Origin of the sequence: Balneatrix alpica DSM 16621 (assembly GCF_000619885.1) — a bacterium.
Lineage (GTDB): Bacteria > Pseudomonadota > Gammaproteobacteria > Pseudomonadales > Balneatricaceae > Balneatrix > Balneatrix alpica.
Window position 1 is genome coordinate 54594 of the sequence record NZ_JHUZ01000006.1, and the last position, 114136, is coordinate 168729.

109 protein-coding genes (2 of these 109 only partly in view) are annotated in these 114136 nt (G+C 54.7%); 42 read left to right on the plus strand and 67 right to left on the minus strand.

Going from position 1 to position 114136, the window contains the following annotated elements; all coding sequences use genetic code 11:
• Window positions 1–26, minus strand: partial view of a sensor histidine kinase gene (locus tag Q334_RS0100735; protein WP_051527415.1) — the 5' portion only. It extends 1327 nt beyond the left edge of the window; only the first 26 of its 1353 coding nucleotides appear in the window; it begins with the start codon at window positions 24–26; the stop codon falls past the left edge of the window.
• A 42-nt stretch (window positions 27–68) separates the two neighbouring features.
• Here Q334_RS0100735 and Q334_RS0100740 point away from each other — a divergent pair, with 42 nt between their 5' ends.
• Entirely contained in the window at window positions 69–701 is a 633-nt protein-coding gene (locus Q334_RS0100740) for a response regulator (RefSeq protein WP_027311528.1), read from the plus strand.
• On the opposite strand, the gene Q334_RS0100745 is transcribed toward Q334_RS0100740, so the two are convergent.
• Window positions 679–1074, minus strand: a complete 396-nt coding sequence (locus Q334_RS0100745; RefSeq protein WP_027311529.1) for a response regulator — start codon at window positions 1072–1074, stop codon at window positions 679–681. The genes Q334_RS0100740 and Q334_RS0100745 overlap by 23 nt on opposite strands.
• A gap of 248 nt (window positions 1075–1322) precedes the next feature.
• On the opposite strand from Q334_RS0100745, the gene Q334_RS0100750 reads away from it, so the two are divergent.
• The 3 genes from Q334_RS0100750 (at window position 1323) to Q334_RS0100760 (ending at window position 4353) form a co-directional block, all read left to right on the plus strand.
• Window positions 1323–2975 (plus strand): methyl-accepting chemotaxis protein, encoded by a 1653-nt coding sequence (locus Q334_RS0100750; RefSeq protein WP_027311530.1) that lies wholly within the window; start codon window positions 1323–1325, stop codon window positions 2973–2975.
• Window positions 2976–3055: 80 nt separating this feature from the next.
• Window positions 3056–3526, plus strand: coding sequence for a carboxymuconolactone decarboxylase family protein (locus Q334_RS0100755; RefSeq protein ID WP_051527416.1), 471 nt, complete (start codon window positions 3056–3058; stop codon window positions 3524–3526).
• A 23-nt stretch (window positions 3527–3549) separates the two neighbouring features.
• Window positions 3550–4353: a helix-turn-helix domain-containing protein gene (locus tag Q334_RS0100760; protein WP_027311532.1), complete on the plus strand. Its 804-nt coding sequence runs from the start codon at window positions 3550–3552 to the stop codon at window positions 4351–4353.
• Between the two features lie 44 nt (window positions 4354–4397).
• On the opposite strand, the gene Q334_RS0100765 is transcribed toward Q334_RS0100760, so the two are convergent.
• The 3 genes from Q334_RS0100765 to Q334_RS0100775 form a co-directional block, all read right to left on the minus strand.
• Window positions 4398–5390 (minus strand): hypothetical protein, encoded by a 993-nt coding sequence (locus Q334_RS0100765; RefSeq protein ID WP_027311533.1) that lies wholly within the window; start codon window positions 5388–5390, stop codon window positions 4398–4400.
• Between the two features lie 77 nt (window positions 5391–5467).
• The gene (locus Q334_RS0100770) at window positions 5468–6331 is read right to left on the minus strand and encodes a copper resistance protein B (RefSeq protein WP_027311534.1); all 864 of its coding nucleotides are present in this window, start codon (window positions 6329–6331) and stop codon (window positions 5468–5470) included.
• Window positions 6328–8151: a copper resistance system multicopper oxidase gene (locus Q334_RS0100775; protein WP_035460468.1), complete on the minus strand. Its 1824-nt coding sequence runs from the start codon at window positions 8149–8151 to the stop codon at window positions 6328–6330. Before Q334_RS0100775 ends, Q334_RS0100770 begins: the two co-directional genes overlap by 4 nt.
• A gap of 172 nt (window positions 8152–8323) precedes the next feature.
• Here Q334_RS0100775 and Q334_RS0100780 point away from each other — a divergent pair, with 172 nt between their 5' ends.
• Window positions 8324–9022 carry a heavy metal response regulator transcription factor gene (locus Q334_RS0100780; RefSeq protein WP_027311536.1) on the plus strand — a complete coding sequence of 233 codons (699 nt, stop codon included), beginning with the start codon at window positions 8324–8326 and terminating at the stop codon, window positions 9020–9022.
• Window positions 9023–9046: 24 nt separating this feature from the next.
• Here Q334_RS0100780 and Q334_RS0100785 read toward each other — a convergent pair whose 3' ends face one another.
• The 4 genes from Q334_RS0100785 to Q334_RS0100800 form a co-directional block, all read right to left on the minus strand.
• Entirely contained in the window at window positions 9047–9433 is a 387-nt protein-coding gene (locus Q334_RS0100785) for a hypothetical protein (protein WP_027311537.1), read from the minus strand.
• Between the two features lie 208 nt (window positions 9434–9641).
• On the minus strand, window positions 9642–11036 hold the full coding sequence (locus Q334_RS0100790; protein ID WP_027311538.1) for a sensor histidine kinase: 1395 nt from the start codon (window positions 11034–11036) through the stop codon (window positions 9642–9644).
• Window positions 11020–11679: a response regulator transcription factor gene (locus Q334_RS0100795; protein ID WP_027311539.1), complete on the minus strand. Its 660-nt coding sequence runs from the start codon at window positions 11677–11679 to the stop codon at window positions 11020–11022. Before Q334_RS0100795 ends, Q334_RS0100790 begins: the two co-directional genes overlap by 17 nt.
• Window positions 11680–11734: 55 nt before the next feature.
• A complete protein-coding gene (locus Q334_RS0100800; RefSeq protein WP_027311540.1) occupies window positions 11735–12196 on the minus strand; it encodes a cupredoxin domain-containing protein in 462 nt (153 codons plus the stop codon).
• 171 nt (window positions 12197–12367) lie between these two features.
• On the opposite strand from Q334_RS0100800, the gene Q334_RS17510 reads away from it, so the two are divergent.
• Together Q334_RS17510 and Q334_RS17515 are read left to right on the plus strand one after the other, a co-directional pair.
• Entirely contained in the window at window positions 12368–13027 is a 660-nt protein-coding gene (locus tag Q334_RS17510) for a TetR family transcriptional regulator (protein ID WP_051527417.1), read from the plus strand.
• 181 nt (window positions 13028–13208) lie between these two features.
• Window positions 13209–14141 (plus strand): DMT family transporter, encoded by a 933-nt coding sequence (locus tag Q334_RS17515; RefSeq protein WP_051527418.1) that lies wholly within the window; start codon window positions 13209–13211, stop codon window positions 14139–14141.
• Here Q334_RS17515 and Q334_RS0100815 read toward each other — a convergent pair.
• On the minus strand, window positions 14105–14524 hold the full coding sequence (locus Q334_RS0100815) for a PilZ domain-containing protein (RefSeq protein ID WP_027311541.1): 420 nt from the start codon (window positions 14522–14524) through the stop codon (window positions 14105–14107). The genes Q334_RS17515 and Q334_RS0100815 overlap by 37 nt on opposite strands.
• Window positions 14525–14833: 309 nt before the next feature.
• On the opposite strand from Q334_RS0100815, the gene Q334_RS0100820 reads away from it, so the two are divergent.
• Window positions 14834–16063: a DUF3422 domain-containing protein gene (locus Q334_RS0100820; protein WP_027311542.1), complete on the plus strand. Its 1230-nt coding sequence runs from the start codon at window positions 14834–14836 to the stop codon at window positions 16061–16063.
• 14 nt (window positions 16064–16077) lie between these two features.
• Here the strand turns inward: Q334_RS0100820 and Q334_RS0100825 are convergent, their stop codons facing one another.
• Both Q334_RS0100825 and Q334_RS0100830 read right to left on the minus strand, forming a co-directional pair.
• Window positions 16078–17472: a heavy metal sensor histidine kinase gene (locus Q334_RS0100825; RefSeq protein ID WP_035460470.1), complete on the minus strand. Its 1395-nt coding sequence runs from the start codon at window positions 17470–17472 to the stop codon at window positions 16078–16080.
• The gene (locus Q334_RS0100830; RefSeq protein ID WP_027311544.1) at window positions 17472–18152 is read right to left on the minus strand and encodes a heavy metal response regulator transcription factor; all 681 of its coding nucleotides are present in this window, start codon (window positions 18150–18152) and stop codon (window positions 17472–17474) included. The genes Q334_RS0100825 and Q334_RS0100830 overlap by 1 nt, the downstream gene beginning before the upstream one ends.
• 104 nt (window positions 18153–18256) lie before the next feature.
• Between Q334_RS0100830 and Q334_RS0100835 the strand changes: the two genes are divergently transcribed.
• The 5 genes from Q334_RS0100835 (at window position 18257) to Q334_RS17525 (ending at window position 24829) form a co-directional block, all read left to right on the plus strand.
• The gene (locus Q334_RS0100835; RefSeq protein ID WP_027311545.1) at window positions 18257–18445 is read left to right on the plus strand and encodes a hypothetical protein; all 189 of its coding nucleotides are present in this window, start codon (window positions 18257–18259) and stop codon (window positions 18443–18445) included.
• Between the two features lie 179 nt (window positions 18446–18624).
• Window positions 18625–18930 carry a copper-binding protein gene (locus tag Q334_RS0100840; RefSeq protein WP_027311546.1) on the plus strand — a complete coding sequence of 102 codons (306 nt, stop codon included), beginning with the start codon at window positions 18625–18627 and terminating at the stop codon, window positions 18928–18930.
• 64 nt (window positions 18931–18994) lie between these two features.
• On the plus strand, window positions 18995–20263 hold the full coding sequence (locus tag Q334_RS0100845) for a TolC family protein (RefSeq protein ID WP_027311547.1): 1269 nt from the start codon (window positions 18995–18997) through the stop codon (window positions 20261–20263).
• The gene (locus Q334_RS17520; protein ID WP_051527420.1) at window positions 20260–21699 is read left to right on the plus strand and encodes an efflux RND transporter periplasmic adaptor subunit; all 1440 of its coding nucleotides are present in this window, start codon (window positions 20260–20262) and stop codon (window positions 21697–21699) included. The genes Q334_RS0100845 and Q334_RS17520 overlap by 4 nt, the downstream gene beginning before the upstream one ends.
• A 1-nt stretch (window position 21700) precedes the next feature.
• Window positions 21701–24829, plus strand: coding sequence for an efflux RND transporter permease subunit (locus Q334_RS17525; protein ID WP_035460472.1), 3129 nt, complete (start codon window positions 21701–21703; stop codon window positions 24827–24829).
• Between the two features lie 36 nt (window positions 24830–24865).
• On the opposite strand, the gene Q334_RS0100860 is transcribed toward Q334_RS17525, so the two are convergent.
• Entirely contained in the window at window positions 24866–25765 is a 900-nt protein-coding gene (locus tag Q334_RS0100860; RefSeq protein ID WP_027311548.1) for a LysR family transcriptional regulator, read from the minus strand.
• 90 nt (window positions 25766–25855) lie between these two features.
• On the opposite strand from Q334_RS0100860, the gene Q334_RS0100865 reads away from it, so the two are divergent.
• Both Q334_RS0100865 and dkgB read left to right on the plus strand, forming a co-directional pair.
• Window positions 25856–27043, plus strand: coding sequence for an MFS transporter (locus Q334_RS0100865; protein WP_027311549.1), 1188 nt, complete (start codon window positions 25856–25858; stop codon window positions 27041–27043).
• Window positions 27044–27100: 57 nt separating this feature from the next.
• Window positions 27101–27904, plus strand: coding sequence for a 2,5-didehydrogluconate reductase DkgB (gene dkgB, locus Q334_RS0100870; RefSeq protein ID WP_027311550.1), 804 nt, complete (start codon window positions 27101–27103; stop codon window positions 27902–27904).
• A gap of 45 nt (window positions 27905–27949) precedes the next feature.
• Here dkgB and glmS read toward each other — a convergent pair whose 3' ends face one another.
• A complete protein-coding gene (gene glmS / locus Q334_RS0100875) occupies window positions 27950–29785 on the minus strand; it encodes a glutamine--fructose-6-phosphate transaminase (isomerizing) (RefSeq protein ID WP_027311551.1) in 1836 nt (611 codons plus the stop codon).
• A gap of 4 nt (window positions 29786–29789) precedes the next feature.
• On the minus strand, window positions 29790–31160 hold the full coding sequence (glmU, locus tag Q334_RS0100880) for a bifunctional UDP-N-acetylglucosamine diphosphorylase/glucosamine-1-phosphate N-acetyltransferase GlmU (protein ID WP_027311552.1): 1371 nt from the start codon (window positions 31158–31160) through the stop codon (window positions 29790–29792).
• A gap of 124 nt (window positions 31161–31284) precedes the next feature.
• Between glmU and Q334_RS0100885 the strand changes: the two genes are divergently transcribed.
• Window positions 31285–32025: a TrmB family transcriptional regulator gene (locus tag Q334_RS0100885; protein ID WP_027311553.1), complete on the plus strand. Its 741-nt coding sequence runs from the start codon at window positions 31285–31287 to the stop codon at window positions 32023–32025.
• Between the two features lie 76 nt (window positions 32026–32101).
• Here the strand turns inward: Q334_RS0100885 and Q334_RS0100890 are convergent, their stop codons facing one another.
• The 13 genes from Q334_RS0100890 to mnmG all read right to left on the minus strand — a co-directional run bounded on the left by Q334_RS0100890 (window position 32102) and on the right by mnmG (window position 43487).
• Window positions 32102–32524 carry a F0F1 ATP synthase subunit epsilon gene (locus Q334_RS0100890; RefSeq protein WP_027311554.1) on the minus strand — a complete coding sequence of 141 codons (423 nt, stop codon included), beginning with the start codon at window positions 32522–32524 and terminating at the stop codon, window positions 32102–32104.
• A 50-nt stretch (window positions 32525–32574) separates the two neighbouring features.
• Complete coding sequence (gene atpD / locus Q334_RS0100895) at window positions 32575–33951, minus strand: F0F1 ATP synthase subunit beta (RefSeq protein WP_027311555.1); 1377 nt, start codon at window positions 33949–33951, stop codon at window positions 32575–32577.
• Window positions 33952–33991: 40 nt separating this feature from the next.
• On the minus strand, window positions 33992–34852 hold the full coding sequence (atpG, locus tag Q334_RS0100900) for a F0F1 ATP synthase subunit gamma (protein ID WP_027311556.1): 861 nt from the start codon (window positions 34850–34852) through the stop codon (window positions 33992–33994).
• A gap of 56 nt (window positions 34853–34908) precedes the next feature.
• Complete coding sequence (gene atpA, locus Q334_RS0100905) at window positions 34909–36453, minus strand: F0F1 ATP synthase subunit alpha (protein ID WP_027311557.1); 1545 nt, start codon at window positions 36451–36453, stop codon at window positions 34909–34911.
• Window positions 36454–36469: 16 nt separating this feature from the next.
• On the minus strand, window positions 36470–37006 hold the full coding sequence (locus tag Q334_RS0100910; RefSeq protein WP_027311558.1) for a F0F1 ATP synthase subunit delta: 537 nt from the start codon (window positions 37004–37006) through the stop codon (window positions 36470–36472).
• 12 nt (window positions 37007–37018) lie between these two features.
• The gene (locus Q334_RS0100915) at window positions 37019–37489 is read right to left on the minus strand and encodes a F0F1 ATP synthase subunit B (protein WP_027311559.1); all 471 of its coding nucleotides are present in this window, start codon (window positions 37487–37489) and stop codon (window positions 37019–37021) included.
• A 57-nt stretch (window positions 37490–37546) separates the two neighbouring features.
• Entirely contained in the window at window positions 37547–37804 is a 258-nt protein-coding gene (gene atpE, locus Q334_RS0100920) for a F0F1 ATP synthase subunit C (protein ID WP_027311560.1), read from the minus strand.
• A 75-nt stretch (window positions 37805–37879) separates the two neighbouring features.
• Window positions 37880–38704, minus strand: a complete 825-nt coding sequence (gene atpB / locus Q334_RS0100925; protein ID WP_027311561.1) for a F0F1 ATP synthase subunit A — start codon at window positions 38702–38704, stop codon at window positions 37880–37882.
• A 10-nt stretch (window positions 38705–38714) separates the two neighbouring features.
• Window positions 38715–39062: an ATP synthase subunit I gene (locus Q334_RS0100930; protein WP_051527421.1), complete on the minus strand. Its 348-nt coding sequence runs from the start codon at window positions 39060–39062 to the stop codon at window positions 38715–38717.
• Window positions 39063–39258: 196 nt separating this feature from the next.
• Entirely contained in the window at window positions 39259–40158 is a 900-nt protein-coding gene (locus Q334_RS0100935; RefSeq protein WP_027311563.1) for a ParB/RepB/Spo0J family partition protein, read from the minus strand.
• Window positions 40159–40168: 10 nt separating this feature from the next.
• The gene (locus tag Q334_RS0100940; RefSeq protein ID WP_027311564.1) at window positions 40169–40954 is read right to left on the minus strand and encodes a ParA family protein; all 786 of its coding nucleotides are present in this window, start codon (window positions 40952–40954) and stop codon (window positions 40169–40171) included.
• A gap of 22 nt (window positions 40955–40976) precedes the next feature.
• Entirely contained in the window at window positions 40977–41600 is a 624-nt protein-coding gene (gene rsmG, locus Q334_RS0100945) for a 16S rRNA (guanine(527)-N(7))-methyltransferase RsmG (RefSeq protein WP_027311565.1), read from the minus strand.
• A 3-nt stretch (window positions 41601–41603) separates the two neighbouring features.
• Complete coding sequence (gene mnmG / locus Q334_RS0100950) at window positions 41604–43487, minus strand: tRNA uridine-5-carboxymethylaminomethyl(34) synthesis enzyme MnmG (RefSeq protein ID WP_027311566.1); 1884 nt, start codon at window positions 43485–43487, stop codon at window positions 41604–41606.
• 536 nt (window positions 43488–44023) lie between these two features.
• Between mnmG and Q334_RS0100955 the strand changes: the two genes are divergently transcribed.
• Window positions 44024–44794, plus strand: coding sequence for a methyltransferase domain-containing protein (locus Q334_RS0100955; protein WP_027311567.1), 771 nt, complete (start codon window positions 44024–44026; stop codon window positions 44792–44794).
• 62 nt (window positions 44795–44856) lie between these two features.
• Here the strand turns inward: Q334_RS0100955 and cmoB are convergent, their stop codons facing one another.
• From cmoB to Q334_RS0101000, 9 genes are all read right to left on the minus strand, one after another.
• Window positions 44857–45873: a tRNA 5-methoxyuridine(34)/uridine 5-oxyacetic acid(34) synthase CmoB gene (cmoB, locus tag Q334_RS0100960; RefSeq protein ID WP_245593641.1), complete on the minus strand. Its 1017-nt coding sequence runs from the start codon at window positions 45871–45873 to the stop codon at window positions 44857–44859.
• Window positions 45873–46595, minus strand: a complete 723-nt coding sequence (cmoA, locus tag Q334_RS0100965) for a carboxy-S-adenosyl-L-methionine synthase CmoA (protein WP_051527422.1) — start codon at window positions 46593–46595, stop codon at window positions 45873–45875. The genes cmoB and cmoA overlap by 1 nt, the downstream gene beginning before the upstream one ends.
• Window positions 46596–46676: 81 nt before the next feature.
• A complete protein-coding gene (locus Q334_RS0100970; RefSeq protein WP_162157408.1) occupies window positions 46677–47117 on the minus strand; it encodes a nuclear transport factor 2 family protein in 441 nt (146 codons plus the stop codon).
• A gap of 5 nt (window positions 47118–47122) precedes the next feature.
• Window positions 47123–47866: an SDR family NAD(P)-dependent oxidoreductase gene (locus Q334_RS17530; protein ID WP_035460475.1), complete on the minus strand. Its 744-nt coding sequence runs from the start codon at window positions 47864–47866 to the stop codon at window positions 47123–47125.
• Window positions 47863–48522 carry a DUF6134 family protein gene (locus tag Q334_RS0100980; RefSeq protein ID WP_027311571.1) on the minus strand — a complete coding sequence of 220 codons (660 nt, stop codon included), beginning with the start codon at window positions 48520–48522 and terminating at the stop codon, window positions 47863–47865. The genes Q334_RS17530 and Q334_RS0100980 overlap by 4 nt, the downstream gene beginning before the upstream one ends.
• On the minus strand, window positions 48515–49078 hold the full coding sequence (locus Q334_RS17535) for a DUF3833 domain-containing protein (protein ID WP_342667422.1): 564 nt from the start codon (window positions 49076–49078) through the stop codon (window positions 48515–48517). Before Q334_RS17535 ends, Q334_RS0100980 begins: the two co-directional genes overlap by 8 nt.
• 135 nt (window positions 49079–49213) lie before the next feature.
• Window positions 49214–50449 carry an SAM-dependent methyltransferase gene (locus Q334_RS0100990; protein ID WP_027311572.1) on the minus strand — a complete coding sequence of 412 codons (1236 nt, stop codon included), beginning with the start codon at window positions 50447–50449 and terminating at the stop codon, window positions 49214–49216.
• Window positions 50446–51258 carry a DUF1365 domain-containing protein gene (locus Q334_RS0100995; protein WP_027311573.1) on the minus strand — a complete coding sequence of 271 codons (813 nt, stop codon included), beginning with the start codon at window positions 51256–51258 and terminating at the stop codon, window positions 50446–50448. Before Q334_RS0100995 ends, Q334_RS0100990 begins: the two co-directional genes overlap by 4 nt.
• The gene (locus Q334_RS0101000; protein WP_035460477.1) at window positions 51255–52586 is read right to left on the minus strand and encodes an NAD(P)/FAD-dependent oxidoreductase; all 1332 of its coding nucleotides are present in this window, start codon (window positions 52584–52586) and stop codon (window positions 51255–51257) included. The genes Q334_RS0100995 and Q334_RS0101000 overlap by 4 nt, the downstream gene beginning before the upstream one ends.
• Before the next feature lie 174 nt (window positions 52587–52760).
• Between Q334_RS0101000 and Q334_RS0101005 the strand changes: the two genes are divergently transcribed.
• Window positions 52761–53327 carry a sigma-70 family RNA polymerase sigma factor gene (locus Q334_RS0101005; RefSeq protein ID WP_035460606.1) on the plus strand — a complete coding sequence of 189 codons (567 nt, stop codon included), beginning with the start codon at window positions 52761–52763 and terminating at the stop codon, window positions 53325–53327.
• Window positions 53324–53998 carry a ChrR family anti-sigma-E factor gene (locus Q334_RS0101010; RefSeq protein WP_027311576.1) on the plus strand — a complete coding sequence of 225 codons (675 nt, stop codon included), beginning with the start codon at window positions 53324–53326 and terminating at the stop codon, window positions 53996–53998. Before Q334_RS0101005 ends, Q334_RS0101010 begins: the two co-directional genes overlap by 4 nt.
• 22 nt (window positions 53999–54020) lie before the next feature.
• On the opposite strand, the gene Q334_RS0101015 is transcribed toward Q334_RS0101010, so the two are convergent.
• Together Q334_RS0101015 and Q334_RS0101020 are read right to left on the minus strand one after the other, a co-directional pair.
• Window positions 54021–55799 carry an ABC transporter transmembrane domain-containing protein gene (locus Q334_RS0101015; protein ID WP_027311577.1) on the minus strand — a complete coding sequence of 593 codons (1779 nt, stop codon included), beginning with the start codon at window positions 55797–55799 and terminating at the stop codon, window positions 54021–54023.
• The gene (locus tag Q334_RS0101020; protein ID WP_027311578.1) at window positions 55786–57531 is read right to left on the minus strand and encodes an ABC transporter ATP-binding protein; all 1746 of its coding nucleotides are present in this window, start codon (window positions 57529–57531) and stop codon (window positions 55786–55788) included. The genes Q334_RS0101015 and Q334_RS0101020 overlap by 14 nt, the downstream gene beginning before the upstream one ends.
• Before the next feature lie 258 nt (window positions 57532–57789).
• Here Q334_RS0101020 and yghU point away from each other — a divergent pair, with 258 nt between their 5' ends.
• Together yghU and Q334_RS0101030 are read left to right on the plus strand one after the other, a co-directional pair.
• The gene (yghU, locus tag Q334_RS0101025; protein WP_027311579.1) at window positions 57790–58650 is read left to right on the plus strand and encodes a glutathione-dependent disulfide-bond oxidoreductase; all 861 of its coding nucleotides are present in this window, start codon (window positions 57790–57792) and stop codon (window positions 58648–58650) included.
• Between the two features lie 106 nt (window positions 58651–58756).
• A complete protein-coding gene (locus Q334_RS0101030; RefSeq protein ID WP_027311580.1) occupies window positions 58757–59275 on the plus strand; it encodes a hypothetical protein in 519 nt (172 codons plus the stop codon).
• On the opposite strand, the gene Q334_RS17540 is transcribed toward Q334_RS0101030, so the two are convergent.
• Window positions 59256–60122 (minus strand): pirin family protein, encoded by an 867-nt coding sequence (locus tag Q334_RS17540; RefSeq protein ID WP_051527424.1) that lies wholly within the window; start codon window positions 60120–60122, stop codon window positions 59256–59258. The two genes, Q334_RS0101030 and Q334_RS17540, sit on opposite strands and share 20 nt — an antisense overlap.
• Window positions 60123–60237: 115 nt before the next feature.
• Here Q334_RS17540 and Q334_RS0101040 point away from each other — a divergent pair, with 115 nt between their 5' ends.
• A complete protein-coding gene (locus Q334_RS0101040; RefSeq protein WP_027311581.1) occupies window positions 60238–60849 on the plus strand; it encodes an acyl carrier protein phosphodiesterase in 612 nt (203 codons plus the stop codon).
• 5 nt (window positions 60850–60854) lie between these two features.
• Here the strand turns inward: Q334_RS0101040 and mnmE are convergent, their stop codons facing one another.
• The 4 genes from mnmE to rpmH all read right to left on the minus strand — a co-directional run bounded on the left by mnmE (window position 60855) and on the right by rpmH (window position 64620).
• Window positions 60855–62213: a tRNA uridine-5-carboxymethylaminomethyl(34) synthesis GTPase MnmE gene (mnmE, locus tag Q334_RS0101045; RefSeq protein WP_027311582.1), complete on the minus strand. Its 1359-nt coding sequence runs from the start codon at window positions 62211–62213 to the stop codon at window positions 60855–60857.
• 111 nt (window positions 62214–62324) lie between these two features.
• Window positions 62325–63992 (minus strand): membrane protein insertase YidC, encoded by a 1668-nt coding sequence (gene yidC, locus Q334_RS0101050; RefSeq protein ID WP_027311583.1) that lies wholly within the window; start codon window positions 63990–63992, stop codon window positions 62325–62327.
• Window positions 63993–64038: 46 nt separating this feature from the next.
• Window positions 64039–64452: a ribonuclease P protein component gene (gene rnpA, locus Q334_RS17545; protein ID WP_051527425.1), complete on the minus strand. Its 414-nt coding sequence runs from the start codon at window positions 64450–64452 to the stop codon at window positions 64039–64041.
• A 33-nt stretch (window positions 64453–64485) separates the two neighbouring features.
• A complete protein-coding gene (gene rpmH / locus Q334_RS0101060; protein WP_027311584.1) occupies window positions 64486–64620 on the minus strand; it encodes a 50S ribosomal protein L34 in 135 nt (44 codons plus the stop codon).
• Between the two features lie 667 nt (window positions 64621–65287).
• On the opposite strand from rpmH, the gene dnaA reads away from it, so the two are divergent.
• From dnaA to gyrB, 4 genes are read left to right on the plus strand one after another with little or no spacing between them, the layout of a single operon-like run.
• Window positions 65288–66823, plus strand: a complete 1536-nt coding sequence (gene dnaA / locus Q334_RS0101065; protein WP_027311585.1) for a chromosomal replication initiator protein DnaA — start codon at window positions 65288–65290, stop codon at window positions 66821–66823.
• 57 nt (window positions 66824–66880) lie between these two features.
• Window positions 66881–67984, plus strand: a complete 1104-nt coding sequence (gene dnaN / locus Q334_RS0101070; protein WP_027311586.1) for a DNA polymerase III subunit beta — start codon at window positions 66881–66883, stop codon at window positions 67982–67984.
• Window positions 67985–68036: 52 nt separating this feature from the next.
• Window positions 68037–69125, plus strand: a complete 1089-nt coding sequence (recF, locus tag Q334_RS0101075) for a DNA replication/repair protein RecF (protein ID WP_027311587.1) — start codon at window positions 68037–68039, stop codon at window positions 69123–69125.
• A gap of 30 nt (window positions 69126–69155) precedes the next feature.
• Window positions 69156–71570: a DNA topoisomerase (ATP-hydrolyzing) subunit B gene (gyrB, locus tag Q334_RS0101080; RefSeq protein WP_027311588.1), complete on the plus strand. Its 2415-nt coding sequence runs from the start codon at window positions 69156–69158 to the stop codon at window positions 71568–71570.
• Between the two features lie 90 nt (window positions 71571–71660).
• Here the strand turns inward: gyrB and Q334_RS0101085 are convergent, their stop codons facing one another.
• The 4 genes from Q334_RS0101085 to Q334_RS0101100 form a co-directional block, all read right to left on the minus strand.
• On the minus strand, window positions 71661–72593 hold the full coding sequence (locus Q334_RS0101085; RefSeq protein ID WP_027311589.1) for a histone deacetylase family protein: 933 nt from the start codon (window positions 72591–72593) through the stop codon (window positions 71661–71663).
• A 60-nt stretch (window positions 72594–72653) separates the two neighbouring features.
• Window positions 72654–73205: a D-glycero-beta-D-manno-heptose 1,7-bisphosphate 7-phosphatase gene (gmhB, locus tag Q334_RS0101090; RefSeq protein ID WP_027311590.1), complete on the minus strand. Its 552-nt coding sequence runs from the start codon at window positions 73203–73205 to the stop codon at window positions 72654–72656.
• Between the two features lie 48 nt (window positions 73206–73253).
• Window positions 73254–73535 (minus strand): pyrimidine/purine nucleoside phosphorylase, encoded by a 282-nt coding sequence (gene ppnP, locus Q334_RS0101095; protein WP_027311591.1) that lies wholly within the window; start codon window positions 73533–73535, stop codon window positions 73254–73256.
• 135 nt (window positions 73536–73670) lie between these two features.
• Complete coding sequence (locus Q334_RS0101100; RefSeq protein ID WP_027311592.1) at window positions 73671–74762, minus strand: TRAP transporter substrate-binding protein; 1092 nt, start codon at window positions 74760–74762, stop codon at window positions 73671–73673.
• 177 nt (window positions 74763–74939) lie between these two features.
• Between Q334_RS0101100 and Q334_RS0101105 the strand changes: the two genes are divergently transcribed.
• From Q334_RS0101105 to Q334_RS0101115, 3 genes are all read left to right on the plus strand, one after another.
• Entirely contained in the window at window positions 74940–75812 is an 873-nt protein-coding gene (locus Q334_RS0101105) for an SIS domain-containing protein (RefSeq protein WP_081414285.1), read from the plus strand.
• 79 nt (window positions 75813–75891) lie between these two features.
• Window positions 75892–76083, plus strand: a complete 192-nt coding sequence (locus tag Q334_RS0101110) for a PA3496 family putative envelope integrity protein (protein ID WP_027311594.1) — start codon at window positions 75892–75894, stop codon at window positions 76081–76083.
• 169 nt (window positions 76084–76252) lie between these two features.
• Entirely contained in the window at window positions 76253–76858 is a 606-nt protein-coding gene (locus tag Q334_RS0101115) for a MarC family protein (RefSeq protein WP_027311595.1), read from the plus strand.
• A gap of 49 nt (window positions 76859–76907) precedes the next feature.
• On the opposite strand, the gene Q334_RS0101120 is transcribed toward Q334_RS0101115, so the two are convergent.
• The 3 genes from Q334_RS0101120 to Q334_RS0101130 all read right to left on the minus strand — a co-directional run bounded on the left by Q334_RS0101120 (window position 76908) and on the right by Q334_RS0101130 (window position 79530).
• The gene (locus Q334_RS0101120; RefSeq protein ID WP_027311596.1) at window positions 76908–77510 is read right to left on the minus strand and encodes a thymidine kinase; all 603 of its coding nucleotides are present in this window, start codon (window positions 77508–77510) and stop codon (window positions 76908–76910) included.
• 86 nt (window positions 77511–77596) lie between these two features.
• Entirely contained in the window at window positions 77597–78976 is a 1380-nt protein-coding gene (locus Q334_RS0101125) for a TRAP transporter large permease (protein ID WP_027311597.1), read from the minus strand.
• A complete protein-coding gene (locus Q334_RS0101130) occupies window positions 78973–79530 on the minus strand; it encodes a TRAP transporter small permease subunit (protein ID WP_245593643.1) in 558 nt (185 codons plus the stop codon). The genes Q334_RS0101125 and Q334_RS0101130 overlap by 4 nt, the downstream gene beginning before the upstream one ends.
• Before the next feature lie 143 nt (window positions 79531–79673).
• On the opposite strand from Q334_RS0101130, the gene uvrD reads away from it, so the two are divergent.
• Window positions 79674–81863, plus strand: coding sequence for a DNA helicase II (uvrD, locus tag Q334_RS0101135; protein ID WP_027311599.1), 2190 nt, complete (start codon window positions 79674–79676; stop codon window positions 81861–81863).
• 91 nt (window positions 81864–81954) lie between these two features.
• Here uvrD and rpiA read toward each other — a convergent pair whose 3' ends face one another.
• Complete coding sequence (gene rpiA, locus Q334_RS0101140; RefSeq protein ID WP_027311600.1) at window positions 81955–82629, minus strand: ribose-5-phosphate isomerase RpiA; 675 nt, start codon at window positions 82627–82629, stop codon at window positions 81955–81957.
• Window positions 82630–82804: 175 nt separating this feature from the next.
• On the opposite strand from rpiA, the gene ilvA reads away from it, so the two are divergent.
• The gene (ilvA, locus tag Q334_RS0101145; protein ID WP_027311601.1) at window positions 82805–84319 is read left to right on the plus strand and encodes a threonine ammonia-lyase, biosynthetic; all 1515 of its coding nucleotides are present in this window, start codon (window positions 82805–82807) and stop codon (window positions 84317–84319) included.
• Window positions 84320–84396: 77 nt separating this feature from the next.
• On the opposite strand, the gene Q334_RS0101150 is transcribed toward ilvA, so the two are convergent.
• From Q334_RS0101150 to Q334_RS0101160, 3 genes are all read right to left on the minus strand, one after another.
• Window positions 84397–84657, minus strand: coding sequence for a hypothetical protein (locus Q334_RS0101150; protein WP_027311602.1), 261 nt, complete (start codon window positions 84655–84657; stop codon window positions 84397–84399).
• A 167-nt stretch (window positions 84658–84824) separates the two neighbouring features.
• Window positions 84825–85427 carry a GNAT family N-acetyltransferase gene (locus Q334_RS0101155; protein WP_051527426.1) on the minus strand — a complete coding sequence of 201 codons (603 nt, stop codon included), beginning with the start codon at window positions 85425–85427 and terminating at the stop codon, window positions 84825–84827.
• 68 nt (window positions 85428–85495) lie between these two features.
• Window positions 85496–85906, minus strand: a complete 411-nt coding sequence (locus tag Q334_RS0101160) for a ketosteroid isomerase-related protein (protein ID WP_027311604.1) — start codon at window positions 85904–85906, stop codon at window positions 85496–85498.
• A gap of 164 nt (window positions 85907–86070) precedes the next feature.
• Here Q334_RS0101160 and Q334_RS0101165 point away from each other — a divergent pair, with 164 nt between their 5' ends.
• Both Q334_RS0101165 and Q334_RS0101170 read left to right on the plus strand, forming a co-directional pair.
• Complete coding sequence (locus tag Q334_RS0101165; RefSeq protein WP_027311605.1) at window positions 86071–86658, plus strand: GNAT family N-acetyltransferase; 588 nt, start codon at window positions 86071–86073, stop codon at window positions 86656–86658.
• A complete protein-coding gene (locus Q334_RS0101170; RefSeq protein WP_035460611.1) occupies window positions 86658–87548 on the plus strand; it encodes a carbon-nitrogen hydrolase family protein in 891 nt (296 codons plus the stop codon). Before Q334_RS0101165 ends, Q334_RS0101170 begins: the two co-directional genes overlap by 1 nt.
• Window positions 87549–87556: 8 nt before the next feature.
• Here Q334_RS0101170 and Q334_RS0101175 read toward each other — a convergent pair whose 3' ends face one another.
• Window positions 87557–88771, minus strand: coding sequence for an MFS transporter (locus Q334_RS0101175; protein WP_027311607.1), 1215 nt, complete (start codon window positions 88769–88771; stop codon window positions 87557–87559).
• Between the two features lie 121 nt (window positions 88772–88892).
• Here Q334_RS0101175 and Q334_RS0101180 point away from each other — a divergent pair, with 121 nt between their 5' ends.
• From Q334_RS0101180 to Q334_RS0101195, 4 genes are all read left to right on the plus strand, one after another.
• Entirely contained in the window at window positions 88893–89744 is an 852-nt protein-coding gene (locus tag Q334_RS0101180) for a LysR family transcriptional regulator (RefSeq protein WP_027311608.1), read from the plus strand.
• A gap of 172 nt (window positions 89745–89916) precedes the next feature.
• Complete coding sequence (locus Q334_RS0101185) at window positions 89917–91116, plus strand: amino acid aminotransferase (RefSeq protein WP_027311609.1); 1200 nt, start codon at window positions 89917–89919, stop codon at window positions 91114–91116.
• A 183-nt stretch (window positions 91117–91299) separates the two neighbouring features.
• The gene (locus Q334_RS0101190; protein ID WP_051527427.1) at window positions 91300–91803 is read left to right on the plus strand and encodes a molybdopterin-dependent oxidoreductase; all 504 of its coding nucleotides are present in this window, start codon (window positions 91300–91302) and stop codon (window positions 91801–91803) included.
• A gap of 11 nt (window positions 91804–91814) precedes the next feature.
• Window positions 91815–93713 carry a putative bifunctional diguanylate cyclase/phosphodiesterase gene (locus tag Q334_RS0101195; protein ID WP_027311611.1) on the plus strand — a complete coding sequence of 633 codons (1899 nt, stop codon included), beginning with the start codon at window positions 91815–91817 and terminating at the stop codon, window positions 93711–93713.
• Here the strand turns inward: Q334_RS0101195 and Q334_RS0101200 are convergent.
• On the minus strand, window positions 93710–94156 hold the full coding sequence (locus tag Q334_RS0101200) for a YaiI/YqxD family protein (protein WP_027311612.1): 447 nt from the start codon (window positions 94154–94156) through the stop codon (window positions 93710–93712). The two genes, Q334_RS0101195 and Q334_RS0101200, sit on opposite strands and share 4 nt — an antisense overlap.
• Window positions 94157–94472: 316 nt before the next feature.
• Between Q334_RS0101200 and Q334_RS0101205 the strand changes: the two genes are divergently transcribed.
• Window positions 94473–96278 carry a DEAD/DEAH box helicase gene (locus Q334_RS0101205; protein WP_027311613.1) on the plus strand — a complete coding sequence of 602 codons (1806 nt, stop codon included), beginning with the start codon at window positions 94473–94475 and terminating at the stop codon, window positions 96276–96278.
• 108 nt (window positions 96279–96386) lie between these two features.
• Here Q334_RS0101205 and Q334_RS0101210 read toward each other — a convergent pair whose 3' ends face one another.
• Window positions 96387–96629: a hypothetical protein gene (locus tag Q334_RS0101210; protein WP_027311614.1), complete on the minus strand. Its 243-nt coding sequence runs from the start codon at window positions 96627–96629 to the stop codon at window positions 96387–96389.
• Window positions 96630–96824: 195 nt separating this feature from the next.
• On the opposite strand from Q334_RS0101210, the gene Q334_RS0101215 reads away from it, so the two are divergent.
• Window positions 96825–98609: an autotransporter assembly complex protein TamA gene (locus Q334_RS0101215; RefSeq protein ID WP_081414286.1), complete on the plus strand. Its 1785-nt coding sequence runs from the start codon at window positions 96825–96827 to the stop codon at window positions 98607–98609.
• Window positions 98609–102355 (plus strand): translocation/assembly module TamB domain-containing protein, encoded by a 3747-nt coding sequence (locus Q334_RS0101220; protein WP_027311616.1) that lies wholly within the window; start codon window positions 98609–98611, stop codon window positions 102353–102355. Before Q334_RS0101215 ends, Q334_RS0101220 begins: the two co-directional genes overlap by 1 nt.
• Before the next feature lie 50 nt (window positions 102356–102405).
• On the opposite strand, the gene Q334_RS0101225 is transcribed toward Q334_RS0101220, so the two are convergent.
• The 3 genes from Q334_RS0101225 to glyQ form a co-directional block, all read right to left on the minus strand.
• Window positions 102406–102642, minus strand: coding sequence for a TIGR02647 family protein (locus Q334_RS0101225; protein WP_027311617.1), 237 nt, complete (start codon window positions 102640–102642; stop codon window positions 102406–102408).
• 195 nt (window positions 102643–102837) lie between these two features.
• Complete coding sequence (gene glyS, locus Q334_RS0101230; protein ID WP_027311618.1) at window positions 102838–104886, minus strand: glycine--tRNA ligase subunit beta; 2049 nt, start codon at window positions 104884–104886, stop codon at window positions 102838–102840.
• Between the two features lie 2 nt (window positions 104887–104888).
• Window positions 104889–105842, minus strand: coding sequence for a glycine--tRNA ligase subunit alpha (gene glyQ, locus Q334_RS0101235; protein ID WP_027311619.1), 954 nt, complete (start codon window positions 105840–105842; stop codon window positions 104889–104891).
• Between the two features lie 354 nt (window positions 105843–106196).
• Here glyQ and Q334_RS0101240 point away from each other — a divergent pair, with 354 nt between their 5' ends.
• Window positions 106197–106832 carry a LysE family translocator gene (locus Q334_RS0101240; RefSeq protein ID WP_035460480.1) on the plus strand — a complete coding sequence of 212 codons (636 nt, stop codon included), beginning with the start codon at window positions 106197–106199 and terminating at the stop codon, window positions 106830–106832.
• A 53-nt stretch (window positions 106833–106885) separates the two neighbouring features.
• On the opposite strand, the gene ybaK is transcribed toward Q334_RS0101240, so the two are convergent.
• From ybaK to def, 6 genes are all read right to left on the minus strand, one after another.
• Complete coding sequence (gene ybaK, locus Q334_RS0101245) at window positions 106886–107353, minus strand: Cys-tRNA(Pro) deacylase (protein ID WP_027311621.1); 468 nt, start codon at window positions 107351–107353, stop codon at window positions 106886–106888.
• On the minus strand, window positions 107353–108801 hold the full coding sequence (locus tag Q334_RS0101250; protein WP_027311622.1) for a TrkH family potassium uptake protein: 1449 nt from the start codon (window positions 108799–108801) through the stop codon (window positions 107353–107355). Before Q334_RS0101250 ends, ybaK begins: the two co-directional genes overlap by 1 nt.
• Before the next feature lie 7 nt (window positions 108802–108808).
• On the minus strand, window positions 108809–110185 hold the full coding sequence (gene trkA, locus Q334_RS0101255; RefSeq protein WP_027311623.1) for a Trk system potassium transporter TrkA: 1377 nt from the start codon (window positions 110183–110185) through the stop codon (window positions 108809–108811).
• Window positions 110186–110190: 5 nt separating this feature from the next.
• Window positions 110191–111483, minus strand: a complete 1293-nt coding sequence (gene rsmB / locus Q334_RS0101260; protein WP_027311624.1) for a 16S rRNA (cytosine(967)-C(5))-methyltransferase RsmB — start codon at window positions 111481–111483, stop codon at window positions 110191–110193.
• On the minus strand, window positions 111480–112466 hold the full coding sequence (fmt, locus tag Q334_RS17550) for a methionyl-tRNA formyltransferase (RefSeq protein ID WP_051527429.1): 987 nt from the start codon (window positions 112464–112466) through the stop codon (window positions 111480–111482). Before fmt ends, rsmB begins: the two co-directional genes overlap by 4 nt.
• A gap of 176 nt (window positions 112467–112642) precedes the next feature.
• Complete coding sequence (gene def, locus Q334_RS0101270; protein ID WP_027311625.1) at window positions 112643–113158, minus strand: peptide deformylase; 516 nt, start codon at window positions 113156–113158, stop codon at window positions 112643–112645.
• Between the two features lie 117 nt (window positions 113159–113275).
• On the opposite strand from def, the gene Q334_RS0101275 reads away from it, so the two are divergent.
• Window positions 113276–114136, plus strand: partial view of a LysM peptidoglycan-binding domain-containing protein gene (locus tag Q334_RS0101275; RefSeq protein ID WP_027311626.1) — the 5' portion only. The gene runs 180 nt beyond the window's last position; the window shows 861 of its 1041 coding nt (coding positions 1–861); it begins with the start codon at window positions 113276–113278; its stop codon lies beyond the right edge, outside the window.

A 114136-nucleotide genomic window follows, 5' to 3' on the forward strand; every position in this document is an offset into this window, starting at 1 on the left:
TGCAGATGGCGCAACAGCCGGTACATTGTGTAAGCTCCTTCTTCGTTCGCTTGGATCAGGAGGATTCCATGATTCGTGTTGGTATAGTCGATGACCACGCGATTGTCCGCGCCGGTTTGCGCCAATTCCTGCAGGAGCAGGGAGATCTTACCATCACTGCCGAGGCCGCCAGCGGGCGTGAAGCCTTGGACATTGCCCGCCAACAACAGGTGGATGTGTTGTTATTGGATATTTCCATGCCCGATCAAAGTGGCGTGGATGCCCTGGTGGCGATTAAAGCCCGTTGCCCAGATTTGCCGGTGCTGATCCTCAGCGGCTTTCCGGAGGCTCACTATGCCACCACGTTGCTTAGCAAAGGCGCCAGTGGTTACCTTAATAAAGAGTGTGACCCGGACGAAATCGTGACCGCCATCCGCACCCTGGCCAAAGGTCGTCGCTATATTCCTGCCTCGGTGGCAGAGCTGCTGGCCGATGGCTTAAGTGGCAACCTGGAACGTCCCGCCCATGAAAGCCTGAGCGAGCGCGAATTACAGGTATTTTTACGCCTAGCTAAGGGTGAAACCGTCAGCCAGATTGCCGAAGCGATTTTCCTCAGTGTCAAAACCGTCAGCACCTATCGCTCGCGGGTATTGGAAAAACTGGGTTTACAGTCCAACAGTGAACTGACCTATTACGCCCTTAAGCACGGCCTGATTCAGTAAGCTCTGCGGCTAACTGCTGGCAGTAATCAAACAAAGTGTCCAGCTCGCTGGATTTATCCAATACCTGCACCGCCCCCAGTGCCTGGCACTGCTGGCGCACACTGGGGGTGGCGTAATTGGTTAACACCAGTGCCCGTGGTGGTGTGGCCTGGGTAGTTAAGGCCTGTAACACCTCCAGACCCGAACCCTGCCGTAAAAAAATATCGACAATCACAAGCTGGCAGTCACCTCCCTGCTGTAACCACGCAATCGCATCCTTCGCCTGCTCTGCCCAACCCACCACCTGCACCGGCGCCATTTCTTCCAGGGCGGCAATTAAATTAGCGCGAATAATAGGGCTGTCTTCAATCAGATAGACTTTGATAACGGACATCTCTGCATCGACCAGTGGTTGATTTATGCCCACCTAGTGTAGCAATCCCCTGGCCTGGGCTCTGTAGGACTAGGCCTACAAAAGTGATGCTCGCCCACTCTTTAAAGCCAAGTTTTGCCCCAACCCTGCCGTGCCCCGCCTCTGCCCCTGCAGTCCCTTGGCGAATGCCAGTAAGCTCGCTACACATATAAAACAATGATAGCCAGCCACCCCGCTGGCACCCTTCTTTGCTTGCGGTGAGGCCTAGCATGTTGAATTCCATCCGCCAAAAACTGGGGCTGCTGTTAATCGCCAGCCTGGTTGCCGTTTCCCTCTGCTTTGCAGTGGCACTCTGGACCCTCTGGCAAGGGGTGGTCAGCTACCAACGTCTGCTGGATAACCAGGCCAACTTCCAACATGAAGTCGCCGTAGTCGACGGCCACTTCCGCCGTCAGGTACAGGAATGGAAAAACGTCCTGCTACGTGGCAAAGATGGCGAAGCACTGGATAAATATTGGCAAGGTTTCGTCAAGGCCGAAGCGGAAGTGCAAAGCAAAGCCACCGCCCTGTTAGAGCGAATTGAGCGCTATACCCAGCAAAACCGTCCGCAATTTGCCGAAACCGGCGTGGCCAAGCTACTGCGCGAGTTCATTCAACGCCACCAGGAAATGGGCGTTGCCTACCGTCAGGGCAAAGATGCCTTTGTCGCCGCTCAGGCTGATCATGTTGCCGGAGATAAAGCCGTAAAAGGCATTGATCGTGAGCCAACCAAGTTGCTGGCCGAAGCGATGGATGCCATCGACCAGGCCATGACCACCTACTCCAGCCTCACCTATGACGATGCCCGCAACAGCCTGATTGCTGCCATTAGTCTGACTCTGCTACTGGTGATTGGGGTACTGGTGATTACCCTGGTGATTGCCCAACGTACCCTGGTGAAGCCCATCACCGGGCTGGAAGCCAACCTGCGCCAGCTGGCAGAAGGTGACTTTACCGGCAGCATTGCCCATGCCTCTCAGGATGAGCTGGGCAGCCTGGCGAAAAGCGCCCGCTTACTGCAACAGTCCTTAGGCGAGATGATTGGTCAGATTCGCAATCTGGCAGGTCATTTAGACGGCTCGGCCAAACAGCTGACCCACAATAGCCAAGACACCCTGCGTACCCTGGCCGATCAACAGCGTCAGACGGAAATGGTGGCTACGGCCATGAATGAAATGGCTCACTCCGTCCATGAAGTCGCCAACCACGCCAAGCTGGCAGCCGATGCTACCAATAGTGCCGATGACCAGGCCGAATCCGGTCGCCAAGTGGTACAGCAGAGTATTCAAGCCATTCAAACCCTGGTTAATGATGTCACCGAAGCCGGCAAAGTGGTGCAGAACATCAGCCATGAGAGTGAAAAAATCAGCGGTATTCTCGATACGATTCGCGGCATTGCCGACCAAACTAACCTGTTGGCGCTAAATGCCGCGATTGAAGCCGCCCGTGCTGGCGAAATGGGCCGTGGCTTTGCGGTGGTTGCGGATGAAGTTCGCTCGCTGGCTCAGCGTACCCAGGAATCCACCCAGGAAATTCAAAGCATGATTGAGAATCTGCAGCAGGGGATTCGTAACATCGTGCAGGTGATGGGTAAAACCGAACAAACAGCCCAGCATGGTATCGAGCATACCGAACGGGCCGGGCAATCCTTGCAGACCATCACCTCCAGCGTGACCGCCTTGACCGAGATGAATACCCAAATCGCTACCGCCTGCGATGAACAGAGCCAGGTCGCTGGTGATATCAATAAAAACGTGGTGCACATTAAAGATCTGTCGATCCACACCCGTGACAAAGCAGAACAAAGCGCCCAGATCAGTACCCAGCTGGCCGAGCAGGCACGTCAGTTAAGCAAGATGTCTGAGCGCTTCAAAGTCAGCTAAAACGTCGCTTTCTTACAAGGCCAAACCTACCTCGCTCCTTAGACTGGTGAACCATCACTCAGCCAGCTAAGGAGCTTGTTATGTCACGTTTCCCTTACCAGCAGTTGTTCAACAGCCTGTTAACCCCGCTTGTACAACTGGAACAGCAGCTACAGCAGTGCAGCCAGGCACATCCACAGCTATCCTTCCCCCTGCTGGAGTTGGTACGCTATCGCGTTTCCAGCTTAAACGGCTGCGCCTTCTGTATTGATATGCACAGCAAAGAAGCCCGCCACCATGGTGAAAGCGAACAGCGCCTGTATGGCACCCAAGTCTGGCGGGATACCCCCTATTACAGTGCTCAGGAATGCGCTGCGTTGGAGTGGGCAGAAGCCTTAACACTAACGGAGGGACGAGTGGATGATGAAACCTATCAGCGTGTCGCCGCCCACTTTCCTGGAGAAAGCCTGGTGCACCTAAGCTTGGCGATCACGGCAATCAACAGCTGGAATCGTCTTGAACGTGCTTTTAAAAGCCCAGTAGGAGGCTATCAAGTTGGCAGTCTGGGTTAATACTCAAGCCAAGGACCCTGTCCATGGCCTTTAAGGCCCCCTGCCAGTTACGCCTATTTCCACCCAAGGCGGAACTGGCACCCTACATCCGCCACTTTTGGATGCTGAGCAATCCAGCAGGGGCGGCGCCACAGCTGGATTTTGCCCCTTGCGATACCGGCACGGGGCTGACATTTCATTTGGCCAGCAAGCCCTGTTATCTACAGCTGCACACGCTGCAACCCTTACATCACGGCCATGCCATTCAACTGGATGGGCCTCATCTCGGCAGTCAGCCGCTGTTAGTCAATCCCGCTACCGATAGTGTAGGGATTCGTTTTCATCCGGCGGGGTTATTCCCACTGCTGCAGACACCGCTGGCCAATCACAGCATTGCTACCGAACTCCCTCCCCAACAATGGCAACGTTTAGGCCTACCGGCACTCTATCAGCAATTACAGGCCCTTCCCCAGGCAACACAACGTCTCGCGTTGCTCCAGGCTTGGCTAAGCCGTCATCTGCAGGCGGGGCCCAATCAACACCGCGCGCTGACGCGCGGCTTGGCGCAACTGCAACCGCAGCTGTCGATTCAGGATTGGAGTGAAATCAGTGGACTGAGCCTGCGTCAGATGGAGCGGCAATTTAAGAGCTGGATTGGTTTATCCCCACGCCAGTATCAACGCATCCTGCGGGTTAAGCAGCTGCGACTGCTGTTCAAGCAGCAGCCTCAGCTCGACACCCTGGCGGCCATGCTCAGCTGTGGCTATTACGACCAGGCCCACGGCAGCAAAGATTTCAAAGCCCTGATGGGACTAACCCCCAGTCATTATCGACAGCTGCTGCGATAATGACTGCGACAACCGCTGCGGCTGCCAGCGGTCGAGAGATGGCTTTAGCGCACTCGCCCATCCCGTATCTGCGCCAGACAGCCTTGTTGCACCTGTTGGCGGTCATATACGGCATGCTCAAAAATCCAGGCGCTGATTAACTCCGCTGGCAACCTGTCCACCAGCGGCTGATAACGCAGCACTGTGCCTGTCTGTGTCGTGGCTGGTGTCGTGGCTGGCTGCCAGGGCTCCGCCGCCTCTGCATGCTCCAGACTGATAGAGGGTGCGACCACATAACAGGGCAGTTGATGATGCCGGGCTAACACGACCAAAGCATAGGCACCAGCCTGGCTGATCACCTGTCCATCGCGGCTGATACCCTCCGCCGCCAGCAATACCTTATCCACCTTACCCTGTTGCATCAGGCTGGCGGCCAGGTTATCGCACAGGAGGCCGTGCTCGACCCCCAACTGGCTCAGCTCCCAGCTACTCAGCTGTCCCTGTTCAAGCGGTCGGCTCTCCGCCAGCCAGACAAAGGGACGCTTGCCCTGCTGCTGTGCCCTGGCCACCACCGCTAACGCCGTGCCCATACCTGCACAGCTCAGGCTGCCACTGTGCCCCTGGGTGAGGATGCGCTCACCGGAGTGCAACAACGCCGCCCCCTGGCTGGCCAACTGCTCACAGAGCTGTACGTCCTCGGCAAAAATCTGCTCGGCGGTGCGGATCAGCTGCAGCCGATCACCAGTCTCCAGCGCCGCCAGCATCCGCCGCAGGCAGTGCTCCATGGCCACCGCTGTCTGGTTGGCGTGGGCAAGTTGCTCAGCCGCCGCCACCAACTGTTCCCGATCCGCTCCCTGGCTGGCCAAGTGCGCCAACAATAAGCTGGCGCTGACCCCCAGCAAACTCGCTCCCTGTATCTGTGCCGCCTGGATCATCTCCACCAGGTTGGCCACAGTATCACAGGCTAACCAACACTGCTGCTGAGGCAGCTGACGCTGATCCAATAGCCATAGGCGCCCTTGCTCGTACTTGATGCTGGTGGCAACTAAGTCTTTCATTTTAAGCCAGTCCTTTTCTCAGTCGTCCTTTACCTTAGCATAAGGACCCTACTGAGGTGGCATGGCGGCCCCCGCGCTTAAAACCAGAAGCTGACCCCCATGCTCAACTCACGGCTGCTGACAGGATGCCCTTCTGCCCTGGCCCAGTCGGCGGTTCGGCCAAACTTGCGCCGCCATTCCACCCCAACATAGGGGGCAAACTGGCGGTTAATCTCGTAGCGCAGGGTCAGGCCCACACTGGCATCACTGAGCCCCTTGGCCCGCTCTCGCTGGGGGTCATCTTTGCCGGTCAGGTTAACGGCCACACTGGGCTGTAAAATCCACTGCTGCGTCAAGGAGAGGTCATATTCCAGCTCCAGATTCAGCTCAGCCTGTCCCTGCTCTGTCACATAGGCATTGGCATCCACTTCGATCCAGTAGGGGGCCAGGCCCTGTAATCCCAATGCCAGCCAGCTTCGCTCACCTTCCTTGCCAAAGTCATAGCGCAGTCCCAACTGGGTATTCCAATAGCTGCTGACCGCATGACTCCATAGCCAGTCGCTCTGTGCTTCCTGCACACTGCCACGGTCATAGTCACCTTCCAGCTTCAGCAGGAAGGCATCGTAATCACGACCAATCCGCAGCTGGGCATCCACTGCCCCCCAGCTATTACGCTTATCACGCACCTGCTGCAAGCGATCAACCCGCACACTGAGCAGGCTGTGTTCATCCGCCAGACGTAGCTGGCGCCCACCCGGTAGGGCATAGGGCCCTGCACCCAAGTTCAGACCTCCTGAGTAGGCATGGGGATCCCGTGCATCAACAGGTGCAGCACTACCGCCCTGCATTTGCATACCAGCATGGCCATTATCCTGGGCAGCCAGCGCGGTTATCGGCAGCAGGCTCAGGCCTACCCAACCCAACGCGGCAGTCGCGCCATATTTCAGCTTTATCCTGTTCATACCACCACGACCTCGCGGAACATGCCCGCATCCATATGAAACATCAGGTGACAGTGCCAGGCCCAACGCCCCAACGCATCGGCGGTGACCAAGAAACTCAAGCGTTGGGCAGGCTGTACCGGCAAGGTGTGACGTCGCGCTTGAAATTTACCCTCCGCCGTTTCCAGTTCGCTCCACATGCCGTGCAGATGCATCGGATGGGTCATCATGGTGTCGTTATGCAGGATGACTCTTAAACGCTCGCCATACTTGAACTGGATCGGGGTTGACTGACCATATTCCAGCCCATCGAAAGACCAGGTATAGCGTTCCATATTGCCGGTCAGATGCAGCTCGATTTCCCGTTCGGGACCACGTTTATCCAAAGGCCCACCCAGGGTGACCAGATCCGCCAGAGTGAGTACCCGGCGACCATTGTTGCGCAGACCAATACCGGGGTCGTCCAGATTGGTACGTGGGGTATCCACTCGCATATCGGTGCTGGCGCCATATTCACTGCGGGCATGGCGCACCTGCACAGCAGGGGGCTTGGCCGCAGCCGCCATCGCATGCTGACTATGATCCATACCCGCCATATTCATCTTGCTATGGTCCATACCGGCCATATTCATCTTGCTATGGTCCATGCCCGCCATATTCATTTGGCTGTGGTCCATACCGGCCATGTTCATTTGACTGTGATCCATCGCCCCCATCATGTCGGTCATGCTCAGCCACTCAATTTTATCCAGTGCTGGCACCGCTGCCGTCAAACCAGGCCGCACCGCCAGCGTACCGCGCGCATAACCACTGCGGTCCATACTCTGAGCAAACAGGGTGTAGGCATCGTCCTGGGGGCTCACCACCACGTCGTAGGTTTCCCCCGGGCCAAAGCGAAACTCATCCACAGTCACTGGCGCCACATCAACGCCATCCGCCTGAATAACCGTCATCTTCAAGCCGGGAATGCGCACGTCATAAAAGGTATTACTGGCACCATTGATAAAGCGCAGCCGCACTCTTTCCCCTGGTTGGAACAAGCCAGTCCAGTTCGCTGCCGGACTGCTGCCGTTGAGTAGATAGGTCATGGTGGCAGCGGAGAGGTCCGCCAAATCCGTCGGGCTCATGCGCATGGCATTCCACATCTGGCGTTTGCTCAGCGCCGCACGCATGCCCTCAGTGGAGACATCACGGAAGAAGTCCACCACCGTCGGCTGGTTGTAGTTGTAGTAATCGCCCTGGGTTTTCAGACGACTAAACACTCGCATCGGATCTTCGTCCGTCCAATCCGAGAGCAATACTTCATAATCCCGATCGCTGCGTACCATTTCGCCCTCGCGGGGTTCAATGATCAGCGCACCATACATGCCGGTTAACTCCTGCATGCCGGAATGGGAGTGGTACCAATAGGTGCCTGACTGCTCTAGCTTAAAGCGGTAGGTGAAGGTTTCGCCGGGGGCAATGCCCGCAAAGCTGATACCTGGCACGCCATCCATTTGGTAAGGCAGGATGATGCCATGCCAGTGGATGGAGGTTGCCTCGGCCAGTTTATTGGTCACCCGAATAGTGACGGTATCCCCTTGCCGAAGCCTCAGGGTAGGAGCGGGAATCGAGCCATTGATGGTGGTGGCCAAGCGCAGCTGGCCGGTAAAGTTGACCCAGGACTCAGCGACCACTAAGTCAATCTCGCTGCCGGTTAAGACTGGAGCCTGCCCGGTTTGCGCCGTCAAGGTGGTTAACTTCCCCGCTTGCCCTAAAGCCGGTAACGCCGCCAGGACACCTCCAGCCGCCACCCCCTGGACAAAGCGGCGACGGCTTAAGCCCGACGCCCCGATTCTCATTCTTTTATCCACAGCCATCATGCTCCCCATTCGCTGATCTTTGTCACAGTCTGGGGCAGGCTGGCTGTCAGCAGGCTGACATCTGCATTACATTCTCGTCAGCTTCCGCCATCCCGCCATTACCCTGGCACACTACTCACCTGCAAGCCCAGCCCGACCAGCAGGAGAGCCCATGAAAATACTTGTGATAGAGGATGAAATAAAAACTGGCGACTATCTGTGCCAGGGACTGCGGGAGGCCGGCTTCAGCACCGATCTGGTACGTAATGGCAAGGATGGCCTGCACCAGGCACTGAATGAATACCAGGACTTATTGATTCTGGATGTCATGCTGCCGGGCTTATCTGGCTGGCAAGTATTACAGCAGCTGCGTCAACAGGGGATCGATCGCCCTATACTGTTGCTCACCGCCAAAGATCAGGTCGAGGACAGGGTTAAGGGGTTGGAACTCGGGGCCGATGATTACCTGGTCAAACCCTTTGCCTTTGCCGAACTGCTGGCTCGGGTCCGTACCCTGTTACGCCGCGGCCGCAGTGGGAGCGAGCCCACGCTGTTAAACCTGGCCGATTTAAGCCTGGATTTGTTACGACGACGGGTCACGCGTAGCGGCAAACGCATTGAACTGACCGCTAAGGAGTTTGCCCTGCTGGAACTGCTGTTAAGACGTCAAGGCGAGGTGCTGTCCCGCTCCCTGATAGCGTCGCAGGTGTGGGATATGAACTTTGACAGTGACACCAATGTGATTGAGGTGGCGGTGCGGCGTTTACGGCAAAAAGTGGATGATCCCTTTGCCGATAAACTGATTCACACTGTACGGGGTATGGGCTATGTGTTGGAGCAACGGGAAGATGAAGATGAGTCAGCGTTATGATCACCCTGACTCTGACTCTCACGCTTACTTGGTATAGAGAATGAACCCTGGATCGATGCGCAATTCCAGCGGATGGCCATCCAAGTTAGCCGGGTCATAGTGCTTCTTCAGCAACTCACATACCTTGGAGGTGTCATCAATACTGACAAAGCGCTCGGTGGCTTGCTCTTTTTGCAGCGCTCCATCCCAGCGTTTGATCTGTACCCGGTTAACCGGCACCACCGGCTCTGTCGGTGCTGGGCGAGTATCCGTCCAAACGCAGCTTTTCGGCCGTTCCACCAAAAAACCATGACGGTGATACATCATGTATTGCCAGAGCTGAAAAACATCCTCGTGAATATAGCGGCGACTACGCTCACCAAAGAGGTTCACCACTTCACACTCAATCAGCTCGACGCTGGTCTGACTCATACCCACTCCCCCTGGGAACTCTTCCTAGTGCGCCCCTGTCACCGCCATGCTCACGACTCAGCGTAAGCCCATCGACCTCCAGGCGGAACGCGTATCCTGGCGGCAAAAGTCTATAGTCTATACGACTCCAGTTAGCCAGCCGATGTGGGCTTATGTTACAGAAGTTTACCCACATGGCCTACCTAGACTTCCGCTTAACCAGTATAGGTTAGCCCAGGTTGGCAGAAGGGGCTGCATCGGTTCGCTGCAATGGCAAGTACAGGCGCACCCTCAACCCTCCCCACTCACTCTGACCAAACTGCCAGTCCGCGCCATACAGCTGCAGAATTTCCTTGGCAATGGCTAATCCCAACCCCTGACCAGGGCGCGACTCGTCCAGACGGGCGCCACGTTGACCCAGCTCAGCCCAACGTTCGGCTGCGACCCCCGGGCCATCATCCTCTAATTCCAAACATAACGACTGTTGCTCCCCACAGGCCCGCAAACGAATCCGCTGGTGCGCCCATTTACCGGCGTTATCGAGCAGGTTACCCAGCAACTCCAAGGCATCCTGTTGATCCATGCGCAGGGCCAGGCCAGGCGGCAGCTGTAGCTGCCATTGCAACTGGGGACGATCCTGATAGAGCGACTGCATGGTCTGCCACAAGGGCGGCACCAGGGTGGCCAAAGACAAGGCCGGTGCCCCCACCCGTGGCCCACTCAGGCGGGAGCGTTTAAGCGCTGCCTGGATATGATCGTTCATCCACTGGCAACGCTGTAATAGTTGCTGACGGCGTTCTGGAGCTAACTGGGTATCGACCTGCAGAGCCTGCATCATTGCCGCCAGCGGGGTTTTCAAACCATGGGAAAGATCCGCCTGCTGATGGCGATACTGCTCAATCCGCTGCTGCAAATGGCTGACCAGCAAATTGATCTCATCAACCAGTCCCTTCACTTCCTCAGGCACCTGCGCACTGAGACTAACCCGTTGCCCCTGCTGCAATGCCTGCAGTTCAGCCGCAATCTGGCGCAAGGGGGCCAGGCCACGTGCCACCAGCCAGCCATTAACCGTTAACAGCACAACCAGCAACACCAGGGCGATCCCCCCCACCCAACCATGTAACTGCCAGAGCCCCTGGGACAGGGCAGTAATGTCTTCCGCCACCCACAGCATCGCCGGCTGGGCCACCTTCACCCCTAGCGGGGGTTGCAATACCACCCCATAGACCAGCAAACGCTGGCCTTGACTCAAGCGCACCTCATCCAGCCCTATTACATTCTCCAGGCTAGCTATTGCCTCATGCCATTTGGGGTGTGTGGTAAGCAAGTCCTTACCAATACGTACCACATAGAAATGGTGGTAAATATCCTGGTAATAACCGGAGCGAAGTAGGGAGTCATCTAACTGTGGCGGGGACTGTTGCCAGTCCAAACGTTGAATCAGATAGTCCGCTTCCTGCTGCAGACGTTCTCCCGATTGCTCCCGTGCCAGACGCTCCATAAACAGGCCATGGCCCAGCCAGAGCAGCAACATCAACAAGCTGGCGGGAATGGCCAGGCTCCACAGCAGGCGGGATTTAATGTCGTAGTGCTTCGTCTCCGAGCCTTTAGCACTGAAAAACATAGCCTTGCCCTCGTTGGGTGCGAATACGCTCCGCCCCCACCTTATGGCGTAAACGGCGAATATAAACCTCGATAAGATTCGAATCGGGATGAGTGTCCAGGTTATAGATCTGCTCAAATAACTGCTCTTTCGACAGCACCAGTCCCGGATGCAACATCAGGTAGCGGAGCAGCTTGAATTCCGTACCGGTCAGACTTTGCCACTCTGCCTGGCCCTGACGCACTTGCTGGCGCTGCTCATCCAGCTCGATTTCACCGACCCTTAAACCCGCCTGCAGTTGCCCATGCCGGCGCCGGATCAGCACCTGCAAACGGGCAAACAGCTCCTGGGGATGAAAAGGCTTACACAGATAGTCATCCGCGCCCTGGCTCAGGGCCAACACCTTATCTTGCCAATCATCCCGGGCGGTCAACACCAAGATAGGGAAAGCGAGTTGGGCACGACGCCAGCTTTGCATGACCTCCAGACCATTACGATCCGGCAGGCCCAGGTCAAGAATAGCCAGCTGATAGGCTTCCTGCCGTCCCAACTGCTCAGCCAGCTGGCCATTGGCCGCTACATCGACACTATAGCCCTGCAACTCCAACGCCTGACTGAGGGAGTCCGCTAACAGGCTATCGTCCTCTACTAATAACAGCCGCATCTGTGCCCAATCACCCTCTTTCCATCACCACCTTGATCAATCAAGGCAGCCTGTCTTACTGCACCTGTAACTGCCCGTGCATCCCAGCTTCATAATGACCGGGAATGTTGCAAGCATAGTGCAACTGGCCTGCTTCCGTCGCCGTCCAGACAAAAGACTGGGTTTCTCCCGGCGCCACTGTGACCCCCACCATTTCCCCCATATCATGGGCATGGTCACCATGACCGGCAGCGGCCATCGCCGCCATCATCTGACGATGCTCATCCTGCATCTCTTTACTACCCAAGATGAACTCATGGGGAATCTGGCCAGTGTTAGTGACCACAAAACGCACGGTTTCACCCTGACGTAACTCCAGCTTGTCCTGGGCAAAACGAATGTCTTTCGCCTCCACCTGGATTTCCCGGTCCACCTTAGCTTCGGCATTCTGATGCTGACTACCATGGGTGCCCCCAGCCCAACTCAGATTGCTCACCGCCAAGGCCACTAAACCACTGATCAAGATTGCTTTGTTCATTAATCAATCACTCCTGTTTTTTGCTAATGCGCCTATCAATGGCTCAACAGGATGGCGACCCAGTGTGAATTGGAGCTGAAAGCAGTGCCTGGCAGCATAAGCGGGCTGGACTTGCTTGGCACAAGGGGGTAACGTCAGGCGCCAACGATCATAACAATACCCGCTAAGACCATGCCTGCACCCATCCCTCAAAAACGCGCGCGCAGTGCCTCCAGCAAAGCCATTCGTCGTCAAAACATTCTCGACGCGGCGGACCAGCTGTTTGCTGCTCATCCTTCTGTGCTGCCCACTGTGGCGGAGATCAGCCAACTTTGTGAGCTGGCCAAGGGCACGGTGTATATCTACTTCGAAAGCAAGGAGGCAATCTTCCTGGCCTTGCTGGAAAGTGCCCAGCGCCAGTGGCTCGCCCGCCTGCGTGAAGTGGCGGAACAAACCGGCGAACTCACCACCGTGGTAGATGCACTCTGTAACCACCTGGATGCCAAGCCCCGCCTGATGCAGTTGGCCAGCCTCAGCAGTAATGTGCTGGAGCCCAACGTGACCGAAGAGCAGCTGTATAACTATAAAAAAACCATGGCAGATGAAATTGCCGCTACCGCCGAAGCCTTGCAGCCCTTGTTTCAAGATGGCCGCAAAACCAGTGCAGTGGTGCATATGCTGCTGCAAACCTACGCCCTGTTGTTAGGCTTATGGCAACTGTCGCACCCCACCCACCAGCGTCGTGGCGTCCACGCCCCCGAGCTGGATATGCTGCAACCGCCCTTTATGAGCAGCGCCAAAGCCGCCTTGTTGCGCCTCTGGCAGCTTGAGGGCAGCAGTAAAAAAGCCTAAGGTACTCACTCTTATCAATCTGTTATCGGACATACCATGACTCAGTCGCACCGCCATAACTGGCAACTAGACCTACTCCTAGCACGCTGCTGAGTCATTTATTCGGCGGCGGTAAAACGTCGCCACCCCGCCGCTTTTGCCTCCGCCTTTACCTCCACGTCAAGGAACCCCAGGAGGCGTTATGCAAACCTCTGATTCGTCCATCGACTATCCCGGTATTGCCCTGGCATTAGGGGGCGCGGCACTGTTTTCCACCAAGCCGATTTTTATCAAGTTTGCCTATGCCGCCGGCGCCACCAGCGTCACCCTGCTGGAGCTACGGATGTTGCTTGCCTTGCCCTTTTACCTGCTGATAGGTGGCTGGCTACTCTGGCGCCAGCCTTTACAGCCCGCCCAATGGCGTGGCTTACCGGTGGCTGCCTTGGTCGGCATCCTGGGCTACTACCTGGCCAGCCTGCTGGATATGTGGGGCTTGGAGTACATCAGCGCCCAGCTGGAGCGCTTGATCCTGTTTGCTTACCCCACCCTGACCGTCTTATTGGTATGGTGGTGGCAGGGTCAACGGCCTCAAGCGGGGATTTGGCTAGCACTGCTGCTGACCTACTGCGGTATTGCCACCCTCTTTATTCAGGATCTGCAACAGCTGGGTACGGAGGTTTTGTTCGGGGGAGGGCTGGTGCTGGGCGCTGCGGTTGCCTTTGCCGCCTATGTGGTGCTGGCCAAGGCGCCCACCCAATTACTGGGCAGTCGGCTATTTACCTGTGTCGCCATGAGTGCCGCCAGTCTGGCGATCTTCCTGCACAGCAGCCTCAGCCAAAGTGTCAGCCTGGCCAGCATCAGCTGGCCTATCTGGGCCTATGCGGCTGCCATCGCAGTGGTCTGTACCCTGCTGCCATCCTTTATGGTCAGTGCGGCGATTGCCCGGCTCGGCTCCAGCAAAACCGCCCTCACCGGCACCTGTGGCCCGGTGATCACCAGTGTCTTGGCGGTGCAACTATTGGATGAGCCCTTCAGTCTCTGGCATCTATTGGCGATGGGCTTGGTGATTGTCGGTGTCAGTCTGGCGATGCGCCCCCCTCAGGGACGCACCCCGGCGGCAAAGTCCGCAGCATAGCGGCCAATCCATTCGGCGGCAGCGGCTTCGGTGCTCAGTTGTCGCCCCTCTTCCTGCCAGACCCGCTTCTTGTAGATTTCGATGCAGCACATCTGCTCCACCATACGGGAGCGGTAGGCATCATCGGGGTCAGTAAACATCAACCCCACCTCATAACGACTGCCTTGACGGCAACAGTGCTTAACCTCTGCCTCACACTCAAAGACAGGGTCCACCAGAGGTATTCGTACTTGTACCAGGGTACCTGCGGGTAAGGGGACTTCGGAGATAAAGGCCAGCCCACCCTGACTGAGGTTGTAGCTGTGTTGATCCAGGGCAATCGCATACTCAGGGGTATCGATCTCGATGGGCACTTCTAACATAAAACGATGGTATCTACGCATGCGGTGGCCCTCCTCTGGATTGCTACGTCGAGCCTGCTTGCCTGACTAAAATATCGACTTACATACTCTTTCCTGAAGCTCAAACCGCTAAATTCAATAGTACTCAAGTACTCCTGCCGCCATTTGGCCAGTATTTGGCTGCTTGTCACTATCCTCCCTTTGCACAGCCAACGACCCTCCTCTTCTTGTCGACTTTTTTGGCACTAGTGGCCAATAGGCGACCTGGGCTTAACTATGGCAGTCTTCGCCATAGGCCTGTCATCGACTCACTGCTAGGCTGTTGCTCTCCTAGGCTTGCAGGAAGACTTCATGCACCCTTTACACCATGCGTTGCACAATGAACTCCACTCGCGCCCGTCGATTTACTTCGATGCCCCGGCCTGGGTGTATCACTTTGCCCTGTTGGATGAGCAGCAACACAGTGAACACTGGCTGGCCACACTCTGCGCACAATTACAGCAGCCGTATCAACCCAGCCAGGTACAGGGTTTTTTAGCCTGGCAGGGCTATCTGGCCAAGTGGGAACGCCACACCGAATTTGTCACCTTTACCCTGGTGTGCCCACGAGAGGATGAACAACAGGAGTGGCCCGCCGCTCCCGCCTGGCTGCAACCCTGGCTGGACAGCCATCGCCAGCAGATCATCAATGCCTGCCTGATCCGGGTAGAACACGAAAGCCAATGGCGTGGCAGTCCCCAAGCCTATGGTTTTAAAGATCCGGCTGGTTCTTACATTGGTGGCGAAGATGCCCGCCTGTGGAGTGACTTTCGTCTGCTGCCCAGCGGTCTTACCCCCTTCTTGCTGCTTAACCGCCATCTCAATGCCTATCGCCTGGGGCGGATGCTAAGACGGGTACTGGAGATCGAAACCTACCGCATGATGGCCAGCCTGGCCCTGCCCATGGCACGCCAGCAAAGCCAGCAGCTGAAACACTATGAGCAACAGTTGACGGCCCTCAGTGCCCGCAATGCCGAACTCAATCCGGCCCAGGACAAAGCCCTGTTACGCGACTTGTCGGAGCTATCCGCCGAACTCAATCACTGTGCGCAAACCAGCAGCCAACGCTTTAGCGCCACAGAGGCCTATGCCCGCCTGGTGTTTGAGCGCATTACCGAACTCCGGGAAAGCCGCATCGGCGAATGCCAACGGCTAGGGGTGTTTATCGAACGGCGCTTTAAACCCTCGGTACGCTACTGCCATGCGACCGAGCAACGCCTGCTGCGCCTGCAGCAACAGGTGGCAGACCTGAGTGATCTGCTCCGCACCCGCATTCAGCTGGAGGTTGAGGAACAAAACTCGGCCATTCTGCACAGCTTAAACCGCCATGCCGCCTCACAGATCCGCATTCAAAAAGCGGTTGAGGGCTTTTCCATCATCGCCATCAGCTATTACCTGCTCAGTCTGTTCAAGCTAGGGCTGGAAGGACTGCACAGCCTGGGACTGGATGTGGATGCCAGTACCGCCACCACCATCCTCGCGCCCCTGGCCCTATTGGTCTTAGGTGGTTTGCTGTGGAGCAAGCACCGTCTACCTGATTAGCCTTTACTAATAGATTAGCCAGCCTGAAACAGGCGTGGAAAACGCATACAGAAACAGGTCAGCCCCGCTGCCGAGCGGACGCTGATCTGGCCCTGATGAGCCTGCACAATCGCCTGGGTGATGGCCAGCCCTAACCCGGCCCCCTCCGTTTGCCCATGACTGCGTGCCGGATCAGCACGATAAAAACGCTCAAACAGGTGCGGCAACGCCTCGGCGGCAATGGTTTCCCCTTGGTTTTCCACCTCCAGCTGCACCCCCAGCTCATCACTGCTAATGCGTACCACCACCTGACCGCCCGCCGGGGTATAACGCAGGGCATTGGCCAGCAAATTACTCAGGGCACGGCGCAGCATCAGGCGATCCCCCTGCAGGCTGCCCTGCCCCTGCTGGCTTAACTGGATATCACTGGCTTCGGCCAGGGCATCATAGAACTCCAGTAACTCCGCCACTTCCTGTTCCAGTTGCAACTCGCTACAGGAGGGCAGCATCAAACCATGCTCGGCCTTGGCCAAAAACAGCATGTCGCTGATGATGCGTGCCAGACGCTCCAGTTCTTCGGCATTGGAGGCCAGGGCATCACGGTAGGCTGCCGCATCACGACTCTGGGAAAGGGTGACCTGGGTCTGTGTCATCAGGTTACTGATCGGGGTGCGCAGCTCATGGGCCAGATCAGAGGAAAAGTCCGACAGTCGCCGGAAGGCATCCTCCAGCCGCGCCAACATCTGATTCAGCTCCTGAGCCAAGCCCGCCAACTCCACCGGCACCGCCTTTTCCGGCAGGCGGTGATCCAGCCGGTTGGCGGTCAACACCGCGGCACGTGCCTGCATCACCCGCAAGGGCGCCAAACCACCCCTGACCGCCAACCAACCCAATAAGCCGGACACCAGCGCCGCCGCCAGCACATAGAACACCAGGGTGCGGGAAAACGCCTGACTAAACTGTTGGTGGTGCTGAATATCCGAGGCCAGTAATACCCGGATCGGCGTATCCTCTGGCAGGGCACGCCATAGGGTCAGCACCCGGCCACGGTAATCCCGCCCCTGCTGACGCCATTCAAACAAGGTTGACTGACCATCCTGGTCATATTCCTTGTTCACCTGATCCGGGAAGTCCTCCACCCCGTGGTTAAACAACACCTGGGAGGCCACCTCAACCCGCACCCCCAGCATATGGTCATTACCAAAGAAAGCGTTCAGATCCGCCTGTAGGCGGGGCAAATCCTGGGGGTGCTGTACCCGCTCCACCAGTGCCTGCACAATGCTGGCTTTGCTATCCAGCAACTGTCGGTCCTGTTCAATAAAGTGTCTCTCAATCGCCACCTGAATAATCCAGTTCAGCACCAGTAGCACCGAGGTCGAGACCAGCACAAACAGCAGCGTCAGCCGCCAGGTAAGAGATAAACGGCCCATCAGGATTGCGGTACCTCTAGCACATAGCCCATCCCGCGCACGGTATGCAGCAGTTTGAGTTCATAGGGATCATCCAGCTTGGTACGCAGGCGACGCATCGCCACCTCGATCACATTGGTGTCACTGTCAAAGTTCATATCCCACACCTGGGAGGCAATCAACGAACGGGGCAACACTTCACCACTGCGCCTTAGCATCAGTTCCAGCAGGGCAAACTCTTTAGCGGTCAGGTCGATCCGTTTACCCGCCCGGCTCACCCGCCGCTTGAGTAAGTCCATTTCCAGATCCGCCAGGCTCAGGATCGTGGGCTCGAGGCTGGCCCGTCCACGACGCAACAGGGTGCGTACCCGTGCCAATAGCTCGGCAAAAGCAAAAGGCTTGACCAGATAATCATCCGCCCCCAGCTCCAATCCCCGCACCCGATCCTCTATCTGATCCCGTGCGGATAAGAACAATACCGGCTGCTCGCGACCACTGGCGCGCAAACGCTCCATGACCTGCCAGCCATCCAAACCCGGCAACATCACATCCAGAATCACCAGCGCATAGTCATCCTGCAGCGCCTGGTGCAGGCCATCCAAACCATTGGCGACCCAGTCGGCCACATAGCCTGCCTCCCTCAACCCCTGGCAGAGGTATTCGCCGGTTTTGCCTTCATCTTCGATGATCAGGATTTTCATAATGGCCCTGCCTCTTTCATTTACAGCATTGTAATGACCAGGTCATCTTGCTGACGGGGTCAGCCCACTAAGCTCTCCTCATTCACTCACAAGGAGACTTCAACATGAAAATGACCACTACTCTGCTGACCGGCCTGCTGCTCGCTAGCACCTTCAGTCTGTCCGCCCAAGCGGATGAGCATCAGCTGGAAATCCGCAATCGCATTGCCAACGCTAGCCAGAGTACGCCACCCGCCACTCAACCTGAGTCCCATCAGCATGCTCCCAATAGCGGAGCCGGCAGCTGGCACTAACCCCCCTCTTGTCCCACCAGCTCAGGCTGGTGGGACACATTTTGCGTCATCTTACCTCGTTCCCCCTCTTCTCCGGCCAACATAACAATTTTGTAATCTGGCTGTCAGCTTGGTGACGGTTGCCACCCTCTAACATAGCCAACACTCTCACTAAAGCCTGTTATTAAGGATGCTCAAGCATGAAAAAATCGGTTCTGGGCTGGTTGGCTGCCAGCGTACTGGGTGCTTCTTTCAGTTTGTCCGCCCTGGCGGATAGCGATACCCCCTGGGTACAGGGCATGGTGAAGAAAGTAGATGCCAGCGCGCAAAAGATCACCATCAAGCACCAACCTCTCACCCATCTCAACATGCCCGCCATGACCATGGGTTTTCAGGTCGCCCCAGAGATCAACCTGGAACAGCTAGAGGCTGGCAGTGAAATCGAATTTAAAGCGGTGATGGATGGCAGCACGATGCTGGTCACTGAGCTAAAACCCAAAAGCTAACCCAACATCCACCCTGCCGCCTCGCCCCCGGGTGAGGCGCATTCCTCCATGAGGATGAGCCAACATGTTTGCTTTTTCGTCCCCTTGGCGAGTGGCCCTTGCCAGCCTGACTCTGGTTGCCGGGCACGCCCTGGCGGATGATGCTCTGCCCGCGCAAGCCGATCTTGCCACCCTGTTACAGTATCTGCAGCGTCACCATCCCGCCCTGTTAGCCGGCCAGGCAGAGGTCAACGCCGTGCGTCAGCGCGCCCTGGCAGCCAATAACCTGCCCGACCCCATGGTCGGCATTGAGTTAATGGATATCACCAACACCATGGGCGATGGTCAGCTCTCTCTCCTGCCGGGGCAGGTAGGACAAACCAATTATCAGCTGACCCAGGCATTACCTTTTCCCGGCAAACTGGCCGGACGTGAAGCCCAACTCAATGCCCTGGCGGATCAACGCCAGGCCGGGGTCGAAGTCGAAGCCCTCAACCTGCGTAGCCAGTTACAACAAGGCTACAGCGAATACCTGCTGGCCTATCAGCAACAGCATATTCTGCAAGAATCCCTCGGCTGGCTTGATGCCCTCAACCAAACCCTGACCCGTAACTATGGGCTGGGTCTGGCCAGCCAAAGCGACGTCATTCGCGCCCAGGCTGAAATCACCCGCTTGCAACTGGATCTGCTTGAGCAACAACGCCTGCGCCAGCGCGCCCAAGCCAATATCAATGGCCTGCTACTGCGTCCACCCCATGCCGAATTGCCCCAACCGCAAGCCAGTCAACCGCCTGCCACACTGCCCAGTCTGGATAACCTGCTGGCCCGTGCCGCTCAGCACCCTCAGCTGGCAGGCAGTCGAGCCGGTCTTGATGCCGCGCAAAAAGCACGGGAACTGGCCTATTTGGAGCGCTACCCCGACTTTTCGCTCAGGCTATCGAATAACCGCCCCCGTCAGGGACAGGACTCCTGGGGACTGATGCTGGAGCTTAATCTGCCCTTGCAACAGGGCCGCCGCCGAGCGGAAGAGGCCGAAGCTGAGGCGATGGTCACTTCCGCTTACCAGCTACTGCAACTGAGTCAAAGCCAGCTGCACGCCGAACTCGGCAGCGCCTATGCCAGTCTCAGCGCCAATCAACAAAAAGCCCAATTGCTCCGTGACACCCTGCTACCCCAGGCTGAAGCCGCTGCGGCCGCAGCACGATTGGGTTATAGCCATAACCGCCAGCCCTTTGCTGAAGTACTCAATGCCGAATTGCAGGTGCTGAGTGTGCGTCTAAACCTCACCGAAGCCGAGGCCGCCATTACCCTGGCCCTGGCTGAACTGGAACGCTATCTGGGAGCGACACTGTGATCCGTCCCTATCTTTTCCTCAGCGCCAGCCTGAGCACCCTGCTATGGCTTGCTCCTCTGCCTGCCAGCGCCGACAACCATACCAACGATGGCGAGCGTAAACCCCTTTATTACCGTAACCCCATGGGTTTGCCTGACACCTCGCCGGTGCCGAAAAAGGACTCCATGGGCATGGACTATATTCCGGTTTACGCCGATGACGAGCCCAGTGATTCCGGGGTGGTCAAGGTCAGCCCGGCACGCCTGCAAACGCTAGGGGTAAAGACCGCTAAGGCACAGATGCAAACCCTGGATGCGGCGATCCGCGCGGTCGGTCGGGTGGAGATTAACGAACGTCTGGTTTATAGCCTGTCTCCACGTTTCAGCGGCTGGATTGAGCAACTCTACGTCAATGCCAATGGCGATCCGGTCAAACAGGGTCAGCCCCTGTTCAGCCTTTATAGTCCCGAGCTGGAAGCGACCCTGGGTGAAATCGCCATTGCCCGCCAACTCGACCCGGCCCAGGCCCAAGCCAAAGCCGGGGCTCAGGCCTTACGCCAAGCCGCCTCACAACGCCTGGCCAATTGGCAGGTCAAGGTCGAGCAGGGCCGTCTGGTGATGGTGTCGCCGCTAAATGGTGTAGTGCTGAGCAAGAGCGCCGTGGCCGGCATGGGCTTTAGCCCTGGCACTCCCCTGTATCAGTTAGCTGACCTGTCCCATGTCTGGGTGCTGGCCGATGTGTACGAACAGGATTTGGCCCGTATCAAAGTAGGAGAAGCCGCCCAGGTGAGCCTGGATGCCTATCCCGGTCGCCAGTTTAACGCCACCATCACCTATCTCTACCCCACCCTAAACACCCCTACCCGCACCACACCGGTACGTCTGGAGCTGGATAACAGCGAGGGTATCCTGCGTCCTGGCATGTTTGCCCATGTCGAGCTGGCCGCTAGCGGCCAGCAACCACGGCTGACGGTACCTAAGTCCGCCGTGATCGATACCGGTGAACGCCAGGTGGTGCTGAAGGTACTGGAGGCCGGTAAGTTCCAGCCCCAACCGGTGCAGCTTGGCTTGCGGGGCAAGGACGCGGTGGAGATTCTCTCTGGCCTGGAGGCTGGCACCGAAGTGGTCACCGCCGCCAACTTCCTGATTGATGCAGAAAGCAACCTGAAAGCCGCCCTGGCACAATTTAACGAAGCCCCTGCCAGTGCCTTCCCGCAGTATCAGGCCAAGGGCGTGCTGGAGTCAGTCGATCTCGCCTCCCTGTCCGTCACCCTGACCCATGAGCCCATTGCCGAGCTACAGTGGCCGGGCATGACCATGGACTTCCAACTCGACTCAGAAAAAGTTAGTGAAGGCTTACTGCCAGGACAACCCATTACTTTCAGCTTTGAAGATCGAGGTGATGGCGAGTTTGTGATTACCAGTATGAGCGCGGAAAACGGTCACGGAGGACACTAAGATGCTGGCAAAGATCATTGCCTGGTCTGCGCGTAATGTCTTCCTGATGTTACTGCTGACCCTCGGCCTGGTGGGGGGCGGACTCTACGCCCTCAAGCAGACCCCTCTCGATGCCCTGCCGGACTTGTCCGATGTACAGGTGATTGTCTATACCCCCTATCCGGGCCAAGCCCCCCAGGTGGTGGAAGACCAGGTCACCTATCCCTTGACCACCGCCATGCTCGCGGTGCCCAAGGCCAAGGTGGTGCGGGGCTTCTCCATGTTTGGCGCCTCCTACATTTACATCATCTTTGAGGACAGTACTGACCTCTACTGGGCCCGCTCCCGGGTACTGGAGTACTTGAGCTCCGCCCAGGGCAAGCTACCTGCCGGGGTCAACCCGCAACTGGGCCCCGATGCCACCGGTGTAGGCTGGGTCTTCCAGTATGCCCTCACCGGCAAAGATCAGTCCCTGGCGGATTTACGCTCCCTGCAGGACTGGTATGTGCGCTATCAACTGACCAAGGCCGAAGGGGTGGCAGAAGTCGCCAGCCTCGGTGGCTTTGTCAAAGAGTACCAGGTCACGGTTGATCCCCATCGCCTGAATTCCTACGGCGTCAGCCTGGAGCGTCTGGCCCAGGTCATCCGCGAATCCAACCAGGATGTGGGGGGCCGGGTGCTGGAGCTGGCCGAGAAGGAATTCATGATCCGCGGCCTGGGCTATCTGCAAGGCAGCGAGGATATCGAACAGCTGGTACTGAAAAGCGAAGGCGGCACTCCGGTGCTGGTCAGGGATGTCGCCAAAGTGGAGCTAGTACCCGCCGAACGCCGTGGCCTGACCGAGCTTAATGGTGAAGGCGAGGTTGCCTCCGGCATCGTCATGGCCCGTTATGGCGAAAATACCCTGGATGTGATCGCCAACAGCAAAGCCAAAATTGCAGAACTCAGCGCCGGTTTACCCGAGGGCACCGAAATTGTTCCCGTCTATGACCGTGCCCCGCTGATTGAACGGGCGATTGCCAACCTCAAGTTCACCCTCTTGGAGGAAAGCCTGATCGTTGCCGCCGTCTGTATCATCTTCCTGATGCATGTTCGCAGTGCGCTGGTGGCCATCATCACCCTGCCCATCGGCATTCTGGTAGCCTTTATCGCCATGCGGGCGATGGATATGGGCAGCAATATCATGAGCCTTGGTGGCATTGCGATCGCCATTGGAGCGATGGTGGATGCCGCCATCGTGATGATTGAGAACGCCCATAAACGGCTGGAACACCTGCCTGCCGAGGCAGACGCCAAGCAGCGAGCCGCCACCCTGATTAGCGCCTGTCAGGAAGTGGGGCCGGCGCTGTTCTTCTCCCTGCTGATTATTACCGTCTCCTTCCTGCCGGTATTTACCCTGGAAGGACAGGAGGGGCGCCTGTTCAGCCCCCTGGCTTTCACCAAAACCTTTGCTATGGCCGGTGCGGCCCTGCTGTCCGTCACCCTGGTGCCGGTACTGATGCTGTTTTTTGTGCGGGGGCGAATTATGCCGGAGCAGAAAAACCCGGTTAACCGCCTGCTGATTTGGCTGTATCGCCCGCTGATCCTCGCGGTGATGCGTCACAAGATTTTGACCCTGGTGTTAGCGCTGGCGGGCATGGCGGCGACCATCTATCCCGCCAACCGCATCGGCTCCGAGTTTATGCCGACCCTGAATGAAGGGGCAATCTTCTACATGCCCGCTTCCTTACCCGGCATGTCGATCACCGAGGCCGGTCGCCTACTGCAAACCACTAACCGGATTATCAAAACCTTTCCGGAAGTTGAGTCCGTTTATGGCAAAGCTGGCCGAGCCGATAGCGCCACCGACCCCGCACCGCTGGAGATGTTCGAAACCGTTATCAACCTGAAAGATCCCAGCCAATGGCGGCCTGAGATGACGGTGGACAAACTGATTGCTGAAATGGATGCCGCCTTGCAGTTTCCGGGGATTGCCAACTCCTGGACGATGCCCATCAAAGCGCGGATCGACATGCTCTCCACCGGTATCCGTACCCCTGTTGGTATCAAGGTATTTGGCCAAAACCTGGAGCAAATCGAACAACTGGCACGCCAGATTGAGCAGGTAGTACGCAAGGTACCCGGCACCTCCAGTGCCTATGCAGAACGGGTCACCGGCGGTTATTACCTGGATATCAAACCCAAGCGTGAACAACTGGCCCGCTATGGCATCACCATTGGTGAATTCCAACGCGTGGTTGAAACCGCCCTCGGTGGTGCACCTGTGACCACCGCCGTCGAAGGCCTGGAACGCTATAACATCAGCGTGCGCTATCCTCGCGCTAACCGTGATGATCCACAGAAGATTGCCAGCGAAGTCTATGTCCCCAGTAGCGCCGGCATGTTACCCCTGGGACAGCTGGCCGAGGTCAAACTGGTTAACGGCCCCCCCGCCCTGAAAACCGAAAACGCCCTCTTGGTTGCCTATATCTTTGTCGATATTCGTGACCGCGATATTGGCTCTTACGTCGCCGATGCCCAGCAGGCAGTGGCAGAACAGGTTGCCTTCCCGCCCGGCTATTACGCCACCTGGTCGGGTCAGTTCGAATATATGGAACGGGCCAAAGCCAAGCTCAAGATCGTGGTGCCGGTCACCCTGGGCATTATCTTTGTGCTGCTGTACCTCAACTTCCGCCGTCTCAGTGAAACCCTGATTGTGATGCTGTCTGTGCCCTTTGCACTGGTCGGAGGTATCTGGTTGATCTGGTGGTTAGGCTACAACCTCAGTGTGGCGGTGGTAGTGGGCTTTATTGCGCTGGCGGGGGTCGCCGCAGAAACCGGCGTGATCATGCTGATCTACCTCGATCAGGCCTGGGAGGAAATCAAAGCCAAACGCCTAGCCGAAGGTCATCAGCCCAGCCTTGAAGACCTTTACCACGCCATTATGGAAGGGGCAGTAGAGCGGGTTAGACCGAAAATGATGACGGTGGTGGCGATTATTGCCGGCCTGCTGCCGATTATGTGGAGCAGCGGCACCGGCTCAGAAGTCATGAGCCGCATCGCTGCCCCCATGGTGGGCGGCATGCTGTCCTCCACCGTACTGACCCTAGGGGTGATTCCCGCTCTCTATGCCCTGGTGAAGCAATGGCAGTTTAAACGCGGGCAACTTTAAAACCGCTAACCGATAACAGGGCAGCCAGGCTGCCCTTTAGGCCTGCTGTCGTAACTGCAAACGTGGAGCTATGTAGTGCAAAAACGCCTTAATACGGCTGGAAAGCGCTGTGTTGCGGTAGTACACCCCGTGTACCAATTCCCGATCATTAGGTGAACGCACAGACTCCGCCAGGATCTTCACTAATCTGCCACAACGTAAATCGTCACCAATCATGAACTCTGATAGCAAGGTCACCCCATGCCCCGCCAAACAGAGTTGCCGTAGTGCTTCTCCGCTACTGCTCGCCAGTACAGGAGTAAAAGTAAAAGGGGCTGTCAGGGGCCAGCGATTCAGATGAGGCGCATCACTAAAACCTAACAATTGATGCTGCGCCAATTCGCCGAGACTGGTCGGAACACCAAAGCGCTCTAAGTAAGCGGGCGCCGCCACAAGATGCAATGGACTACGTCCTAACAAACGGGCATGGAGATTAGAGTCCTGCAAGGCTCCAATCCTGATCGCCAAATCCGTGCGGCGCTCAATCAAATCAATGATATTTTCGTTCGCCACCAGCTCCAGTTGGATCTGTGGATAACATTGGCGAAAACCCGCTACCAAGGGGACAAGCTGGTGCAGAATAAAAGGCGTGGCCGCGTCCACTCGCAACCTTCCCGTTGGCGTTCCTTTTAGTAGCCGTAACTGCTCTTCCGCCTGGGCCAACTGATCCAGCCCTCCTCTCACCGCGTTGATAAATACACGCCCCTCTTCGGTGAGTTCCAACTTGCGGGTAGTACGGTTAAGCAGGGTGCAATCCAACTCTTGTTCTAGGCGACTCAGAGCACGAGATACCTTGGCCACCTGTATATCCAGTACCTTGGCGGCTAACGATAAGCTGCCACTGTCCACCACGGTTAACAGTATTTGTAGATCTTCTATACGCGACACTATTGCCATTTTTGCAAAATTCTTTTGGTTCTTTTGCTGTTTTTACTAAAAGTACCCCTTGGCATACTGCGCCGCAACCTCACTACTGTGGAAACTACTATGCCTCTTGCTCTATTGGCGCTGACACTGAGCGCCTTTGCTATCGGCACTACCGAGTTCGTCATTGTCGGGCTAGTCCCTACCATTGCGCAGGATTTGGGTGTGTCTTTGCCCTCTGCAGGTTTACTCGTCAGCCTTTACGCCCTTGGTGTAGCCATTGGTGCTCCTTTATTAACCGCCATGACCGCCCGCTGGCAGCGCAAACGTGTCCTACTGACACTGATGTCTCTGTTTGTACTGGGCAATCTGCTGGCTTGGCTGGCTCCTGACTATTACTCCTTAATCAGTGCCAGAGTACTGACTGGATTAGCACATGGCGTATTTTTCTCAATCGGCTCTACCATCGCCACCAGCCTGGTCCCCCGTGACAAGGAGGCAAGCGCCATTGCAATTATGTTCACTGGGCTAACCGTTGCTTTGGTAACAGGCGTGCCACTGGGCACCTGGATAGGTCAGCACTTCGGGTGGCGAGCCACCTTTATGGCCGTAGCTGGATTAGGACTGCTTGCTTTAATCGGCAGCGCCATATTGATCCCTCATCACCTCAAACAACAGCCAGCCGCCCGCTTGGTAGAGCAGCTACAAGTATTAACCCATCCTCGGTTACTGCTGGTCTATGCGATGACAGCGGTTGGCTATGGCGGTACTTTTGTCGCCTTTACCTTTCTTGCACCGATTTTGGAACAAGTCTCCGGCTTTGCGCCTAATACCATCGGTTTGATCATGCTGGTGTACGGTGTATCGGTGGCGGCAGGCAATATCGGTGGCGGTAAACTGGCCGACCACTTAGGCCCACTACCAGCCCTGACGATCATCTTCGCCATCCTGGCGTTAATACTGCTGCTATTTACCTTTACTGCCCCCCATCCCCTGAGTGCACTGCTAACGATTTTATTCTGGGGTGCCTTTGCCTTCGGTAATGTACCTGGCCTACAGGTGTATGTGGTGCAGCTAGCACAACGCTATACCCCACAAGCCGTGGATGTTGCCTCAGGTTTGAATATCGCTGCGTTTAATGTGGGGATTGCCTTGGGTGCGCTATTCGGTGGTTTGATTATTGAACACCTGTCCTTGCTCGACTTGCCCTGGATAGGCGCTCTGATCGTTTTCCTGGCGCTGATACTGACACGACTCTCTGCTCATTTGGATCAGCGTGAGGGCAAACAAGCTCATCTCGCTCTGCCTTAACCATCCATTTTTCATCTCGGCAGAGTTCTCTCTGCCGCTGCACCAGGAGTTTCTATCATGACTGCCATTCCTTCCCTCGGTATGGGGACTTTCCGCCTTGCAGGTCAACAGGCCTATCAAGCTGTGCTTACTGCGCTTGACTGTGGTTATCGCCATCTGGATACCGCCCAAATCTATGCCAATGAAGCAGAGGTAGGGCAAGCGCTACAAGACAGTGGAGTCGCTCGGCAAGAAGTCTTTCTCACCACCAAGGTGTGGTTGGATAACCTACACCCTCACACTTTTCTCAGCAGTGTGGAAGAGAGTCTAGCCAAGCTACAAGTTGATGCTGTCGATCTTCTCCTGATCCATTGGCCAGATAGTAGTGGACAGCTAGCAATGGAGACTTATCTCGAGCGGTTAGCCGAGGCAAAACAACGAGGATTAAGCCAGCATATCGGCGTCTCTAACTTCACCAATGCCCAGCTCAGCCAAGCGGTATCTATTCTGGGCGCGGATATGATTTTGACCAATCAGGTAGAAGTGCACCCCTACCTTCACAATCGTCAGGTGATTGAGCATTGTCAGCAACTGGGAATTCAGGTAACGGGCTACATGCCTCTTGCCGTGAGTAAAGTGATGAGGGATCCACTGCTAGGCCAGATTGCCGAAGCACATCAGGTTTCTGCTGCAGCGGTTGCCATCGCTTGGCAGTTACAACAGGGATTAGTGACGATTCCATCCTCCACCCGTCGAGCCAATCTACTGGCTAATCAACAGGCCTTAACACTGCGCCTCAGTGCACAAGACATGCAGGCGATTGCACAACTCGATAAAGGGGAGCGGATTGCCAATCCAGATTTTGCCCCTCAATGGGATTAATGTGCTCAATACACTAGGCCCCATTGGGGCCTAGTGTGCAGCGACTTACTCCACCGTCACGCTTTTGGCGAGGTTACGGGGTTGATCTACGTCGGTGCCACGAATCACTGCCACATAGTAGGACAGCAGTTGTAACGGCAGGGTGTAGAGAATCGGCTCCAGCAAAGGATCGACACTGGGCAGGTTAAGCACTTGGTAACCTTCCTGATTGACCAAAGCAGCCTGTTGGTCGGCAAACACATAGAGCTCGCCGCCACGGGCGCGAACTTCCTGCATATTAGACTTCACCTTATCCAGCAGCTCATTACCGGGGGCTACGGTAATCACCGGCATATCCTTATCCACCAGGGCCAGAGGGCCATGTTTTAACTCGCCAGCGGGATAGGCTTCGGCATGAATATAGGAAATTTCCTTCAGTTTCAGTGCCCCTTCCATGGCAATCGGATAGAGCGCGCCCCGACCGAGGAATAGACTATGGTGCTTCTCGGCAAACTGCTCGGCCAACGCCTCAATTTGCGGCGCCAAAAGGAGCGCTTCTTCTACCTTGGCCGGCAACTGGCGCAAAGCGGTGACAATCCGCTCCTCCTGTGCCTCACTGATCGCCCCCTTGGCTTCGCCTAGGAGCAGGGTCAGTAGCATCAGCGCTTCCAGCTGGGTAGTGAAGGCTTTGGTGGAGGCGACGCCAATTTCCGGTCCCGCCAGGGTCATCAGGCAGAGATCAGACTCCCGTACTAGGGAGCTGCCAGGCACATTACAAATACTCAGGCTGGCCAGTACGCCACGCTCTTTTGCCACCCGTAGTGCGGCCAGGGTATCAGCGGTTTCACCCGACTGCGATAAGGTAACAAACAGGGTGCCCGGCAGGGTCACACTGCGCCGATAACGGTATTCCGAGGCAATCTCAACCAGGCAAGGCAAGCCGGTCAGCTCTTCAAACCAATAACGCGCCACCATTCCCGCATGATAGCTGGTGCCGCAGGCAATAATCTGCACCGCCTGCACCTGGCTCAGTAACGCACGACCTTGCTCACCCAGTAGCTGACGATTCACCCGGTTGCCCTGCAAACGCCCCTCAAGGGTGGCCTGTAGCGCCCGAGGCTGCTCATAGATCTCTTTGAGCATATAGTGCTTGTACTCGCCCTTATCGGCAGCCTGGGCACCGTGCTCAAAACGCTTGACCGGATATTCCACTGTCTCACCGGCAGCGTTGCGAATCTCGATATCGGTCAGGGTCAGGCGGGCCATATCCCCTTCGTTCAGGTAGATAAAGCGGTCAGTCACCTGCAGCAGTGCCAGGGGATCAGAGCCAATAAAATGTTCCCCCATCCCCACACCAATCACTAGTGGGCTACCTTTACGGGCACAGAGTAGCTGGTCAGGGTAGTCACTATGAATGACCCCCAGGGCAAAGGCGCCATGCAACTGCTCGACCACCTGCTGAAAAGCGGCAAAAAAATCTAAATCCTGCTGTTTTAAAACATCAGCCAGTAAGTGGGCAATAACTTCAGTATCGGTTTCTGAACTAAACACATATCCCTTGGCTTGCAGGCTGGCTTTGATGCTCTCGTAGTTTTCAATGATGCCGTTATGCACCACCGCTAGCTGACTGCCAGAAATATGAGGATGAGCATTGGCTTCAGTGGGTTGGCCATGGGTCGCCCAACGGGTATGGGCAATACCCAGATGACCTTTTAACGACTCATCCTTCAAAGCATCAACTAAATATTTAACTTTTCCAACCCGGCGCAGACGGCGTAGCCCTTCTGTCTCCAATACCGCCATTCCAGCCGAGTCATAGCCACGGTACTCTAGACGACTCAAACCCTCTAATAGAATGGCACTGACCGCACGCTCAGCAATCGCCCCAACAATTCCACACATGAGCTTACTCCTTCACCTGTTTGCTGGGACGGGTCCAACCGCTCACCATCGCCTGGCGGCCACGAGCCACCGCCAAAGTATCAGAGGGAACATTCTTGGTAATAGTTGAGCCAGCACCAATCGTTGCGCCAGCCTCAATCTGCAACGGTGCAACCAACGCACTGTTAGAGCCAACAAAGACGTTATCGGCGATTGCGGTCTTAAACTTATTGGCGCCGTCATAATTACAGGTAATGGTACCCGCACCTATATTCACATTCTTACCAATCTCTGCATCGCCGATGTAACTCAGATGGTTAACCTTAGAGCCCTGGCCTATCTGGGCATTCTTGGTCTCAACGAAATTACCAATACGGCTGTTGGCCGCCAATTGAGTGCCTGGGCGCAAACGCGCAAAGGGACCGACTTCTGCCCCTACCCCAACCTCTGCCCCTTCTACCAGGGAATTGGCTTTGATGTGGCAGCCAGCACGGAGAATTGCATCGCGAATAATGCAATTGGGCTCAATCACCACCCCTGCTTCTATTTTTACCTGGCCTTCCAGCACCACGTTCACATCGATAAAGATATCCTGCTCCACCTCAACCTGACCGCGCACATCCACCCGCGCAGGGTCCGCTAGAGTCACCCCAGCTAACAGCAAGGTTTGCGCCTGGGCTTGTTGATAAGCACGCTCCAACTGCGCCAGTTGCAGGCGGTTATTCACCCCTTCAACTTCAGTCGCCGCGCTAGGCTGCAAGGTGGCGACCTTTACGCCCTCTGCCACCGCCATAGCAATCACATCCGTCAGGTAGTACTCGCCCTGGGCATTATTAGCCGATAACTTGGGCAACCACTGCTGTAAGTGATCACTGGAGAGGGCCATGATGCCAGTATTGATTTCATTGATCTGGCGTTCCGCCTCGCTGGCATCTTTATGCTCAACGATAGCTACTGCCTCACCTTGGTCATTGCGAACAATGCGGCCATAGCCAGCAGGGTCCGGCAGAGTAACGGTTAATAATCCCATCTGCTCTGCATTCACCAAATCCAGCAGCGCCTGCAATGTGCTGGGCTGAATTAATGGCACATCACCATAAAGTACCAAAGTCACCCCAGCAACCTGTAAGCCAGGCAACGCCTGGGCCACGGCATGACCGGTGCCTTTTTGTTCATGCTGCCAAGTCCAGTTCACCGGCAAATGCTGTAACTGTGCTTTGACTTGCTCACCACCATGGCCTACCACCACGTGCACCTGGGCATTGGCCAAACTTAATGCGCTTTCAATAACATGCTGTACCAGAGGCTTACCCGCTAATTTATGTAACACCTTGGGTAAACTTGAACGCATCCGGGTCCCTTGACCGGCGGCTAAAATCACCACATCCAGCTGCATGGGCATTTATCCTTTCTATTCTGTTAGCAATGTCAGTTAAAAAATTGACATTAATATATTTGGCAAGCAATTTAGACGATATTAATTTGCAAGCAATAGCATTTGTCAGGGATAAATTGACAAAATGGACGAGCAACTCCTTGGTCTGTTAGACCTCAACCAACGCGAGTATCAGATTTACAAATCCTTACTCTCATTGGGGCCTGCTTCCATTCGCGATATCGCCGCCCAGGCAGGCATCAATCGCGGCACTACCTATGAAACCCTGAAAGCCTTACAAGCGAAGGGAATTGTCAGCTATCAACCGAAGGGCAAGAGACGCTTTTTTGCCGCCGAAAGTCCGGATCGTTTGTTACAACTGGCAGAAGAGAAACGTAGCCAACTGCAGGGCTTGATCGGACGTTTAAAGACCGATGTGATTCCCGGCTTACATCACCTCAAACCCGATTTCAGTGCAGGCAATGTGCGCTTTTACGAAGGCGATGATGGCATTGAGTTTGTACTGAAAGATATTCTGAATACCGTTGCTAAGCAGCAACAGCGGGACTATGCAGTCTTCTCATCGAAAGCAATTCGACATCACCTCTATCGCCCTTTTCCCAACTACACCAAACAACGCATTAAAAAGGGCATCCAAGTACGAGTCATTGCCTTGGGTGAAGGGGGGGAAGATGCCGAGCTCTCCCAGCGTAAATGGATCAGTACTCAGGGCGAGGTGGACGCCAGCTATATAGCCATCTATCCACCGAAGGTGGCGATGATCTCCCTGGCTTCGGCAAACTACCCAGTAGCAGTGGTGATCGAGTCTGAGGAAATTGCCCTAGCACAGCAGATCATTTTCAATACACTCTGGCAGTTACTATAGTAAGTGAATACTTACATCCATTTCAGATCAATAAAAAAGGCAGCCTAGGCTGCCTTTTTTGTGCACTGCGCAGTGCTTAACGGCGTTGCTTACGCAACTGCTCCAGCACACGCAACTGCGCCGCTGCTTCAGCCAATTGGGCTGCAGCACGGGAGTACTCAAACTCCGCAGTCTGATTGGCCAGCGCCTGTTCAGCTTCTTTCTTCGCTTCCAGGGCTGCCGCTTCGTCCAGATCAACCGCACGAACAGCCGTATCAGCCAATACCGTTACGGCATTGGGCTGAACTTCCAGATAACCACCTGTTACATAGATGATTTCTTCCTGGCCATCCTGCTTTTTAATCCGAACCGGACCCGGCTTAAGCTGGGTCAGGAGCGGAGCGTGACCGGGGAAAATGCCCAGGTCACCGAGTGTCCCAGCGGCAACGACATGTTCAACCAGGCCGGAGAAGATAGATTCTTCGGCACTGACGATATCACAGTGAACTGTCATAGCCATGGTGTACCTCTTTAGCCTAACGTTAACGATAGCCGTCTAGCTAAAGACGGTTACAGCTTCTTCGCCTTCTCAACAGCTTCGTCGATGCTGCCAACCATGTAGAAAGCCTGCTCAGGCATGCTGTCATAGTCGCCATTCAGGATGCCCTTGAAGCCACTGATAGTGTCTTTCAGGGACACATACTTACCAGGAGAACCGGTAAATACTTCCGCTACGAAGAAGGGTTGAGACAGGAAGCGCTGGATCTTACGCGCACGGGTTACTACCAACTTGTCTTCTTCAGACAGTTCGTCCATACCCAGAATCGCGATGATGTCCTTCAGTTCCTTGTAACGCTGCAGAGTGGACTGTACGCCACGGGCAACGTCATAGTGCTCTTGACCAACAACCAGCGGGTCGAGCTGACGAGAAGTAGAGTCCAGCGGATCTACTGCAGGGTAGATACCCAGAGCAGCGATATCACGAGACAGTACTACAGTCGCGTCCAAGTGAGAGAAGGTGGTCGCAGGACTGGGGTCAGTCAAGTCGTCCGCAGGTACGTATACCGCTTGGATAGAAGTGATAGAACCCACTTTAGTAGAGGTAATACGCTCTTGCAGAACGCCCATCTCTTCCGCCAGAGTCGGCTGATAACCTACCGCAGAAGGCATACGACCCAACAGAGCGGATACTTCAGTACCAGCCAGGGTGTAACGATAGATGTTGTCCACGAAGAACAGAACATCACGGCCTTCGTCACGGAACTTCTCTGCCATGGTCAAACCAGTCAGAGCAACACGCAGACGGTTACCGGGCGGCTCGTTCATCTGACCGTATACCAGAGATACTTTGTCCAATACGTTGGAGTCTTTCATCTCGTGGTAGAAGTCGTTACCTTCACGAGTCCGCTCACCTACACCAGCGAATACGGAGAAACCGGAGTGCTCGATCGCGATGTTACGGATCAGCTCCATCATGTTTACGGTTTTACCTACACCGGCACCACCGAACAGACCTACTTTACCGCCCTTAGCGAAGGGGCAAACCAAGTCGATTACCTTGATACCAGTTTCCAGCAGTTCGTTAGTCGCTGCTTGGTCGGCATAGGTAGGCGCCTTACGGTGGATAGGCATACGCTCTTCTTCACCGATGGGGCCAGCTTCGTCGATGGGGTTACCCAGTACGTCCATGATACGACCCAGAGTGGCCTTACCAACGGGTACAGAAACCGCAGCGCCGGTGTTCTTCACTTCCAGACCGCGGCACAGACCCTCACTGGAGCCCATCGCGATGCTACGCACAACACCGTCACCCAGCTGCTGCTGCACTTCCAGCACCAGCTCTTTACCATCGATAGTCAAGGCATCATATACCTTGGGTACGGAGTCACGTGGAAACTCCACGTCAACCACCGCACCGATGATTTGTACAATACGTCCGCTACTCATGTTCGGATCCTCTTAAATCTTGAAAGCCTGTAATGGGTGGTTACACCGCAGCGGCACCGCCGACGATCTCGGCGATTTCCTGGGTGATGGCCGCCTGACGTGCCTTGTTGTAAACCAGCTGCAAATCTTTGATGAAGTTACCGGCGTTATCGGTCGCATTCTTCATCGCGATCATCCGTGCAGCCTGCTCACAGGCGACGTTTTCCACCACAGCCTGATACACCAGTGATTCCACATAGCGAACCAACAGACCATCCAACAGAGCCTTGGCATCTGGCTCATAGAGGTAATCCCAATGGTGCTTCAGACTTGCATTTTCTTCTGCCTGCAAGGGCAGCATCTGCATTACGGTCGGCTGCTGGGTCATGGTGTTCACAAACTTGTTGGACACCACATAAAGGCGATCAATCTTGCCTTGTTCAAAGGCATCAAGCATCACCTTGACCACACCAATCAACGAACTGGCTTCGGGTGCATCTCCCAGGTGGTTAACGTGGGCAACCACATTACCGCCATAACTACGGAAGAAAGAAGCCGCTTTGGTGCCGACAGTGCAGATATCAATACCCACGTTCTGATCAGCGTAGGCCTTCATCGACTTGACCATGGCTTTAAAGGCGTTGATGTTCAAACCACCGCACAGGCCACGATCAGTAGATACGACGATATAGCCAACACGCTTTACGTCACGCTCTTGCAGGTACAGATGCTTATATTCAGGAGTGGCATTAGCCAGGTGCCCGATTACATCACGGATACGCTCCGCATAAGGGCGACTGGCAGCCATGCGCTCCTGGGCTTTGCGCATTTTAGATACCGCCACCATTTCCATGGCGCTGGTGATCTTTTGCGTGCTTTTAATGCTCGCAATCTGCGTCTTAATCTCTTTTCCGACTGCCATAATCTCTGCCTCAAGCGTTCAGCGACTGCGGCAGGCACTAAGCCTGCCGCCCCGGATTACCAGGTTTGAGTCGCCTTGAATTTCTCGATACCGGCTTTGATTTCAGCAGCAATGGCGTCGTTGTAATCGCCCGCTTCATTAACCTTGGCCACCAGCGCAGCGTGCTCACTGTTGAAGTAAGACAGCAGCGCGGCTTCGAATGCACCTACTTTATTGACAGGCACATCGTTCAGGTAACCTTCGTTAGCGGCATAAAGAACAACACCCATTTCCGCAACGGACATCGGCAGGAACTGTTTCTGTTTCATCAGTTCAGTTACGCGCTGACCGTGCTCAAGCTGCTTACGGGTCGCCTCGTCCAGATCAGAAGCAAACTGAGCAAATGCTGCCAGTTCACGGTACTGAGCCAGAGCCAGACGAATACCACCGCCGAGCTTTTTGATGATCTTGGTCTGAGCTGCACCACCTACACGGGATACGGAGATACCCGCGTTCATCGCAGGACGAATGCCTGAGTTGAACAGGTTGGTTTCCAGGAAGATCTGACCATCGGTGATAGAGATTACGTTAGTGGGTACGAACGCAGATACGTCACCAGCCTGGGTTTCGATGATGGGCAGCGCGGTCAGAGAACCGGTTTGTCCAGTCACTTTACCTTCGGTGTACTTCTCTACGTACTCAGCACTGACGCGAGCGGCACGCTCGAGCAGACGGGAGTGTAGATAGAATACATCACCGGGGTAAGCTTCACGGCCAGGAGGACGCTTCAACAACAGGGAGATCTGACGGTAGGCCCAAGCCTGCTTGGTCAGGTCATCATAAATAATCAGGGCATCTTGGCCGTTGTCACGGAAGTATTCACCCATGGTGCAACCAGCGTAAGCGGCGATGAACTGCATAGAAGCAGGATCAGCAGCGCCCGCGGCAACCACGATGGTGTGATCCATCGCACCGTGCTCTTCCAGCTTGCGCACTACGTTAGCAATAGTGGACTGTTTCTGACCAATAGCAACGTAGATACACTTAATACCAGAGCCCTTCTGGTTGATGATGGTGTCGATCGCCAACGCGGTTTTACCGGTCTGACGGTCACCGATGATCAGCTCACGCTGACCACGGCCGATGGGCACCATGGAGTCAACCGCTTTATAACCAGTCTGTACGGGCTGGTCTACTGACTTACGCCAGATAACACCAGGAGCAACCTTTTCGATCGGCTCGAACTGGCTAGCATTCAGCGGGCCTTTACCGTCGATGGGGTTACCCAGGGCGTCCACTACACGACCCAGCAGCTCGTTACCAACAGGCACTTCCAATACACGGCCAGTACACTGAACAGTGTGGCCTTCAGAAATACCCTGGTAGTCACCCAGTACTACAGCACCAACAGAGTCACGCTCCAGGTTCAGTGCCATACCAAAAACACCGCCGGCGAATTCAATCATTTCGCCGTACATCACGTCGGCCAAACCGTGGATCTGTACGATACCATCGGATACGCCAACGACTGTGCCCTCATTACGGGCTTCAGATTTTAAATTGAGACCTTCGATCCGCTTTTTGATGATCTCGCTGATCTCAGATGGATTCAGTTGCTGCATGCTCTATCCCTCACAATCAGGAATGGATCGCCTCGGCCATTTTCGCCAGTTTGCCGCGTACGGACCCGTCGATCACCATATCGCCAGCGCGAATAATCAAGCCGCCGATCAATGTCTTATCTACAATGCAAGACATGGTGATACTGCGCTTTAGTCGTGTCTTCAGTGATTGAGCGAGTTGCTCTTGTTCACTAGAAGAAAGCTCAAATGCAGAAATAACCTGTACCTCTGCACTTTGCTCCTGATCTGCTTTTAAGGCTTCATAGAGCTTAGAAACTTCAGGAATCAGCACCAGGCGCTTGTTTAACGCAAGCGCTTGGAAGAATTCACGACCACCTTCGGTCAATTTGTCGGCACAGACGTCAATGACAGCCTGAGCTTGCTGTTCAGCAGTCAAGGCCGGATTAGTTAACGCTGCACGGAAGGCACGGTCTTCGCAGACCACCGCCGCCAGGGCAAGCATTTCCGACCATTTAGACAGTTCGCCCTTGTCCAGGGCGAACGCAAAAGCAGCTTTAGCATAAGGCCGGGCGAATGTCGTTAATTCGGCCATCGCACACCTCGCTTAGAGTTCAGCTGCCAGTTTGCTGACCAGCTCACTATGGGCTTTGCCGTCGACTGAGGCTTCCAGGATTTTTTCCGCACCGGCTACGGCAAGTACCGCTACCTGAGTGCGCAGACTTTCTTTGGCACGATTCACATCCTGCTCAATTTCAGCCTGAGCTGCAGCTTTCAGACGCTCGCCTTCGGCGCGTGCCTGCTCTTTAGCTTCTTCAATAATCTGGTTAGCCCGTTTGTTGGCTTGTTCAATAATTTGGGCCGCCTGCTCTTTGCTCTCGCGCAGGTTCTGGGCAGCTTTCTCCTGCGCCAGTTCCAGGTCACGACCAGCACGCTCAGCAGCGTCCAAGCCTTCGGCAATCTTCTTCTGACGTTCTGCCAGGGCCGCAGTAATCGGCGGCCACACATACTTCATGCAGAAGATGACGAAGATCGCAAATGCGATGGCTTGGCCAATCAGAGTCGCATTTAGGTTCACGCCGTCACCCCTCGCCTTTTGAGTTAAGTAAAGTCGTTAGCTCAGAAGACTGAAGGATTAACCAGCTACCTGAGCAACGAAGGGGTTAGCAAAGGTGAAGAACAGTGCAATACCCACACCGATCATGGTCACTGCGTCCAACAGACCCGCAACGATGAACATCTTGACCTGCAGCATGGGTACCATTTCTGGCTGACGCGCAGCGCCTTCCAGGAACTTGCCACCCAGGATACCGAAGCCGATAGCGGTACCCAGAGCACCCAGACCGATCAGCAGAGCTACAGCGATAGCAGTCAAACCTACTACTTGTTCCATTTTAAGACTCCCAGTTAAGGTTTTAAGTTAATTTAAGGTTATCGAAAAACTGCGGTACTCCACTAAGGGCAAGCCTTAGTGGTTATCCTCATGCGCCATACTCAGGTAAACGATGGTCAACATCATGAAGATGAAGGCCTGCAATACGATTACCAGAATGTGGAAGATCGCCCAGGGTACAGACAGGAAGAACTGAGCAAACCATGGCAACAGAGCAATCAGGATAAAGATCAGCTCGCCAGCATAGAGGTTACCGAACAAACGCAGCGCCAGAGAAATGGGCTTCGCGATCAGACCTACACCTTCGAGCAGGAAGTTAAAGGGGATCATCCACTTACCAAAGGGATGCAGGGTCAGCTCGCCAACGAAGCCGCCAATGCCTTTCACTTTGATGGAGTAGTAAATAATCAGGAAGAATACGGAGACGGACATACCCAGGGTGACGTTAGGGTCAGTAGTGGGTACAACCTTCATGAAGTGGATGCCCATCTCAGACGCCAGACGCGGCAGGAAGTCTACCGGCACCAAGTCCATCAGGTTCATCAGGAAAATCCAGCAGAAGATCGTCAGTGCCAAGGGCGCAATCACGGCATTACGGCCATGGAAAGTCTCTTTCACACTCTTATCGACGAACTCAACCATCAGTTCGACAAAGTTTTGCAGGCAACCAGGTACGCCGGTTGTCACAGATTTGGCTGCTTTACTAAACAACCACAGGAAGAGAACACCCAACGCCACTGAGAAAAACATGGAGTCCAAGTGAATAGCCCAGAAGCCCATTGCTGATGCTTCTTGTGCAGTTTCCGCAATTTTCCACCCTTGTTCCGGCAGATACCCAAAGGTCAGGTTCTGCAGGTGGTGCGAAATATATTCTGATGCAGTTACGTTTCCGCTCGCCATAAGTTTTCGCCTATTTCCCGGGGGAGGCTCTGCGATTAAGCAAAGGCGCTACCCAGTTCATACTTTGAACACTTACGAAGCCCGCAAACAGCATCAGCACCTGAACATCAGGGTAGGTACTGAACACCAGAGCAAATAACCCCATGGTGAGGACCAGTTTGCCAGCTTCGCCTTTATACATGGCCTGTGCTATTTGGCGGCTTGCGCCTGCACCCTGCACAGAAAACAGCCGATACGCAAAGTAGAGGTTCGGCACTAAACAAATCAGTCCGCCGAGTGTCCAGGCGGTGGCATGAGCCAAAGAAGTAAACAGCGTCAGGGCCAAACCTGGCACCAGACTCATCAGCAGTTGCACCATTAAAATACGCTTAACAGGCGCTATACGTTGTTGCCGTGGATGTCGCCTGTTCATATGTACACTGCTGGTTTGGCTCGCACAAAAATTACCCAACCTTAAGCGGGGGGCATTATATTGCCTCCCCCTAAGGTGATCAACTTGCAAAAATACGATTATGCCCCCAAACAGGGCATCCGATACTAAAGAAGCACTAAGTTTAGTCCTGTTGGAAATAAGCCAGAATACGCTCTAACTGTTGTGGATCCTGGAACTCAATCACCATTTTGCCGCGCCCTTTGGCGTTCTGGCGTATCTGCACCCCTACTCCCAAATAGTCACTTAATTGACTCTGACGTTGTTGCCAGGGGTTAACCGTATCAGGTGTTTCAATCTGTTGTGATGCCGCTGCCGAGCCGAAACGCTTCACCAAGGCTTCGGTTTGACGTACCGATAAGCCTTTTGCGACTACCTCTTCCGCAGCATCCGCTTGGTGTTCGGCAGGCAAAGCCAACAACGCCCGAGCATGCCCCATTTCCAAATCGCCGTGCTCTAAGCGTAACTTCACCTGCGCATCTAACTGCAACAAGCGCAACAAGTTCGCCACTGCGCTGCGAGACTTGCCGACAATATCAGCCAACTCCTGCTGTGTCAGCTGTTGGCTCTGCTGTAAGCGCTCCAGCGCCTGGGCTTGCTCCAGTGGGTTCAGGTCTTCACGCTGGATGTTTTCCACTAACGCCAGAATCAGTGCATCCTGATCACTGACTTCCCGCACCAACGCTGGAATTTTTTCTAACCCTGCCAATTGGCTGGCACGCCAGCGTCGTTCACCGGCAATCAGTTCATAACCTTCACCACTGGGGCGCACCACAACGGGCTGCATCACCCCTTGTTGGCGAATCGATGAAGCTAGCTGCTCTAACGCATCCGGATCCATTACCTGGCGAGGTTGAGCCATACCTGGGCGGATCTGCTCCAGGGCAATAAATTTTAATCCTTCAGCGGCCTCTGGCTCTTTTAGCCAGGTTTCAATCTGTGGCTCATCAATGCTGACACTTTGTTTGCCCGCACCCAAGAGGGCATCTAACCCTCGGCCCAGACCGCGCTTTTTTTGACTCATGCCGGTTTTCCTAGCTGGCCAGCTTGGTGTGTTGCTGCTGACGGCGGTTAATTTCACCCGCCAGCGCTAAGTAAGCCACCGCTCCCCGAGACTGTTTATCGTAGAGTAAGGCCGGCAAGCCGTGACTGGGGGCTTCAGCCAAACGGATATTACGGGGAATGACCGTGTGGTAAACCTGATCAGAGAAGTGCTGCACCAATTGGGTCGAGACTTCATTGGTCAGGCTGGTGCGAGGATCATACATGGTACGTAAAATGCCTTCGACCCGCAGTCCAGGGTTAACCGCCCCACGGATCTGCTCAACCGTATTGAGCAGGGCACTGATCCCCTCCAGGGCATAGTATTCACACTGCATCGGAATCAACACGCCATCAGCGGCAGCCAAAGCATTGACGGTAAGCATGTTAAGCGAGGGCGGGCAGTCCACCAGGATGTAGTCATACTCCGCCATAATAGGCGCCAAGGCCTGCTTAAGGCGTTTTTCTTTGTTGTCCAGGTCGAGTAACTCCACTTCTGCGGCGGTTAAATCTGCATTGCTTGGCAACAAGTCAAAGCCGCCTGGAGTTTGCCGCACCCGTACCTGGCCAGCCTCATTAAGACCCACCAGTACATCGTATACCGTTTCTTGAATAGCGTGCTTATCCACCCCACTGCCCATGGTGGCATTGCCCTGGGGATCGAGATCCACCAGCAGCACCCGGCGTTTGGTGGCGGCCAGGGATGCGGCCAGATTGACACAGGTGGTGGTCTTACCCACGCCACCCTTCTGATTAGTAATGGCCAGTATGCGCGTCACTCTCATGCTCCCTTGTGGTGCTTCAGGGTTGGCGTACGATCACCAAATGGCGTTCTGCTTCACAACCAGGCACTTGCAAAGCCAGTGCCTGTTCCAACTGCAAACTGGCGGGTAACGCCGCGATTTCCTGCTCTGGATACAGCCCTTTCATGGCCATAAACAGCCCTCCGGGTTTCAGCAGGTGGCTAGTCACCTTGACCATATCCTGCATGGAGGCAAAGGCCCGCGACAATACCGTATCGAACGGTTGCGGCGGTTGCCAGGACTCCACCCGGGTATTGAGCACTTCCACATTTTGCAGACCCAGCGTCATTTTTACCTGAGTCAAAAAACGGGTGCGCTTGCCGTTAGAGTCCAACAGGCTAAACGCCTTATCCGGGTTCAGAATCGCCAAGGGAATACCAGGCAAGCCTGCTCCCGTTCCTACATCGATCAAACGTTGCCCCTGCAGGTAGGGGTGCACGCTCAGGCTATCGAGCAGGTGGCGGGAAACCATTTCCCGTGGATCTCGTACTGCGGTGAGATTATAGGCCTGATTCCATTTAATTAATAAGTCCAGATAGTCGAGCAGCTGTTGTTGTTGCTCGGCACTGGCGACAACCTTCAAGGCTGTCAGGCCAGTGGCTAACTCAGTGGCATAACTCATAAATCAGGCGCTGTTCTTCAGGCTTTGGCGTTTTTTCAGGTGAATCAGCAGCAGCGAGATCGCCGCCGGTGTCACCCCGGGAATACGGGAAGCCTGGGCAATGGTAGCTGGGCGCACAGCCAAGAGTTTGCTGCGGATTTCATTGGATAACCCGGCAATGGCGTTGTAGTCCAGTTCCACCGGCAGGGGGGTGTTTTCGTTCCTGCGCAGTTTCTCAATCTCGTCACGCTGGCGGTCAATATAACCGGCGTACTTGATATCGATTTCCACCTGCTCAGCCACCTGTGTGTCTTCCACTAACTGACCCGTCACACCGGCTACCTTGGGATAGTCCAGCTCGGGACGCTTAATCAGATCGTGTAAGTTATGCTCTCGGCTAAGGGGCTGCAACAACCAGGGTTCCAGGGCTTTAGCCATCGGCGTGCCAGGCTGTACCCAGATATCTTTCAAACGCTGGCGCTCACGTTCAATGGCTTCACGTTTTTCACTGAAAGCACGCCAACGCTCTTCACCCACTACCCCCAACTGGTAGCCTATTTCGGTCAACCGCAGGTCAGCATTATCTTCCCGCAGGAGCAGACGATATTCCGCCCGCGAAGTAAACATGCGATAGGGCTCACTGGTGCCCTGGGTGATGAGATCATCTACCAGTACCCCCAGATAGGCTTCATCACGGCGGGGGGACCAACCGGTTTTACCCTGGGCGCGTAACGCCGCATTCAAACCCGCCAGTAAGCCCTGGGCACCGGCCTCTTCGTAGCCGGTAGTGCCATTGATCTGACCAGCAAAATAGAGCCCGTCAATCACCTTGGTTTCTAAGGTAGGCTGCAAATCCTGCGGATTAAAGAAGTCGTACTCGATTGCATATCCAGGGCGGAGGATATGGGCATTTTCCATTCCGCGCAGGGAGCGCACGATCTGCAGTTGTACATCAAAAGGCAAACTGGTGGAGATACCGTTCGGGTAGAGCTCATGGGTAGTTAAGCCTTCCGGCTCAATAAAGACCTGATGGGTTTCTTTATCGGCAAAACGCACCACCTTGTCTTCAATCGAGGGGCAGTAGCGGGGACCAATCCCCTCAATCACCCCGGCATACATGGGCGAGCGGCTAAGATTAGCGCGAATTACCTCATGGGTACGCTCATTGGTATGGGTGATATAGCAATTGATCTGCCGCGGATGTTCAGCGACCGAGCCTAGGTAAGACATCACCGGTAAGGGGGTATCTCCAGGTTGGGCTTCCATCACCGAGAAATCGACGGTACGGGCATCAATACGTGGAGGGGTACCGGTTTTTAAGCGGGCAACCCGCAGGGGTAACTCCCGTAAACGGTCCGCCAGGCGAATAGAGGGCGGATCCCCTGCCCGGCCACCGGCATAGTTTTCCAAGCCAATATGGATGCGCCCGCCGAGGAAGGTACCCGCCGTCAACACCACCTGATCAGCAAAGAACTTGAGGCCCATCTGGGTGACGACCCCTTTCACCTGCTGACCTTCAACGATCAGGTCATCTGCCGCCTGTTGGAACAGGGTAAGATTGGGCTGGTTTTCCAACATTTCACGGATAGCAGCCTTGTACAGAATACGGTCGGCTTGAGCACGGGTAGCTCGTACAGCAGGGCCTTTACGTGAGTTAAGTACACGGAACTGAATACCTGCCTTGTCCGTTGCTCTGGCCATGGCGCCATCCAGGGCGTCGATTTCCTTCACCAGGTGGCTCTTACCAATTCCGCCAATCGCCGGGTTACAGGACATTTGTCCCAGGGTTTCGATGTTATGGGTCAATAACAGCGTTTGCACGCCAGCTCGGGCTGCCGCCAGTGCCGCTTCAGTACCGGCATGGCCGCCACCGATTACGATCACATCAAAACGCTTGGGAAAATCCACCGCTCTACCTCACTACTCTTTCAATTCACGCCTGGGCCCAGGCAAAGGTGGCCAATTATAGCTTGTCCACTGCTAAAGCTGAATCATCCACATTTACTTGCCTGACTATAACAATCAAACATTCACAGTATCTTTTTAGTGATGATGACTATAATGTTGTGGAAAAAATCTGTTGATAACAGAAAAAATATAAACAAAATCAACACATTAAATCATTAACAACTCTGTTTGATAGGTCAGGGCATCCCCTTGCTAAGCCATTGATAACCTTGATATAGATGCTTTAGTTATACACACCCCAGAATTATCCTGACATTTACGCATAAGAGATATGCACACTAATCACAGTTTTACCCACATAGCGCAAACTAGCCTAGTTTTACTATCCACAAGGTTATCCCTTATCGCTATAACAGTGATCACCGCTACTAACGCAAGCTATGCACAACAAGGTACTGTGGATAATTTTTTATGCCTTATACACATAGGCTAAAACAGCAGGGTAAAATGCCGCCTTTTCAGCACAGAGCAGGCCCATGGCAGATCGCAGTTTTGATGGCTTAAGTAACAAGTTCAGTCAGCACATTTATGCCACCGATAAAGGACGGCTACGCTTGGCATTGCTGGAAGAAGACCTGTTTAACCAGGGGCCAGACTGGAACCAGCCGCTGGATATCCTTGATGCTGGGGGAGGGATGGGGCAGCTCAGCGCCCGCTTGGCAGGCCAAGGACACCGTATCACCCTCTGTGATATTTCAGCGGAAATGCTCGCCGGTGCCCGTAGCAACTTTGCTGAACAAGCCCCAGCAGCCGAGCCTCGCTTTCTGCAGGCTGCCATTCAGGATTTGCCTCAGCTATTAGCCGGGCATGACTATGATCTGGTGTTATTTCATGCGGTGATGGAGTGGCTACAGCAGCCTTATCAGGCCTTGCAGCAATTGTTGGAGCTATTGCGTCCTGGCGGTCATCTGTCGGTGATGTTTTATAACCGCCATGCCCTCAACTGGCGCTATCTCACCAGTAATCAATTTGCCCTGGCGATGCAGGAGCAGGTGCAAACCAAACCCGACTCGCTCACCCCTCCCGGGCCCCTCGACCCCTATGAAGTGGCGGCCTGGCTAGAGCAGGCAGGGCTTAACATGAAAGCCTGGACCGGTATCCGCTGCGTTTATGACCATGTGCCCCGGCCCTTAAAGCCCAAACTCGACTATGATGAAGTGCTACAAACCGAGCGCCACTTTGCCCGTCGCCCCCCGTACCGGGAGTTAGGACGCTATGTGCACATGCTGGTACAAAAACCTGACTAACTAACAGGCACAAAAAAGGCACCAGCGCCAAAGCGCGGTGCCTGATCGTTCAGCCTCTAGGCTTAGCGTTTACGAATACAAAAGGTGGCACGTAAGGGTGCCGGATAACCTTCAATCGTTTTACTGGCATCCTCGGGATCCAAAAAGTCCGCTAATGATTGGAAGGGCATCCACTCCGTACTACGTTGCTCTTCACAACGGGTAGCAGTGACATCCACCACCCGCGCATCGGCCACACCCAAACGGCGCAACCAACGCAGCAACATCGGCACCGAAGGCAAAAACCAGACATTACGCATCATGGCGTAGCGATCTTCGGGCATCAGCAGGGTATTTTCATCCCCTTCCACCACCAGGGTTTCCAGGACCAGCTCGCCACCCGGCACCAGGGTACCCAGCAACTGCTGAATATGCTCAAGCGGATCACGGCGATGGTAGAGCACCCCCATGGAAAAGGTGGTATCGAAATACTCCAATTGCGGCGGCACGTCTTCCATCCTCACCGGCAGCAAATGTACTGGAGCCGTGGGGGCATAGTGTTTCACCGCCTGGAACTGTAATAAGAACAGCAACGAGGGATCGATCCCTATCACCTCTGCGGCACCCGCTCCCCACATCCGCCAACAGTGATAACCAGAGCCACAGCCAACATCCAATACCTTACGACCGGTCAAATCGGCAATATGGGGCGCGACCCGCTGCCATTTCCAGTCCGAGCGCCACTCGGTATCAATAAAGGTATCGAGTATCTGAAATGGCCCCTTGCGCCAAGGCCGCAACCCCCATAGTGCTTCCCTCGCTTGCTGCTGCTGGGCAGGGGTTAATGGCTGATCGGCATGGACCAGCAAGGTATCCTGACTGGCGTCTACCTGTGCGGCTACCTGGGGCAAGCTTTGCCATGCCTGTTGCCAACGAGCCCAGTCGCCATGGGGCTGTTGCACCAACTTGGCGCTCAGCAACGGCTGTAACTGGGTAGCCCAGGACGCCAATGGCCCCTGCCGCCACTGGGCTAACAGGGGATCAAACCACTCCATCGGTGAGAACATAGGGGGACTAAGAGATTCGGCAGACACAGCCATTAAAGTTTTACCGCTAACATCGAGACAAAATTAAAACACTGATACCACACCCATACCTGGGCAAAGCCCAACTGACGCAGACGTTCTTTATGGGTGTCCAGGCTTTCAGTGATCAGCACATTTTCTAGCGCATTGCGCTTTTGACTGATCTCCAGATCGGAATAGCCATTGGCCCGCTTAAAGTCGTGGTGCAACACCTCTTGCAAACTCTGCTCAGGCTCGGGGAAGCACACCTTCTCCGAGAGCAACAGGACGCCACCGGGCTGCAAGCCAGCATAAATAGACGCCAACAAGGGACCACGGTCCGCCGGTGGCAAAAACTGCAGGGTAAAATTCAGGGTGACCAGGGAGGCATTTTCGATTGGCTGCTGGCGAATATCCCCCAACACCAACTCAACCGGTGCACTGGCGCTATCTTCCTGCACATATTGGCGACACTGATTAAGCATCGCTTCCGAGTTATCCACACCAATAATCTGACAGGCTTTATCCTTGACCCCATGGCGCATCGCCAGGGTAGAGGCTCCCAACGAGCAACCCAAATCATAAAGATTGGTACCCGCCTGTGCATAACGCGCACTGATCAACTCAATCATGGGGATAATGGTGGTGTAACCGGGCACTGAGCGCCGAATCATATCCGGAAAAACCCGGGCCACCGCCTCATCAAAGGCAAACTGGCTGACCCTTTGTTGAGGCTCGGCGTAAATTCGATCTTGCATAGGGCTAACCGCTAAAAAAAGCGCCAATCATGGGCAAAGGCTGGCAGAGCGTCAAGCCGATTTGAACACTTTTTAATCAGATTAAGGCGCTAATCTTGCCAGCACACGTCGTATTAGCCAACCCAGTAACGGCAAGCGCCAATAAAAGGGTTCACCAGCATCCCAAAAATCCTGATGTCGACTAACTCGACCATCCTCAGCAAAATCCAGCACACTGGTGCCCTGAAAATCCCACCCCCCTAAACGACCAGCCTGGCCTTGAAAACGCCACAACAACAGGCAGCGATTGCCACTCCAAGCTTGATTAAGAATAGTGAAACGCGGCTGCTGCACATTAGCGACAAAATGCGCTAACACCCGCTGCAGCGCCTGTCTTCCCTGCACCTGATTAAAGGGATCGGCAAAATAGACCTGCTCAGTTACCAGGCTCGCTAGTGGCGGCCATGGCTGGTCCAGTCGTTGAAAAAAATCCAGATAAGCGTCCAGGCCTGCCTGTAAACGCGGATCGCTATGTTTTTCCATCATCTTTATCCATAACCGGTAAACCACCGGATTAAGGTGGCATAGCAGCGATAAGGTAACAGACGCAACAATGCCAGCGGCCAGGCTAACCGGCGTGGGAATACGATCTGTAAAGATTGACGCTGCATTCCCCGCACAATGCGCCTGGCAGCCTCTTCGGCGGAGATTAAAAATGGCATCGGAAAAGGATTGCGCGCCGTCAAAGGGGTTTCGACAAAACCGGGATGAATAATCTTCAGACTGACTCCTGATCCCATCAGCTCCAACTGTAATGCCTCGCAGGCATGATGTAGCGCTGCTTTACCGGCACCATAGGCCGCTGCGCTGGGCAAACCCCGATAACTGGAGAGTGAGCCCATCACACCGATCCGTCCCTGATTGCGTTCACGCATATCCGCCAAGACCCAAGCCAGTAACTCCAGGGTGGCCAGCACATTCAAGTTAAATAACTGCCGTACTGACTCGCCACTAAAGTGGGCAAGGGGAGTAGGAATATGAGTGCCCGCGTTGAGAATCACCCAATCTGGCATCCCCCACTCGCTTTTTAAGCGTTGATAGCATTGCTGTAACCCCTGCCTATCCGTCACATCCACCGCAAAAGGAGTAATACCAGGCTGCTGTTCAGCCAACTGTTGCAAAGCAGCCTGGTTACGGGCACTGACCGCCACCAACCAACCCTGCTTCGCTAACTCACAGGCCAGTGCCCGGCCGATCCCCTGGCTAGCGCCAGTTATCCACGCGCGCTTCATGGCTCCACCTGGCAACGCCGGCAGCGCAGTTCAATCCAGCTAGCATCCCGAGCTTTGAATCTCAGCCCTACCCAGCGCCCCCGCTGGTCATACCAAACCTGGGTATCGTGCAGCTCTCCCTCATAAGCAAAACCTTGAGCCTCTAAGGATTGTCCATTGCTATGCACAGCCGCAAGCGAGATGGGCCCTAGTTGAAACCGGTTGAGGCGCCCCGTCAGAGTATTGAATAACTGGGTTTGCTCTAACACTCGCCGATCGTAATGGTGACTAAGCCAAAGCGGTAAGGCTAATTGTCGCCCATCTGGCCCTTGTAATACCTCACCCTGACGCTGCCATAGCTGGCTGCTCTGCTCACCATTGTCATTAATGGTTATCCTCAAGCTTTGCAGTTGTTCACCCTGCCATTGCTCGACTGCTTGGTAGTGATAGTCATAGTGCCACCAGAGAATGGCTATGTTCATATCCAACTCGGATATCACCTGCCAGTCATTCTCCCCACCGACAAACTGCAAGCGATACTGACCAACCTGTTGTCCCTTACGCAGGACAGAGAAATCCCAAACGGTGCTGCCATAGAGTTGCTGCCAGTGCGCTAGGCTCGCCACACTCCATGGGCTGAGCAGCAATAGACCGAGGCCTAACAGGTATTTAGTCATTGCCACCCCAGCCCTGTTTGGCGTGGTTAGGCGGCCTATAATCCAACCAGGTGTGCCTATCTGCCGGTGCGTGCTTGGTAAAAAACAGCGTGACTCTTCCCAGCTCCACCCCCCATTTACGCACCCTAGCCGTATTAATCAGTACCAGCCCCGGTTGCAAATACATCCAATCATTAAAGCGCACCCGATACTGCCCCTCACCCAGGGGAAGCCACATCTCATAATGCCAGTTAAAAGCATTACCACTGACTTGTCCCTTGGCTTCTCCAATGACATCGGCTGCCTGTCCCTGATAACGGCCCTTTACCTGAGGTTGCAGCATCCAGCTGCGTTGCTGAGTCTCTCCATCGTTATAAATGAAGTGTTCATCCAGATGCAGCTGACCTTGCTGATATTGCCCCTCAATCAGCACCTGAAACTGTCGCCGAACTTTGCCAAAACGATCCTCAAACAAGCCCCACGCCCAGGTTTGGCCCTGAAAATACTCTTCTATCCGCAAAGCAGGCTGAGGTAAGGCAACCTCCTCTAGCTGCATGGCACTGCACCCCATCACCATCGTTAATCCACTCGCCTTGGTCAGTTGAACGGCTCATTCCGTCCCTGTCAGGCTGTCACTCTCTTCCAGTACGCGGAGTATGCAGAGGTAGATCACCCACAACAGCCAGGGATACTAGCGCACAGGCCGGTACCCTCATGGCTGACGGTGGCGAAGTTGGTAGAAGCGCACATTGATCGAGCCGTGCTTAAAGCCACTCTCACAGTAAGCCAGATAGTATTTCCACATCCGGCGGAAACGTTCGTCAAAGCCCAGCGATTCAATCTGCTGCCAAGCTTGGTCAAAACGCTGATGCCAGGCAGCCAGTGTGCTGGCGTAATCCTGACCAAACGCCTCCGTGTGGCTCAGTTGCAAACCCGCACGGTCAATTTCTTCCTGCATGCGCTGATGGCTGGGTAGCATTCCCCCTGGAAAGATATAGCGCTGAATAAAATCACAACCACGGCGATAACGTGGGAAGCGGCGCTCATCAATCGTAATTACCTGTAATACCGCCACACCATCCGCAGCCAATAACTGCTTTAATTTGGCGAAATAACGCGGCCAGTTTTCTTCGCCTACTGCTTCGAACATTTCAATCGACACAATGCGCTGATACTGCCCCTGCACATCACGGTAATCCGTCAGACTGGCTTGCGCCTGCTGCTCAAAGACCTGTAAACGCTGCTGGCAATAGGCTAATTGCTCCTCCGATAATGTGACACCATTCCAGATAGAACTGGGGTATCGAGTAAGCAAGTGCTCACCCATACCACCCCAACCACAGCCTATTTCCAATACTCGTTGACCTGGATGCGGCTCCAACAGTTGTAAAATCTGCTGGTATTTAGCTTGCTGGGCTTGTTCCAAGCTCATCTCTGCCTGCACATAGCGAGCAGAGGAGTAGGTCATGCTGCTATCCAGCCAGTGCTGGTAGAAGTCATTGCCCAGATCATAGTGATAGGCAATATTGCGGCGGCTCCCCCGCTTGGTATTGGCATTAAACAGATGAAGCAAACGGCTCAGGCTACGGCTCAGGCGATTCCCCTGAAAAATCTGCTCCAACGCCTGCTCGTTATGCATTGCCCAATCCGTCAGTTGTAGCAGGTCTTCACTGTCCCACTCCTGCTGCATGTAGGCCTCAGCCCACCCCAGCACTCCCCCCTGTAAAACGCGCCACACGGCTTTTTGCGAATGCAAATGCACATGAGGAACCACTACCCCAGCCTGAATGTGCCCCAATTGCCAATGCTGCCCACGCCAACTCAAATGCAAACGGGTAAGGGGGCTAGACTGCAAACGGCGTAATAACCAGGACACTAGCCAGGGTGCACGCTCAGGCAGGCTAAGATTTTGCTGCGATTGTTCGGAACGACTACTTGGCGGCATCATGCGGACTTCTCCTGTGTAGACTCTCTGGCACTCACTGACGCCTGTCCCCGGCTCCAAGCCCAGGGACGGCTGGCTTGATGACGAAACACCGGTACACCCTTCCACCACAAACGCAGTGCTTGCCAGTGAATAGCTGCTATCACCTTCAGGGTCATCAGGGGCATGGCCATTAATTGGCGCCTTAATTGGGGCGAACTCAGGGGGACACGCTGTCCATAAAATTGGGCGTGCAATAACGGCCCCTGCTCATCCAACTGCAAAATCCCTACCCGCAGTTGCGAGCCCGGTAACTGAATGCGAAAACGGTAGTGACTCTGCATCGGGGTAAAAGGGGACACATACATGCGTTTGCCCGCCTGCTGGCGCTGTAATGCGCCAGCTTGGGGTTGATCAATCAGATACAGATGCCGCTCCCCCAAGGTGTTATTCACCTCATGCAGCGTCGCCAGTAGCTGACCCGCTTCATCCTCACAGAAATAAATACTGATAGGGTTAAAGACATATCCCCAGATTCTGGGATAACAGAGCAGCTTAATCCGTGCGGGTTTAGCCAAGCCTGCTTCTGCCAGCAGCCTTTCGACCTGGACACGCAGGGGATGTACAGAACCATCGCCATGATCAGCTTCATGAAAGCTAAAGGGTGCCCAACGATTCACCGCCAGCCAGGGACTAAGACGATCCAGCTCTGTCAGCTCATCCAAATCCACCAGCCAAGAACAAACCTGATACTGAAACCGGTGGGTACGGGGCCGCCAGCGATGGTGCATCACCCAACCACGATAGAGGCAAGATTGCAGCGCACTGCTCATGCTGCATGCTCAACAAAACGCTGATGCCAGTCAGCCGGCAATTGAATACGATCCTGCTCAGGCCGATGGGCCCAGGGTCGTTGCTGACCACTGATGGCTTCAGCTACTGCCAAACCAGCCTGTAAACCATCCTCATGGAAACCATAACCACACCAAGCGCCACAGAACCAGGTACGGTGCAGCCCCTGCACATCCCACAGGCGCGGTTGGGCACGCAAAGCATGGCGATCAAATAGCGGATGGTCATACAGAAAGCTGGCATGAACTCGGCGAGGTTCTTCTGGTGGATTAAGCGTCACCAGCAGTGGCTCGTGGCTAGGCAGATGTTGTAGCGCATTCATCCAATAGGTGACCGCCACCTTGGCCTCCTCACCCTGCCCTTGTCCCAGATAATTCCAGCTGGCCCAGGCTTTCTGGCGCTTAGGCATCAAACGGCTATCGGAATGCAAAATGGCCAGGTTGCGTTCGTACTTGAATGGCGCCAATACCTGGCGTTCTTCCAAGGTCACATCTTCCAGCAACTGTAAGGACTGATCGGCATGGCAAGCCATCACTACCTGATCGAAATGCCATTGATCTCCCTGCCAGTCCTCCACCAACACCTTGCCCGGCAAGCGACGTACCCGACGTACTCCACGGTTGCAGCGCGCCGTGTCTCCTAACTGCTGCAAAATGGCCTGCACATAACTGCGACTGCCCCCTACCACCGTATGCCACTGGGGACGATCCTTTAGCTGCAACAAACCATGGTTCTCACAGAAACGCAGGAAGGTCTGAGCAGGGTAGTCGAGCATCTTAGCCGCGGGGGTCGACCAGATCGCCGCCCCCATTGGGATCAAGTGGGCATCCCGGAACCATTCACCGTACTTACCCTGTTGCAACAGCATTCCCAGGGTGACCTCTTCCGGCAAAGATTGGCGCCACCAGTCAGCCTCTTTATAAAAACGCAGAATATCGCGCAACATACGCCAGTAAGCAGGCTTAAATGCCAAACTGGGTTGGGCAAACAAGCCCGCCAAGTTAGTGCCAGCGTACTCCAATGCCCCATGCTGATTGGCAAGCTGCATGGAAACGGAAAAGGACATTGTTGTCGGCTGCGTCTGCACCCCCAGCTGCTTAAACAGCTGTACCAAATTGGGGTAGCAACGTTCGTTGAAAACAATAAATCCTGTATCCACCGGCACCCCTTGCACATCCACGGTGTTACTGTGACCACCAAAGCGGTCATCCTTCTCAAACAGAGTGACATCGTGGAAGCGACTCAACCACCAGGCACAGGAGAGCCCGGTAATTCCTGAACCTATCACGGCAATTTTTTGCTTTTTCATGGCTATCCCGCCGTTTCCTGAGCTTTGCCTTATATACGCCAGGGCCAAGTAGCTGGATCACAGACTTACCGATCCTTATTGCTCCCGCTACACTGATCCAACCCCCACTCCTTGGCGTATAGAACTTCACCTAAACAAGACGGGTGGATGGGGTGCAAAATGGTGGCTGCCCTGATGATTGAAGATTCTCTGCAACAAAGTGACTGGCCTGTACTGATGGCAGCGGTCGTCGAGCATGGCGATAAGCAGGCTTTTATGCAGATTTATGATCACTTTGCTCCCCGCTTGGTGTCCTATTTACAGGCGCAGGGAGCCTCCACCGCCCAGGCCGAAGAACTGGCCCAGGAGGCCATGCTGAATGTCTGGCGCAAGGCACCTCTCTACCAAGCCGATAAAGCTGCCCTTAGTACCTGGATTTTTCGCATTGCCCGCAATCTCTACATCGACAGCCTTAGGCGTCAACGCATGTTATTAGTGGAATGGGACGATCAATATGAACAGCAGGAAAGCTTCGATTCCCCTCTGCTAGAAGGGGGAGATGATCATCTGGTGGAAGCCAGAATCAAAGCCGCGATGGAGTCGTTACCCAATCAACAGGCTCAGGTTGTGTATAAATCGTTTTTTGAAAGCAAAAGCCACAGTGAAATTGCCGCCGACATGGACCTACCCCTTGGCAGCGTTAAATCAAGTTTGCGTCTGGCTTTTCAGAAGTTGCGTCAAGCACTGGGAGGCCCGCAATGAATATTCATCACCACCCCGATGACGCTACCCTGTTCTCCTACACCAGCGGAGCCCTACCCGCCGCCCTCAGCGTGGTGGTGGCCTGTCATTTACAGGCCTGTCCAGTATGCCGCCAACGGCTACAACATAGCCTGCAATTAGCTGGTGGTCTGCTGGCGAATCAGGCTCCTGCCAAGCTCAATCCACAGCAACGTTCAACCATGTTGGATCTATTGGAACAAACACCACAGCTTTGTCCCAGTAATCAGTCCCGTCAGGAGGTTGTGGATAATCAAGCGATTGATCTGCGCCAACAATTACCCACAGCCTTGGCTCCCTGGCTGGCCGGACAGAGTTATCAACAACTGCCCTGGCGCAGCCTGGCACCAGGTCTGCGTCAGATCAAATTGGATATCGCTGAGGGTAATCTGCGCCTGCTGCGCATTGCCCCTGGCACCAGCATGCCCATTCATTCCCATAGCGGTAGTGAACTGACGCTTGTGCTGCGTGGTTCCTATTCGGATGAAATTGGCCGCTTCCAATCCGGTGATCTGGCCGACCTCGACCCTCAGGTGGAGCATCAGCCAATTGCCGATCGTGATGAAGATTGCATCTGTCTGATCGCCACCGACGCACCGCTGAAGTTCAAAGGCATTGTTCCACGCCTATTGCAGCCTTTCTTTGGTCTTTAGGTGCCGCACCCGCTCATGGTGGTCAATCCAGATCCTTGGCCACTTCCAGCTGATGCAGCGCCTGGGCCTGCATTTGCAATAGATACATGCGTTGATAGCGGCCATCCTCTAGCGCCATTAGCTGCTGGTGGCTGCCTTCTTCTACCACTTCGCCCTGATGCAGTACCAGGATCCGATCCGCTTCCTTGATGGTGGATAAACGGTGTGCCACCACCACCAGAGTCACCTTGCCACGTAATGCAGTCAGAGCCCGCTGGACGACCTGCTCGGTCTCACTGTCAATATTGGCGGTGGCTTCATCCAACAACAGTATCTGTGGATGACTGGCCAGTGCCCGAGCAATCGCCAGTTGTTGACGCTGGCCGGTGGATAAACGGGTACCACGCTCCCCCAATACACTCTGATAGCCGTCCGCCATCTGCATGATGGTGTCATGCAGGTGAGCATCCTTGGCAGCCTGTTCAACCTGCTGTTGGCTAAGACCACGGCCCATATCAATATTGGCAAACAACGTATCCGCCAGCACAAAGGGCTCTTGTGGGATCAAACCAATACCAGTGCGCAGGGTGGTTTGCTGATAGTCCTGCAGCGCCACCCCATCCAAGCGGATCTGCCCGGCTGTGGGGTGATAAAACCCTAACAACAAACTGAGCAGGGTACTCTTACCACTACCGGTATGGCCGACAATGGCCAACCACTCACCGGCACGAACCTGAATATTGAGCTCACGCAATACCGGGTGCTGGCCATCGTAGCTAAAGCTCAGCTGTTCAATACTGATCTCCCCCCGGCTAATCGGCTGTTGATAATGGCCGTAATCCACCTCTTGCCGATGCAACAGTTGATAAACCCGACCACCAGCCACCATCGCCTGTTGATAAAGATTAAACTTCTGGGTGATCTCGATTAATGGCTCGGTAAAGCGTCCCAGGTAACTGACAAAGGCGTAAAGAATCCCCACCTCTGCCACCCCACTGACGGCTTGGCTGCCAAAGCCCCATAGAATAGCGACCAGAATCAACACACTGAGGAAGTCGATTGCCGGACGCAGTAAGGCCGCACCGACCCGGATGGTACTCATCTTGGCCGCGTAATAACCTTCATTGGTTTGGGCAAAACGCTGGCGGAAACGCGCCTGCTGATTAGCCGCCTGGATCACACTCATCCCCGCCACCGACTCCCCTAGGTTGGCGTTGATATCGGAGCGCAGCTGGCGAGCTTGCTCCACCGCCGGCCCACTTTTGCGCTGGTAAATCAGAATAATCCCCACCACCGCCGGAATCAGGGTCAGGCTGATTAACATCAGGCGCAGATCCAGTAATGCCATCGCAATCAGAATCCCCAGCAGCAAAATGGCATTGGCCAACACACTGGAGAGAAATTGCACATAGAGGTCTTTAATCGCTTCGGTATCGTTAGTGATACGGCTGACCAGTTGACCCGTAACGGCGGTATCAAAATAACTCTGGGGTAACCGTAGCACCCGGGCAAATACCTGCTTACGGATATCCAGCACCGCTGCCAGCGCCATTTCACTGAATTTCAGCGTCTGTTGATAACGTAAAATCGCCGCCGCCACCTGAGTAAACAAATAGCCAAGTAACAGGCCGAGCAACGCCTGCCACTCAAAACGGGCATGCATCAGGTAATCATCAATAAAGACCTTGGCCAGATAAGGCCCCGCTACATCCGCCGCCGTTGCCAACAGCAACAACAGCATTGCTTTGACCAGTAATGGCCGGTCACGGTAGACATAGCCAAGCAGCAGGCGAAAGGCATCCTGTTGATTATTCGGCTTCATCGAGACTGGCCTCCAGCTGTTGATAAGTCCACATCCGCGCGTACCAGCCCTGTTCTGCCAGTAGCTGTTGATGATTACCGCGCTCACGAATCTGGCCATGATTCAGCACCAGGATTTGTTCCGCCTCCTGCACTGCGGATAAGCGGTGGCTCACCACCAAGGTGGTGCGTCCATGACGGGCCTCACGCAGGTGCTGCAAAATTTGCTGTTCGGTATGCACATCCACCGCCGAGAGAGCATCATCCAACACCAGGATAGGGGCATCCAACAGCAAGGCTCTGGCAATGGCGATCCGTTGGCGCTGGCCACCAGAAAGGGTCATGCCCCGCTCCCCCACCAGGGTGTCATAGCCCTGGGGAAAACGGCGGATATCGGTATCGATTGCCGCCAGTTTGGCTACCGCTTCAATCTCCTCACGGCTAGCCTCAGGTCGCCCCAGGGCAATGTTTTCCGCGATGGAAGCGGTGAATAAAAAGGCATCCTGGGGAACATAAGCAAAGTATCCCCGTAACGCTTTCAAACGATAAGCAGCAAGAGGTTCACCACCTAAGTAAATCTGCCCGGTAAAGCCTTCATACTGGCGCATCAGCACCCGCAGTAAGGTGGTTTTGCCACTGCCAGTAGGCCCCACAATACCCAACAACTGCCCTGCCTGGAGGCTAAAACTCAGCCGATCCAGAGTAGGCTGAGCCTGCTGGGGATAATGAAAACTAAGCTGCTCTACCGCAATATCCGGCTGTGCCAACTGCTGTAACTGCCCCTGATTGGTAAAGGTATCCGGCTGTTCTAACAGACTATTCACCCTTTTCAGTGCCGCACTGCCACGCTCAATGATGTTCAGCAACCAACCAAAGGCAAACATCGGCCACACCAATTGGCCCAGGTACATGGTAAAGCTGGTGAGCATTCCCACGCTGAGTTCCTGTTGATAAATCAGCCAGGCACCAAAGCCCAGGCTAAGCAGAAAGGCTGCCGACAGCGCCAGAAAAATCACCGGGTCATACCAGGCCTCCGCCCGCTGCACCTGATAATTAGCCTGGGCAGAGCGTTCGGCAATAGCGTTAAACGCCTGGGCCTGTTGTTGCTCCAAGCCCATGGCTTTCAATAGCCGAATACCGGAAAGCGCCTCCTGGGTTTTGTCATTCAACTCAGAGAAACGCTGCAGGGATTCATTAAAGTGATGGTGCAAAATGCGGGAAATTTTATAAAACCCGATGCCCATTACCGGAAAGGGCAACAGGGCAATACAGGCCAAGCGCCAATCGATAACGGCAAACATCATCACCAACACCAGTACAAAGGTGAGCAATCCATCGAAACCAGATAGCACTCCTTCACCGGCTGCCATCTCGACCGCATCAATGTCATTGGTGGCTCTGGCCATCAGATCACCGGTATTGTGCTGCTGATAGAACTGCGGCCCCAAACGGGTTAAACGCTGGTAATAATCCTGGCGCAGCTGGGTACCCAGCCGATAGGAAGTGCCGTATAGCAACACCCGCCAGCCATAGCGCAACACATACACCCCAAGGCCCAGGCCAAATAAACCGAGCAGGTAGCCCCATAGCTGTTGCTGCTGCAACTGACCACTGACAATGGCATCCACACTGCGGCCAATTAAATAGGGCACCCCCATATTCAGCAGTGCCACCCCTGCCAGCATCAGCAATGCCAATAGGTAAGTACGCCAATGCAGGCGGAAAAACCAACGTAACTGCAAAAACAATGACATAGGAACCTCGAAGGTATCCAAGGGTGCAAGCAAGAAGCAAACGGAGGGCGTTTGCAGCATCCTTACCGCAACACTCAAACGAAAACTGGACAAGCAACCAGTATTCACCAGGGAGCACAAGTCTAGTTGGCCATTCTACCGGGAGCAAGAAAAAGGCGACTCAACTAGGATTGAACAATCTGTTGTGCAGCTTGTCAGACAGCCACAGCATCCCCACATCAGAGATTCGCGTTTAGCCCAAGTGAAGGAGCAACACTTATGAGCAGCCAACCCTATACACCTCCCAAAGTCTGGACCTGGGAACAACCCAGCGGCGGCCACTTTGCCAGCATTAACCGTCCCATCGCCGGCCCCACCCATGACAAAGCGCTGCCACAGGGCAAACACCCCCTGCAGCTGTACTCCATGGCCACCCCCAATGGCGTAAAAGCCACCATTATGCTGGAAGAGCTACTTGCCCTTGGTCACACAGGCGCTGAGTACGATGCCTGGCTAATTCGTATTGGTGAAGGGGATCAATTTTCCTCTGGCTTTGTTGAGATCAACCCGAACTCGAAGATCCCCGCCTTGCTGGATCTAAGCGGCAGCGAACCGGTGCGCGTATTTGAGTCTGGCTCCATCCTGCTCTATTTGGCAGAGAAGTTTGGTGCATTACTGCCACAAGACCCAGCTAAACGTACCCAAGCCCTGAACTGGTTATTCTGGCAAATGGGCTCAGCGCCCTATCTGGGTGGGGGCTTTGGTCACTTCTATGTGTACGCTCCAGAAAAACTGGAATACCCAATCAATCGCTTTGCGATGGAAGCCAAGCGCCAGCTTGATGTACTCAATCGCCACCTGGCGGAAAACACCTATATGGCTGGAGAGGAATACAGCATTGCCGATATTGCCATCTACCCCTGGTATGGCGCCCTGGTGCAGGGACTGGTCTACAATGCCGCCGAATTCCTCTCCGTGCACGAATACCCCCACCTGCAACGTTGGGCCGACAATATTGCTGCTCGCCCAGCGGTTATTCGTGGCCGTATCGTCAACCGAGTATGGGGGGAGGAAAACGAACAACTGGCAGAACGCCATAGTGCCGCCGATATTGATCAACGCCTGGCGCTGAAAAAGTAACCCTAGGCCAGGGTAGCCTGCCAAGGCTACCCTATTCTGGTAAACATCTGTGCTTTGCCAAGCAAACCGCTAGACTGTGAGTTCCTCTCCCAACAGTGGTTCCGGCATGATTATTCGCAAAAACCAGGGGTTATTAGGCACACTGTGGCGCACCATGAGCGTACTGGCCATTGCCTCTCTCTTAGCCGGGCCAGTTAGTCAGGGTTTGACTGAAGACGGCCTCATCATGGCGTCGATCTTCACCCCCATAGGCACGCTATTCGCCCTGCTTGCCTGGTTAGTACGGCGTAGTTGCAATAAAAAAATACAGATTGAGCCCGACTACCTGTTGATCGAAGACTTCCGCCCAGCACCACTCCCCTGGACAGACATTGTCGGCTTTTCCACTGAACAGCGACGAATTGGACAGCGACAAAATACAACCTGGCTAAAAATACACTTTGTCGATGACCGTCAATACGCCAAGTCCAACTGGCAGCATCAGCTAAGCCGTGCGTTATTAGGTGAAGGCATAGCCGTTTGTAACTTGGCGGTATATTCGTTACCTGAAGCAGATATCCTCGCCATTCTGGAGCGTCACTTGCGCCAACAGAGCGCCCCCCTCCCTAACCCGGATAAGGAATAAACTCCTCCTCATCACCGGGCACCTTGGCAAAGCGGCCGCTTTGCCAATCCTGTTTGGCCTGCTGCAAGAGTGCGGGATCACTCGCAACAAAGTTCCAATCAAGATAGCGCCGCGCCAATGCCGCTCCTCCTAACAACACCAGCAAGCTATCCTGCTCGGCATAAAGCCTGGCCCGTTGTTGTGGCGTCAACACCGCCATACAGTGCTGAGGTACCTGGACATCCCCGATCTTGACCCCGCCCTGCAATACATAGAGTGCCAACTCCTCGGCATCCGGCAAGGTTAACTCCTGCTGTGCGGCCAACTGCACCTCGAGATAAAGCGTTTCGGTAAAGGTTTTAACCGGTGAGTGCATACCGTAAGCCTGGCCGATCAGGACTTTAATTAGACGACCAGGCTCCTCCAACAGCGGTAATTCGACAGCGCCATAGTGATAAAACGCCGGCGGACACTGTTCCTGCTCCGTCGGCAAAGCCAACCACAGCTGCAAACCATGTAAGGAATGGGGAGCGGCCTTAACCTCTTGCCGCTGACGCTCGGAATGGACGATCCCCCTTCCTGCCACCATCAAATTAATTTCCCCTGGTTTGATCAGCTGCTCAGTACCAAGGGAGTCACGGTGAAGCATCTCGCCGGCCAATAAATAGGTCACCGTGGCTAACCCTATATGGGGATGTGGGCGCACATCCACTCCCTGCCCCGCGGCAAATTGAGCTGGGCCCATATGATCAAAAAACACCCAAGGGCCCACCTGTTTACATCCCTTTAATGGCAAACAGCGTCGTACCTGAAAGCCGCCTAAGTCTTTATTCTGTGCCTGAATCAGACGCATCGCGGTTGTACTCATTACTCTTCCCCTTTGTCTGCGTGCCAGTTGGATGCCTGTTGCCTAGTGTAGACCAGGGATCATCGCCGCCTGCCTGCTCTATTGATAAGCCTATAACTGCCCTTATCTACTCCCCATGAACTTCCTCGCCCATCTGCATATTGCCGATCACTGCCAAAGCAGCCTGCTCGGCAACCTCCTTGGTGACTTCATCAAAGGAGATCCCCATAGCCAACTGATGCCGGACTTGGCCGCAGGGGTGAGACTGCATCGCTTTGTCGATTCCTATAGTGATCACCATCCCCTTACCCAAACCGCCAAACAGGTGTTTTCCGGCAGCGCCCGCCGCTTTGCTCCTATTGCATTAGACATGTTTTGGGATCATTGCTTGGCCAAGCGTTGGCAAGAGTTTCACCCCCTCCCCCTGGCGAGGTTTTGTCAGCAGGCCGAACACCAGATACGCCAGCAGCAACAAGGGGATATCCCCAGTCGCTACTTACAGATGGAAAAGTACATGTGGCGTGAGCGCTGGCTGGAGTCTTATCGCCAACTCGACAATATCGAACTGGCCCTACAACAAATATCCCAGCGCCGAACAAGAATGGAGGAACTCAGCCGTTGCTTCCCCTATCTCGTCAAAGGCTATGAGGAGCTGAATGGCTTATTTACTGAGTTGTATCCAGAGGTATTGAGTGCTGCACAAGCTAAAGTCCAGCAAGACCAGGCAGGCATAGGCCAGCCTGGTTAACGACATTATTTACCGATACAAAACGAGCTAAAGATACGGCCAAGCAAGTCGTCGGAGCGGAACTCACCGGTAATCTCCCCCAGTGCTTCCTGGGCCTGGCGTAGATCTTCCGCTAGCAACTCACCAGCACCGTACCCCTGCAGCTGCAACATGCCGTTATCCAGTAGGCTGGCTGCCCGCTCCAAGGCATCCAGATGACGACGACGGGCGCTAAAGCCGCCTTCGGTAGTGCTATCAAAGCCCATACAGGCTTTCAGATGCTCACGCAGGGCGTGGATTCCCTGGCCATCTTTGGCGCTCAAACGAACCAGTATCTGCCCTTTTTCTTCGCTCATGCCCGGCTGCTCGCCAGTCAGATCAACTTTATTGCGAATCAGGGTAACACGGCTGGCGTCAGGCAGCTGTTGCACAAACTCTGGCCAAATTTGCTCAGGATTGAGGGCAGTGGTGCGGCTGGCATCCACCATCAGTAATACCCGGTCGGCTTGTTTTATCGCATGCCAGGCCCGCTCTACACCGATTTGCTCGACTTTATCCTCGGTATCACGCAAACCAGCAGTATCGATGATATGCAGTGGCATGCCATCAATCTGAATATGTTCCTTGAGGATATCGCGGGTGGTACCTTCAATGTCGGTCACAATTGCGGTTTCCCGTCCGGATAAGGCATTAAGCAGGCTGGACTTTCCCGCATTGGGCCGGCCGGCAATCACCACTGTCATTCCTTCCCGCAACAGGGCTCCCTGGTTAGCCTCTTTAAAGATGGCTGCTAAGTCCTGACGTAGCTGCTGGAGTTGATTGGCAACATGACCATCCGCCAGGAAATCGATTTCCTCTTCAGGAAAGTCGATTGCCGCCTCAACGTAAATACGCAGTTCAATTAAGCCTTCTACCAGCTGTTGTACTCGCCGGGAGAATTCTCCCTGCAATGAGCGTAGCGCCGAGCGCGCAGCTTGTTCGGAGGCAGCATCAATCAAATCGGCGATGGCTTCCGCCTGGGCCAGATCCAACTTGTCATTCAAAAAGGCCCGCTCAGAAAACTCGCCCGGACGAGCCATTCTGGCCCCCAGCTGCAGTAACTGGCGCATCAACATATCAAGCAGAATGGGACCACCGTGGCCCTGTAGCTCTAATACATCTTCGCCGGTAAAGGAGTGAGGACCAGGAAAGTACAGCGCAATCCCCTGATCAAGTTGCTGACCTTCACTGCCGTAAAAAGGACAGTAATGGGCATAACGAGGTTTAGGAACAAAGCCTAGCAGTTGCTGTGCCAGGGTTTGTGCCATGGGTCCTGATACTCGAAGAATACCGACGCCGCCGCGGCCAGGGGGGGTGGCTTGAGCGACAATGGTGTCGTTATGCATAACGTGCCTCTTTGCTAGCTGGCAGTGAGTCGGCGTTTGAGCCACCCTGTTTACCCACAACGAATAAAGGCCCCAAAGGGCCTTTATCCAACACTTTTATCCACAACAGGATCAGGCCTTGGCCGGAGTGCCTTCATTTTCAATCTGACGGGTGATCACCCATTGCTGAGCAATAGACAGCAGGTTGTTCACACACCAGTAGAGCACCAGACCAGCCGGGAACCACAGGAAGAAGAAGGTGAAGATAACAGGCAGCATCTTCATTACTTTAGCCTGCATGGGATCGGGCGGAGTTGGGTTCAACAGCTGCTGCACATACATGGTGGCGCCCATGATCAGCGGCAATACGAAGTAGGGATCCATCACCGACATATCCACAATCCAGCCGAAGAACGGCGCATGGCGCAGTTCCACCGATTCCAGCAGTACCCAGTACAGGGCAATAAATACTGGCATCTGAATCAGGATGGGTAAGCAGCCCCCCAGGGGATTAATCTTCTCTTTGCGATACAGTTCCATCATCGCCTGGGACATTTTCTGGCGATCATCGCCATACAGCTCTTTCAGACGCTGCATTTCTGGGCCGAACTTACGCATCTTGGCCATGGAGCGGTAGCTCATTGCCGAAGGATAGAAGAACAGCAACTTAACCACGATGGTGACCATAATGATGGCCACGCCCCAGTTGCCTACCAGGCTTTCAAAGAACTTCAGCATGGCAAACAGCGGTTGACCGATAAACCACAACCAACCGTAATCCACCGTCAGTTCCAGGTTAGGTGCAATCTGCTCCAATACATCCTGGACTTTGGGACCCATGTACAGCTTAGCGCTGACTTCAGCCTGCTGGCCTGCAGCCACACTCAAAGGAGCACTGACAAAGCCGGCGATGTAGTTGCCATTGCTCTTACGGGCTTCAAATAGATTTTGCCCTTCAGTAGGAGGCACCCAAGCACTGATAAAGTAGTGCTGCAGCATCGCTACCCAGCCTTGGTTACTTTCAGCCTTGAAGCGGTCGCCATCATCCAAATCGCCAAAGGCCACTTTCTTGTAATTCTCGGTTTGAGTAGAGAATACAGGGCCCAGGTATGAGCTCATGCCCATGGAGTTTTGCAAGCTGGGATCAGCGGAGCCATCACGTTTGAGTTGACCGAAGAAGTTAACGTTGAAGGCTTCATTGCTCTGGTTGTTAATCAGGTAGCTGACTTCAACCAGGTGCGAACCGCGTTGGAAGCGGAAGCGCTTGGTAATCTGCACACCCGCAGCAGTGCTGCTTTGCAGATCAACCAGTAGTTCATCTTTATCGGGCGCCATGACAAAAGAATTGCTGGCGGCACTGTATTGCGGGCGACCTTCAGCACTAGCATCAGGCCCTTGCGGACCAATCAAGCCACTTTGAGCAACATAAGTACGGCTGCCATTTTGCTCAAGCAGAACAAAGGCTTGTTCAGGAGTCTGGACACTGGTGGCGTAATCATTCAGCGCAGCATAGAGCACATCACCACCACGAGGATCAATGCGCAGCTCCAGTGCATCGGTTTTCACCTTGATCAGCTCATTGCTCACCGCCTGACTGGCAGTTTGAGCAACACCCTGAGCCTGAGGTAAGTCCGCTTGACTTGCTTGAGTCGCTTGACCACTGGGCAGTTCACTGCTGGATTGGGTAACGGCAGCACTTTGCGGGGTGGCTGGTTGGCCGTAGTCCTGGTTCCACTGCAATACCATCAGGTAGGAAATGAGTGCCAGTGCACCCACCAAGAGAATCCGTTGTACATCCATCGTTCAATCGCCAATGGTCGGGTTAAATCAGTCTGAGAGGTGCTGGCTACCTGCTATTGCTAGAAGGTTGACGCCGCCCTTTGGGGGCTGGTGACGAGACAGGAGCCGAGGCTTTCTTCTGAATTCGTTGCCAGATTTTGCCCAACATAGTGTGGAGCTGCGGGTTCTCAATGTCCCCTAAACCTGGCCGGGCAATGACGACGAGATCCAGCGCAGCCAACTCATGCTGGTGATGTCTGAAGCTTTCGCGGATCAGACGCTTCACCCGGTTACGTTGGTTAGCTCGTCGTACATGCTTTTTGGCTATGACCAGACCCAGACGTGATCGATCTCCACCATTGGCAATAGCCAATACCAACAGGCCTTGATCGGACGCCTTAAAGCAGGTGCCGTTAAAAACCTGACGGTAGTCCCCCGGGGTCAACAGACGTGCCGTGCGGGGAAAACTGTAAGTAGACATCAATCCGTTTGGGTCTTGTCGTGGCAGCCTATGTTATACGCACAGACGCTTACGGCCTTTGGCACGACGAGCAGCCAGTACTTTGCGGCCATTTTTGGTAGCCATGCGTGCACGGAAACCGTGGGTACGCTTGCGCTTTAACACGCTGGGTTGAAACGTTCTTTTCATGATCGGAAATCCACTAAATGCACTTAAACCTAGGTTCGAGGTTTACCAGTAAAAGGACGAAGTTACCCCCTCCCTTTTTGGTAAGAGCGGAATTCTAGTGAAAAACCCCCTTGAGTTCAAACCTTGATCAATCGTCATTTGTTTCAATCTAGCAAAAGAGTCTGGTTTTAATCGTTCTTTATGGCAGCTACAGCTCTGTTCGAATCGGTAAAAAATTCTAATCACTCATCTGACCAATCATTTTTGATAAGCATATAAATTAGAAAAATAGTTCTTTTAGGATAGTGATGTTGATAACTATAAGGGGAGTCCTGTCCTGTTGATAACTCGCTCAAGCCTAGAAAAACCCTGTTTTTGCGGGTGTTGGTAAGTTTATGTGGATAAGGTTGCTGAATTGAGGAATGGATGTCCACAGCCTGTGAGTAAAAAGTGCCCTTACCCACAGAGATATCCGACAACACAGTTATGCACACGTTACTTAATTATCCACACCCAGGGTATCGACAAAGCTTAAGCTAATTTTTTAGCCTCTTTTGTGGATAACTGGAGGGGGCTGCAGTAGAATCCTTCGGCTGTTTTCTCTGCTCTCAAAGGGCACGGAAGGTTTTGAAGGTACGAAGGTGGGCTTTGTACTCTAATAGCGGCATTTAAATGAGGGATGGGTACTGTGGTGCTTGAGCTTTGGCAGCGCTGTCTGGCCCGCTTACAGGAAGAGTTGCCAGTTCAGCAATTTAATACCTGGATACGTCCTTTGCAGGCTCAGCAAGATGAGAGTGGGCAGCTAAAATTGCTGGCACCTAATCGTTTTGTCATGGACTGGGTTTCAGATAAGTACCTGCACCTTATTAAAGAAGTCTTCAAAGACATCAGCTCGGGGCAGAATCTCAGCCTTTATCTTGATGTCGTACAAGCTCGTCGTGGTGCTTTTATGGGTAGTACTCAGGTACGTCCCACCAGTTTGAGTGCTCGCTCACAGGAGCCAACCAGTGCTCGCCGCCCCCAACTGCATGAAGCCGCTGCTCCCCAGGTTGAGCCTGCCGTTGCACCTGTCGCTACGTTAGTGGCTGCTCCAGCTATTCACACCAGTGCCAGTCATCCTGCCAAAGCGGCTGAGTTAGCCGAAGAAATGGGCTACCAGGATAACAATGAGCGCACGGTGGATGTGGAAGGTGGGATTCGTCACCAGAGCCATTTAAATAAGGCTTTTACCTTTGCTTCTTTTGTTCAGGGTAAATCGAACCAGTTGGCGCTGGCGGCGGCAAGACAGGTAGCGGATAATCCTGGGGGCTCCTATAACCCACTGTTTTTATATGGCGGTGTGGGTCTGGGTAAAACCCACTTGATGCATGCGGTGGGATTGGCAATGCTGGAGCGTAATCCGAATGCCAAGATTGTCTATCTGCATTCTGAGCGCTTTGTTGCCGATATGATCAAGGCTCTGCAGCTGAACGCCATTAATGACTTTAAACGCTATTATCGCTCCGTCGATGCGCTCTTGATTGACGACATTCAGTTTTTTGCCGGTAAAGAGCGTTCCCAGGAAGAGTTTTTCCATACTTTTAATGCGCTTTTGGAAGGTGGTCAGCAGATGATTCTGACCTGCGACCGTTATCCAAAGGAGATTAGTGGCCTGGAAGAGCGGTTAAAATCCCGCTTTGGTTGGGGACTGACAGTGGCGGTGGAGCCGCCGGAGTTGGAAACCCGAGTGGCGATTCTGAAAAAGAAAGCCGATGAAGCTCAGATTTTGCTGCCGGATGATGCTGCCTTCTTTATTGCCCAGAAGATTCGCTCCAACGTCCGTGAACTCGAAGGGGCCTTGAAGCGAGTCATCGCTAATGCCCACTTTACCGGTAGCGCGATTACACTGCCTTTTATTAGAGAATCACTGAAAGACCTGCTAGCCTTGCAGGACAAACAAATCAGCATCGATAACATCCAGCGTGTTGTTGCTGAGTACTACAAGATTAAGGTTGCGGATCTGCTCTCTAAGCGCCGTAGCCGTTCGGTGGCACGTCCTCGTCAGGTGGCGATGGCGCTGGCGAAAGAAATTACCAACCACAGCTTGCCTGAGATTGGTGACGCCTTTGGCGGTCGTGACCACACTACCGTATTGCATGCTTGTCGCAAGATTAGCGAGCTGCGGGAAGAAGATGCGGAAATTCGCGAAGATTATCAGAACCTGCTGCGTTCTTTGACGGCCTAAAGGCCTTACGCAGCCGTTAACCACCCCTTAGTCACGGAATAGTCACGGAAGCCTGAGATGAAATTTGTCATTTCCCGCGAAGCCTTGCTAAGACCGCTGCAACTGGTTGCCGGTGTTGTTGAGCGCAGACAGACCCTGCCTGTGTTATCCAATGTGCTACTGGTTGCTGAAGGCGACCGTTTGTCGCTGACAGGCACAGACCTGGAAGTCGAGCTAATTGGCCGTGCTCATCTGGAGCAGCCAGCCGTTGCCGGATCCATTACGGTACCGGCGCGCAAATTAATGGATATCTGTAAGTCGCTGCCGGATCAGTCCGTCCTGGAGATGGAAGTGCAAGAGCAGAAGATGACGTTAAGATCCGGCCGTAGCCGTTTCACCCTCTCTACTCTGCCTGCCAGCGAGTTCCCCAGTGTGGAAGATAGCCCGCGCTCCTTCGAATTCACCCTTGAGCAGCAGCAATTAAAGCGCCTGATTGATCGCACCGCATTTGCGATGGCACAGCAGGATGTTCGTTATTACCTCAATGGCATGCTGTTGGAGGTAATCAGCGGGCGAGTACGGATGGTGGCAACCGATGGCCACCGTCTGGCGACCTGTGCATTGGATCTGGAAGTGAACCCTGAAGGGAAGCAGCAAGTAATCCTGCCGCGTAAAGGGGTGTTGGAACTGGTGCGTCTGCTGACAGAAGGAGAGGCCCAGGTACGGATGGTGGTGGGTACTAATCACATTCGGGCTCATGTAGGTGACTTTGTCTTTACCTCCAAGCTGGTAGATGGTCGCTTCCCTGATTACGAACGTGTTGTGCCCCGTAACGGCGATAAATTGCTGGTAGCGGATCGCCAGGAGCTGCGTTTGGTGCTGCAGCGTGCGGCGATTCTATCCAACGAAAAATACCGCGGTGTGCGTTTAAATATGCAGCCTGGGCAGTTGCAGGTGTTTGCCAATAATCCTGAACAGGAAGAGGCAGAAGAGTCATTGCAGGTGGACTATCAGTATGATCCGCTGGAGATTGGCTTTAACGTCAATTACGTGCTGGATGTCCTTAATGCCCTGAGTCAGGAACAGGTGCAGTTTACCCTGTCAGACCCCAACTCCAGTGCCTTGGTACAGGAAGCGGATGGCGGCGATGCTCTCTATGTGATCATGCCGATGCGCCTCTAAGCGCTGTTATGCACAGCAATTCACAGAGTTATACACAGGCGCATTAATTCGAATGCAATTAACCCGCCTGGATATTCATCAGGTTCGCAATATAGAACACGCCAGCTTGCATCTTGCAGCTGGCGTGAATCTTTTTCTTGGCCAGAATGGTAGTGGCAAAACCAGTGTGCTGGAGGCCATTCATCTGCTTGGCCTGGGACGCTCCTTTCGTAGTCATAAAATCCGTACGGTGGTTCGTCATGAGCAACCGCGTTGTACGCTCTATGCCGAGTTACAGCGGCCACAGAGCCCTAAGCTCGCCTTAGGAGTTGAGCGTAGCCTCGATGGTGAAATGCGCCTGCGTATTGGCAACCAGCAGGGATGCTCGTTAGCAGAGCTGGCCCGAACCCTGCCACTACAGTTGATTAACCCTGATGCTTTCCGGTTGCTAGAGGGGGGGCCAAGTGAGCGCAGACAGTTTCTCGATTGGGGCGTATTTCATTATCAGTCCGAATTTTTACAGGCCTGGCAGCGTTACCAGCGAGCGCTTAAACAGCGCAATAGCCTACTGAAATATGCTAAAATCGACCCCCTTATGCGGGCGCCCTGGGAGCATGAGCTTTGCCAACAGGCAGAGCAAATTCACCGCTGGCGTCAGGCTTATTTGACCTTGCTGACACCTTTATTTCAGCGCTATCTCACAGCTCTAACACAAGTAGATGATATTAAGATTCATTACTATTGTGGTTGGGATGCCAAGCGTAGCCTGGAGGAAGTGTTAGTAGAGGGATTGGCACGGGATCAAGAGCAGGGGTTTACTCAGGCCGGTCCACATCGTGCTGATCTTCGCATTAAATTAGGTGGGCGCCTGGCGGCGGATATTCTGTCTCGTGGCCAACAAAAGCTAGTGGTCAGCGCATTAAAGTTAGCGCAGGGACAGGTGCTGCGTGCTCAGGGGGAACAAGCCCCGCTATACCTGATTGATGACTTACCTGCCGAGCTGGATGCCCAGCATCGTCAGGCATTCTGCGCACTCCTACAGGAGTTGGGCAGTCAAATTTTTATTACCTCAGTGGAGGCTGCACCCTTAGCTTCCTGCTGGTTGGCAGACACTGAGTTAAAACAGTTTCACGTGGAACAGGGGCAAATCAGGGAAGACTGAATTTGCTCCACCCCGGAACGGGAGTGATCTATGAGTGGCACAACTTACGACTCTTCAAGCATTAAAGTCCTTAAGGGGCTGGATGCAGTCCGCAAGCGTCCTGGTATGTATATCGGCGATACCGATGATGGTACCGGTTTGCATCATATGGTGTTTGAGCTGGTGGACAACTCCATTGACGAAGCCCTGGCAGGATATTGCTCCCAGATAGATGTCATTATTCATCCGGATGAGTCCGTAAGCGTCGCGGATAATGGTCGTGGGATTCCCACCGATATTCACCCTGAAGAGGGGGTATCAGCCGCAGAAGTTATCATGACGGTACTCCATGCTGGAGGAAAGTTTGATGACAATACCTATAAGGTATCGGGTGGTTTGCACGGTGTAGGGGTGTCAGTTGTTAACGCCTTGTCAGAAACGTTGCATCTGACCATTCGTCGGGACAATAAGGTTTTTGAGCAAATTTACCACGATGGTGTGCCAGAAGAGCCACTCAAACAGATTGGTGAAACGGATAAGTCCGGCACCAGTGTTCGCTTTCATCCATCAGCTAAAACTTTCTCCAATATTTTGTTCCAGTACGACATTCTGGCGAAACGTCTGCGTGAGTTGTCATTCCTCAACTCCGGAGTCCGGATTAGCCTGAAGGATGAGCGCAGTGGCCGAGAAGATATCTTCCACTATGAGGGTGGTTTGCAGGCATTCGTTGAGTACCTCAACAAAAACCGCACCCCACTGAGCAAGGTATTTCACTTCAGCGCTGATACTGAAGATGGTATTGGGGTTGAAGTTGCCATGCAGTGGAATGATGGTTTCCAGGAAAGCATCCATTGCTTTACCAACAATATTCCCCAGCGTGATGGTGGAACCCACTTGTCAGGCTTCCGTGCAGCCCTGACGCGTAGCCTGAATACCTACATTGAAAGCGAAGCCATTCTTAAGAAAGCCAAGGTGGCTACCTCTGGAGATGACGCCCGTGAGGGGTTAACGGCGATTATTTCAGTTAAGGTGCCGGATCCCAAGTTCTCCTCTCAGACCAAAGACAAATTGGTTTCTTCTGAGGTGAAGACGGCGGTCGAGCAGCAAATGGGGCGCTATTTCTCTGATTTCCTACAGGAATTCCCCAATGATGCCAAAAGCATTGTTGGCAAGATGATTGATGCTGCCCGTGCTCGTGAAGCGGCACGCAAAGCCCGGGAAATGACCCGCCGGAAAGGGGCGCTGGATATTGCGGGCTTGCCGGGTAAGCTGGCGGATTGTCAGGAAAAAGATCCTGCACTATCTGAACTTTACCTGGTGGAGGGTGATTCCGCGGGTGGTTCTGCCAAGCAAGGGCGTGATCGTAAGACTCAAGCGATTCTGCCGTTGAAGGGTAAAATCCTTAACGTCGAAAAGGCTCGCTTTGACAAGATGCTTAGCTCTGCCGAAGTAGGAACCCTGATTACTGCCTTAGGTTGTGGTATTGGTCGAGAAGAATTTAATCCCGATAAATTACGTTACCACAGCATTATCATCATGACCGATGCGGATGTGGATGGTTCACACATTCGCACGCTGCTGCTGACCTTCTTCTTCCGTCAGATGCCTGAGATCATTGAGCGTGGTCATGTCTACATTGCCCAACCACCGCTGTATAAAATCAAAAAGGGTAAGCAAGAGCAGTATCTGAAAGATGATGCCGCAATGGATGCCTTTATGACGCAAGCGGCATTAGAAGAGGCCAGTCTGCATGTTAATGAGACCGCGCCTGGCATCAGTGGTGAGGGCTTAGAGACACTAGTGAGTGAATACCGTGCGGTGATGAACATTGGTCAGCGCCTATCACGGATTTATCCCCAGGAAGTGTTAAAACAAGCGATCTATGCCCCTGCGTTGACCCTAGCTGATCTGAAAGAGCAGGCTAAGGTGGAGGGCTGGGCGCAGAGTATTCTGGAGCGCCTTGAGCAAGGTGGCATGAATGGCACTCGCTATGAGTACCAAGTAAGCCTGGATGCGGAGCGCCAGGAATACCTACCGACCTTCATCGTGATTGCCCATGGCATTCCCACCGAGTATCGCTTTAACCATGAATTCTTCATGTCTGGTGAATACAAAGCGACCGTGAATCTGGGGGCAAAACTACAAGGACTGATCGAAGAGGGAGCCTATGTTGCACGCGGAGAGAAGCAGCGTAAGGTGCGCTCCTTCGAAGAAGCATTGGATTGGCTAACTCATGAGGCGAAGCGTGGTTACAGCATTCAACGCTATAAGGGTCTGGGTGAAATGAACCCCGACCAACTTTGGGAAACCACTATGGATCCTGAAGTTCGCCGTATGTTGCGTGTTTCGATTGAGGATGCTATTGCAGCGGATCAGATGTTCTCAACCCTGATGGGGGATGATGTTGAGCCGCGCCGTGCCTTTATCGAGAGTAATGCACTGAAGGTAACCAACCTGGATATTTAATTGGTTCGTTCTGTGTATGGCTAAAAAGGGCAGCGTTTTCGCTGCCCTTTTTTGTTCCACGTGAAACCTCGGTTTGAGTGGCTAGGTCAGTTAGCGATACAGCTGATTAAACAGGAGGTTTGCTTGTTGATGCAGGAGGCTATGACGCCTGGCAACTTCTGCATGGTCGCGGTCGTAACCGCCCCCAATCACGCAGGCAATAGCAATATTGTGTTGGTGGGCGAGTTGAATAATGTAGTTATCACGCTGTCGAATGCCTTGGTCAGTTAGTTTTAAACGCCCCAGGCGATCGTCTTGATGTACATCTGAGCCAGCATCGTAGAGGATAAAGTCGGGCTGTAAACACGCCAAAATACTCGGTAAGTGCTGCTGCAAGATGGCGAGATAGTCGCTATCACCGCAGTCATCTTCAATTTCAATATCCCAGTCAGAATGCATTTTAGTAAAGGGATAGTTAAGGGCGCTATGAAAAGAGCAGGTATGAATATTGGCATCCTGCTGCAGGATAGCAGCCGTGCCGTCACCCTGATGAACATCACAGTCGATAATTAATACCTGCTTCGCTAAACCGTTCTGTACTAAATAACGCGCACAGACCGCTAGATCATTGAAGATACAAAATCCCGCGCCATGGCGGTAAAACGCATGGTGGGTGCCACCGGCTAAATGACAGGCAAGGCCATAACGTTTAGCTAATTCTGCCGTTAGGATAGTACCAGCCACTGCAGTGCAAGTACGTTGCACGAGCAAGGGTGACCAGGGTAATCCTATTTCTCGTAATGCTTTGGCATCTAATTCCCCTTGGCAAAATTGTTGAATGTACTGAGGGCAATGGGCTAATTGCAGTATTGATAATGGCGCGGGTGCTGAGGGAGAAAAGCAATTCTGTGTGGTAGCAATCCCTTGTTGGCAAAGCTGTTGATAGAGCAGCTGAAACTTTGCCATGGGAAAGCGATGTTGTGCTGGAAAAGGGATGCTATAGATGGGGTGGTATACCAGAGGCAGAGAAGCATCCTGTTTCACGTGAAACTCCGAACTGAGAAGACTTGCGCATCTTATCAGTCCGGTTATCTGTGCGCCAAATTACACTGGTTCAGGTTGGCTACAGAGGTAATCGGCAGCGGCTGCTAAGTCGGCAAATACCCGAGTTGCTGCGGGTAAATTACCTTTGGCAAGAGTGCGCTCACCTTTACCTGTTTTTACCAGAAAAGGCTGGCAACCTAAGCTCATTCCAGCTTCCAGGTCTCGCAGGCTATCACCTATTACAGCTACTTCATGAAGATCTGCCAGGGCGAAAGCGTCCCGAATTTGTTCAAACATGCCGGGTAAGGGTTTGCGACAGTGGCAGTGATCATCGGGGCCATGCGGGCAATAAACCAAGTAGTGAATAGAGCCACCGGCAGCTTCAACCAACTGTTGCAGTTTTTCGTGCATTGCATCCAGGGTGGCTAGGTCGAAGTAACCACGTGCTAACCCGGATTGGTTAGTCGCGATGGCAATGCGAAAACCATGGTGGCAAAGTTTGGCGATGGCTTCGATAGAACCAGGTAGCGGAATCCACTCGTCCACTGATTTGACATACTCATCCGAGTCCTGGTTGATGACACCATCACGGTCGAGAATGACTAGCTTCATCTGAGGCTCCTGCTTGAACTAGGCCAGCATTAAGCTGGCCTAGGTGGCTTACAGATACTTGCACAGGTAGGCAGTGGCTACCTCTACCTTGAGGTCAAATTTGCTGTTAGCGGGAACATAGAAGGCTTCACCTTCATTAAAGGTTTCCCACTCATCTGCCTCGGGCAATTTGACGGTAAGTGCACCACTTACGACTTGCATTTCTTCAGCCTGTTCGGTGCCAAAGGTATAGTCGCCGGGAACCATGACACCCACGGTGCAGCGTCCTTCAGCACTGGGAAAGCCAATGGATTTTACCTTGCCATCAAAGTATTCATTTACGTTCAACATGTGCAGCCTCTATTGTGCTAGAGCCAATGGGGAAGCCAGATACTAGAGTGCTTTAGAGAGGCTGTCACCGGGCAAAGAGGAAAAAACGGCAATAAAAAAGGCAGGATTAACCTGCCTTTTATGGAGGGTGAAACCTTATTTGGTTTCGGGTGAACGGGCGTTCAGATAGGCCTGCTCAGAAATGGCATGCCACTTGATTGCCTGGTCACGGAAGGCAACGAAGGAGTCGAATACCTTCTTAGTCATCGGATCGGCGGCAGCTTCTTCAGCAACCACTTCATCAGACAGTTTCTTCAGGGTGGCCAGAACTTCGTCTGGGAAGCGACGCAGTTCAACATTGTGCTTCTCGACCAGTTCCTGCAGGGCGGAGTTGTTCTTGGCAGTGAAGTCATCCAGCATATCCTGGTTGGCTACACGGCAAGCTTGAATCACGATTTCCTGCAGATCGGCGGGCAGCTCTTCCAGTGCTTTCTTGTTGATAAAGCATTCCAGAGTCGTGCCGGGCTCATGCCAGCCGGGGTAGTAGTAGAACTTAGCTGCTTTATGCAGGCCGAAGGCCAGATCGTTGTAGGGACCTACCCACTCGGTTGCATCAATGGCACCGGATTGCAGTGAGGGGAAGATTTCTCCACCTGGCAGCAGTACAGGAGTACCGCCGGCACGCTTGAGTACTTCACCACCCAGACCAGGAATACGCATCTTCAGACCTTTCAGGTCTTCAGCAGTGTTGATCTCTTTGTTGAACCAGCCACCCATTTGTACACCGGTGTTACCGGCTGCAGTGGGCACCAGGCCAAAGGGCGCATAGACTTCTTTCCACAGTTCCATACCGCCGCCATGGTACAACCAACCATTCATTTCCTGGGCGGTTAGACCGAAGGGAACGGCTGCAAAGAACTGGGCTGCAACGGATTTACCCTTCCAGTAATAGGAGGCGCCGTGACCCATTTCAGCGGTGCCGCGGGATACGGCATCAAAAATTTCCAAAGCGCCGACCAGTTCGTTGGCACCATAGACTTTTACTTCTACACGGCCACCGGTCATCTTACCGATCAGGTCGGCAAGATGGTTAGCGCCAGCACCCAGGCCAGGAAAGTTCTTGGGCCAGGTGGTTACCATCTTCCACTTATATTTTTTTTCTTCAGCTTTGGCGACAGTAGCAGCACCGGCCATTACGGAGGCAGCGGCACCCGCTCCCAAAGCTTTGATTAGCTCGCGACGTTTCACAGGAATCTCCCTCTCTTACATCGAAATTTTTATATTAGGGATGGCAATTTGCTCGTTGAAGGTAGCATGCCCGCTGCAGCCCTGCAATCTCGGTTAAAAGCTGATCTCTACCACTTTAGAAGCCCCCTTGCCCATGTATAATGGGCCCTTGCCCAGGTCTGAATCAGGAAGCTGTCCTTGCAACACCCTAACCTGCTAAAGCATATCGGTGAGTCCAAGCCCTTGATGCGTAAGTCGGAGCAAAAGGTCGCGGACTATGTTCTGGAACATCCCCAGGATGTGATACATATGCGTATTGTGGACCTGGCCGCAGAGGCAAAGGTCAGTGAGCCAACCGTAGTGCGCTTTTGCCGAGCGCTGAACTTTGATGGCTTTCAGGACTTTAAACTTTGTCTGGCGCAGGTGTTGGCCAGCAATACGAATTTTGAGCAGTTTGCACTTAATAATCAGGATACGGTGACGGAGTTCAAACATAAGATTTTTGAATCCACCGTCGGCAATCTGATCAATATCCGTGACAGTCTAAATCCAGATACCCTGGAGCAAGCCATTGATGCTTTGGCCAAGGCCAAGCGAGTCGAATTTTGGGGCTTTGGTGCCTCAGCGGCAGTGGCGGCCGATGCCCAGCACAAGTTTTATCGTTTGATGATTTCCTCCAGTGCTCTTTCTGATCCTCATATGCAGACTATTTCTGCTTTGACGTTGAGTGAGGGAGATGTCGTCGTGGCGATTTCACAAACCGGCCGCACCAAGGATTTGCTGCACTCTGTGCGTTTGGTACAGGAGGCTGGAGCCACGGTAATTACGCTCTGTCCTGGCACTACCCCTTTGGCGGACTTAGCCAGTATTGCGATTCATATTGATCTGGCGGAAGACAAAGATCTGAATACCCTGATGTCGTCCCGAGTGGTGCACTTAGTGGTAATGGATGTGTTGGCGGTAGGGGTGGCAATGCGCTTAGGGCCTACTCTGATTGATCATCTCAAAGTGATACGCCGAGGTTTGCGTTCACTCCGCCAGAACGAGCGTCGTCCCGTCAAAAAAGAGTAATCAAAACGACATCTCCCTGACATTGGCGCGAGACAGACTAAACTTAGCAGGTCTTGTCTAAGTCTAGGGAGGATACTTCATGCGCCAGTCAGAACGCCTTATTGAAGTTCAGGCTCAGTTGTTTGATGTGTTTGCTAGCTTGGAGCGTGAGGCACAGTCCAAACGCCATCGTACCAGTCGCCAAAAATTACTTGAGGCCAGACGTTCCATTGAGCGTCGTCAGGAAGAAAAGTGCCTCCAACAACAGGTGGAAGATTACGTCTTCGATTAGGGTCTAGTCGTCCTGTATATCAATCTTGATAGGCTTCCTTGCTGACTGCAAAAAGCTCACAGGAAGCCTGGGTACCTTATCCCTGTCCTAGCCGATCGTTGATGAGACCGTTGGTTGCAGCCAGGGGGTGAAGCTTCTATGATGCGCGCCATTATTAAGGAGTGCCCCCATGAGCCTGCTGATCTCCACCTGGATTAAGTTTTTCTTCCTCTTTGCCCCTTTCTTTGTGGTGTCCATGTTTTTGGCGTTAACCCGCGGCGAGCAGCCCCGTGAACGGCGACGGGTGGCTAATCGTGCGGTGATGGCTTCATTGCTGATTAGTTTGGTGTTGTTGTTTTTTGGCGGCACCCTGTTCGAAATTCTCGGTATTACCCTCGACTCTTTCCGCATCGGTGCGGGTATTTTGCTGTTCTTATCCGCTATCAGCCTGGTACGGGATGGGGTTCGCACCCATGCCACTGGTATGCCGGCAGAGGAGCGTGATGATATTTCCGTGGTGCCGCTGGCTATTCCTACCATTATTGGCCCGGCGACAATCGGTGCGATTCTGGTTTATGGTGCGGAGTTCAAGGGTTGGGACTTACTAATCGGCATTGCTGCACTGGGACTGGCACTGGGTTGCCTGCTGGTGATTTTGCACCTGAGTTCGGCGGTTGAGCGTATTCTGGGACGTACGGGATTAAATATCCTGAGTAAGATTACCGGTCTGGTGCTGGCGGCGATGGCATCCCAGATTGTATTAAGTGGCGTGCGTGGCTTTATGGCCAGCCTTTAAGTTGCTGCATGGCGGCTGTCATTAGCGGCAGCCGCTGTTTGCCTTTCCCCTAATCCTCTATAGCCTTAACCATCTCTTTATAGTGCTTGCGGCACAGTGACAGGTAGCGGTCATTGCCGCCGATGGCAATCTGTTCTCCTGCCTTCACTGCCCTGCCCTCCGCATCCAGGCGCGCCACCATGGTGGCTTTACGGCCACAGTCACAGACGGTTTTGATTTCCTCCAGGTGGTCAGCAATGGCGAGCAGGGTTTGGCTGCCCAGAAAGGGCTGGCCGAAAGCATCAGTACGCAAGCCATAGCAGAGTACCGGGATATTGAGCTGATCCACCACGTCAGACAGTGCCCACACCTGGGTTTGACTCAAAAATTGCGCTTCGTCCACCAGTACACAGGCAAGCGGCTGACGCTGATGAGCCTGGGTGACTAAGGCAAAGAGGTCAGATTCACCATTAAAAGCGGCTGCAGGGCTTTTCAGGCCGATCCGTGAGGCTATCCAGGCTTGCTCTGCATTACCTTCAGCAAAGCGATTATCAAACTGTGGGGCGAGTAGGAAAGGCTCCATCCCCCGTTCACGGTAGTTATAGGCCGCTTGCAGCAGCGTGGTGGTTTTGCCGGCATTCATCGCCGAATAATAGAAGTAGAGTGAGGCCACGCCCAGTTCTCGTTTATCAGCTCAGGAGGCGCGAGTATAAAAGCAAAAGGGCCGCCGAAGCAGCCCTTTTGCCAGTCGATCAGACCTCAACCATAGACAAAGTGGGGTAACCAGGTTGCCAGTGCAGGCCACACCGCGAGGATACCCAGCATTGCCATCTGGATCAGAATGAAGGGCACCACCCCCCGATAGATCTGTCCGGTGCTGATGGTCGCCGGTGCGACCCCGCGTAGATAGAACAGGGCAAAGCCAAAGGGTGGGGTCAGGAAGGATGTTTGCAGGTTAATGGCAAACATAATCCCCAACCAGATCGGGTCGATATCCATCATCAACAGAATCGGGGCGACGATGGGTACCACCACAAAGGTGATTTCAATAAAGTCGAGGAAGAAGCCAAGCAGGAACATCACCAGCATGACCACAATCATCGCGCCGACTTTACCGCCGGGCATCCCTTCAAGGAACTCCCGTACCAGGTCGTCACCGCCGTAGCCGCGGAATACCAGGGAGAAGATCGAGGCCCCCACCAGGATCATAAACACCATGGAGCTGACCTGGGTGGTGGAGCGCATGACTTCACGCAGAGTAGTCAGGTTAAGGCTCTTACGCATGGCTGCGAGCACCATGGCCCCAATGGCACCGACGGAGGCGGCTTCAGTCGGGGTGGCTAAGCCACCGAGAATGGAGCCCAATACCAGCACCACCAATAATAAAGGCGGAATCAGCACCTTAATGACACGGCTGCCGAGGTCGTCCACCTTAGCTCGCTCGTTGGCAGGGATGGCAGGAACACTCTTGGGACTAACGATGGCTTTGAACACCAGGTAGAGCACATAGAGTGCGACCAGCAGCAAACCGGGAATCAGGGCGCCGAGGAAGAGATCACCCACGGTAACGGTTTCCGGCGAGTAAATACCCATATCCAACTGAGCTTGCTGATAGGCAGAAGAGATCACGTCCCCTAGCAATACCAGGACGATGGAGGGCGGAATAATCTGTCCCAGGGTACCAGAGGCACAGATAACCCCAGTGGCAACGCGAGGATCATAACCGCGCTTAAGCATGGTCGGCAGTGACAGCAGGCCCATAGTGACCACCGTGGCGCCAACGATGCCGGTACTGGCAGCGAGTAGCATCCCCACTAAGCACACGGAAATGCCTAAGCCACCGCGCAGTGGGCCAAATAGCAGTGCCATGGTATCGAGCAGCTCTTCGGCTATCTTCGAGCGCTCCAGCATCACCCCCATAAAGACGAACAGGGGCACGGCAATCAGGGTGTCATTACCCATGATGCCGAAGATGCGGTTGGGCGCGGCTTCGAGGAAGACTGGATCAAACCAATCAAAAGCAATCCCCATGCCGGCAAAGATTAAGCCCGCTCCAGCCAGGGAGAAAGCAACCGAATAACCGAGCAGCAAGATCACAACGGCTGCGGCAAACAGCAGCAGAGATAAATACTCGGTCATAATACGTGCTCCTCCTGCACCAGATGGGCTTTACCGCTTAACACCAGGATGTCACGCAGAAACTCTGCAATCCCCTGTAGAATCATCATCGCTGGCATAGCGATCAGGGCAGACTTCAAGATGAAACGGGCGGGAATCCCCCCCGACTCTTGTGAGCCTTCAAAGATCGACCAAGAGGCCGCGACATAATCCCAGGACATCCAGAGGATGAAGATCGACACCGGCATCAGCAACACGAGGTTGCCGATCAGGTTTACAATGGCTTTACCCTTTTCGGACAGGGGGCGATAAAAGATATCGACCCGCACATGGCCATCGTGTTTAAGGGTGTAGGCAGCGCCTAACAGGAAAACAAAGGAGTGCATGTAGACAACGGATTCCTGTAAAGCCACGTTGCCGACATTGAACAGATAGCGCATCACCACAATGATAAAGGTGACCACCACCATGCCCAGCGTCAGCCAGGAGATACAGCGTCCTGTCCACTCGCTGAACTGGTCGATAGCATTGACCAGCATAGTCAGTGATTTATTCTCGTTATTCATGATCGTCATGCTGTCTTCAGTGAGGACTGTCAGAGTGTGCCGAGAAGGTATGCCCTTATCAACTATTTTCAACAATTGGTCAGACAAGTTGCACACTTGTTGAAAATATTGAAATTAATGTTTGTTTTATTGTGACTTGAGACCCCTTTTCCATGGATGTATCCCACTTACTTGATCGCCTTAACCCCCCCCAGCGCGAAGCGGTTAGTGCGCCTTTGCAAAGCCGTTTAGTGTTGGCCGGTGCCGGTTCCGGTAAAACCCGGGTGCTGGTGCACCGTATTGCCTGGTTGATTCAGGTTGAGCGGGTATCCCCCTATGCCATCATGGCAGTGACCTTTACCAATAAGGCCGCCAAAGAGATGCGGATGCGGATTGAGGCCCTGCTGGGACTGACTCCGCGTGGCATGTGGGTGGGCACCTTCCATGGTCTGGCGCATCGACTCCTGCGCGCCCATTGGCAGGAGGCTGGTCTGCCGGAAAACTTTCAGATTCTCGACTCCGATGACCAGCTGCGACTGGTGAAACGGGTTTGCCGGGAGATGAATCTGGATGAAAAGCGCTGGGATCCGAAAGAGCTGCAATGGTTTATCAATGCGCAGAAAGATGAAGGGCTACGCCCGCGTCACCTCGATGCCTATGGCGATGCCAACTGGCAAACCCGTATTCAGGTCTATCAAAACTATGAGGATGCCTGTGCCCGGGGTGGCATGGTCGACTTTGGTGAACTGCTGCTGCGTTCCCACGAGCTGTGGTTAGAGCAACCGGTGTTGCTACGTCATTATCAACAGCGCTTTCAGGCTCTGCTGGTGGACGAGTTCCAGGATACCAACAAGGTGCAGTATGCCTGGCTGCGGATGTTGTCCGGCGATGAGGTGCCGGTGATGGCCGTCGGTGACGATGATCAGTCGATTTATGGCTGGCGCGGAGCGCGGGTGGAGAATATTCAACAGTTTGTACAGGACTTCCCTGGCTGTGACACCATCCGTCTGGAGCAAAATTATCGCTCCACCGGCACCATTCTGAAGGCAGCCAATGCCCTGATCGCCAATAACGCCGGGCGAATGGGCAAGGAGTTATGGACGGATTCGGGCGATGGCGATCCGATTCAGGTTTACAGTGCCTTTAATGAGCAGGAAGAAGCTCGTTTTATCGTCGAGCAAATCGATAAATGGGTCAGCAACGGGGGGCAGCGTCAGGATTGCGCCCTGCTCTATCGCTCCAATGCCCAATCACGGGTATTAGAGGAAGCGCTGATTCGTGCCTCCATGCCCTATCGTATTTATGGCGGTCAGCGTTTTTATGACCGGTTGGAAATCCGCAATGCCCTCGCCTATTTGCGTCTGCTACAGAATCGCCATGACGATGCCGCGCTGGAGCGGATTATCAATGTACCCACCCGCGGTATCGGCAGCAAAACCCTGGAAACCATTCGCGACCTGGCGCGTGGCCAGTCGATCTCACTCTGGCAGGCCAGTAATGAGGCGCTCGGCCTGCGCCTGCTCAGTGGCCGGGCAGCCAGCTGTCTGCAGAGCTTTATTGAATTGATCAACAGTTTGCATCAGCAGACCGAAGACCTGGGGTTGTCAGAAGTATGTGAGCATGTGCTTACCCATAGTGGCCTGCTTGATCACCATGAGAAAGATAAGGACAAGGGTGAAGCGCGGGTGGAGAACTTGCAGGAACTGGTCAGTGCCGCCCGTCAGTACGAGCAAAACTGGACAGTGGATGAAGAAAACGCCAACCGTGGCATTTTGGCAGACTTCCTTGATCAGGCGGCGCTGGATGCCGGTGATGCCCAGGCAGAAGAATTCAGCGACTCAGTGCAGTTAATGACCCTGCACTCCGCCAAGGGCTTGGAGTTCCCGTTGGTGTTTATTACCGGCATGGAGGAAGGGCTGTTCCCCCACTCGATGTCGATGGAAGATCCAGAGCGTCTGCAGGAAGAACGGCGCCTGTGCTATGTCGGCATTACCCGGGCACGGCAAAAACTGATGATTACCTGGGCCGAATCGCGTCGCCTGTATGGCAAGGAAATGCCGGGGCGGCATTCGCGTTTTCTCACTGAGATTCCTGAGCAGCTGCTGGAAGAGGTGCGCATTGGTGCCAGTATTCGTCGTCCCCTGAGTTTTCAGCGTCCCACTACTAGCGTGGCGCGCCAATGGCAGGCTGAGGTACCGGCGACACAGTTTCAGCTTGGTCAGCGGGTGCGTCATGCCATCTTTGGTGAAGGGGTATTGATTAACTTTGAGGGTCAGGGCCCCCAGGCGCGGGTAGAGGTCAACTTTGATGATGTCGGCAGTAAATGGCTGATACTGTCGATGGCCAAACTGCAAGCGCTGTAATCGCCCATTGAAGGTTAAAAGTAACAGTTAAAGGTTATAAAAAAGCCCCCTCGGTAAAGAGTGGGGCTTTTTGTTTTATTCAGTGTGAGGCTTAACCGGCTTTCAGGGTTTTCACCCCTTCGGCACAGCCCATCAGCACCAGATCCGCCGGACGATGGGCGAAGAGGCCATTGGTCACGACCCCAGTGAGCATATTGATCTTCTGCTCCAGTTCACGGGGGTTGGTGATCTGCAGGTTATACACATCCAGAATCACGTTACCGTTATCCGTCACCACCCCTTCACGGTACTCGGGATCGCCGCCGAGTTTGACCAGCTCACGGGCGACGTAGGAGCGTGCCATGGGGATCACCTCAACCGGTAAGGGGAAGGCACCCAGCACATCGACCTGTTTGCTTTGATCCACGATGCAAACGAACTCTTTACTCACGGCGGCGACGATCTTCTCCCGGGTAAGGGCCGCACCACCGCCTTTGATCAGGTTCAGATGAGGGTCAAACTCATCGGCACCATCGACATAGAAAGGCAGTTGGCTGACGGAGTTCAGGTCATAAACCGGGATGCCGTGGCTTTTCAGACGCTCGGCCGTGGCGGCGGAACTGGCTACGGCCCCATCGAAGTGGGTTTTATACTGGGCCAGGGCATCGATAAAGAAGTTGGCAGTGGAGCCTGTGCCTATGCCCAGAATGGTATCGTCTTCCAGATGCGGCAGGATGTAGTCGAGGGCGGCCTTGGCCACTTGCTGTTTGAGCTGGTCTTGATTCATGGGGCAGGTCCACAACTTGCGGGGAAAGGACGCCATTATAACGGATTGATGCCCCTTCGGTATGGAAACCCACAAAGCTTGTGGTTAAATGGGTTCCCCCCATTCGGGTACTGGGCAGGATAGCCAGCACGACGCGAATGGGTTAGCCGCCTGTAAGACAGTTAAGTGAGACCCCATGCCAGAGAAATACATCAAAAAGATCCTCTCGGCGCGTGTATACGATGCCGCCGTGGAGACGCCCCTGGAAGAAGCCACTAACCTCAGCACGCGCTTGAAAAACCGTATTTTACTCAAGCGTGAAGACCTGCAACCGGTGCATTCTTTCAAGATTCGTGGTGCCTATAACAAGATGGCCCAACTCACCGATGAGGAACGGGGACGTGGGGTGATTTGTGCCTCTGCCGGCAACCATGCCCAGGGTTTGGCGATGGCAGCCAGCATTATGGGGGTAAAAGCCACTATTGTGATGCCCAAGACCACGCCAGACATTAAGGTCAACTCGGTGCGGGCCCGCGGTGGCAAGGTGGTGCTGCATGGCGATGCCTTCCCCGATGCTTTGGCCCATGCCCTTAAGCTGGTGGATGAAAAAGGCTATGTGTTTATCCACCCCTATGATGATGTGGATGTGATTGCCGGTCAGGGCACGGTGGGAATGGAAATCCTGCGGCAGGAGTCTGGCCCGATTCACAGTATTTTTGTGCCGGTAGGCGGCGGTGGCCTGGCGGCGGGCATCGCGGTCTACATTAAATACCTGCGTCCGGAGATTCGTATTATTGCGGTGGAGTCGGATGAGTCTGCTTGCCTGAAAGCAGCCATGGAGGCAGATGAGCGGGTGGTGTTGCCCCAGGTGGGGATTTTTGCCGATGGGGTGGCGGTGGCGCAGATAGGTGAAAACACCTTTGAACTCTGCCGCCAGTATGTCGATGAGGTGATCACGGTAAGCACCGATGAAATCTGCGCGGCGATCAAAGACATCTTTGACGATACCCGCTCAATCACCGAACCCGCTGGTGCCTTGGCTCTGGCTGGTATGAAGAAGTACATCGACCGTGAGCGGGTTGAAGGGGAAACCCTGATTGCGATCGATTCCGGCGCCAACATGAACTTTTCCCGTTTGCGTCATGTGGCAGAGCGTACTGACCTGGGTGAAAAAACCGAGGCGATTATTGCGGTGAAATTGGCGGAAAAGCCCGGTAGCTTCCGTCATTTCTGCCAGACCCTGGGTAAGCGTAATGTGACCGAGTTTAACTACCGTTTCGCCGATACCAATGAAGCCCATGTGTTTGCCGGGGTACAGATTGGCGCCAATGGCCATGGCAAGGAGGAGCTGCTGCGAGAGCTGCGCGAAGCCGGCTTCGAGGTGTTGGACCTCACTGATGACGAGATGGCCAAGCTGCACATTCGTTACATGGTGGGAGGACGGGCTCCCCAGGTGGAGGACGAAGTGGTGTATCGCTTTGAATTTCCTGAGCGTCCCGGTGCCCTGCTGCGTTTCCTGAATAAGCTGGGCAGTCGCTGGAATATTTCCATGTTCCATTACCGTAATCACGGTGCGGCCAGTGGCCGGGTATTGGTGGGGATGCAGGTGCCAACCGCGGAGCGCACTACCCTGCTGCGTTACCTGGATGAAATTGGTTATCCCTACTGGGATGAGAGCGACAACCTGACCTATCGGCTGTTCTTGCGTTAGGTGGGCTTGCGTTAGGTGGGATAGTTGCTGGGATGAATAAGTAAGGGGCCGTTTGGCCCCTTCTTATCTTGGTTGCGCTAGCGCTTTGGTTTAAAGGTTTGGCGGGCATTAAAGGGCCCGCGTCCAACCGTACTTAACCAGCCGAGCCAGCAACGTTTGGAGCTGGGAGGCTGACGACGCAAGCGGTGATAGCCCTGCCAGTTACCCACCATCAACCAGGCACTTAGCATGGCGGCGGGATAACTGGGCAATTGGCCCTGTAAGCATTCGCTACTGATGACACCCAGGCTGATCACCAGCACACTCAGGGTCAGGAATAACGCGTAACGGCGCTGCATACATACCTCAACTCGTACAACGGCGTCTGGGAGTCAAACCTGCGCAGACGCGGTGCTGGCGGTGTAATGGCCAGCAGACTGATCAATAAAGCGGCAGATTGTATAGATTTTGCACAGGGTTGCCAGCCTACTTTAGTGAGTTCGGGTAATCCTTAGCTTGGCTTTGTTTACAAGCTTTTACCCAGCAATTGCCAATCTTCGCCCTGGTACAGTGGGGCAAAGCCCAGACGTTGGTAAAAGGCCAGTGCGCCACTGTTGGCATTGCTTACTCCCAGGTGTATGCCGGGTACCTGGCGCTTACGCAAGGCATTGAGCAGGGTATCGATCATGCTCCGGCCTTGTCCTTGTCCCTGAGCGATGGGGAGTAAGTCGATGTGTAGGTGGGCAGGATAGGCAGCCAGTAATTCGCCCTGCAGAGGGGGGAGCTGATAGCCCTGATGGATAAGCCTGACCAGTGCCTGATCCGCCTCTGCCCGTTGAGGTTCGAGGGGATAGCGTTGGCGCAGCTGTTGAAACCAGTGTTGTTCACTTTGTTGGGCAAAGGTTTGGGAGTCGGCGCAGCCGAGAATATAGCCACAGGGCTCACCCGCATGGGTCAGCACCCAGCAAAGCTCAGGCTCCAGGCAGGCATAGGGGCCCGCATAATAGTGGCCAAGTAGCTCAGCATCGCGATAGAGATGACTGGCATCCTGCCCGGTGGCGCCGGTTTGCAGACAAATCCGATACAGTGCGGGTAAGTCACTGGGGTGAAATGGACGCAGGGCAAACATCACGAGGCTCCCAAGGATAGAGGGATCAACATACTGGCTTGCCACCTGATTGCAATCCCTCTTCTGGCTTAGGCGCTGACCTGCTGCAACCAGTCCTGCAGGTTGTAGTAGTTGGTAATACGGGCAATCTGTCCCTGATGAATGGCAAAGAAAGCGCCAGCCGGTAACACATATTGCTGGCCCTGGGCGGCGGGCAAATCGCTATCGCTATTGAGATAACGGCCATGCACGCAGAACTCGGCACTGGCGCGACGGCCATCTTCACTCACCATAATCACCAGATCACGAATTTGCTCCTGGTAGCAGTGGTTCATATGGCTCATAAACTCGGCGAAGCGGGCTTTGCCCTGGCGCCGCTCACCCTGATTGACGTCGTGTACCACGTCATCATGCAGCAGGCTGAGAAAGGTGTGCATATCACCCTCATTAAAGGCCTGGTAGTAGCGGGCGATCAGGGCGGCAGTCTTGGCGTGGCTCATCGGTTGTTCTCCTGCAAAAGGCTGATTGTCAGGGCATATACCCTAATTAGGCGGCAGCTAACAGCCAGCGCGGCGGAATTGCCTAGCTCCAGGTCGTCTGGAGTTAACAGAGGCCTGAGCGGTGAATTAAGGTGGGCAAAGTTATTAAGCGGGGATAGAACGTGGTGGAGTTACAAACACTGAGCGGCCAGGCCATTCAGCCTTATATTGCTGACTTGGCCCGGTTGCGTATTCAGGTCTTTCGGGAGTATCCCTATCTCTACATTGGTGACTTGGCTTACGAGTCCCAGTATTTACACACCTACGCCGCCTCACCGGCCAGTTTCTTTGTGCTGGCCCTGGATCAGGGTCAGGTAGTGGGGGTGGCTACCGGGGTGCCAATGGCGGATGAAACACCGGAGTTTAAACGGCCGTTTATCCAGGCGGGTTGGCAGCCGGAACAGATTTTTTACTACGGCGAGTCGGTGCTGTTGCCAGCCTACCGTGGTCAGGGTTGGGGGGGGCGCTTTTTACAGGAGCGGGAAGCCCATGCGCGCCAGCAGGGGTTTGCCTGGGCCGCCTTTTGCGCGGTGGAGCGGCCACGGGATCACCCCTGTCGTCCCCCGGGGTATCGCCCGCTTAACGCCTTTTGGCAGAAGCGTGGTTACCGGCATTATCCGCAATTACAGACCTATTATTCCTGGAAAGAGCTGGGTGAAAGTCAGGCCAGCCCTAAACCGATGTCTTTCTGGTTAAAGCAGTTGGAGCCATGATGGTGAGTGTTCACTTAGCCGCCTGCCAATATCACTTTGAGGCGCTGCCCGATTGGGCAACCTATGAGGCGCACTGGTGTGCCCTGATAGAGCAGGCCGTCAGCCAGGGGGCGCAGTTGTTGCTGCTACCTGAATATGCGGCGATGGGCTTAACCGCTCTGTTAGCAGAGGATGAATGTGCCGATCTGCAGGCCTCAATTCTTGGGTTGCAACGCTTTTTGCCCCAGTGGCTGGCGCTAAACGAAGCTTTAGCCCGGCGCTGGCAGATTTACCTCTGCCCTGGCTCAGCCCCGGTGCTGGATGAGGACGGCTGCTACCGTAATCGCAGTTGGCTATTTGGCCCCGAGGGCTGCCTGGGCAGTCAGGACAAACTGATCATGACCCGCTTTGAACGTGAGCAGTGGTATATCCAGCACGGTGAGGGGTTACAGGTGTTTGCGACGGAGTTGGGCAAGCTGGGTATTCTGATCTGCTATGACAATGAGTTTCCGTTGTTGGCTCGTCAGCTCGCCGAAGCAGGAGTTGAATTGATCCTGGCTCCCTCCTGTACTGACACCGAGGCGGGCTACCACCGGGTACGCATTGGCGCCCAGGCACGGGCGCTGGAGAATCAAATTGCAGTCTTGCAGGCACCCACGGTAGGGAAAGCGGCCTGGTCACCGGCGGTGGATGACAACATTGGACGGGCCGCCCTCTATGGCCCACCGGATTATGGCTTACCGGCTGATGGCGTGGTGGCCCAAAGCGCCAGCCTGTGCCCTGAACAAAGCCAGTGGTTGTTAGTGAACTGGCAGCCTGAGCGCTGGCAACGCGTGCGTCAGCAGGGCCAGGTACTGACCCGGCGAGATTGGCCGGAGCAGTTGTTGCCCGGCCGTTTGCGCTTGAAGTAGCGATGCAATCAGGGGTGGGGATCCAAGTGGGTAACTGGGTTGCTAAGGTCAGTCGCTAGCGTGGTTCTTTGGCGCTGCTGTAGATAGCGGCTTAGGCCCACCAGGACGCAGGAAACAGCAGCTAACATAAGGAATCCTGGCTGTAACCTACCGCTGTAATCGTGAATAAAGCCAAGAATCAGGTTGCCCAGCGTTCCCCCTAAGCCAAAGGTCACCATACAGATACCGCTGATTTGCATGGTGGCCGTGGGGGAATGAGTTTGATTAATCCAGCCGGCCACAATCCCCCACATCGGGAAGTACATCAGTCCATAAGTGATGCTGGCAAATAACACCATCCAAGGATGGTAAGCAAAGGCCAGCTGACCCACGGCATAGAGGCTGAAGATAAAGAGTAATGCTTTGACGTGCCCTTGCTGATCTGCCAGCTTGCCTGCCACCACCCCCGCCAGCATGCCGGTGAGTCCGACGCTAAACCAGCTATATCCGCCCCAGGCACTGGGGAGCTGCAGTTCCAATAAATAGGTATTGAGCCAGTTGGAAAAAGGCATGGTGCAAAAACCCACCAGAAAACAAATAAAGCAGGCATAAAAGGCAGTGCGATCCGTCAGGATCAGCTTAAGCAGTTGGCGGGGGGAGATGGCTTGGCTGGTTGGGTTGGTGTGCGGTTGGGGAGTGGGCAGGCTGCGTAGTAGTTGCCAGGTTACAGCAATGACCAACATGGCAAACAGCCCAGCCAGCTGCCAGCTGCTCTGCCAGCCCCAGCTGGGAACAATCCATAGCAGCATCAGCCCACTCAGGCCATATCCCCAGGCGGTACCACTGGCAGCAGTGGATAAATAGGTTGCACGTTGGTTAAGGGGAGCATAGTGACTGACGATTTCTACAATCGCCCCCCAGCTCATGGCGGCGCTGGCCGCCATGACAACCAAGGCCAGAATAATCTGGCTGGGTTGTTGGAGATGAGGCATCAACCACAGTAATGAGGCGGTCAGCATGCCAGTGATGCGGGCTAGGTGCCGCATACTAAGTTTGGGACCAAGCACGCCAAGAGCCAGGGCGCCGGCTAGGTAGGCAAGCTGTGTTAAGGCTCCTACCAGCGCTAAATGCCAGTGGTTGAGCCCTGTGCTATCACGCATTAAGGGGACAACAGCGGCAAAGAGGAACATCCCAAAGCCATGACTGACGACTTGGTTCATACCGAAAATAACAGCCATCCGCATACTATGACTCCCTGCCTAATGATCGTTTGGTCATCTACCACGGGGTCAGATTAATTCTTTGCCAGTTTTTACGAAATCGATATAAATTGAGTTCTACGTTCGGAAATAGCGAATTCTGGCCATGGCTGATCTGTCGATAACCCTACTACGCACCTTTATTGTGGTGGCTGAAACCCTCAACCTGACGACAGCCGCTAATCGGCTGCATCGGGCCCCTTCTACGGTCAGTATGCAAATTAGCCGGTTAGAAGAGGGACTTGGCGTGCCCTTATTACAGCGTGGGCAGTATGGTGTGAGGCTCACTTTGGCGGGCGAACAACTTTATTTGCAGGCGCAGCAGTTGCTGGTGCTGAACGATAAAATTGTTGGCGGGATTCAACATGCTGATATCGGCGGGAAAGTCCGCTTGGGCACCCATGATCTGTACATTACCCGGGCGCTGACTCCCTTACTGGAGAGCTATACCCTGTGTTATCCCGAAGCACAGCTAGAGGTTATCTGTGATCACCGGCCAGGTTATTTGGCCTCCTTGGTGCATGAGGGCCGGTTAGATATTGCCTTGGTGGAAATGCCCGCCTTATCCGATGGGGGGACTCGCCTTTATCGGGATAGCTTAGTCTGGGTCCGAGGGGAGGCCCATGTTCCTGCTCCTAATGAGCTGGTTAACTTGGCGGTATTTCCAGAAGGGTGTTTCTATCGTGAATCAGCCCTTAAAGCCTTGCAGCGTAGTGGTCAGCCCTATCGCATTGCCTTTACCAGTCATAGCCGTGCAGGCGTCATGGCGGCGATCAGGGCAGGCATTGGCATTGGGGTGATGCCAGCGAGTGCGTTGGAGGCGGGCTTGATTGTGATGGCTGAAGGCTTTCCTGGATTACCGCAAACAGAGACCACCTTATTTGTGGCGGATCAGGTGAATATTGCTACTTCGCGCCTGGCCCAAATTATTGAGGAAAGCCCGATCTTTCGTGCTTAAGGGGATGGTCAGGCTATTTCCTGCTATTGATTCCGTTGGATCCAGCAGCAAAAGCATATTTGCCGTAGCCAATTCACCTTGGCTCATTATAATGATCAGCAGTTGAGCAGCCCTGGTAAGGGGCTCACTTCTCCCCACCCATCCATTGGATATGCACTGAGCGAATGCCGCTATGAGTCTGTTTGCCCAAGTTGAAATGGCCCCCCGTGATCCCATCCTCGGTTTGAACGAAGCCTTTAATGCCGATACGCGCACGACCAAGGTGAATTTGGGTGTGGGTGTGTACTACGACGAAGCGGGCAAGATTCCGTTGTTAAAGGCGGTACAGCAAGCCGAGCAACAGCGCGTTGCCCAGCAGGCGCCCCGCTCCTATCTGCCCATTGAAGGCGTCGCTGCCTATGATCAGGCGGTGCAAAAGTTGTTGTTTGGCGCGGACTCTGCGCTCTTGCAGGCTGGCCGTGTGGTCACTACCCAGGCACTGGGGGGCACCGGCGCGCTGAAAATTGGCGCAGACTATCTCAAGCGTTTGCTGCCCGGCGCCAAGGTGGCCATCAGTAATCCCAGCTGGGAAAACCACCGTGCCCTGTTTGAGTCTGCAGGTTTTGAAGTGGTGAACTACAGCTACTACGACGCCACTACCCAGGGGGTAAATGAGGCTGGCATGTTGGCAGATTTAGCTGCCCTGCCCGCTGGCTCCATTGTGGTGTTGCATGCTTGTTGCCATAACCCCACCGGCGTGGATCTGGATTTGGCTGGCTGGCAAAAAGTGCTGGAAGTAGTGAAAGAGCGCCAATTGGTGCCCTTCCTTGATATCGCTTATCAGGGCTTTGGTGCTGGTATTGATGAAGATGCCTTTGCGGTACGTCTGTTTGCCGAGTCGGGTTTGAACTTCCTGGTTTCCAGCTCTTTCTCCAAGTCCTTCTCCCTCTACGGTGAGCGGGTAGGTGCCCTGTCGCTGGTAACTGCCAATGCCGAGGAAAGCAGCCGGGTACTGTCGCAAGTGAAGCGCGTCATTCGTACCAACTACTCTAATCCGCCGACTCATGGAGCAATGGTGGTGGCAACGGTACTCAACAGTGCTGAGCTGCGTGGGCTGTGGGAAGACGAGCTGGCGCAAATGCGTGAGCGGATCAAAGCCATGCGTGAAGCGATGGTGCGTAAACTGGCTGAGCAGGGTGCGGCCCGTGACTTCAGTTTTGTGGCCCGTCAGCGTGGCATGTTCTCCTATTCAGGGCTGACTGCTGAACAGGTGGAGCGCCTGAAAAATGAGTTTGGCATCTATGCAGTCAGCAGTGGCCGTATTTGTGTGGCTGCTCTTAATGACGGCAATATTGATGCAGTAACGGCTGCGATTGCTGCGGTTACCCGTTAAATCGCTTGGCGAACGAAGGCCTCCTCTGTGGAGGCCTTTTCGTTTATAGCTTTGCTACTTGTTCCTGCGCCTGATGGCTGCTATTGATTGGGTTACGAGTCCTTTGGGGGGAATCCAAGGCTATCTTGTAGCGGTTCAGGCTTAGTTAGGATACTGAGCAAGCCGTGCTCTAGGAGAACAACAATGCGTATCAAGTGGTTATGCATGCTGCTGATGGGGTGGCTATCCTGGTTACCATTGGCCCAGGCTGAATTGGCTGTGCCAACCGGTGAGGTGGTGCTGGTGGTAAAGGGCAACCTGAAAAAAACCAATGTAGGTAATGAGGCCCACTTTGATTTGGCGATGCTGGATCAGTTGGCCCAGGTCGATATGACCATGAAAACCCCCTGGACCGAAGAAGATCACCGTTACAGTGGGGTGATGCTGCGCGAGTTGCTCGATCATCTGGGCGCCTGGGGTGGTGAAGTCGTGGCTGCAGCCTTGAATGACTACCAAGCCGTTCTACCCTTTAAAGACGCCTTTGACTATGACGTGTTGTTAGCCACCCGAGAAGATGGCAATGTCATGTCGCGACGCAATAAGGGACCCATCTGGGTACTCTATCCTTTGGGAACCCGCCCGGAATTAAATGTGACGGCTTATCACAACCTGATGGTCTGGCAAGTGAAGTCACTTGAGGTGAGATAGAGGTACGCTCGTTGCTAAAAAGTAAGCTGCGGCTCATTGTCCTGGTACTGATCACGCTGGTGTTTTTGGCCAGCAGTGTGGCGTCCTGGTACAGCAACAATCAGAGCTCCCGCTTGGTAGCCACCCATGTGCAGCTATCGAGTTGGTCATTGAGTTTATTGGAGCTGGAGAGCCGTAAGTTATATAACAACTTGCGTCTGTACCGGGCTGGGGCGATTAGTTTTGATGAGGTCGCCCTGACCTATGATCTCTTGTGGAACCGCCTCAGTATCTTTCTGGTTTCGGATGAAAGTAAGCGGGTGCGCCAGAGCTATGGCGCGGGGGAGCTGGCTGAGCGTATTTTTGATGTGCTGAAAGAGCACGAACAGCGCTTGGAGCAAATGAAAAAACAGCCGCCGCAAGCTGAGGGCATGATTGCTGCCCTGCAGCCGCTGTTGGATGATTTGCGGGTGTTGATGATCAAGGTCAACACTGGCCCAGAAGCCAAGGCAGCGATTGATGCCATCTTTGCTTCGCAGCAGAAGGTGGCATTGCTGCTGATGGGGCTGTTTATCACCGGTTTGATGCTGTTGATGGCATTGATTCGCGAAAATCAGCGCAATAAATCCCTGTCGTTACATGATCCATTGACCGGCTTGCCTAACCGTACCTATTTCCGTCAGCAACTGGCGAACTGGTGTCAGGAATCCCAGCGTCATCAGCCGCGTGTTCTTTGCCTACTCAATCTCAATCGTTTTAAGGATGTAAACGATACCCTGGGCTATAGCTTTGGCGATCAGATTTTAGTGGGAATGGCCAAACGCCTGCGTGAAATTGTGCAGGAGGGAGACATGATTGCCCGCCTGGATGGTAATGAGTTCGCCCTGATTTTACAGACCAATCCCAAAGAAGAGTCGGTGGAAAGCCAGGTACGGCGTCTGTGTGAAAGCCTGAGCATCGACTTTATGGCGGAAGGTAAGGCCTATCATCTGGAAGCCAGTGTGGGGGTGAGCCTGTTCCCGGATTATGCCAAAGATGCGGATAAGCTCTATGTGCAGGCCGAGTTGGCCCTGCAACATGCACGGCAGAAAGGGCGTAATAAAATTGCGGTTTACTCGCCGATAATGGCTTCACAGCTGCAGCGCTCGCGCCGTTTACTTAAAGACCTGCGGACGGAGTTGGCCAACCCTGAATCCACTGCCTTGCAGATGTACTATCAGCCCATTGTGAGCAGCAGTAATCAGCATAGTCGTGGGATGGAAGCGCTACTACGTTGGAGCCACCCTGAGCTGGGGCCGGTGTCACCGATGGAAGCGGTGGAAATTGCGGAAAATAATGAACTTGGTCATGACCTGGCCGCTTGGGTATTGCAGCGGGTTGCCAAAGAGTTGCACCGTCTGCCCAGCCAGGTACGGGATCAACTGTACGTTGCCATTAACCTATCGCCGTCACTGTTTAATCAAAACCTGCCTCAGTGGATGACGGAAAGAGTCAATGCTTTAGGCTTGGCGCCACAGCAGTTGGTGCTGGAAATCACCGAGAATATTCTGATGCTGGATATGCGTGGTTGCCAGACCATTATTGAGCGTTTGCGTGCACTCGGTTATCGACTGGCTTTGGATGATTTTGGTACGGGATACTCGTCCCTGTCGTACTTACGTTCGTTGCCAATCAACACCCTCAAGATCGACAAAAGCTTTATCCGTAGCTTGCAGCATGATCCGTTGCAACAGTTCTTTGTGCAGTCGATGGTGGAGTTGGCCCATCGCCTTGGAGCCAGAGTGGTGGCGGAAGGGATAGAGTCCGCGCCTGAGCATGAGTGTATTCTGAAACTGAATTGTGACGAGGCCCAGGGCTACTTCTACGGCCATCCCATGCCAATGCAGGCGCTGTTGCCTTATCTCAGCCTACCCTCTGCCCAAACCGGTTAACGTTGACTGGCTAACCAGGCATCCAGCGCGTCGGCAAAGGCTTTGCGCTCCTGCTGGCCTAAGGGCGCAGGGCCACCGGTTTGAATACCGGAGCTGCGCAGGGTATCGAAAAAATCCCGCATCCCCAGTTTTTGCTTAATCGTCTCTGAGCTGTAGCGCTCGCCACGAGGGTTAAGGGCGGCGGCTCCCTTGGCCATGACCTCCGCTGCCAGCGGAATGTCAGCGGTAATCACCAGGTCCCCAGGTTGGGCCAGTTGCACAATCTTGTTGTCGGCGACATCAAAACCCTGACTGACCTGTATCGATTTGATCCAACGCGAGGGGGGAGTGGCAATATACTGATTGGCGACCAGAGTGAGCTGCGTTTGGGTGCGCTCGGCGGCGCGAAACAGAATTTCTTTAATCACCTTGGGGCAGGCATCGGCATCAACCCAGATCGGCATAGCAGTATTCCGGTTTCATCACAAAGATGCCGCATTGTCGACTAGCGCCGCCATGAAGGCAATTCTGCGCACTTAACATTGATTATTTTATAAACAGTTCTTGCGCTCCTGCTGCTTTCTGGTATAGTTCGCGCCCTCTGATGTATCGCACTCACGAGTTTGTCCGGCCCCGCAGAGACTTCGCTCTGCCCTCCTGAATCGTCTGTTTATCTCCAGACGCACAGCTGAAACAGCACTGATGCTGACCGGTCCTTTGGCGAGTTCCGATATATCCTTTGTGGCCCTCTGGGCTTAATTTGTACTAATCGGAACCGTCATGACTGCATCGACCCCGACTTTTGAGGCGCTGGGGCTTCCCCAGTTTTTGCTCAACGCTCTGACCAAGCTGGGCTATGAGACTCCTTCTCCCATTCAGGCAGAAGCTATTCCCGTACTGCTGAGCGGCAAGGATGTACTTGGCCAGGCACAAACCGGCACCGGTAAAACTGCCGCTTTCGCCCTGCCCTTACTGGCACGTATTGATGCCAGCAATCCTGCCACCCAGGCATTGATTCTGACCCCTACCCGTGAGCTGGCGCTGCAAGTGACCCAGGCTCTGGAGCAATATGCGGCCGAAATGCCTGAGCTGAACATTCTGGCGGTATACGGTGGTCAGGACTACCGTACCCAGCTGCGTGGTCTGCGTCTGGGCGCACAGGTGGTAGTAGGTACTCCTGGCCGGGTGATGGACCATATGGAGCGTGGCTCCATGCAGTTGGAGCAGCTGCAGGTACTGGTACTGGATGAAGCCGATGAAATGCTGAAGATGGGCTTTATCGATGACGTTGAGTGGATTCTGGAGCGTACTCCTGCCGAGCGTCAGATTGCCCTGTTCTCCGCCACCATGCCCCCTATCATTCGTGATGTTGCCGAGCGCCATCAGCGTGATGCGGTACGTGTCAAAATTCAGGCTCAGCGTGCTACCGTTGATGCCATTACTCAGCTGCACATTGAAGTACTGGGTGAGCAAAAGCCCCAGGCGCTGGTACGTCTGCTGGAAAGCGAAGAGACCGATGGGGTGATTATTTTTGCCCGTACCCGTAGCACCACCCAGGAAGTGGCCGATCAGCTGGAGCAGTTTGGCTACCGTGTGGCCGCTCTGCACGGTGATTTGAGCCAGCCACTGCGTGAGCAGGTGGTTAACCGCCTGAAGCAGCGTCAAATTGATATTATCGTGGCTACCGATGTGGCGGCCCGTGGTCTGGACGTTGAGCGTATCACCCACGTGGTCAACTACGATCTGCCAATGGATCGTGAAGCCTATGTCCACCGGGTTGGCCGTACTGGCCGCGCCGGTCGTGAAGGTCGTGCCTTTGCCCTGATTACTCCCCGTGACCGTCGTGCGCTGCAAGGTTTGGAGCGTCATATCGGCCACCGTCTGGAGCGTCACCAACTGCCTGACCAGGCAGCTCTGGCGAAGCTGCAGGAACAGCGTTTCGTGCAGAAGCTGGCTAAGCAACTGCAAGAAACCGATCTGGAACAAGCGTTAGAAAGCGTGCAGCAGCTGTGTGATGGCCTGCAGGTTAAGCCTGCGATGTTGGCAGCAGTGCTGTACATGCAAGCCTATGGTGAGCAGCCAGTATCCAAAGTAGCCGATATTACTCCAATCCAGCAGCGTGCCCGTGGCGAACGCCCTGAGCGTGGTGAGCGCCCCGAGCGCGGCCGTCGTGATCGTAACGAGCGTGACACTGAGCCAATGCTGCGTTATCGCTTAGAGCTGGGCCGTGAGCAGCGTGTTGAGCCGCGTGACATCGTTGGCGCCATTGCTAACGAAGCTGGTATTCCTGGCAGCCGCATCGGTCACATCCGCTTGTTCGGCAGCCACTCTACCGTTTATCTGCCTGAAAGCCTGAAGCCTGCTCAGCGTGCTGCCTTGTCTAACTGCAGCATTCGTCAGCAGCCGATGAAGCTGAGCCTGTGTGAAAATCAGGACGCTGATGAAGGCAACCGTCAGTTCCGTGGTCGTCCCCCCCGCTCCGGTGGTGGTCGCTTTGAGCGTGAAGGTGGCCGTGAGGGTGGTCGCGAAGGTGGTCGTGGTGGCCGCAGCTTCTCTGGTCCCAAGCCGCGTCGTCGTCAAGACTAACGCTGACTTAGACTCGTCCTCTGTACTCAACCCCGCCTTGGCGGGGTTGAGTCGTTTTAACCCCCTTCACTTTTGGCTGTGTCGCTCTTGTGGCCTCATTAGGTTGGCTTAGACAAGGGCGTGCCACAGGCGCCACCACCAATGCTGGGATAACGGCTGTGCAGCCTGTTTGATGGATTGGGCATCGCTCTGCGGGAGCGGCCTCAAGGCCTCTGCCATCTTGGCTTGGGGTTTAGGCTTGGATTGTACCCGTGCCATGGCGGCATATTGGGCGATGGTTAGTTCTGTTTGCACATGATCCAGGCTGGTGTGCCAATCACGGGTATGGATGCTTTTGGGAGTGCTACACATGGCGATTCTCCTTGGCTAACTCCATGCTACTCAGACTACTTCGTCTCTGCGGAGTTCCCCTGAGCAAAACTGTCACAGAAAAGGCGGCTTTGGTTGGGCTTTTGGCTTCGAAGCCTTGGCTGGCCAAGGTATGCTTAGGCAAGCGCTGCCATCCGTTGGATCGTTGCAGCGAGATGGATGGAATGAGGAAAGTCAGTGAAACGACACAGACTCACAGGATGGATACTAAGCGCAGGGTTAGCCTGGTTGCTGCCTGGGCTGGCCCTGGCCGAGAGCCATGATGGAGGGGTAGCAGCTGCTGCTGAGCAGCCCAGCCTGCCGGTGCGGGTCAGTATTCAGGGCGTCAAGGGTGAGCAGCTGGATAATGTGCGTCAGTTTCTGAGTCTGGCTCGCTTACCTAAAGAGACAGCCCCGACCGCCAGCCGTTTGGGCTTTTTACACCGTCAGGCGAGCAAAGAAATTGCCGCCGCGTTGGCACCTTATGGCTATTACCAGGTGCAGGTTGACGCCATTCTGGAACTGGAAGGCGATCATTGGCTAGCTCGCTACCGCATTGATCCAGGGCCGCGTATTACCTTGGCTGAGGTGGATATTCGGGTGATCGGGGAAGCTGCGGAGGATGTGAACTTTCGCAAAGTGTTGGCCGAGCACCCGCTGCAACCTGGTCAGCCTTTACTCCATGCCGATTATGATCAGCTCAAGGCGACCCTGACCTCGTTAGCGGCGGAGCGTGGCTACTATGATGCCCGCTTCGTCGAGCAGCGGCTGGAGGTGGATCTGCTCCAGTATCGAGCTAGCGTCCAGCTCGTGCTGGATACTGGGGCGCGTTATCGTATTGGCGAAGTACGCTTTAGCGAAACGCCTATCCGTCAGGAGCTGCTACATCGTTATGTGCAGTTCCCTCAGCAGGCACCGGTATCGACCAAGCGTTTGTTGGAGTTACAGACCGCCTTAGTGGATACCGATTACTTTAGCCGGGTCGAGGTGCAACCGCTCTGGGCAGAGGCAAACCAGCAACAGGTGCCGGTGCAGGTAGTGTTGGAGCCGAATAAACGCACCAGCTATCGTTTTGGTGTGGGCTACGGTACCGATACCGGAGCGCGGTTGCGCTTTGATCAGAAAAGACGCTGGCTAAACTCCTATGGCCATACCCTCGATATCCAGGCACGGTTGTCCCAGGTGAAGAATGATGTAGCGATCAGCTATGGCATTCCTGGCTCTAACCCGGTTCAAGACCAGTTTCAGATAAAAGCAGCCATCAACACGGAAAACTCCCTTACTACGGATAGCCAAGCCTATGTTCTGGGTGCCGGTTGGCAGCGACAAAGTGGTGCTTGGCAACGTAAATATGGCATTGATTGGCAGCGTGAAAGCTATCGTTTAGATGAGCAAAGCCTGGATACCCAGCTGCTGTTGCCCTACGCCAGCTTCAGTACCTTGGAAACGGATGATCGTCTTAATCCCCGTGAGGGCTATCGCTTTAGTCTAGAGGCGCGGGCTGCTGCGGAAGGGCTGCTATCGGATACCCACTTTGTGCAGATTAAAGCCAGTGGTAAGCATGTGCTGAGTCTGGGAGAGCGTTGGCGTTTACTCAGCCGGGCAGAACTGGGGGGATCCTGGGCTGGGGACTTTGACAAAATTCCTTCATCTTTACGTTTCTTTGCCGGTGGCGATAACAGTGTGCGGGGGTATGGCTATAAATCCCTTGGCCCTACCAGTGCCAGCGGCAAGGTCATTGGCGGTAAATACAAGGCGGTATTGAGTGCCGAGGTGGATTATCGCTTTAACGATAGCTGGAGCCTGGCCAGTTTTATTGATGCCGGTAATGCCTTCAATCAGCCGACGGAGGCGATCAGTACCGGGGTGGGTCTGGGATTGCGCTGGCAGTCTCCGGTGGGGCCGGTGCGGATTGATCTGGCTAAACCCCTCAATGACGATAAAGCCTTCCGTATTCACTTCTCCTTAGGGCCAGATCTGTGATGAAAGGACTATTAGGGCGCTGGAGTAAGCGCCTGGCCATCTTGCTACTCTGCTTAGTGTTGATATCGGTGCTGGCATTGGGCTGGTTGTTGGGCAGCCGTAGCGGTGCGCAGCAAATCTTGGTGTGGGCGGCAAGCGAAGGAGTGCAGGCAGCTGAGGTCGAGGGACATCTGCTGGGTCGTTTGGTGTTGCGGCAATTGCAGCTGCAGCGTCCAGAGGTGGAGGGGGAAATTGACGAGCTGATCGTCAGCTGGCAACCCTGGCAATTACTCTATGGCCAAGTTCGCATTGACGAAATAAGCCTGCGTGGAGCAAGGCTGCAGCTGGCGGATAGTCCGGCTGCGGAGCCGGACACGCCCCTGACGTTGCCAGCGATCCAGTTACCCCTGCGCCTCGATTTACAGCGGCTGCAATTGGCCGAAGTCACCCTGTACCCCGCGGCGGCGCAGCCGCTCTATTTGCGTTCCGCGCAGCTGCGCGCGGCCTTCGATCAACAGGGTTTACTGATCCAGCAACTGCAGCTGGACTACCCTCCCCTGCAAGCGCAGTTACAGGCCGAGTTACAACCCTGGCAGGACTATCCCCTGCAGGCGCAACTAAGCTGGCAGCTGGATTTAGCCGCACAAGGTCAATTACAGGGACATGGTCAGCTGCAAGGTACCTTGGCGCAACAGTTAACCCTTAGCCAGCAACTCGAGGGCTTGGCTCAGGCCAGTTTATGGCTACAGCTTTATCACCCCTTGGCTGAGCCCAGTTGGCAAGTCAACGCCAGCCTGCAAGAGCTGGACTGGGCCAAGTTGGCTCCGCAGTTGGCCGAGTCCCAGGCACAGCTGAAATTGCTGGCGGAAGGTGATCTGCACCAGTACCAGGCGGAACTGCAGGCCCAGGCCATCCTGCCGGAAGTGGGGCCGAGCCAGCTGCAGGTCGAATTACAGGGAGATAGCCAGCAACTGCAACTGCAACAGCTGTTAGTGACCCTGGCGGACTCCCCTGCCCGTTTACTGGCGCAGGGACAGCTACAGGGCTTGGATACTGAGCCACAGCTGCAATTACAGGGGCAGTGGCAACAGTTGGGCTATCCCCTGGCCGAGCCGTTGTACCGCAGCGCCAGTGGACGTTGGCAGCTGACGGGTAGCCTGCAGCAATTTGAGGCCTCTCTGGAGGCGGTCGTGGCGGCGACTGACTTGCCAGAGGCCAAGCTCAGTTGGCAGGGGCAAGGGGACACGAGCGGGCTGAACAGGATGCAATTGCAAGTCGATACCCTGGGGGGGCAGCTGCAATCCCGTGGCAGTGTCAGCTGGCAACCGCAACTGGCATGGCAGCAACAGTTGGAGCTGAGCCAGCTGCAACCTGGCAAGCACTGGCCGGAGTTATCCGGCACCCTGGGGGGGCGCTTGCTGACCCAGGGTAAGCTGGCAACTGAGGGCGTCGAGGCGAGTCTGGAGATCGTGGAGTTACAGGGGGAATGGCAGAAACAGCCGCTTAGTGGTCGTGGTTTACTGCACTATCACCCTGGTGGCCTCAGGATTGAGCAGCTTGACCTTGCCCTGGGGCAGACTAAATTGGCGGCCCATGGTCGTTTGGAGCAGCAGTGGGCATTGCAGTGGCAGCTCCAGGCACCCTCGTTAGCTAAGGTATTACCGCAGATGGCGGGACAGTTGCAGGCTTCAGGCAAGCTGACCGGCAGCCAACAGGCCCCTCATCTGCAGGCGCAGGTGGATGGACAGAAGCTGGTGATCAGCGGTCAGCAGTTACAGCAGCTGAGTGCCAATGTCGCTCTCGATATGCGCCCTGGGCAACCGGCTAATGTGCAATTGGTGGCCAATAAGCTGATTTTGGCAGGCGAGCGCTGGCAACAACTTAGTTTGGATATGCAGGGTACCCTGGAGCAGCATCAAATTAAGCTGATGCTGCAGGGGGAACCCTTAACCACGCAGTTGCATGCTACGGGTGGTTGGCAACAACAACAGTGGCAGGGACAGTTGCAGCAATGGCAGTTGCAGAGTGCGGATATGGGGCAATGGTCGTTGGCACAGGCGGTGACAATCAAGGCCAGTGCTGCCCAAGCCGGATTACAGCAGCCCCTGTGCTTGCTCCCCTTGCGACCTGCCTCCGCTGCGCGGCTGTGCCTGGAAGGGCAATGGTCTGTCGCCGAGGGCAGTCAGGCCAAACTGGGTTTAAGCGCCCTGCCATTGAGCTTGCTCAGTCCATATTTGCCCGGCTCGACCGCCATTGAGGGCGAATTGAGTATGACGGCGGATTTGCAGCAGCAGGCAGGCCAGGCTCCCCGCTATCAGGCTCAACTACAACTCAGTCCGAGTCGCTTTAAGCTGACCGACCCCAAGCTGCAGGTTGCCCTGGCGCAAACCCGGCTGAGTGTGCAGGGCAGTCAGGACAATGTTGATGCACAGCTGGCGCTTAAGTTGCCGGATGTGGGCGGTAATCTGAATGCCACCTTCAGTGTTAAAGGTCTGAGCCGGGAAGCCAAACTCCAGGGTGAAGTGCTGGCCCGGCTGGATGATTTGGGGCTGGTATCGGTATTAGCACCCCAGGTACAGATCAAGCAAGGCTATCTGGCCGCGGATCTGCAATTGGCAGGACGTCTACAGGCGCCCCTCATCCAAGGGCAGCTGGGGCTTTATCAGGGGTTATTGGAAATCCCTCAAGCGGGCTTGGTATTGCAGGAGCTAGGTTTGACTTTAGCGCCAGTGACACCGGGTTCCGCCACCTTGCAGTTGCAGGGGCAGGCCCGCTCTGGACAGGGGCTGGTACGCCTGCATGGGGAGTTAGAGCCACAAGCCAGTCGGGGGTGGTTGACGCTGCAGGGAGAGGACTTCCAGGCCTACGCTACCCAGGATATTCAAGCTTGGATCAGCCCTAACCTGCGCCTGGACTGGCAACCGCAGTTAACCCTGGTGCGCGGTGAGCTGCTGATTCCCAAGGCGATGATCAGTCCACCGGATCTCAGCAGCGCCACCACCTCCTCCAGCGATACGGTGATTGTGGATGGCTCCACCCCTGAGGTGCGGGGCGAGAGCAGCCGTTTGGATGTCGAGATCCGTTTGCGTTTGGGGGATCAGGTCTGGGTGGACGCCTTTGGCTTTAATGGGCGTTTGCAGGGGGAGTTGGAAGTTCGCGAGCGGGGTCGTGGGCCCCGGGGTACTGGCACCATTGAGGTGGCCAGTGGTGAATACGAACTCTATGGGCAGAAGCTCTCTATTAGCCGGGGGGGGCTGGTGTATACCGGCGGGCCCCTCGATAACCCTGGACTCGATATTCGGGCTTTGCGTCAGGTGGAACAGGTTGAAGTGGGGGCACTGGTAAGTGGCACGCTACGTCAGCCCAGTCTGAAGCTGATTTCGCAGCCCAGTATGCCGGATGCCAGTATCCTCTCTTATCTGCTGCTGGGACGGGCGCCAGGCACCTCCAGTGGTGCTGAGCAAAGCATGCTGCTGCGGGCGGCGATGGCCCTGACCATGAAGGGTGGCAACTCCATTACCCAGAAAATAGCGACTAACTTGAATGTGGATGAGCTGGGTTTTGATGGCGGTGAAGGCCTGGGAGAAGCGGCTTTCTTTATTGGTAAATACCTGTCGCCGCAGCTGTATATCAAATACGGGGTGGGCTTACTGGAACCCGCCAGTCAGTTTTTGATTCGCTATAAACTGACCGACAACATCAGTTTTGAATCCCAAACAGGCACCAATGCCAGCGGTGCCGACGTTTTTTACAGTATTGAAAAGTAAGGAGCCGGGCATTTGCCCGGCTTTAGCATGACTATGCTGCGTCGGCGCAGCTATTTAGAGCGCAGAATAAATAACAGATCCTGAGCATGCTCAGCGGCATCACGGCCTAAATCGGTGAGGTAGCCACCATCGGCTTGGGAAATCAGGCCCTTTTCAAACAGGCGTTGAGTGGCGTTAATCAGGGCGGGTTCGGCATCGTGATGCACTTTCAGCCCGACATGATCTGAGTCCAGACGGTATTGCGCCAGAATACGGATTTCATCAACGAGTTCAGAGCTAAGTGGCATAGGTCCTCCTGCACACCGAGTAGCCTACAGGGCTACTGTTGCTATTGAGCCTAGCATAGCCCATCGCACTCTGCTGCAAACTCAGCCTGCCCTTTGCCCAGGATCAGCCCCTGGGTTAAAAGCTGAGCAGCACAAGCGGGGGCACGATAAACAAGCCCGCCGAAGCGGGCTTGTTTATCGTGCCAAGCAGGCGGTTTAGCCGTTCAGGGCAGAAATATCCGCCACCTGCAGGAACAACTGACGCAGTTGCGCCAGCAGTGCCAGGCGGTTAGTGCGCAGGGCCAGGTCATCACTCATCACCATCACATCTTCAAAGAAGCTGTCGACGGCTTCACGCAGAGTGGCCAGTTCAGCTAAGGCTGCGCTGTAATCCGCCTTGGCAAACAGCGGTTGCACGCTGGTGGCCAGCTGTTGCAGCTGAGCGTAAAGCGCTTTTTCGGCTGCTTCCTGCAACAGGGCGGGATTAACTTCACTACTGCCCTCACCTTCTTGCTTGGACAACAGGTTGGAAACCCTCTTGTTGGCGGCGGCCAGGGATTCAGCAGCAGCCAGTTGGCGGAAGCTGTTCACTGCCTTCACCCGGCGGACAAAGTCGAGCGGACGAGTGGGACGCACCGCCAGCACCGCCAGATAGACTTCAGCGGCAATGCCGTCGTCTTCAAACCAGGCGCGGAAGCGCTCCAGCATAAAGTCCAGCACGGTGTCAGCCAGACCATCCGCGGCGGGCAGGTTGGGGTGCTGGCTGGCGGCGAATTGCAGTAACTGGCGCAGGTCGACATCCAGCTCTTTCTCCACCAGGATACGCAGCACACCCAGGGCGGCACGGCGCAGGGCGAAAGGATCTTTGGAACCGGTGGGGGGCTGATTAATGCCAAATAGGCCGGTCAGGGTATCCAGACGATCAGCAATGGCCAGGGTAGCCCCGGTCAGGCTGCTGGGTAGCTGGTCACCGGCAAAGCGCGGCATGTACTGCTCGTTCTGAGCCAGGGCCACTTCTTCCGCTTCGCCATCGTGCAGGGCATAGTGGTAGCCCATCAGGCCCTGCAGTTCGGGGAATTCCAGCACCATGTTGCTGACCAGGTCACACTTGGCCAGCAGGGCGGCGCGCTCGGCCCAGTCGGGGTTGCCTCCTAATTGCTCACTTAACTGACGGGCCACTGCCGCGACACGTTTGCTCTTGTCGGCCAGGGTACCGAGGTCTTTCTGGAAGACGATGGATTCCAGTTTTTCCTGGCTGGCTGCCAAAGGCTGCTTCTTGTCTGTTTCGAAGAAGAAGGCCGCATCGGTCAGGCGCGGACGCACGACCTTTTCGTTACCGGCAATCACCTGGGCGGGGTCTTTGGACTCCAGGTTGGCGATGGTGATGAAGTAAGGCAGCAGCTTGCCGTTAGGATCAAGCAGCGGGAAATACTTCTGGTTGCCTTCCATGGTGGAGATCAGGGCTTCGGCGGGGACTTGCAGGAAGTGCTCTTCGAAGCGGCCCATTAGGGCCACGGGCCACTCGTTGAGGGCTGTGACTTCCTCCAACAGGGCCTCATCCATTTTTGCCTGACCCTGTACCTTGGCGGCTTCAGCCAGTACTTGCTGACGAATCAGCTCTTTACGTTCGTCAAAATCCGCCATCACATAGGCGGCACGCAGGCTTTGCTGATAAGCCCCAGGCTGAGTGATTTCAACTTGTTCAGGATGATGGAAGCGATGGCCACGACTATGGCGACCAGCTTGCAGGCCCAGAATACTGGCGGGTACCACTTCATCACCTAACAGCATCACCAGCCATTGCACGGGACGTACGAATTCAACCCGGGAGGCTCCCCAGCGCATGCGCTTGGGAATCGGCAGTTTATCCAGTGAGGTTTGCACAATCTCGGGTAGCAGGCTGGCGCTGGCCTTGCCCTGTTCCAGGCTGCGGTAAATGTAATAGAAGCCTTTGCCGGTATCGACTTGCTCCAGCTCTGCTACCGTGGCACCGCAGGAGCGGGCAAAGCCCTCTACCGCTTTTTCCGGTGCGCTGGTGGCGGGGCCACGTTTCTCGACCTGGCGATCAGGCTGGGCGGTGGCTAACTGGCGGATCAACACTGCCAGGCGACGGGGAGCAGCATAGGCTTTTACTTCGCCATGGGGGATGCCGGCCTGGGCCAGACCTTCCACAATCCCTTGGGTAAAGGCGTCACTCAGAGTCTTGAGGGCTTTAGGTGGGAGTTCTTCGGTTCCCAACTCAACTAGAAAATCCAGGGCTGCCACGCTTAGGCCTCCTCAGTGTATTGGGCTAGAACTTCATCACGAATGCTGGGCTCGGCCAGGGGGAAGCCCAGGGCACGGCGTGCATGGAAGTAGGCATGGGCCACGTTCCGCGCCAGGGTACGGACGCGCAGGATATAGCGCTGGCGCTCGGTGACGGAGATGGCATGGCGGGCATCCAGCAGGTTGAAGGTATGGGAGGCCTTCAGCACCATTTCATAGGCTGGCAGGGGCAGCTTGGCCTCCAGCAGTTTGGTGCACTCTGCTTCGTAGTGATCAAAGTTGCGGAACAGGGTAGGTACGTCGGCGTGTTCAAAGTTGTAGGTGGACATCTCCACCTCGTTTTGATGGAACACATCGCCGTAGGTCACCACATTGCCATCCGGGTAGCGACACCAGATCAGGTCGTAGACGGAGTCAACGCCCTGCAGATACATGGCCAGACGCTCCAGACCATAAGTGATCTCACCGGTTACCGGGTAGCACTCTAGGCCACCTGCTTGTTGGAAATAGGTGAACTGGGTGACTTCCATACCGTTCAACCAGACTTCCCAACCGAGACCCCAGGCGCCCAGGGTGGGGGATTCCCAGTTGTCTTCGACAAAGCGTACATCGTGGATCTGGGTATCCAGGCCCAGGGCACGCAGGGAGCCCAAGTACAGCTCTTGCAGGTTGCTGGGGGAAGGCTTCATCACCACCTGGAACTGATAATAGTGCTGCAGGCGGTTGGGGTTTTCCCCGTAACGACCATCGGTGGGGCGGCGGCTGGGTTGCACATAGGCAGAGCGCCAGGTTTCAGGGCCAATGGAGCGCAGGAAGGTGGCAGGGTGGAAGGTACCGGCACCGACTTCCATATCGAGGGGCTGAACAATTACACAGCCTTGGTCGGCCCAGTACTGCTGCAGGGCCAGAATCAGGCCCTGGAAAGTACTGATATCAGGGGTGGCAGGGTTGCTCACGGAATCACCATCCAAACAGGTTCGGCAAAAAAAGTGGGCCAAGTATACAACAAGTGCGGCGAAAATCCTGATTGCGAAACGGTCGTGCAGCGGACGAGTCAGGTGCTTATGTGGATTGTTATCCACAACCATTTCATCTACCTGGATTCATACACAGCTTTGGATATGGATACAGTGTTTTGCGCTGTATCCCAATAAAATCAAGGTATTAAGCTGAGAATGACAGCGTTTTTATGTGGATAAGTTGTGGGTTGAATGGGGGTTAGCTGGGAGTCCTGCTGAGCGCAAGGGAAAGGCTTGATCTTCTTGGTTAACCGGCGTATTGCTGTTGTCCTGCAAAAAGGAGGATGGCTGATGTGGGAATTATATTGGTCTGAATGGCTGATTATTGCTGGGATTCATCTGTTGGCGGTGGCGAGTCCAGGACCGGACTTTGCCTTGATCTTGCGCCAGAGTATTCAATATGGCCGGCGGGTTGCCATTATCAGCAGTGTGGGGGTGGGGATGGCGATCATGCTGCATGTGGCCTATTCCCTGCTGGGGATAGGGGTGATCGTGTCGCAATCGGTGCTGCTGTTTAATCTGATGAAATACGCGGCTGCCGCCTACCTGATCTATGTGGGCTATAAGGCCTTGCGGGCCCGTCCGCAGAATCTGGATGCCTTGCAACAGGCTCAACAACAGACCTTACCGAGTGCTCGCCAGGCCTGGTTTAGTGGCTTTTTAACCAATGGTCTGAACCCCAAGGCGACGCTGTTTTTCCTGTCGCTGTTTACCGCGGTGATCTCCCCCACTACTCCGCTGGAGGTACAGTTGGCTTACGGTATCTACATGGCGGTGGCCACGACCCTGTGGTTTATCCTGGTGTCTCTGTTGTTCAGCGGTGCACGGGTGCGCGGCTGGTTTAAGCGCCTGGGGCACTGGTTTGAGCGGATTATGGGCGGCATTCTGATTCTGCTGGGGGTGAAGATTGCCGGCAGTTCAGTGTAAGGCAGGTGGGTTGGCAGATACGTACGGGCAGGGAGCGGTTATAACGCTGTGCATTAACGTGTCAGTGCAGCGGCCTGCCCGGCACTTAGCTTGAGTAAATCGTTAGCGGCCAGGGCGATCTCTAAGCCACGCCGGCCGGCGCTGATATAGATTTTATCTTGTGTCAGGGCGCTATGATCGAGTAGCAGGGGGAGACGCTTCTTCTGCCCCAGTGGGCTGATGCCACCGACGATATAGCCGGTGGCGCGCTCGGCCTCGGGCACGGGGGCCATCTCTGCTTTCTTGCCCTTCAATGCCGCTGCAGCCGCCTTTAAATCCAGTTGTTTCGCCACCGGAATCACCGCCACCGCCAGTTGCTTGGCGTCCACCTTGATAATCAGGGTCTTAAATACCTGCTCAGGCGATAGACCGAGCTTCTCTGCGGCTTCCAAGCCATATGCCGGCGCCTTGGGGTCATGCTCGTAGCTATGGATGCTAAAGCTCAGTTTGGCTTGTTCCATGCTTTTGATTGCTGGGGTCATCAATGCCTCCAGAACATCGGAGTGAAGAGTACCAGCAGGGTGAAGACTTCTAAGCGCCCTAAAATCATGGAGACGCAGAGAATCCACTTTGCCACCGCCGGAATATCACCAAAGTGAGCGGATACTTGCCCCAGGCCTGGGCCCAGGTTATTGAGGGTGGCGCCGACAGCGGACCAGGCGGTGACCTGATCCAGGCCGGTGGCGAGCAAAGCCAGCAGTAGCAAGACAAACACAATCATATAAACGGAGAAAAAGCCCCATACCGCTTCAACCACTCGGTCGGAGATGGGGTTCCGTCCCAATTTGATCTGCATGACGGCATTAGGGTGGATCAGTCGATGAATCTCCCGTAGGCCCTGCTTAAGAATAATCAGTACCCGGATCACCTTCATCCCGCCCCCGGTCGAGCCGGCGCAGCCTCCGGCAAAGGCGGCGACAAACAGCATAAAGGGCAGCAGGCTGGGCCAGTGGGCAAAGTCAGCGGTGGCAAAGCCGGTGGTGGTGGCTACCGATACCACTTCGAACACGCCGCGGCGGAAGGCTTCTAGCGGCGGATAGGTTTTGGAAATGGTGAGCACAAAGACGGTAATGGCACTGATCACCACCAGCAGGAAAATAAAGAATTTGAACTCGGAGTCCTGCAGATAGTGTTTGAGGCTACGATTGCGCCAGGCTACGAAATGCAGGCTGAAGTTGGCGGCAGAAATGATCATAAAAACCACGCAGATGGCTTCAATCAGGGGGCTATCGAAGTAGCCGATGCTGGCATCGTGGGTAGAGAAGCCGCCAATGGCAACGGTGGAAAAGCTATGGCCGATGGCATCGAAAAAGCTCATCCCTGCCGCCCAGAATGCCAGCGCACAGGCAATGGTCAGGTACAGATAGATTAGCCACAGGGTTTTGGCTGTTTCAGTGATGCGCGGGGTGAGTTTGGTGTCTTTTACCGGCCCTGGCGCCTCGGCGCGGTACAGCTGCATTCCGCCGATGCCGAGCATTGGCAGAATAGCGACGGCTAACACGATGATCCCCATGCCGCCTAACCATTGCAGTTGTTGGCGGTAAAACAGAATTGAGGCAGGTAGTTCATCAATACCGGTGATCACCGTGGCGCCGGTGGTGGTGAGACCCGAGAGGGACTCAAATACGGCATCGGTAATAGAAAGATGAGGGGTCACTGACAGCGCCAGGGGAATGGCACCGAATACCCCCAGTACCAACCAGAACAGCACGGTGATCACGAAGCCATCACGGGTGCGCAGCTCGCCTCTCACCCGGGCCACAGGCAGCCAGCTAAAGAAGCCGGTGAGCAGGGTAATCAAAAAGCCGTAGAGAAAGGGGGAATGGGTCTGGTCACCCGCAAAGGCGGACACCACCATGGGGGGCAGCATGGTGAAGCTGAACAGCATCAACAGGATGCCGAGAATACGCAGAATGATTCGCCAATGCATAGCTGACTCAGAAGAAGGTGAAGTCGACTTGGAACAGACGCTCCACGTCTTGAATGTATTTTTTATCGACCAAGAACAGGATGACGTGGTCATCGTTCTCAATCACCACATCGTCATGGGCAATCAGAACTTCATCCCCGCGTACCAGGGCACCGATAGTGGTGCCGGGGGGTAAACGCAGTTCGCCAATGGCGCGTCCCACCACCTTGGAGGAGTAACGATCACCATGGGCGATGGCTTCCATTGCCTCGGCGGCACCGCGGCGCAGTGAGTGCACGGCGGCAACATCGTGACGACGCACATGGGTAAGCAGGGTGCCGATGGTGGTCTGCTGGGGTGAGATGGCCACGTCGATGGCCCCACCCTGCACCAGGTCAACGTAGGCGGGATTGTTAATCAGTGTCATCACCGTACGGGCCCCCAGACGTTTGGCCAACATTGAGGCCATCACGTTGGCCTCGTCGGAGTTGGTCAGGGCACAAAAGACGTCACAGTCCTCAATGTTTTCATCCATGAGTAGCTGGCGGTCGGAGGCACTGCCATGCAGCACGATGGTTTTATTCAACTTGTGAGTCAGGGTGCGGCAACGGTCGAGGGAGCGTTCGATCATTTTGACCGTATAGTTATGCTCCAGCAGTTCGGCCAGGCGAGCGCCGATGTTACCGCCACCGGCGATGATGATTTTGCGGTAAGGGCGATCCAGACGGCGCATTTCACTCATCACCGCACGGATGTTTTCCCGCGCGGCGATAAAGAACACTTCATCATCAGCCTCAATAATGGTGCTGCCCTGGGGAATAATGGGGGCGCCACGGCGGAAAATCGCAGCTACCCGGGTGTCCACATGGGGCATGTGTTGGCGCAGTTGGGCAATTTCATTGCCGACCAGGGGGCCACCGTAGTAAGCCTTCACTGCCACCAGCATCACTTTACCATCGGCGAAGTCCAGCACCTGCAAGGAGCCGGGGTGCTGAATCATCCGGTAAATATGACGGGTCACCTCCTGTTCCGGGCTGATCAGGACATCGACCGGCAGTGCCTTGTCATGGAAGAGTGCCTCCCGAGCGAGTAGATAGTCTACTTCCCGCACCCGGCAAATCTTCTTTGGCGTCTTGAACAGGGTTTTGGCCACGGCGCAGGCCATGATGTTGATTTCATCTGAGTTGGTCACCGCAATCAGCATATCGGCGTCTTCCCCGCCTGCCTGGGTTAAAACGCTGGGGTGGGAGGCTTTGCCCTCCACCGTGCGAATGTCCAGGCGGTCCTGCAATTCACGCAGACGGGCGGCATCGGTATCGACGATGGTGATGTCGTTGGCCTCGCTGGCGAGGTTCTCCGCGAGGGTTCCCCCTACCTGACCGGCGCCGAGTATGATGATTTTCATCGGATTCAGACCACTTTGGTTAGGAGCGCATAGAAGAAGCCATCATGCCCACCAGGCTGTGGCAGCAGCTGACGACCGCAGGATTGGGGCAGTCCCCAGGGGACGTCCAGCGGTATAATCTGGGCCTCGGGTTGCTGCTTGAGGAAGCGCTCTACGATACGGTTATTTTCCTGCGGCAGTACCGAACAGGTGGCATAAAGCAGACGGCCACCGGGTTTGAGCATCTGCCACAGGTTACTCAGAATGGCGAGCTGTAGCTCTGCCAGTGCAACAATGTCTTCACTGGTACGCAGGTGTTTGATATCGGGATGACGGCGAATGACGCCGGTGGCGGAGCAAGGCACATCTGCTAGAATGGCATCAAACAATTGCCCATCCCACCAGTTTTGTTGACTGGCGTCACCTTGCAATACCTGGGCTGCCAAGCCGAGCCGACTGAGGGTGGCGCGGGTGCGCTGCTGACGCTGGTAATCCAGATCCAGCGCGGTAATGCGGGCCTCGGGGCAGGACTCTAGCAGGTGGGCGGTTTTACCGCCGGGTGCGCAGCAGGCATCCAGTAAGTGCTCACCTGCCTGTGGAGCCAGCAAAGTAGCAGCCAGTTGGGCGGCTTCATCCTGCACACTGACACTGCCCTCGAAAAAGCCGGGTAGCACTTGCACATCCTGCGCCTGCTCAAGGGTAATGCCCCAGGGGCTGAAAGGAGTGGCATGGGCGGCGATACCGGCTTGGATCAGTGTTTGCAGATAGGCGTCACGGCTCTGTTGTTGCTGATTGACCCTTAGTGTCATCGGCGGGTAAGCATTATTGGCGCTGACGATCTGTTGCCAGTGCTCGGGCCAGTTGTGTTGTAGCTTGGCCAGCAGCCATTGGGGGTGTGCATGGAGGTATTCTGCTTTCCCTTGCAGGGCGGTGCTGATCTCCTCCTGCTCGCGCTGAAAGCGGCGCAACACACCATTGACCAAACCGGTGGCCCAGTCTTTCTCCATCAACTTGGCTGTTTCGACCGATTCACCAATCGCCGCATGGGGGGGAATACGGGTGTAGAGCAGCTGATAGAGGCCGAGCATGATGAGAATATGCACATCGTAATCATGCTTTTTGAAGGGTTTTTGCAGCAGGTGCTTGGCAATTTTGTCGAGCTGGGGCTGCCAGCGTAAGACGCCATAGCACAACTCCTGTAGTAACCCTTTATCCCGTGGGCTGACCTGCTCTAGTGCTGGCTGCAGCGCCTGACTGAGGGATTGCTGCTGTTGTAATACGCACACCAGGGTATCGATAGCCAGTAGGCGGGTACTCATGAAGCGCTATCCTCGTCGGCGGGCGCAGGGTGAAAGCGAATACCGGGTTGCAGCTGATCAGCACGGGAGTTCAGTAAGTCAGCGGCGCTCATAGCCTTACTACCGGGCCACTGGAGCTGGGTGATGAGTAAGGCATCTTCCCCGCAGGCCACCAGCAAACCGCGTTTATCTGCCCGTATCAGGGTGCCAGGCGCTGCCCCGCTATTGGGGTTCACGGCGGGTTCTGCCTGCCAAAGACGGATGCGCTGATCCCCCAGGTAGGTGTAGGCCATTGGGCCAGGCTGCAGGCCGCGTACCAGGGTGTCGAGAGCGCTGGCGCTTTGCGACCAGTCGAGGTCCCCTTCGCTCTTATCCAGCTTATGGGCATAGGTGGCGAGGCTGTCATCCTGGGGTTCGCCGACCACTGGGCCCTGTTGCAGGCGATCAAGGCAGGCAATCAGGGCTTTGGCGCCGAGGGTGGCCAGCCGGTCATGCAGACTGCCACTGGTATCACGGGGCAGAATGGGGGTTTCCAGGGTATAGAGCATTGGCCCAGTATCGAGCCCAGCTTCCATCTGCATAATGGTCACCCCAGTTTGCTGATCCCCCGCCAGCAGCGCACGATGTATGGGTGCGGCACCGCGCCAGCGTGGCAACAGGGAGGCGTGCACGTTAATGCAGCCCAGGCGCGGGGTATCCAGCACCACCTGCGGCAAAATCAGGCCATAGGCGACGACGATCATCAGGTCGGCATCCAGGCTGGCCAGTTGCTGCTGGGCTTCAGCCTGGCGCAGGCTGACGGGTTGATAGACCGGCAACTGATGCTCCAACGCCAGCTTTTTCACTGGGCTGGGGGTCAGTTTCTGCCCACGTCCGGCGGGGCGATCGGGTTGGGTATAGACGCCAATCACCTGATAGGGACTATCCAACAAGGCTTGCAGATGCTGGGCAGCGAACTCAGGCGTGCCAGCGAACAGAATGCGCAGGGGTTGTTGTGGTGTCATCTTGCTCTATAAACACAAACAGGTTTACCCAGGGACTTCGATGCTGTTCCAAGGTAAACCTGCTCGTTAATGGATGCCAGTTGAACCTTAGCCGGATAGGGCCAAGAAATGGAGCCAGCAGGCTAGCGGTAAGAGCATCATGGCGGACGAGGTCATCCAGGAGTGCTCGCATTGGCTCAGCCTACCTGGCGATGTTGCTTCTCTAGCTTTTTACGAATCCGATTACGCTTCAGCGGCGACAGGTAATCGACAAAGAGTTTACCGTTGAGGTGATCCAGTTCGTGCTGAATGCACACGGCCAGTAGGCCTTCGGCGATTAACTCATAGGGTTTGCCGTGACGATCCAGTGCTTTGAGCTTAACGCGCTCGGGACGCACCACTTCCTCGTAGAAGCCGGGAACGGATAGGCAGCCTTCCTGCATGGACTCCAGCTCATCGGTTAGGGGGGTGACTTCTGGGTTGATCAGTACCAGAGGCTCGGATTTATCTTCCGAAACATCAATCACCACCAAGCGTTTATGGTAATTGACCTGTGAAGCGGCCAAACCAATGCCTGGCGCTTGGTACATGGTTTCAAACATGTTATCGATTTGCGTTTGTAACGCGGGGTCTTTGAGCTCCTCGGCGGTCAGTGGTTTAGCCACTGTACGCAGACGTGCATCCGGGAACTCCAAAATTTCCAACAAAGCCATGAACTTCTTACCTATTCAGGCATAAACTGCCACGAGTTGGCGAAAAAATGATTAGTTCCTATTATATCGACAGCCTGCCGACATTACACCCGGCGGTGGCGTGATTAAGGATAGACCATGTTCAGATTGCTGATGGTGGCGTTGCTGGCCTGTTGGGCCCTCGTCGTTCAGGCGGAGACGCCACAACTTAAAGGGGATGCCCCCCAGCACTACACTGTGGTGAAGGGCGATACCCTCTGGCATATCACCGGACGTTTTTTTAGTAACCCCTGGCTGTGGCCGCAGTTATGGGCGAAAAATCCGCAAATTGCCAACCCGCACCTGATTTACCCTGGCGATCAAATTCACTTGGTTAAGGTTAATGGCCAGCCGCGTTTAGTGCTTAAGCGGGGCGATAGCAATGCTAAGTTATTGGCGCAGACTAAGGTCAGTGAATTGATCCCGGTGCCCACCCTGCCCTTGTCGACCATTGGTCCGTTTTTGCGCGATAGCCTGATTGATGATCCCAGTACCTTTTTGCAGGCTCCCTATGTGGTGGGCAGTGAAAGTAAAAAGTTACTCAGCGGCCCGGGTGATCTGATTTATGTGCGAGGTCCCTTACCTTACAAGGAGCGGGAATGGCGGTTGTATCGTCCTGCGCGCATGCTCAAGCAGGAGCTGGCCGAGGATAAGGAAGTGGTATATGGCCAGGAAGGCATGTATATCGCCACCCTGCGCTTAGAGCAGGAGGCGGAGCAAGGCGATATCCATGCATTCCGGGTGTTGAAGGTGCGTCAGGAGGTCAGCGCTGGTGATCGCCTCCTCAGTGTTGATGAGTCCCCCTATCCTGCTAGTTTTGAGCCGGGGTATCCGTCCGATCGTTATCTGGAGGGGTTGATCCTGGCTGTGCCGGAGGGCGTGGCTTACTCCGGCCGTTTTGATATTCAGATTCTGAGTCTGGGAGAGTTGGATGGCCTGCGTGCCGGCCACATTCTGGAG

Bases quoted from the DNA above. Each gene is read 5' to 3' on its own strand.
- Q334_RS0100740 (WP_027311528.1), top strand. From the start codon at position 69: ATGATTCGTGTTGGTATAGTCGATGACCACGCGATTGTCCGCGCCGGT.
- Q334_RS0100745 (WP_027311529.1), bottom strand. From the start codon at position 1,074: ATGTCCGTTATCAAAGTCTATCTGATTGAAGACAGCCCTATTATTCGC.
- Q334_RS0100750 (WP_027311530.1), top strand. From the start codon at position 1,323: ATGTTGAATTCCATCCGCCAAAAACTGGGGCTGCTGTTAATCGCCAGC.
- Q334_RS0100755 (WP_051527416.1), top strand. From the start codon at position 3,056: ATGTCACGTTTCCCTTACCAGCAGTTGTTCAACAGCCTGTTAACCCCG.
- Q334_RS0100760 (WP_027311532.1), top strand. From the start codon at position 3,550: ATGGCCTTTAAGGCCCCCTGCCAGTTACGCCTATTTCCACCCAAGGCG.
- Q334_RS0100765 (WP_027311533.1), bottom strand. From the start codon at position 5,390: ATGAAAGACTTAGTTGCCACCAGCATCAAGTACGAGCAAGGGCGCCTA.
- Q334_RS0100770 (WP_027311534.1), bottom strand. From the start codon at position 6,331: ATGAACAGGATAAAGCTGAAATATGGCGCGACTGCCGCGTTGGGTTGG.
- Q334_RS0100775 (WP_035460468.1), bottom strand. From the start codon at position 8,151: ATGAGAATCGGGGCGTCGGGCTTAAGCCGTCGCCGCTTTGTCCAGGGG.
- Q334_RS0100780 (WP_027311536.1), top strand. From the start codon at position 8,324: ATGAAAATACTTGTGATAGAGGATGAAATAAAAACTGGCGACTATCTG.
- Q334_RS0100785 (WP_027311537.1), bottom strand. From the start codon at position 9,433: ATGAGTCAGACCAGCGTCGAGCTGATTGAGTGTGAAGTGGTGAACCTC.
- Q334_RS0100790 (WP_027311538.1), bottom strand. From the start codon at position 11,036: ATGTTTTTCAGTGCTAAAGGCTCGGAGACGAAGCACTACGACATTAAA.
- Q334_RS0100795 (WP_027311539.1), bottom strand. From the start codon at position 11,679: ATGCGGCTGTTATTAGTAGAGGACGATAGCCTGTTAGCGGACTCCCTC.
- Q334_RS0100800 (WP_027311540.1), bottom strand. From the start codon at position 12,196: ATGAACAAAGCAATCTTGATCAGTGGTTTAGTGGCCTTGGCGGTGAGC.
- Q334_RS17510 (WP_051527417.1), top strand. From the start codon at position 12,368: ATGCCTGCACCCATCCCTCAAAAACGCGCGCGCAGTGCCTCCAGCAAA.
- Q334_RS17515 (WP_051527418.1), top strand. From the start codon at position 13,209: ATGCAAACCTCTGATTCGTCCATCGACTATCCCGGTATTGCCCTGGCA.
- Q334_RS0100815 (WP_027311541.1), bottom strand. From the start codon at position 14,524: ATGCGTAGATACCATCGTTTTATGTTAGAAGTGCCCATCGAGATCGAT.
- Q334_RS0100820 (WP_027311542.1), top strand. From the start codon at position 14,834: ATGCACCCTTTACACCATGCGTTGCACAATGAACTCCACTCGCGCCCG.
- Q334_RS0100825 (WP_035460470.1), bottom strand. From the start codon at position 17,472: ATGGGCCGTTTATCTCTTACCTGGCGGCTGACGCTGCTGTTTGTGCTG.
- Q334_RS0100830 (WP_027311544.1), bottom strand. From the start codon at position 18,152: ATGAAAATCCTGATCATCGAAGATGAAGGCAAAACCGGCGAATACCTC.
- Q334_RS0100835 (WP_027311545.1), top strand. From the start codon at position 18,257: ATGAAAATGACCACTACTCTGCTGACCGGCCTGCTGCTCGCTAGCACC.
- Q334_RS0100840 (WP_027311546.1), top strand. From the start codon at position 18,625: ATGAAAAAATCGGTTCTGGGCTGGTTGGCTGCCAGCGTACTGGGTGCT.
- Q334_RS0100845 (WP_027311547.1), top strand. From the start codon at position 18,995: ATGTTTGCTTTTTCGTCCCCTTGGCGAGTGGCCCTTGCCAGCCTGACT.
- Q334_RS17525 (WP_035460472.1), top strand. From the start codon at position 21,701: ATGCTGGCAAAGATCATTGCCTGGTCTGCGCGTAATGTCTTCCTGATG.
- Q334_RS0100860 (WP_027311548.1), bottom strand. From the start codon at position 25,765: ATGGCAATAGTGTCGCGTATAGAAGATCTACAAATACTGTTAACCGTG.
- Q334_RS0100865 (WP_027311549.1), top strand. From the start codon at position 25,856: ATGCCTCTTGCTCTATTGGCGCTGACACTGAGCGCCTTTGCTATCGGC.
- dkgB (WP_027311550.1), top strand. From the start codon at position 27,101: ATGACTGCCATTCCTTCCCTCGGTATGGGGACTTTCCGCCTTGCAGGT.
- glmS (WP_027311551.1), bottom strand. From the start codon at position 29,785: ATGTGTGGAATTGTTGGGGCGATTGCTGAGCGTGCGGTCAGTGCCATT.
- glmU (WP_027311552.1), bottom strand. From the start codon at position 31,160: ATGCAGCTGGATGTGGTGATTTTAGCCGCCGGTCAAGGGACCCGGATG.
- Q334_RS0100885 (WP_027311553.1), top strand. From the start codon at position 31,285: ATGGACGAGCAACTCCTTGGTCTGTTAGACCTCAACCAACGCGAGTAT.
- Q334_RS0100890 (WP_027311554.1), bottom strand. From the start codon at position 32,524: ATGGCTATGACAGTTCACTGTGATATCGTCAGTGCCGAAGAATCTATC.
- atpD (WP_027311555.1), bottom strand. From the start codon at position 33,951: ATGAGTAGCGGACGTATTGTACAAATCATCGGTGCGGTGGTTGACGTG.
- atpG (WP_027311556.1), bottom strand. From the start codon at position 34,852: ATGGCAGTCGGAAAAGAGATTAAGACGCAGATTGCGAGCATTAAAAGC.
- atpA (WP_027311557.1), bottom strand. From the start codon at position 36,453: ATGCAGCAACTGAATCCATCTGAGATCAGCGAGATCATCAAAAAGCGG.
- Q334_RS0100910 (WP_027311558.1), bottom strand. From the start codon at position 37,006: ATGGCCGAATTAACGACATTCGCCCGGCCTTATGCTAAAGCTGCTTTT.
- atpE (WP_027311560.1), bottom strand. From the start codon at position 37,804: ATGGAACAAGTAGTAGGTTTGACTGCTATCGCTGTAGCTCTGCTGATC.
- atpB (WP_027311561.1), bottom strand. From the start codon at position 38,704: ATGGCGAGCGGAAACGTAACTGCATCAGAATATATTTCGCACCACCTG.
- Q334_RS0100930 (WP_051527421.1), bottom strand. From the start codon at position 39,062: ATGGTGCAACTGCTGATGAGTCTGGTGCCAGGTTTGGCCCTGACGCTG.
- Q334_RS0100935 (WP_027311563.1), bottom strand. From the start codon at position 40,158: ATGAGTCAAAAAAAGCGCGGTCTGGGCCGAGGGTTAGATGCCCTCTTG.
- rsmG (WP_027311565.1), bottom strand. From the start codon at position 41,600: ATGAGTTATGCCACTGAGTTAGCCACTGGCCTGACAGCCTTGAAGGTT.
- Q334_RS0100955 (WP_027311567.1), top strand. From the start codon at position 44,024: ATGGCAGATCGCAGTTTTGATGGCTTAAGTAACAAGTTCAGTCAGCAC.
- cmoB (WP_245593641.1), bottom strand. From the start codon at position 45,873: ATGGCTGTGTCTGCCGAATCTCTTAGTCCCCCTATGTTCTCACCGATG.
- cmoA (WP_051527422.1), bottom strand. From the start codon at position 46,595: ATGCAAGATCGAATTTACGCCGAGCCTCAACAAAGGGTCAGCCAGTTT.
- Q334_RS0100970 (WP_162157408.1), bottom strand. From the start codon at position 47,117: ATGGAAAAACATAGCGATCCGCGTTTACAGGCAGGCCTGGACGCTTAT.
- Q334_RS17530 (WP_035460475.1), bottom strand. From the start codon at position 47,866: ATGAAGCGCGCGTGGATAACTGGCGCTAGCCAGGGGATCGGCCGGGCA.
- Q334_RS0100980 (WP_027311571.1), bottom strand. From the start codon at position 48,522: ATGACTAAATACCTGTTAGGCCTCGGTCTATTGCTGCTCAGCCCATGG.
- Q334_RS17535 (WP_342667422.1), bottom strand. From the start codon at position 49,078: ATGGTGATGGGGTGCAGTGCCATGCAGCTAGAGGAGGTTGCCTTACCT.
- Q334_RS0100990 (WP_027311572.1), bottom strand. From the start codon at position 50,449: ATGATGCCGCCAAGTAGTCGTTCCGAACAATCGCAGCAAAATCTTAGC.
- Q334_RS0100995 (WP_027311573.1), bottom strand. From the start codon at position 51,258: ATGAGCAGTGCGCTGCAATCTTGCCTCTATCGTGGTTGGGTGATGCAC.
- Q334_RS0101000 (WP_035460477.1), bottom strand. From the start codon at position 52,586: ATGAAAAAGCAAAAAATTGCCGTGATAGGTTCAGGAATTACCGGGCTC.
- Q334_RS0101005 (WP_035460606.1), top strand. From the start codon at position 52,761: ATGATTGAAGATTCTCTGCAACAAAGTGACTGGCCTGTACTGATGGCA.
- Q334_RS0101010 (WP_027311576.1), top strand. From the start codon at position 53,324: ATGAATATTCATCACCACCCCGATGACGCTACCCTGTTCTCCTACACC.
- Q334_RS0101015 (WP_027311577.1), bottom strand. From the start codon at position 55,799: ATGAAGCCGAATAATCAACAGGATGCCTTTCGCCTGCTGCTTGGCTAT.
- Q334_RS0101020 (WP_027311578.1), bottom strand. From the start codon at position 57,531: ATGTCATTGTTTTTGCAGTTACGTTGGTTTTTCCGCCTGCATTGGCGT.
- yghU (WP_027311579.1), top strand. From the start codon at position 57,790: ATGAGCAGCCAACCCTATACACCTCCCAAAGTCTGGACCTGGGAACAA.
- Q334_RS0101030 (WP_027311580.1), top strand. From the start codon at position 58,757: ATGATTATTCGCAAAAACCAGGGGTTATTAGGCACACTGTGGCGCACC.
- Q334_RS17540 (WP_051527424.1), bottom strand. From the start codon at position 60,122: ATGAGTACAACCGCGATGCGTCTGATTCAGGCACAGAATAAAGACTTA.
- Q334_RS0101040 (WP_027311581.1), top strand. From the start codon at position 60,238: ATGAACTTCCTCGCCCATCTGCATATTGCCGATCACTGCCAAAGCAGC.
- mnmE (WP_027311582.1), bottom strand. From the start codon at position 62,213: ATGCATAACGACACCATTGTCGCTCAAGCCACCCCCCCTGGCCGCGGC.
- yidC (WP_027311583.1), bottom strand. From the start codon at position 63,992: ATGGATGTACAACGGATTCTCTTGGTGGGTGCACTGGCACTCATTTCC.
- rnpA (WP_051527425.1), bottom strand. From the start codon at position 64,452: ATGTCTACTTACAGTTTTCCCCGCACGGCACGTCTGTTGACCCCGGGG.
- rpmH (WP_027311584.1), bottom strand. From the start codon at position 64,620: ATGAAAAGAACGTTTCAACCCAGCGTGTTAAAGCGCAAGCGTACCCAC.
- dnaN (WP_027311586.1), top strand. From the start codon at position 66,881: ATGAAATTTGTCATTTCCCGCGAAGCCTTGCTAAGACCGCTGCAACTG.
- recF (WP_027311587.1), top strand. From the start codon at position 68,037: ATGCAATTAACCCGCCTGGATATTCATCAGGTTCGCAATATAGAACAC.
- gyrB (WP_027311588.1), top strand. From the start codon at position 69,156: ATGAGTGGCACAACTTACGACTCTTCAAGCATTAAAGTCCTTAAGGGG.
- gmhB (WP_027311590.1), bottom strand. From the start codon at position 73,205: ATGAAGCTAGTCATTCTCGACCGTGATGGTGTCATCAACCAGGACTCG.
- ppnP (WP_027311591.1), bottom strand. From the start codon at position 73,535: ATGTTGAACGTAAATGAATACTTTGATGGCAAGGTAAAATCCATTGGC.
- Q334_RS0101110 (WP_027311594.1), top strand. From the start codon at position 75,892: ATGCGCCAGTCAGAACGCCTTATTGAAGTTCAGGCTCAGTTGTTTGAT.
- Q334_RS0101115 (WP_027311595.1), top strand. From the start codon at position 76,253: ATGAGCCTGCTGATCTCCACCTGGATTAAGTTTTTCTTCCTCTTTGCC.
- Q334_RS0101125 (WP_027311597.1), bottom strand. From the start codon at position 78,976: ATGACCGAGTATTTATCTCTGCTGCTGTTTGCCGCAGCCGTTGTGATC.
- Q334_RS0101130 (WP_245593643.1), bottom strand. From the start codon at position 79,530: ATGACGATCATGAATAACGAGAATAAATCACTGACTATGCTGGTCAAT.
- uvrD (WP_027311599.1), top strand. From the start codon at position 79,674: ATGGATGTATCCCACTTACTTGATCGCCTTAACCCCCCCCAGCGCGAA.
- rpiA (WP_027311600.1), bottom strand. From the start codon at position 82,629: ATGAATCAAGACCAGCTCAAACAGCAAGTGGCCAAGGCCGCCCTCGAC.
- ilvA (WP_027311601.1), top strand. From the start codon at position 82,805: ATGCCAGAGAAATACATCAAAAAGATCCTCTCGGCGCGTGTATACGAT.
- Q334_RS0101150 (WP_027311602.1), bottom strand. From the start codon at position 84,657: ATGCAGCGCCGTTACGCGTTATTCCTGACCCTGAGTGTGCTGGTGATC.
- Q334_RS0101155 (WP_051527426.1), bottom strand. From the start codon at position 85,427: ATGTTTGCCCTGCGTCCATTTCACCCCAGTGACTTACCCGCACTGTAT.
- Q334_RS0101160 (WP_027311604.1), bottom strand. From the start codon at position 85,906: ATGAGCCACGCCAAGACTGCCGCCCTGATCGCCCGCTACTACCAGGCC.
- Q334_RS0101170 (WP_035460611.1), top strand. From the start codon at position 86,658: ATGGTGAGTGTTCACTTAGCCGCCTGCCAATATCACTTTGAGGCGCTG.
- Q334_RS0101175 (WP_027311607.1), bottom strand. From the start codon at position 88,771: ATGCGGATGGCTGTTATTTTCGGTATGAACCAAGTCGTCAGTCATGGC.
- Q334_RS0101180 (WP_027311608.1), top strand. From the start codon at position 88,893: ATGGCTGATCTGTCGATAACCCTACTACGCACCTTTATTGTGGTGGCT.
- Q334_RS0101185 (WP_027311609.1), top strand. From the start codon at position 89,917: ATGAGTCTGTTTGCCCAAGTTGAAATGGCCCCCCGTGATCCCATCCTC.
- Q334_RS0101190 (WP_051527427.1), top strand. From the start codon at position 91,300: ATGCGTATCAAGTGGTTATGCATGCTGCTGATGGGGTGGCTATCCTGG.
- Q334_RS0101200 (WP_027311612.1), bottom strand. From the start codon at position 94,156: ATGCCGATCTGGGTTGATGCCGATGCCTGCCCCAAGGTGATTAAAGAA.
- Q334_RS0101205 (WP_027311613.1), top strand. From the start codon at position 94,473: ATGACTGCATCGACCCCGACTTTTGAGGCGCTGGGGCTTCCCCAGTTT.
- Q334_RS0101210 (WP_027311614.1), bottom strand. From the start codon at position 96,629: ATGTGTAGCACTCCCAAAAGCATCCATACCCGTGATTGGCACACCAGC.
- Q334_RS0101220 (WP_027311616.1), top strand. From the start codon at position 98,609: ATGAAAGGACTATTAGGGCGCTGGAGTAAGCGCCTGGCCATCTTGCTA.
- Q334_RS0101225 (WP_027311617.1), bottom strand. From the start codon at position 102,642: ATGCCACTTAGCTCTGAACTCGTTGATGAAATCCGTATTCTGGCGCAA.
- Q334_RS0101240 (WP_035460480.1), top strand. From the start codon at position 106,197: ATGTGGGAATTATATTGGTCTGAATGGCTGATTATTGCTGGGATTCAT.
- ybaK (WP_027311621.1), bottom strand. From the start codon at position 107,353: ATGACCCCAGCAATCAAAAGCATGGAACAAGCCAAACTGAGCTTTAGC.
- Q334_RS0101250 (WP_027311622.1), bottom strand. From the start codon at position 108,801: ATGCATTGGCGAATCATTCTGCGTATTCTCGGCATCCTGTTGATGCTG.
- trkA (WP_027311623.1), bottom strand. From the start codon at position 110,185: ATGAAAATCATCATACTCGGCGCCGGTCAGGTAGGGGGAACCCTCGCG.
- rsmB (WP_027311624.1), bottom strand. From the start codon at position 111,483: ATGAGTACCCGCCTACTGGCTATCGATACCCTGGTGTGCGTATTACAA.
- fmt (WP_051527429.1), bottom strand. From the start codon at position 112,466: ATGACACCACAACAACCCCTGCGCATTCTGTTCGCTGGCACGCCTGAG.
- def (WP_027311625.1), bottom strand. From the start codon at position 113,158: ATGGCTTTGTTGGAAATTTTGGAGTTCCCGGATGCACGTCTGCGTACA.